Below are 115,343 nucleotides of genomic sequence, written 5' to 3'. Positions count from 1 at the left end.
AGGAATTGAAGGATACGGTCACTCTCCAGATCGTCAGCTTCCCGCAGGAGGGCATGTACTCCTACGAGGGCCCGCATGGCGAATCGGGGGCCGAGCTGGTGGAGGAAGGACTCAAGATGGGTGCCGACTGCGTGGGCGGCATCCCCCATTTCGAACAGTGCCGTGAGTTTGGCGAGCATTCCATGCACACGGTAGTTGAGTTGGCTTCGAAATACGACAAGCTCATCGACGTGCATTGCGATGAGACGGATGATCCGAATTCCCGTTACGTGGAGCTGCTTTCGGCGTTGGCATATAAGGCTGGCATTGGCCCGAAGGTCACCGCCAGCCACACCTGCTCGCTGGGATCGGCGGACAACGCCTACTTCTTCCACCTGACCAAGCTGCTTAAGGCGGCGCATATCAACTTCGCCTGCGCCCCCACCGAGAACCTGTATTTGCAGGGCCGTCAGGATACCTTCCCCAAGCGCCGTGGCATCACGCGAGTCAAGGAGCTCACTGAGGCGGGTGTCAATGTGTCATTGGGCCAGGATTCAATGCAGGACCCGTGGTACCCGCTGGGCAATGGCAATATGATGCTCATTCTTGATTATGTGCTGCATTTGGCACAGATGATGAGCTTTGAAGAAATCGACGATGCGTTGAAGTTCCTGACCGTCAACGGTGCCACTACGTTGGGCCTGCGCGATATGTACGGCTTGGAAACGGGCAAGCCAGCAAACTTCATTGTGCTGGACGCCGATAGCGTGTTCAACGCCGTGTATGAGCGCTGCTCGGTATTTCGTTCGGTGCGCGCCGGCCGCACGCTGTTTACCCGCGAGGAGACCATCGACACCGGACTCGCCCTGCTGCAATAATCCGACACAAACAGTAGCTCCCCTTGACAGGGGAGCTGTCGCCAGAGTCAACTGAGGGGTAGACCACAAACGTGCACATCATGTGTGCGTGGGTCTACCCCTCAGTCAGCTTCGCTGACAGCTCCCCTGTCAAGGGGAGCTTTGCTGGTATGCGCTAGCTACGCTATCGAAACGGACTACTCCTGCGGAGCGTCACCGGAATCGGCGGGAGCGGATTCGGCCGGTTCAGTGGCCGGAGTGGCGTCGGCTGGAGTCTCGGCATCGGTGGCGGCACCGTCTTCGGACGAAGTCTCGGCATCGGTGGCGGCACCGTCTTCGGCGGGCTTATCGGCGGCGGTCGGCTCCTCGAACTCCTCACCCTTGAAGGTGAATTCGCCGAGGATACCCTCGCCTTCCGCATCCACAATCACGCGCTGACCGTCTTCGAGATCGCCCATCAGAATCTTCTCGGAGATGGCGTCCTCGATGTCGCGCTGAATCACGCGGCGCAGCGGACGGGCACCGAGCAGCGGGTCGAAGCCCTTCTGCGCGAGCAGGTCCTTGGCGGCGTCGGTGAGTTCGAGCGACATATGACGGTCGAACAGGCGGTCGTTGAGCTGCTTGACGTCCAGATCCACGATCTGGCGCACCTGCGGCTCGGTGAGCTGCTTGAAGACGATGATGTCGTCCAGACGGTTCAGGAACTCCGGGCGGAACTGCTGCTTCAATTCGGAGCTGACCTGGTCCTTCATGCGCTGGTAGCTGGACTCGTTGTTGGCACCCAGGTTGAAGCCCGTGTTGGCGGCCTTGGCGATGTCTCGCGTACCGAGGTTGGTGGTCAGGATGATGATGGTGTTCTTAAAGTCCACCTTGCGGCCTTGGCCGTCGGTCAGGTGGCCGTCATCGAGCACCTGCAGCAACGTGTTGAAGATGTCCGGATGAGCCTTTTCGATCTCGTCGAACAGCACCACGGAGAACGGCTTGCGGCGCACCTTTTCGGTGAGCTCGCCGCCCTCCTCGTAGCCGACGTATCCCGGAGGCGCACCGAAGAGTCGCGAAGCCGCGTACTTCTCGGAGAACTCGGACATATCCACGCGAATCAGCGCGTCCTCATCGTCGAACAGGAATTCGGCGAGCGTCTTGGCCAGCTCGGTCTTGCCGACGCCGGTGGGGCCGGCGAAGATGAACGAACCGGACGGGCGCTTCGGGTCCTTCAGACCCACGCGAGTACGGCGGATAGAGCGGGACAGGGCGGAAACCGCCTCGTCCTGGCCGATGATGCGCTTGTGTAGCTCGGCTTCCATGTTGAGCAGTTTCTTGGACTCGGCCTGAGTCAGCTTGAACACCGGGATACCGGTGGTGGAGCTGATGACCTCGGCGATCACGTCCTCGTCCACGACCATCTTGACGTCGGACTCGCCTTCGCGCCAGGAGTCTTCCTTCTGCTTGCGATCGGCTTCCAGCTTCTCCTGCTTGTCGCGCAGTTCGGCGGCCTTCTCGAAGTCCTGGCCCTTGATGGCTTCGTCCTTGTCGGCGGCGATCTTGATGATCTTCTCGTCGAGTTCCTTGAGCTCAGGCGGGGCGGTCAGGCGCTTGATGCGCAGGCGCGCACCGGCCTCATCGATCAGGTCGATGGCCTTGTCAGGCAGGTTACGGTCCTGGATGTACCGGCTGGACAGCTCTGCGGCGGACTGCAGCGCGCCATCGGTGATGGTCACGTGGTGGTGGTTCTCGTAACGGGAACGCAGGCCCTTCAGGATCTCGATGGTCTCGGCGATGGTCGGCTCGTGCACCTGAATCGGCTGGAAACGGCGTTCCAGAGCAGCGTCCTTCTCGATGTACTTTCGGTACTCGTCGGTGGTGGTGGCACCAATGGTCTGGAGCTCGCCACGGGCCAGCATCGGCTTCAACATGTCGGAGGCACCCAGCGCGCCGTCAGCCGAGCCGGCGCCCACGATGGTGTGAATCTCGTCGATGAACAGCACGATGTCGCCACGAGTCTTGATTTCCTTCAGCACCTTCTTCAGGCGCTCCTCGAAATCACCACGGTAGCGGGAGCCGGCCACCATGGAACCGAGGTCCAGCGAGTAGACCTGCTTGCCCTTCAGGGTTTCCGGCACGTCGCCGGCTTGGATCTTCTGGGCCAAGCCTTCGACCACGGCGGTCTTGCCCACGCCGGGCTCGCCGATCAGCACCGGGTTGTTCTTGGTGCGGCGGGAGAGCACGACCATGACGCGCTCAATCTCGTTGGTGCGCCCGATGACCGGGTCCAGCTTGCCTTCGGCGGCTTCGGCGGTCAGGTTACGGCCGAACTGGTCGAGGATGGCGGAACCGGACTTGTTCTGCTTGTCCGTCACGCCGCCGGCGTTGGCCAAGTCGCCCTTGCCGTCACCGGTGCCGGTGCCGGAGTTGCCGCGAATCATATCGATGGTCGCGCTACGCAACTCGCCCAGATCGACGTCCATCTTGATGAGCACCTGGGTACCCACGCCTTCGCCTTCGCGAATCAGGCCGAGCAGGATGTGCTCGGTGCCGATGTAGCTGTGGCCCAGCTGCAGGGCTTCACGCAGCGAAAACTCCAACACCTGCTTGGCGTGCGGAGTAAAAGGGATGTGCCCGTTCGGAGCCGCGTTGCCCTTGCCGATCATTTCTTCAACCTGCTTGCGGGTGGCATCCAGCTCCACGCCCTTCGAGGCGAGTGCCTTGGCGGCTACACCCTCACCTTCGCGGATCAGACCGAGCAGCAGGTGTTCGGTGCCGATGTAGTTGTGCTGAAGGGCCCTCGCCTCTTCCTGCGCCAACACGATCACGCGCCGTGCACGGTCGGTAAACCGTTCGAACATGCTTGTCCTTCCTCAATTGACATTCCGTCTTACTCTACCGATTCACGATGACGTTTATTCATGAGATTCCACGAATTGCGCCGTGAGAGGAGAAGAAAACGATATGCTGGTTCTTAGATTCACCCGTAGTCGATTACAAGGAGGCTCGAAATGAGTGAAGCTGCAACCAAGCTCGACATCGTTGTCGGTGTGGATGGTTCCGATGAATCCTTTGCCGCGCTGAAGTGGGCGCTTGAGGAGGCTTCGTTAACCGGTCAGAGCGTCAACGCCGTGTTTGGCTGGACGCATTCCTGGGATATGGGGTCCGAACCGGACAGCGACGAGGCCTGGGTCAAGGTCCGCCACGACATCGCCAACGAGCTGCGTGTGTGGGTCGACAAGGTCGCTGCAGGCATCGACTTCGATCCGGCGAATCTGAAGCTCACCTCGGTGAAGGCCTCCGGCACTTCGGCCCTGCTGCAGATCGGCCATGATTCGCAGCAGATCGTGGTCGGCCGCCGCTCGCTGAGCCGTATGGCCCGCTGGTTCATGGGGTCCCTGTCCGCTTCGCTGGCCGAGGCCGCCGAAGTGCCGGTGACCGTGGTGCGCATCGCCGGCAGCGAGGATGAGACCGTGACCGACGCCATCGCCAATGCCCTGACGCCAGGAGACCAGCCGGTCCACTACGCGCAGCCTCAGCCGGTGGTCGAGGAGGCTCGCCGCCCGGTGGTGGTCGGTGTGGATGGCTCCGAAACGTCCCGCCGTGCGTTCGATTTCGCACTGGAAGAGGCGCAATTGCACAACGCGCCGTTGCACGTCATGTTCTGCTGGCAACTCAAGGATTTGGGCGTTATTCCGGGCTATGAGAACGCCGTGGCACCGGTGAAGGTCGGTCAGCGCCGCGCCGAGGAGATTCTCGCCGGGCTGATGGCCAAGGCCGAGATTCCCGATGGCGTCAAGGTCAGCACAAACGCCTTCCATATTCCCGCGTCCAAGGGGCTGATTGCGGCATCTCGGTACGCCAGCCATCTGGTGGTCGGCTCGCGTGGCCTGTCCGGGCTGGACGCGCACTTCCTGGGATCGGTGTCCCGTCAGATCGTGAACTTCGCCGAATGCACGGTGACTGTGGTGCACTGATTCACCGAAATCGGCATGGAGTGCTAACGCACGTCTCGGTGATGGGCTTGCAGGGAGGAATTCTTTATTCCTGCAACCCCATCACCATCTACTTTTTAGGAAACATCTTCGCTGAGACCTATAAGTTGATCCGAGAGTACATTCTGTTGTTGGGGAGCAGGATTGGCGTTTATTTTATTCCTCGTCCGTCCTGTTCTGGCGCAGCTGCTCAATGAGATCGATGACGGTTTCGAGTTCAGGAGTCACATCGTCTGAAGGACGAACGTTATCCTCTTCGTCGTCCATCTCATCATCCTCATCATCATCGGCAACGGTGTTGTTGAGGATATCCTCTTCGGTGGCCTCGTCGTCAGCATCAGACTTGGACTCGTCGCTGGAATCAGCTGCATCAACATCCACAACGGAATCGGATGCGTTCTGTGCAACGGACTCATCACCGGCAGACTGGGATTGCGAGGTCCCGTCGCCTGCCGCCTCCTCAGCGGGCTCAGTATCGACGGCGTTCCCGTCAACAGTCTTCTGTGCTTCGATATCATCACCGGCAGGCTCGCCTGTCTTGTCGGTTTCGCCTCCGGCCTCGTCCTGGGCAGCCGGCTCCTGCTTGCGCGGACGGTTGTCCACCACGTCGATATGCAGATCGTCGAAAGCAGGCTTGGACTGCACCCACAGCTGGCTTGGCTCGGGAGGTTCGATTTCGGAATGCTCACCGCAGCCGTGGTCCAAGGAAACCACGCGGCCGTCATCCGGACTCCACTTGTTGGCGCACACGCCGAACATACGGTCGAGCTCGCCCGCGAGCGGCACGAAGAAACCACAGGTGGAGCACAGGTTGCCTTCGGCGGTTTTGGTGCTCAATGCTTTGGGGCCTCGCGGACCTTCATACCAGCGCTTGGCAGCCTGCGCGCGGCCCAGCGAGGTCAGCACGTGACGGCGGGTCAGTCGGAAGGTCTCGACGGCATCGTTGACATCCTGCAGCGAGGATTCCTCGACTTCGCCTTCCTCGATGCGCTCGTCATCCGGATCGGTACCGATCGAATCGGTGGGAGCCAGATCCGTGGGCTCAAGGCGATCTTTCCAAGGAATCCACTTGGGCGGCATCAACGCGCCCTCAGTGGGGATCAAGGAGGATTCGTTGACGGTCCAGGAGTCGATCTCCTCGTCGTGATACAGCGTCACCGACCATTGCCATCCTTCGTAGCCACGGATATTCGCGGCGAAGCGGAAGTCAGTGACGTGATCCTCAAGATCATATGAGGTAACGAAATCCCCCACCTGATCGCTCTCGTCGGCCACTTCGAGCAGCACGGCGCGCGCGATGGCGTGAGGGTCCGGTATCACGATGGTTTCGGTGGTATCAGTCATAGATCAGATCAGTCCTGTACATCGAATTGATCCGCCACCGCACGCAGCAACGTGGCCAGCTTTTTGCTGTCGGCAGCAGATGGGTAACGGTGACGGCGCAACGTATTGCCGGCCGCATCAAGCATCTTGATGAGGTCCTCGCAGATGGCGGCCATGTCATCCGCCTTCGGGCGGGTGGCCTTGACCAAGCTGGGAGTGGAGGCGATCAGGCGAACATCCATGGCCTGCGGCCCACGACGGCCGTCCACCACGGAATACTCCACCTTGGCTCCCTTGCGCAACGTGGTGGCGCCAGTGGGTAGGGCCTGAGCCGGCAGGAACACGTCCTTGCCTTCCTCACTGGTGATGAAGCCATAACCCTTGGCTGCGTCAAACCAACGAACTCGACCGGTGGGCATTGCGAACCTTCCTTAATCCTCAATGGAAATAGTAAACCGAAGGTACAGTTTACCTCACAGGGCTTGACCTCACGCTTTGGGCTGAGTCGCCTGAGTCTTACGCTCAGAGCTGAACCAAGAAGTCTTCTGTTTGGCGTCCTTGGTTTTGCCGGTGGGCCGCTTGGGCTCAGGAGCGGCGATCTGCTCAATCGGCAGCACTACGGTGAAGGTCAGTCCTCCCCCATCGGTGCCGGTGGCGCAGATAAAGCCGTGATGTGCTTTGACCACGGATTGCGCGATGGCCATACCCAAACCGGTACCGCCCTTTTCGCGGGCACGGGACGGGTCCGCGGTGTAGAAGCGTTCGAAAATCTTCGAGCGTGATTCAGGCGGCACGCCGGGGCCATGGTCCACGAAACGCAATACGGCGTATCGATAGCCGGTCTGCATCGAGGCACCTACTTCGGCGGCGTCGATGAACCGCCGCATTGACGTGTCGCTGGCGGGCATGCGAGCGAGCTGTCTTGGATCGATGGCGGCCGGCATCACACCGAGCGCGGCCTCGGCAGGCGAATCGGCAGGCGTGTAGCGGTGGATGTTGCCCACGATGTTGGTCACCACCTGGCGCAGTCGAGAGGCGTCGCCGGGCAGCACGACCTCGGGCCAATCGCCTTCGGCAAGGTTGAATTCGGCGGGATGGTTCAAATCGCGCGCCGGTTCGAGGGAAATCTGCATGCGGCGAACGGCACGGTCCGGGTCGAGCGCATGCAAATCGTCGACGGCGTCGGTGACCAGCGACGAGAGTTTCACCGTGCCGGTCACATCGATGCCGCGCCCCTCATCGAGACGGGCCAAAGACAGCAGATCCTCAACAAGAACCGTCATGCGCTGGCTGGACCGTTCGATATGTTCGATGGACTCGTCCGCACGCTCCAAGGCACCAGGCATATCGCGCTGCATCTTATACAGCTCCGCATAGCCATGGATGGCGGCCAACGGGGTGCGCAGCTCATGGCTGGCGTCGGAGACGAACCGTTTCATCTTGTCGGTGGTCTCCTCCTGCTCATGGAAGCTGGATTCTATTCGGGTGAGCATGGAGTTCAGCGAGGCGGCCAGGGAGCCGACCTCGGTGTTTTCCGGGGCGGAAGGAATACGTTGGCTCAGGTCGCCGGCTGCAATTTTCGCGGCGGTCTTCTCGATGCGCTTCAGCGGCGTCATCGTGTGCTGGATGATCAGCGTGGACAGGGAGCCGCCGAGCAGCACCACGGCGATGCCGACCACAATGCAGTATCGGGTGAGTGTGTTGACGGTGTCGATTTGGTCGGCCAGCGACAAGCCGATGTACACCACGGCCCGGTCCTTGCCGTTTTGCTGGAAGGTCACCGGCAGAATACGCCATGGTGCCCTCGCGGTGACGATGGCGGCATGGTTGGTATTGGCAGTGGGGTTGGCCAGTACCTTGGTGATGGTGTCAGAGGAATTGGAGTTTCCGTTGGCCGGATCGTTCTGGCTGTCCGCACTGTCGGACTGCACCGTGATGATCTGCTTGGCCACTGCCTGCGTAGTGAATGCCTGGCCGAGCGTGATGCCATTGGTATCGCCATAGGTAGGCAGAATCGGCACCGATACGATACCGTCCTGCATCTGCGGCATCAGCAGGGTCACGACCAAAGGATTGCCCTCTTTGTCTTTGGTGCCGTCGGTGTATTGAATCTGCAGAAAGTACGAGTTCGGCCCCGATGAGTCATTTTTTGACAGCAGATCGATATTGTTGACCACCAGCTGGCTTTGCGAGCTTAACTGGGTGTCGGTTTTCTGCAGCATATAGTTGTTCACCAACGCGCGGATGGAGAAGGAAATCACCGACACGCCGATGAGCAGCACGGCGATGGTGCAGGCCATCAGCTTGCTGCTCAACGAGATACGGTCAATATGCCGCATCAGTATGTTTTTCTTACGCTCTCGCTGCTCTTGGAAATGGGCGGCGAACGGCGGCATTGCAGGCATGGGATTCGTGTTCGGGGCGGCGTTCGGCGTGCTGCTCGGCGGTACGCCGCCTGACTGCTTATCGGGGATACTCATGAGATTGCGATGCGTTATGGATGGAGGCGATTAGTTCTTCGGTTCGCGAATCATGTATCCGATGCCGCGCTTGGTTTCGATCAGCGGAGTCACCTTGCGCTTGCCGCCTTCGCCGTCGTCGACCTCGATGCCGTCGACTTTCTTGCGCAGGTAGGAGATGTACGATTCGACGATGGCTGCGTCGCCGCCCCAGTCGTATTGCCAGACATGGTCGAGAATCTGTGCCTTGGACAGTACTCGGCCCTCGTTGTCCATCAGGTAGCGCAGCAGCTTGTATTCGGTAGGGCTCAGGTCAACCGGCTGCCCTGCACGGGTCACGTCGTGGGAGTCCTCGTTGATTTCCAAGTCGGCGACGCGAATAATCGGGTCGTCTTCCACCTGTTCGCGGGTACGGCGCAGAATGGCGCGGATGCGAGCCACGACTTCCTCGAGGCTGAACGGCTTGGTGACGTAATCGTCACCGCCGACGGTCAGGCCCATGATCTTGTCTTGGGTGTCGTCACGAGCGGTGAGAAACAGCACGGGGGCGTTAATGCCTTCCTGGCGGATGCGACGGGTGACGGTGAATCCATCGATGTCAGGCAGCATGACGTCCAACACGATGAGATCAGGCTGCACTTTTTCGATAACCTCAATGGCTTCGGAACCGGAAGCGGCGGTGTTTACCTCGAATCCGGCGAAGTGCAGGGAAGCGACCAGCAGTTCTCGGATGGACGGCTCGTCGTCGACAACAACAATCGATGCTTCAATGGGCTTACTCATGTTTCCTAGAGTGTCGCGCTCTTCTGGGCGTTTCCTGAATGTCATCTTGGAGTTCGGCCTTGGAATCCTTCTTGATCTCCTTGCGCCGACGAATCACCACCATGACCACGATGATGATGACCAGCGCCACCAACACCACACCCATGATGATGATGCCTGCGGTCACCGTGGACGATGAGGTGGAGGCTTTTTTGGATTTCACGATTTGATCCATCATTGCCGTTGCCGCGCCAGACCAGCTCGGCGGGTCTTCCAGTAACGGCTGTTGTGCGGCTTCGGATAGCTTACCGACGTTATCGAGAAGCCACTTATCGGAGTTCTTGGACACGACGACCACCAGGTTGCCGTCATTCGAGGCCACGGCAAGCATCACTGTGTTCGGCTTGGGATTCATGGACTCCATCACGGTTGCCGCCCAGTCTCCCGGTTCCTGTTGACTATTGAAACTGGAAAGATACAGCAGATGCACGTGTACACCGGTTTCCTTCTCGGTTTTGGCGATGGCATCCGTGACTTCGGCCGCATGGGAGCCCAGGAGATTTTCCGTATCCGTGATGTTCTCGGTGATGGTCACGCCGCTGTCGGTGCTGCTGCTGGAGCTGTCAGAGCTGTCGCCCGAGTTATCCCCATAGGCATTTGCGGTTATCCACATTGCATTCATCGCTACTGCAACAAGGGCGCAAATGGCGCAAACAAGCCATTTTCGGACCATATTCCCGGAGGCCGAATAGGACGGCTCCGAAGCTAGGACCACAATAGTTGTTTTTCCGTCTTCCCGATTCGCTGTTGACATATCCTCCACCTTAGCGGCCGGTATTGGCAATCGGCCGCCATACATACCATTAACTCTCTAGAAAAGGAGCGACGATGCCCCAATATCAGGTAGATTCCGAGCGAATCCAATCATCCTCGGCCGCAGTGGCCACTTCGATCTCGCAAATCAGGCAGGCCGTGGGCGGCATGTACACCAATCTCAATGCCTTGCAGGACGCATGGCGAGGTTCGGCGGCCACCCAGTTCACCGCGGTAGCCGAACAGTGGCGTGCGGCCCAACAGCAGATGGAGGCCTCACTCGAGTCCATCCAACGCTCGCTGACGCAAGCCTCCACCGTGTACGCTGACGCCGAAATCCAAGCTTCGCGCCTGTTCGCCAGCTAGTTTCTTGGCTCTCCTCCCTGAGGGGAAGCTGGATCGCGAAGCGAAACTGAGGGAGTATCCCTACACCGCAGCTCCCCTCAGTCTCGCTGCGTTCGACAGCTCCCCTCAAAGAGGGGAGCCAGAATACAAGAAAGGGGACTCCCGAAGGAGTCCCCTTTCAGCTCAATCAGCTAGCGATCGTTTGCGGATCAGTAGCCCATGTCGGCACCGGCGGCCGGGGCAGCAGACTTCGGCTCCGGCTTGTTGGCAACGACGGCCTCGGTGGTCAGGAACAGACCAGCGATGGAGGCGGCGTTCTGCAGAGCGGAGCGGGTCACCTTGACCGGGTCGGTCACACCGGCGGCCAGCAGGTCTTCGTAGGTGTCGGTGGCGGCGTTGAAGCCTTCGCCATCAGGCAGGGAGCGGACGGTGTTGATGACCACGTCACCGGACACGCCGGCGTTCTCGGCGATCTGCTTGATCGGGGCCTCGATGGCACGGAACACGATGGCGGCACCGGTAGCCTCTTCGCCGGTCAGGGAGGTGACGGCCTCGGCCTTCTCGGCCTTGGCAGCAGCCTGAACGAGGGCCACGCCACCGCCGGGCAGCAGGCCTTCCTCGATGGCGGCCTTGGCGTTACGCACGGCATCTTCGATGCGGTGCTTGCGCTCCTTGGCCTCAACCTCGGTGGCAGCGCCGACCTTGATGACAGCCACGCCGCCAGCCAGCTTGGCCAGACGCTCCTGCAGCTTCTCACGGTCGTAATCGGAGTCGGTGTTCTCGATCTCAGCGCGGATCTGGGCCACGCGAGCATCGATGTCTTCCTTGGAGCCAGCGCCCTGAACGATGGTGGTCTCGTCCTTGGAGACGATGACCTTCTTGGCGTGGCCGAGCACGGAGGTGTCGACGGACTCGAGCTTCAGGCCCAGTTCGTCGGAGACAACCTGAGCACCGGTCAGGATGGCCATATCCTGCAGCATGGCCTTGCGACGGTCGCCAAAGCCCGGGGCCTTGACGGCGCAGGACTTGAAGGTGCCACGGATGTTGTTCAGGATCAGGGTCGGCAATGCTTCGCCGTCGACGTCCTCAGCGATGATCAGCAGCGGCTTGCCGGTCTTCATGACCAGCTCGGCCACGTGCACGATGTCCTGCTGGGAGGAGACCTTGCCGGAGGTCAGCAGAATGTACGGATCTTCGAGCACTGCGGTCTGGTCGTCAGCGTTGGTGACGAAGTACGGGGCGATGTAGCCCTTGTCGAAACGCATGCCCTCGGTGAAGTCGAGGTCCAGGCCGAAGCGGTTGTTGTCTTCAACGGTCACAACGCCGTCCTGGCCGACCTTGTCCAGAGCCTCAGCGATCTTCTCGCCGACCTCAGGGTCAGCGGCGGAGATGGTGGCGGTAGCAGCGATCTGGTCCTTGGTCTCGACGTCCTTGGCGGCAGCGACGAGTTCCTTGACGATGACCTCGGTGGCCTTCTCGATGCCGCGACGCAGGGCGATCGGGTTAGAGCCGGCGACCACGTTCTTCAGACCCTCGTGAACCAGGGACTGAGCAAGCACGGTTGCAGTGGTGGTGCCGTCACCGGCGACGTCGTCGGTCTTCTTGGCGACTTCCTTGACCAGCTCGGCGCCGATGCGCTCGTACGGGTCTTCAAGGTCGATTTCCTTGGCGATGGACACGCCATCGTTGGTGATGGTCGGAGCGCCGTAGGTCTTGTCGAGCACGACGTTGCGGCCCTTCGGGCCCAGGGTGACCTTGACGGTGTTGGCGAGCTTGTCAAGGCCCTCCAGCATGCCCTGACGGGCTTCCTCATCATAAGAGATGATCTTTGCCATGGTTGCGTATTCCTCCAAATGGCTAGGTATACCGGTTATCACTCGCAAGCGTCGAGTCGTGACGACCAGCCGTCAGCTGCCGATTATCACTCTCGACCTCCGAGTGCTAACCCAGACATTAGCACTCGCGCCCGCCGAGTGCCAACATCATCGGCGGCGATTGCGCTTTGGGCATGAAAAAGCCCCAACCGTCGAAACGGTCAGGGCCTTCAATGCACATCCTTGCGTGCGTGTTGCTCACTCGGAGCGGGCTTCACCCGAAGACAGCTTGACAACATCCTTTGCCTGCGTGCCTTTGCCGGACGAAGCGGGCGTATACTCCACGCGATCGCCTTCGTACAGCATCTTGAACTTATTGGTGCTGCCGTCGTCCTTGATTTCCGCGTAGTGCACGAAAACGTCCTCGCCGCCGTCGTCCGGCTGGATAAACCCGAACCCCTTCTTGGCAAGGAAGAACTTCACGGTACCTTGTGCCATATCTGGTCTTTCCTTTGTTCCCTTAGGCGTCGCGACACAAAACCTATAGGGAACATAGAAAGAACCGCATCGCGCTCCCCCTACCTCGCGACTAGATGACGACTGTACAGTGACGAGGGAACAATCTCAACCGCAGTGGCACATTTTCGGTACGAATTATTCCATAGACGTGAGAACGCTCACAGTTTTCGATGTATTTCTCGCCGATATCAGGGGCGCATCAACAACGCTAGTTGAGCAACACCACCGTAATGGGAACGGCGAGTCCTTGCGCCTGCTCCACAGCCGAAATGCCAAGCGTGGTCGCCACATCCTCGGCGGTGGCCTTATCGGTCTCATTCTGATACCACACCACGGAAGAAGCCGGCAATGTGCCGCTCGGATTGGTCGCCTCGACACTGGTGTAACCGGCGGTCTGCAGCACATCGGCCTGCTGACCCGCATATCCTTGGATTCCTGTGGCGTTGACCACACGCACCTGCGTGGCCTTATTCACAGTCGCGGTGGCTTCGGACTGCTGAGACTGCTGATCGGAGTTTTGATTCTCATTCGAGGATGTCGTGTCACTGTCGGTATCGGACTTTGCCGAATCCGAAGTCGAGTCCTTGGACGAATCGGTCGAAGTGGACGAGGAATCATCCTTGGTGCTGTTCTTGGTCTCAGCCTTGCCGGGCGAATCGGACTTGGACGTGGTCGCCGTCTGGGACGATCCTCCTATTACATTCTTGTATTCCCCGGAAATCCATGCCCAGGCCCCGACACCGCACAGTGCGGCCACCAGAATAACGACGATGAACGGGCAGAGGCGGGCCATTACCGAACGAGCGCCACGGTGAACTCCCACCGGTCCCTTCGGAGGATTGTCGAAGGAATCCGGTTCATAGGATTCGTAGGTCATCGTGTCGCGTGCCATAATCGCCCTTTCTTCCTATCAAAACTACCCATGAGTGTAATCGGCAAACAACTCATCAGTCCACCACACCACGCCCCGTGCACCGGATATGCACGTTTGACTACAGTGGTGAGTCATGATCAAACCATTGAGCGAACTGGTAGAGCCGGGGTGGGCCCATGCCTTGGCCGACGTGGAGCCCACCATCCACCATATGGGCGATTTTCTTCGTGCGGAAAACGCCGCCGGGCGCCCGTGGCTGCCGGCAAGCCACAATATTCTGCGCGCGTTCACCATCCCGTTCGATTCCATCAAGGTGCTGATTGTCGGCCAGGACCCCTACCCGACCCCGGGTCACCCGGTGGGTTTGAGCTTCTGCGTGGCGCCGAATGTTCACCCGCTGCCGAAAAGCCTGGTCAATATTTATAAGGAATTGGTTGACGACCTTGGGGTGCCCATGCCCACCAACGGCGATCTGACACCGTGGACGGAACGTGGGGTGATGTTGCTCAACAGATGTCTGACTGTCGGCGTCGGGCGGCCGAATTCGCATCAGGGCAAAGGTTGGGAGGAAGTCACCGAGGCCGCGATTCGTGCGTTGAACGCGCGCACGGACGCCGACGGCAAGCCCAAGCCGCTGGTGGCGATTCTCTGGGGGCGTAATGCGCAAAGCCTCGAGCCATTGCTGACCAATGCCTTCATTATCAAATCGCCTCATCCGAGTCCGCTGTCCGCTTCCCGCGGATTCTTCGGCTCCAAACCATTCTCCAGAGCCAATCAAGCCCTAGTCACCATGGGTGCCGACCCGGTGGATTGGACGTTGGCGTAAAGCAAACACCAGAGGTGTTTGTAGCCAACGTGCGAGCCGACAGGCGAGCCAGAAAGCCGCGGGGCAACGCCCCGTCCCCAATTGCAGGGCCAATGCCGTCATTGTGAGTAGTTACAGTGGGGGGCATGACTTTGTTCCCCACGCAACCGAACATACCTTCGCCGACCACCGCCGCACGACCGGTCACCGTTCCCGCGCCCGGCGTGTCGGCTCCGCTGGGTGCCGATGACGCCAAACGCGCACGTATCCTGGCCGACGCCATTCGGGCGAGGTTCGCCCAGACACTGGTGGGTCAGGATAATCTACGCGAATCGCTTATCGTGACCTTGGTGGCCGGCGGGCATATTCTTATCGAATCCGTGCCGGGCTTGGCCAAGACCACGGCCGCCCAGACGCTCGCCACCTGCGTATCCGGCTCGTTCAAGCGCGTGCAGTGCACTCCTGATCTCATGCCATCCGATCTGGTGGGCACGCAGGTCTTCGATTTTGCGTCGCAGAAGTTCACCACGCAGATCGGCCCGATTCACGCCAATTTCGTACTGCTGGACGAGATCAACCGTTCGAATGCCAAAACCCAGTCCGCCATGCTTGAGGCCATGGCCGAGGGTGCCACGACCATCGGCGGGCAGCGTATCGCCTTGCCCAAGCCGTTCATGGTGATCGCCACCGAGAATCCGATCGAGGAGGAGGGCACGTTCAACCTGCCCGAAGCCCAGATGGATCGTTTCATGATGAAGGCCGTCATGACCTATCCTTCGCCCGACGAAGAGGCTCGGATGCTGGCCATGCTCACCCGCCGTGGCTCCGACATGATCGGTCCCGACACCATCACCGGCGAACGCATTTCCGTGTCCGACGTTGATTTTCTGCGCAAGGCGGCACGCCGCGTGCATGTTTCCGACGCGATCATGCGTTATGCGGTCGATATCACCGCCACGTCACGAGGTGCCGGCTCCCGCCCCATCAAGGGACTGTCATCCTTGGTGCGTTTGGGTGCCTCGCCGCGCGCCACCATCGCCTTGACCCGTATCGGCCAGGCGAAGGCGTTGCTGTCCGGGCGCGACTATGTGGTGCCCGAGGACCTCAAGGCGTTCGCTCATGAGGTGCTGCGCCACCGTATTATGCTGACGTTCGAGGCACTGGCCGATGGCGTGGTCAGCGATCAGATCGTCGACAAGATCGTCGAAACGGTTCCTGTTCCGTGAGTTCCGATTCCGTTCGCAAGAAAATCGAGGCCCTTGGCACTCAGCTGAGCCTGCCTACCGTAAGGAAGGCTTTGGGCGTGCTGGAGGGCGAACACGCATCCGGGCGTCGTGGCGGCAGCGGCGATGCGATGGATGTGCATGCCTATGAGCCAGGCGACGAATCCCGTCTTATCGATTGGAAGACCAGCGCCCGCCAAGGCCGCCCCATGGTGGTCGAGCGCGAGCGCCTGTCGACGTCACGGGTCTGGTTGCTGATGGACGTGGGCCTGGAGATGACTGGCGTATGCCCCTCCGGAGAACGCGCATGGCAGGTTGCCGCCAATGCGCTGCGTATGTTCGCCGTACTGTCGTTGCGCCGGTCGGACGATATTTCGCTGGTGTTCGGCGATGAGTCCAGCATCACCCGCGTGCCGTTCAACGGTGGGTTCGCGCAGTTCGAACGCACGCTGGACAAGGCGCTTGATCGTGATTGGAATCATCACCGTAATATCGACGCGCTGCTGGAATATGCGCGCCGTATCAAGGATCGCGAGGCATTGATCGTATTGGCCACCGATGAGCATGCGATGGAGGAGCGGCATATCACCACGATCCGTCGTATTACACGCACCCATCCGATGGTGCTGATCGATGTGGCGACGATGAATCCGTTCAAGGCCGTCTCATCCCGCCACGCTCCCACCGACGGCTTGAGTGCACGGCGTGTGCCGGCATTCCTGCGCAACGCCAAGGCAGCGGCCGAGGTCGATACTCATCGCGCGTATATGGCCGCGGCTTTGGAACAGGAGCTCACCCGTGCCGGTTCCCATATCATTCGAGCCGCATCCAGCGAATCCATGTTCGATCGTTTCGTCGCCTTGGTGTCCCGGGCATTGGCCCGCACCACACGCAATAGACTGGGCACTGCACCCGAACTGGTCGGACTGACTTTGGCTGGTGATCTATGATGCACAGCATGTTCCCCATCATCCCGCTCGCCACTGATCCCGGCGATCTCAGGCCCGTGGAATCGTTGGCCTTGACCACTCCCCTGGTGGTGGCCATCGTCGCATGCCTGTTGCTGGCGGTAGGCCTGATTGCGTTGATCATCATGCTGTCTCGCCCCGCACGCAAACCCCGGAACAACGACCGTGCGCGTGGCGCTCATAGCAATGCCAGCTCCAAGGCCGAGTGGCGTGCCCGCATCGACGATGTGGTGGCCTGCCATGAATCCGGAGCACTGCCCCGGCAGGAGGCTTTCGTCGAATTGGCCGTCATCGCCCGTGATTTCGCCGGTGCCGCATCAGGCAGGGAGCTCAGTTCCAGTACGCTGACCGATTTGGCGTACCTGAATCGCACGCCTGCGAATCGCCAAGGATTGGACGCATTGAAGCAGACCATTAGCGCGTTGTATCCACCGGAATTTGCCGATGACGCCCGCAACCGAATCGCCCAGACGACCAGCGTGCAGCAGGCCGCCGAGTGGGTGGCGAATCTGGTGGAAAGGTGGCGTTCATGATGCTGGCATGGCATTGGCCTTGGGCCGCTCTGGCCGGCGTCTTGGCGGCGCTGGCGATTATCGTGCTGATTGTCGTGTTCGCCCGCCGTAACGCCGCCGACGACACCCCTGTATTCTCGATGGACGACGATCTCAATACCGAGCACGCTTCCCGCCTGTTCCGTCAATGGCGCGCTTTGGGCCGTCTCGCCATCAGCGTGCTGGTGCTTGCGCTGGCGCTGGCCATTGTGCTGGTGGCTCGCCCCAGCCAAGTGGATGCCGGTGACGAACGCGCTTCCAGCCGAGATATCGTCCTGTGTCTGGATGTGTCGGGATCCACGCTCCCCTATGATCGCGAGGTCATCGACACTTATCTGGAACTGGTCAAGCATTTCGAGGGGGAACGTATCGGTTTGAGTATCTTCAACTCGACCTCACGCACGGTGTTCCCGCTGACCGACGACTACGAACTGGTCACCAAACAGTTGACCTCCGCCAGCAAGGCGCTGAAAGGCGTCGAGTCGCAGGATGACATCGATAAGATGTCCGATGCCGAATATCAGGACATCGCCAATTGGCTCGAAGGCACGCAGAACCGCAAGGACGCCACCTCCTTGATTGGCGACGGCGTGGTGTCTTGCGCGGCGATGCTCCCCGGTTTCGCTTATGGCGAAGCCAATCATGCGAATGCCGACCGTCAGCGTGCGGCATCCATCGTGCTGGCCACCGACAACGTCGTGTCGGGCAAGCCCACCTATTCGCTGACCGAAGCGTTGGACTTGACCCAGCAGACCAAAATCACCGTGGACGGCCTGTATTCCGGGCCGAAAGCCAGTGAATCGGACCAAACCACAACGGATATGAAGTCCGCGATCGAGTCGCATGGAGGCATCTTCCTCACCCAATCGAATGGCACGTCGATAGATGAGCTGGTACGGGATATTCAGTCGCGTAGGGATACGGATGTGGAGAACAAGGCGAAATCCTCAATGGTGGACGCTCCCGGTCTGTGGACGCTTGCTCTGGCCGTGATACTCATTATCTGGATCGTATGTGCATGGAGGTTGAGGCGATGAACGGATTCACCTTCTCCCCCGCCTTGGGCTGGGTCGCCGGCGGACTGCTGGCGGCCGGGCTCGCCGTACTGGCCATTCTCGAAATCGTATTGTTTGTTCGTCGCCGTGCTTCCAGTGACGAGACCGTGTGGGCTTGCATACGACGTACGCTTATGCTGCTCATCGTCGCGGTGATGGTACTGACTCCCAGCGTGGTATCGTCTACCACCTCACAGGCCATCAATGCCACCGACGTCATCGTGGCGGTGGATACCACCGGGTCGATGGCGGTGGCCGATGCCACATACGGGTCCGAGAAGACCATTACCCGCATCGATGCCGCACGTCAGGCCGTGCATGATGTGACCGCCGCTTATCCGGACGCCAGTTTCGCGGCGTTACGGTTCGGTGCTTCGGGAACGCTTGATGTGCCGCTGACCCCGGATGCGCCGGCCATCGATAATTGGGCCAACACGTTGGCGGTGGAAGCCACATCCGTGTCGGCGGGCTCCAGTCTGGATGCTCCGATCGATCAATTGCTGCTGACCGCGAAGTCGATTCGTGAAGCGCACCCGGATGATGCGATTGTGCTGTACCTCATCACTGACGGCGAACAGACCTCGAATGTGACGCGTCGTACGTTCTCGTCACTGCGCCAGTATCTCAATGATGGGTTTACCGTAGGCGTCGGCTCGACCGAGGGCGGCAAGATTCCCGTCATCGCCGATGGCGTCAGTGCCGGCGATTCCAACACCACGGACCACTGGGTGGTCGACCCGGATACCGGCGAACCCGGCATCTCCAAGATGGATGAGAAGAACCTTAAAGACATTGCCGACGAAATCAGCGGCACATATGTGGCCGTGAACGCTTCACAGACTTTGGCGGATGCGGTTTCGGCCAAGTCGTCGAAGCAGTGGCGCATGACCACCACGGTCAAGGAACGCACACGCACCACGCCGGCGGTATGGCCGTTGGCCATTGCGTTGGCGATATTGCTCGCCATGGAAGTCGGTGCATGGATCGCAACCTCAAGGAGACTGCTGTGAGAAACAGTAACGAAATCCACGAGAACGATGGCTCGGCGAATACTCGGATACGGGCGAAGTGCCCGCTTTGGACACGTATCGTCCTGGCTTGTGGCGCCGTATTGCTGTTGCTGTTTGCCGGCGTGGCGGCAGTAAACCTGTCCGCTTCGATTACGTTCAATCAGGCCACCGCATCATTGAACGCCAATATCAAAGCGGCTCAGGACGAGTCCACGGATATCACCACGCTCAAGGCGCAACAGCAGCAGACCGATGCGCAATTCGCCGAGGCCGGGCGAATGCGCACGCTTCTGTTGCCGCAAGTCAAGGATGCCATCGACACCAATGCTTCGATTTCTTCCGAGCTGACGAAAATCACCCTGAAACAGGCCGAGGCGCAGAACAGCGGTTCCGATTCCGGGCAAGCCCAGTCGGCACAGCAATCCGAGAGTTCCTCAGCCAATGCCAAAAAGGGCGGCGCGTTGACCGACGAGCAGAAGAAGCAGGTCGAGGAGCTGATGAAGGCCAATCAGCAATCCACCGATACCCAGTCGAACACCACCCAATCCGAGCAGAAAGCGACGCAGAACAAGGGTACCGGGGCTACCAAGCCGTGGTGAGCAATCGTTCACGGTTGCTCTTTTCTCACACCCTCACGGGTCATGGCTTTATCGCGGCTGTTTCCCGGTTTCGGCTGTCGGCTTTGGCGTTTGTCCAATTTTCGATAGGCCATGGCTGATCCAAGGTATGTCCAAACAGGCTATTTGTGGATAATCGTTACGACTATGCACAACACTTGGGGATAACTTCGCCCAAAACCGGCAAGCTAGAACCACATTGGTCGTTCCGGCTGGACAAGCATGAGTCTTGTCCTTTTAGCTGGATATATGAATACCTACACCAACAACCCAGCACCCATCGATCCCACCGGCGGCTTTGCCGGCAATACGGTGACGCCGTTCGATTACGGCACTTGCCCTTGCCATGCGGCGGTACAGCGTAGTCGCGACCTCGTGTCCGTCCAGCGTGCGGCCACACTGGCGCAATCGGACCAGACGGCGGTGGCCGTGAACCGCTCCAGCAACATCGTGTGGACCGGTAAAGCCGCCGATCTATTCCGATCGCGGCTCAGTCGCACCGCACAGTATTCGGCCAGTCTCGCGCAAGACATGGAGACCACCCATCGATTGGCTTGGGGGTCGTCATGAGCGAGCACGATTACTGGCAGGTGGAATCGTCCGTTTACGGCGGAGTGGGATATGCGCCAGCCACTCTTGAAGAATATGCCGCCATAGCCAAGGCTCTCGATGACGAGGCGGCAGGATTTGCGGCCATAGCCACGGCTTGGGAATCGGCCGCATTACAGTTGCAGTCACATCGGCATAGTGCGCCGATGTGCGTCACCTTGCAGTCGGGCGATCCGAGCGCCGTTGTTCCCGGCCATGTCACTGCACCATATGCCGCGCTGGGCAATCGGTGTTATGACCATGCAACGGCATGTCAGCGGTTGAGCGATGATCTGCGTGGCGCGGCCGATCTGCTGATTCGCGCACACTCTCTGTATTCTCAGGCGGAGATGACGGCTCGGCGCATGTTTACCGAATTATTGCAGGCCGGCACACAGGCCAAACCGGGATATGCCGCGGCGGGTGTTGCCGCTGTGGCGGCGGGCGGCTTTCTGGCCGGCTGGGCTATTGACGGCAAACCGAACCCGGCATGGATGTCCACGTTCACCTATCCGTTCCAGGAAGGAGTGCTTAGCGGCGCGGGCGGAATCATTGGCGGCGTACCTATCGGCAAGAGCATTGCGCACACCGATGAGGTCAACAAGGCTGCGGGGAAAATCGCCAATTTCTCCGGCCCTGCGAAAGACGTCGTCCAAGGCAATCATCTGGACGTGCGCGAGGTACAGGCGAATGCCGACGTCGTCCGCGCAAGCGGATCGGTGGCCGAATCAATGGAGAATCTGCGCAGACTCGCCGAAGAGCGGCTCGGCAAAATCGAGCTGAACAGCGGACTCGAATATGGGACCATCGCCATTCAACGCTATGAACGGGCTGATGGAACCAACTCCTGGCTGGTCACCATCCCAGGCACCGATGGACAGCCTGACTCACCATTTGGCTGGGCACAGAACGTGGAACTGATGAGCGCCGATCAGGAGCGCCGCAGGAAAGCGGACAGCGCTCGCATGGTTGCCGAGGCGATGCGTCAGGCAGGCATCGGCAAGGATGAGCCCGTGGCGCTGATCGGCCATTCCCAGGGTGGTATCGTTGCCGCCACGCTTGCCTCGGATTGGGCGGAGGAATATACCATCGAGCATGTGGTGACAGCCGGATCGCCGGTGGCCAATCATCCGATTCCGCAACGCACGTGGGTCACCAGCGTGGAAATCGATGATGAACTGGTCGCCGCACTGGATGGTGCCGCCAACCCGGTCACCGATAACTGGCTCACCGTACAAGGGCATGTATCGCCCGCGCCCGCGGCAACACCATCCACAGTTCATTCGGACGACTCATGCACTCCCGGCGCAACGCCCATCACCGGTCTGACCCCATATGACGCCGCACCCGTGGCTGGTTCGACCAACGGCAGGGAGTTGTCGCACTGGATCAAATACCATCAGGCCGCCTATCAGAACGCCACCGACCTCGGCTCCCCCGCCGTGCAACGCCACGAAGCCCATTTCCAGGAAGTTATCAACGGAGAGCTCAAGGAAACCCGCTACTACCAAGGCCGCATGACCCAGTCCGCGACCATTGCCCCTAGCGAGCGAACCACCGAGTTCAGCACGTTCGGTGGTTAAAAGTAAATACCACACTTGACAGAGTTGTCAAGAAAGGAGTTAACAATATAATGACGAGTAGGAGATGGCTCATCAAACTGATGAAGCAAGCGGCAAAACGCAAGAATGTTACGTTTGAAAGTATCAGGCAAGGAGGGAGTCATGAGATATTCCAACTCGATGGACTTATGATTCCCATCCCACGTCATAACGAAATCGACAACAACCTCGCGGACATTATTTGCAAAGAAGCAGAAGCCAAACTCGGGAAAGGCTGGTATCAGCAGTGAAAACATATCAGGTCATCGTTCGTCCTGGCGAAAAATACTGGATTCTTGAGATTCCCGGTATCGGTTTCACGCAGGCAAGAACAACAGCAGAGATTGAAAGTATGGCACGCGACCTTATCACCGTCATGACACAAGATGCTGATTTCGCACTCACCGTAGAGACAAAACTGCCGCAATCCGTGCAGGAGCATCTTGATGAAGCTCGGCGACTGCGCAAGGAAGAAGCGGAATGCAGATCGAACGCAGCGCGGGAAACTCGCGCCGCGGCACAAGAACTACATGGCATGGGTCTCGCCCTACAGCAAATAGGCGATATACTCGGGGTCTCACGGCAACGGGCACATCAACTTGTCAATGCTTAGCATCAATCGGCTACCCCACAATGCAATCACCGCAGAGACGCGGCTAGCGCCACTTTCCCGGGATTGTTGCGCTAGCATGCCCGAAAACCCCTCTATCAGCGCAACATTCCTGGGAAAGTGGCGCGCAAAGAGTGTCAGGCGCGTCGCTCGATGAGTGCGCGGCCGGATGCGAGGCGGTCGAGCACACCGGTTTTGGCGATGGCCAGCATCAGATACCAGGCCATCACGCCGCTGATAAGCACGCCGCCGGTGACCTCGGAAATCATGTGCACAATGCCACGCGGGCTGACGAATGACACACCCACGTAGCGAAACAGCATCAGATATGTGCCGTATTCCAAGGCGACCAACGCACCGGATGCAATGGAAATCGGCAGATTGAACATGCGGTAACGGGTCAAGGCGAACGGAATCTCAGCGAAAACACCTTGCAACAGCGCCGAGATAATCACGAAGCCCAAATCGAACTGGCTACCAATCACCGTTTCGACCAGCGTGCCGATAAGGTTCACGTACAGCGCCGCTCCGGGTTTGCGCAGAATCAGCACCGCCAGCGTACCGGAGAAGTACCAGACGGCGTGCACGATGCTGGCGAAACCGGGCAGAATCGCGCCGGATACCGAAGAGATCGGCATGTACGCGAAGTTGAATCCCCAGAAGATCACGCCGCAGGCCGCACCCAGCGTGGCACCGACCGCGATATCCAACGGCTGCCATTTCAGCGACGATACGGCAATCGGACGCTTCGGAAGAGTATGAATGGTGGTTGCAGGCATGGTGATCTCCTAGCCTTAAAGGCCGCACACAGTAATCGAACCACGGGCGTTCCTTGACCTGTGCGGCTCGGGCGGGAACGCCGCACCACAGTATAGTCGCTCGGTTCACGGCTGGAAGTACCCTTGGAGGTTATGAAGCTTACCGATATTTCCCCCGCAATCGCATTGACCCCGCTCGACGGCCGTTATCACAAGGCCACCGCCCCGCTCGTCGAATACATGAGCGAACCTGCCCTGAACCGCGAACGCATGCGTGTCGAAGTCGAATGGATGATTCTTCTGGCCAACGGCTTTGAGGGCAACGGCAACCAGCCGATCGTTGACGGCGTCAAGCCGTTCACTGCCGAAGAGCAGGCCTTCCTGCGCGCCATTCCCGAGGACTTCGGCGCCGAAGGCATCAAGCAGCACGCCGCTCATGAGGCCATCACCCACCACGATGTGAAGGCCGTGGAGTACTACATCGATGATCAGATCGACAAGGCTCCGGCCGAGCTGACCAACATCAACGACGAGCTGAAGACCCTCGTACACTTCGCCTGCACGTCCGAAGACATCAACAACCTCTCCATCGCCCGTTGCGTCAAGAACGCGATGGAAAACGTGTGGACCCCGGAGTTCAAGCGCATCATCGACCACCTCGCCGGCAAGGCCGAAGAATTCAAGGATATGCCGCTGCTCTCTCTCACCCACGGCCAGCCGGCCACGCCGACCACACTCGGCAAGGAGCTCGCCGTCTACGTCTACCGTCTGAACCGTCAGCTCAAGCACATCGAAAACCAGGAGTACCTGGGCAAGATCAACGGCGCGACCGGCACGTTCGGTGCCCACTTGGCCGCATGCCCGGATGTCGACTGGATCGCTGTCTCCCGCGAGTTCGTCACGAACCGCATGGGCCTGACCTGGAACCCGCTGACCACGCAGATCGAAAGCCATGACTGGCAGGCCGAGCTGTACTCCACCGTCTCCCACGCCAACCGCATCATGCACAACCTGTGCGTGGACGTGTGGATGTACATCTCCCGCGGCGTGTTCGCCCAGGTGCCGGTCAAGGGTGCCACTGGTTCCTCCACCATGCCGCACAAGGTCAACCCGATTCGTTTCGAGAACGCCGAAGCCAACTTCGAGATCAGCTGCTCGCTGCTCGACACCCTCTCCGCCACGCTGGTGGAATCCCGTTGGCAGCGCGATCTGACCGATTCGACCACCCAACGCAACATCGGTTCCGCGCTCGGCTACTCCTTGCTCGCCCTTACCAACCTCATGGGCGGCCTTGAGTCCATCCACCCGAACACCCACGTCATCGAGCGTGAGCTGGATGAGAACTGGGAGGTGCTTGGCGAGCCGATCCAGACCGCCATGCGCGCCTGCGAGCTCAAGGGCCTGCCGGGCATGGACAAGCCGTACGAGAAGGTCAAGGAGCTTATGCGCGGCCACACCATCAACAAGGAACAGGTCGAGCAGTTCATCGACCAGCAGTCCTTCGACCCGGAAACCGCCGCTCGCTTGAAGGCTCTGACCCCCGCCACCTACACCGGTGTGGCCAGCCAGCTCGTCGCTTTCGACCGCTGAGATAGGCGCAATGCGAGTCCCTCGAGTCCCTCGAATCCCTCGCATCCACCACACTACTGCGCTGAGTCACAAACCGAACCGCAAACTGAACCGAACAAGGACAGGCGTCAGGTAACCATTTCATGACTACTGAACAGGATCAGTCCACTACGGAAGATCGCCCGGACAAGGCGACCTCCTCCACTACCGACCGGCCGATCGCCTCTGGTGACGGCCGGTCGGCCAGTTTTGCTGTCAGCGGACCGGACAGTCCGGCAACCGACGACAGCAACGATTCCGGACCATACATCGATGACATCGCTCCGCGCCGCACGCGCGACTTCGGCGACCTGACCCGAGCCGGTCTGTCGCTATTGATGGCCGCCGTGGTCATGGTGTTCGCCGTGTATCTGGGCGGCATGACGCGCGGCGTCGAATCCGACGCGCATACCGCCGCCCAAGCCATCAACTGGCTGGCCGCTTTTCCCTCCACCGTACTGACGCAGCTGGCCACCACGGTCATCGTAGTTATCGTGCTCGCTCAGTTGCTCTTGGCCCGCGAATGGCTGCAAGCTGCGGTGTCCGCGCTGGCCATGTTTGCCGGATACGGCATTGTGTGGGTCATATCGACGGCAATCAGCAGTCTGAACGATTTCACCCTGCCAATGGCACTGGTCTCAGCCGCCACCTCATACGGCTCCGGGCTGTTGCCCGACATCTATGCCGGCATGGCGTCCTTCCTGACCGCCGCCGGGCCACGCCGTACCCGCTCCACGGTCAAATGGAGTTGGAATATCCTGTATGCCATCGCCGCGGTGATGGTGGTGCTTTCGTGGCATTCGGTTACCGGCATGCTGGTTTCGATGGCCGCCGGTCGCACGGTGGGCATGCTTATCCGATTCGTGGTCGGCACGCAGAATAAAGGCGTGTGGGGCAAAGATCTCGTCGCGGTGCTCTCAAGCATCGGATTGGAAACCACCTCACTCATCCGGCATCAGGAGCCCGGAATCAGCCATGGCTCATTGTCTGCCACGTTGGATGACGATTTGACGGAAGGCTCACGCATCTACGATGTGGAGACCGCGAATAACCGTCGTTTTATCGTTTCCGTCATCGACGCGCAAACCCATACCGTCGGCTATCTGAAGCAACTCTGGGATTGGGTGCGTTTTACCAGCGTGTCCATTCGACGCGATCGTTCCGTGCGCGACGCCGTTCAGCATCACTTTGCCATGCTGCTCGGCCTGCACAATATCAAACTGCCCGCGCCCGCCCCCTACGGCATCGCCGATACGGACGAGTCCGCGATTCTGGTGCTGGATGCGCACACCATCGAGTTGCCCGCCAACCTGAACACGCTTACCCAGGCGGACGCCGTAGCGTATATGCGATATCTGTCCGTGGCGAATCGCCGTGGATATACGCACCGACGCATCACGCCTGATACGCTCGCCCGGCTCGAAGATGGCACTGCGGTTATCGCCGGCTGGCTGAATGGCGACAGCGCTTCCGGCCCGGCCAATACCGCACTTGACAAGGTTCAGCTACTCGCGTTGTTCGCCGCACTGATCGGCGTGAAACCGGCAGTCGCGGCCGCCCGCGAAGCTTGGGGAGACACGACGTTGACCACGCTGGCCCCGTTCATTCAGAAAGTCGCGGTCCCCTCCCCCACACGCGCATTGGGCACGTGGGACAAGCAGCTGCTCAAGGAACTGCGAGACCACATCAACACCATAATCGATGAGGAGACCGCCGAAGCCGCCGAGCCGGTGACGCTGGCCCGCTTCTCCTGGCGTTCGATGATCACCATGCTGCTGGTCATTGTGGCTGTGGTCGTGGTCTTCACCCAGCTGAAGCCCGAGGAAATCATCACCGCGCTGACCAACGCCAACCCGTTGATGGCGGTGGTGACGCTCGCGTTCGGTGCCTGCGGCTGGATCGGCTCGTCGATTTCGCTCGGCGCTCTCATGGATCGCAACAGGCGAGATAACACGGGCGTGTTCATGAGTCAGGTTGCCGGCGGCTTTGCCACGGTGTCCATGCCGGCCGGCGTGGGCCCCTCGTTCGTCAACCTGCAGTTCCTGCGCAAATCCGGCTATCGCAACACCCCGGCCACCGCAATCATGAGCGCCGCGCTCGTGGTGTATTACGCCGTGTACTTCTCCATGCTGGTGTTGATTGGCCTGTTCACCGGCCGCAATATGTTCTCCGGCGCGATACCGACGAATACGTTGGTCCTTGTGCTGGGCATGGTGGTTGTGGTGCTGTCCATTGCGATGATGATTCCACCGTTGCGCCACTGGGTGACCCGTCGTCTTATGCCGCTGGCCAAGACGTATATCAACCAGCTGCTGGATGTGCTTTCCCAGCCCCGACAGCTCACAGTCAGCTGCTTGGGCGCGCTGTTCCAGAACGCGACCACTGGGCTCGCTTTCTGGGCGGCCCTGCAAGCGTTCGGCTATTCATCGAATCCGATTGAAACGACGTTCGTCTTCATGCTGGCCTATGCGTTGGGTTCCGCGGTGCCCACCCCCGGTGGTTTGGGCGGTGTGGAAGCCGCGCTGACCTTCGCATTCGTGGCGGTCGGCGTGCCTCAGGGCGTGGCCCTGTCTGCCACGTTGCTGCATCGCGTGGTGTTCTATTGGCTACGAATTCCGCTGGGCGCAGCCGCTATGAAGTGGCTCGACCGTCATAATCTCGTCTGATTTGTCCGTTTTTGTCCATTTTGGACTTCAGAACACGAAATAGATGTGAAAAGCCTTATAAGATGCGGGTTTTCGCAGGAACATGCGCTAGTATCATTGATGAAAACGTGGACGAAGCAAAAGTGCTCGCCCCCTGACCCAAGAAGGATGCTTTATGGCATACAACAAGTCTGATCTCGTCTCGAAGATCGCCCAGAAGTCCAACCTGACCAAGGCTCAGGCCGAGGCTGCTGTTAACGCCTTCCAGGATGTGTTCGTCGAGGCTATGAAGTCCGGCGAAGGCCTGAAGCTCACCGGCCTGTTCTCCGCTGAGCGCGTCAAGCGCGCCGCTCGCACCGGCCGCAACCCGCGCACTGGCGAGCAGATTGACATTCCGGCTTCCTACGGCGTTCGTATCTCCGCCGGCTCCCTGCTGAAGAAGGCCGTCACCGAGTGACCTGCCGCCAGCAGTTAAGAGTCTCGTAGATTAACAGCGAGATAGCAAGAACCCCGACCATTGCGGTCGGGGTTCTTTGTGTTTGCGGTATCGGATGTTTAAAAAGCGGGCGACCTGTAAAAAGGGCATCAGGCCACCCGCTTAGGAGGAGAGGGAACGTATCAGGTCTTTCCCATCATGCTCACGCATGACCCCTCAAGAAAGACCCAGCTTATTAGGCTTTGGCTGCTTTGGCTGCTTTCTTCGCCAAACGTTTTGCAGCATGGCGTTCCTTGCGTGCAGCTACCCTGCGAATGGTCCACGGCAACCAACGCCACCCAGAGAAGAAGGCCAGCAGAGCGAGTATCACACCGCAGCATGCGTTGAACACAATCTGGATAACCTTCATCTGGTTGTAGAATGTGAATCCGGCACCAGGCAGTGCGCCTTGCATACAGTTCGTGTTTGCAACGGTATACAGAAGATGGTGCATGGCCTGTCGCGCGTAATGGTAGGTGGCGGGGTCAGTAAGGTCAAGCTGCTCGCCAGTTGGATCCTCGCTTACGTTCAGCAGTTTGATATCGGCACCTGCCTCCAGCATCTGGTAAGGGCTCATGAATTTGCTGGTGTTGGCATTATCCGTGATGATCAAACCATTGAAGCCCCATTCGTTACGCAGCAGCTGTTGAATCAGGGAATAGCTGCCGCCTGTCCATGTAGCACCAATGCGGTTGAACGAGGTCATCACGGCCTTGGAGATCGGCGTCTTGACGGTCGCGTTCTCATATGTGCCATCGGCGTTCTTCTGAACATACTTCATGTCCATGTCGCCGGCCTTCATGCAGGCTTCGAAGGGCTTCAGGTACAGCTCGCGGATCGCTTGTTCGTTTGACCATGTGGCAATGGAGAAGTTGCCTTCACGATCGCCTCGATGATCTTCCTGATCGTTGAGTGCAAAGTGCTTGATGTAGGCGTACACACCCTTGCTCGCTGCGCCCTTGACCTCCAAAGAGGCCATGGAGCCAGACATAAAGCCATCCTCGGAATAGTATTCGCCGTTACGGCCGGAGAACGGGCTACGGTGGATGTTCATAGCCGGCGCGTACCAGCCATTTGCCCCACCGAGCAACGCCTCGTTGCCCATCATGGTGCCCAATTCCTCGGCCAAATCGGCATTCCAGGTCTGGGTCAACATCATGATGCTGGGGAACGACTTACCGGTGCCACCATAGAACCAGCCATTAGCCGCATCGGCATCCGTCTGGAACGGCTTGTCTACAGAACCGATGTAGTCCACTCCATAACCGGAGAAGTAGATGAGCTGGTTGTAGTCGTCTTCGGTGAGCTGGTCAAGAATCTTGTCCCACTGCTCGTCGTCGTAATCAAGGCCTCGCATATCAGAGACTTTGAGGCCATTCTTCGCACTGAAAACCGGGGTATCGTCGATGGATTCGCGACTTACATCCGTGCCGGAGTCATTGCCTTCCAGCTGGTCGACAAGAGCAGAATCGGCGGTTTTCTTCCACGTGCAGGAGGCGTTGTTGCCATCCTTATCCGTGCAATTGATTTCATTGCCCCACGTGCTGATTTCGTCGGATGCTTCACCGTAATGCTTCGGGAAAGTACCGGTCCAGTCGGCACGAGTCAGGTAGGTGACATCGGGATCGGATGCCGCGTCGAACAAGTTGGAGATGGCTTTGCCGGTTTCGGCATCGGTGGCAAATGTGGTGGTGTCCACGTCCTTATTGTCCGGCGCCCAGCTGGACACCATTGCGGCATTGCCCGTCTCGGTCATGCCATCCGCCACGGTCTTGCCTTTGTCGGCAAGGATGTTATTGACGGCCTCATTGGCATTGGCGGCAGCCGTGAAACGGTACTCGCCAGGATCGAGAATGTAGGTTTTCGCAGTGGTGTAGTCATAGGACTTGAGCTGATCCTGAGTGAAGGTTACGGTAACGGTTTCGCTGTCACCGGGTTCAAGCTCACTGGTTTTGGCATATCCGACAAGATTCACCGAGGCCTTTTCCACCGCGTTCTTCTTGTCATAGTCAGTGTACGGAGCCTGCGAATACAGTTCCACAACGTCCTTGCCGGACACAGCACCGGTATTGGTCACGGTAACAGTGGCAGTGAAGCTATCGTCTGACTCCTGTACCGCAAAATCACTCCACTGGAAATCGGTGTAACTCAGACCATAGCCAAATGGGTACACGACTTCAGATGCATAGTCGTAATCGCCGGCGTTGCCCTGTCCGAGCACCTTGTCCTCGTATCGGGTTTCGTAATACTTGTAGCCCACATAGATGCCTTCGGCGTAGTCGACGTAATAGTATTTCGTCGGATTGCCGTTCTCATCGTAGTACCGGTAGCTACCGAAGTTCTGGGCGGCAGGAGATGCGAGCGCATCCGCCGCGAATGTGTCGACAGTACGGCCCGAAGGGTTGACCGCACCGGAAAACACCTCGCCCAAAGCATTGGTCACGTTCTGTGAATAGACGACAGCCTTGATGTTGGGGTACTGGCTCAACCAGTCCAGTTCCATCGCCGCGCTGGACTTGACCAGCAACACCACGTCATCAAAGTTGTCATTCAGATACTTGATGATCTCGGTTTCGGTGGAGTCAAGCTCGATATAGCTTTTCTCCTTGTCTTCCTGCTTGTCTGCATGGTTGTACATGGAGCGCGGCATATCTCGGCCTTCACCAACAACACGATTGAGTACATACACCGGTACGGTGCCCTTGACGGAGTCAAGCAGACCGGATTCGGCCTCAAGCGCGCTCAGCGGCGCTTCATTAATACGAAAGTCTTCGGCATCGCCGTAGCTTACCGATCCGGAGGCCAGACCGTAATCTTTGCCTGCACCGGATTCGTAGTAATTCCATAGGGTCTCGTTGACTTTGAATCCCGCCTTGGTGAATGCGCTTTTCAACGTCACCGTATCCGAGGAGCCGAAATAGCTCATGCCCAGTGAGGTGCTATCCACGCTATTGGCACTGAAGAAACTGAATTCGGTTCCTTTGCTCATCGGCAGCGTATTGTCGTCGTTCTTCAGCAATACAGTGCCTTCGGACGCGATGCGATTATAAAGGTCATCTTCAGCCGCGCGGATATTGTCTTTCGTGTAGTCGGCGGTGTAATAGTTCGCGTCGACGCCATCTGCAGTAATGCCATTATTGTTGACGCTCTGATGGTTGTATCCCATCAGACTGGAGATGAGCTTATTGGCGCTCAACTGCGGGTTGATAAGCACCATGGCCACAATAATCACTGCGGCCAATACGACGGATACTACGGTTTTTACAATACGTGCGACCAGTGGGCCGGTATTGCTCCTTTGTGTATTCATGGTTCCTTCTTCCTTGACGGATGCCACACCCTCTTCAGCATGTCGGCATACGTTCATTGTTGGAGAGAACGAGGAACCATCCAACGCGTAATGCGTAAACGGTATTTTTCATGCGATGAACTGCATGATTCGCGTTATGGCCGCTGACACCAGCCAGCCGTAAGACGTGCTGCGTTATGCGGGCAAAGGTAGCAACACATCCAAAGAGAACACGCCATCATCGGCATTTGCGGTCAATACGCCGTCATATTGTTCTGCAATCATTCGCATGGAACGTATGCCGAAACCGTGGTATCGGTTGTCGGCTTTGGTGGTTTGCGGCAGCCCATCTTCAAAGGTGATGCCGCCTTGGTAAGGGTTTTCCACATGAATCAGCAGCATGCCTTTGCTGTGACGCACTACCATAGAGATATATTTCTCACGGCCATCTTCGATTTTGCCAACAGCCTCCATGGCATTATCAACGGCATTGCCGAACAGCGAGTAGATGTCAGCAGGTTTCATTCCACTCAGTAATACACCGTCAATCATGCGGTCAAAACGGATGCCTTGCTGCTCGCAAAGCAATGATTTATTGGCCAGTACGACATCCAAAGCTTCATTGCCGGTATGAACAGAAGAATCATAAATACCGACCAGCCCATTGAGATCATCAATTTCCTGCCGGGAAATACGACCATCCAACAGCGTTAATTGTTTCTTCAGATCATGCGTTTTCACATTGATCAGGTCGATGGTTGCTTTGTCAGCGGCAAGCTGTGATTGCTGCTGCCTCAATAGGCTTTGCAGCACGATACCATCGCGTTCGGCATGCGAGCGCCCGACAATTTCACGCAATAATGCGAGCACGAATATGCATGTCACAAATCTGGTCAGCATTATCAGCAAATACGCAGTCACCGTCATCCCGGTAGTGCTGCCTGCGGTTTCAAGCAGACAGGAAAATACGTTGACGCATAGCAACAGTCCGAGAAATGGCAGCAGAATGGAATTATCCAGGCGTTCCGGCATTTGTCCTTCCAACGGTTTGGCGAACAACCAGTATGCCGCTGCCATGAACATCACCGTCAAGATGAAGAAGCACAATGCCCCCGGCCACGTATCGATATCGGAATAATCACCGGGCAACTTCATGGTGATGATTTTCGTGCCGCAGTATACGCAGTGCTGGGCCGCAATCGCCGCGACCGTGTAGAAGACACCCTGTCGCCTTCCGATTACATAGCATTGGCGAATGGCCCAATAACACAACACATACAGCAGGAAAAATCGGAGAATGATGCACCAGACCCACCAATAATAGTTACCCAATGCACTTTGGATATTCGGCCATTGTAGGATATAGGTAACTTCCCCAATCAGAATCACCACTGCCACACTCACACCACAGCGAACCCCAAAATGAGGTCGGCGAGGCAATTTCCACACGAATAACGCAGTGCAAGTCAATAATTCGACCATGAACCCGTTGAGAAAGGGCATCACTGCGATGAGCATGACATCAGAGAGCATGGCCATGTCCTAAATCGCCGGCCAAATCAATCAGGAATTGCTTGCGGAATGCCCGGCCGATAGGCAATCGAGTATCGTCGGCAAGTATCACTTCCGCACCTTGCACTGAAGCAATGTGCCGTTGATTCACCATGTAAGGGTTGCCGCAGCGCAGGAATCCTCTCCCGCGCAATTGTCGTTCCAGCTCTTTGAGCGTGCCAGTCACCGCGATGACGCCGTGTTCCGTGTGATATTCCAAGCTGTGACCGCGCACTTCGATATAGCTGATATCACGCAGCAATACGCGATGAGTGACGCCGCGCTGTGCGATGACGATCGCCTCAGATTCCCGCTCGCGGAGTTTGACCGCACGGCCAAGTTTGCGTTCAAAGTCAGGATACGCAAACGGTTTAACGATGTAGTCGAGTGCGTCGACCTCATATCCTTTGGCCGCGAACTGGGCCATATTGGTCACGAAGATGAGGATGACCTCCGAATCGGCTGCCCGCAACCGGTGCGCCGCCTCCATGCCATCCATATTCGGCATCTCGATGTCCATGAATACGATATCCCACACCGTTTTGTATGGATCAAGAAAGCTTGTCGGCTCATTGAATACGGTGACATCGAACTGCACTCCGGCATGAGTCGCGGCGTATTGGTCCAGACAAGCACGCAGCTTCGCCACCGCTGTCTCGTCATCTTCGACCACCGCCACCGTGAACATGCGTTTCACACTCCTTCACCGTTCATGCCGAACTTGCTTTTAGCTTAGTGGACAATCGTGGCATATCACAGCACACACAGTCAGTGTCTACTGCAAGGCACTCATCAGGTGTGTGAATTCTTCGGTCGACTCGGACTCGAAGGGGTCGAGGAGCACGGCTTCGCGGCGCTCGGGAGCCGTCACGGTCAGATGGGTCCAGTCGGCAGAGAACTGGGCTCCGGCGGCAAGCGCTGCCCTGACGAATTGGCCACGCAGGGCTGCACGAGTGTCGGCAGGCGGATTGTGCACGGCGATTGCCACGTCATTGCTCGTCAAGAGTTCGCGCAGCTGGTTGCGGGAGGTCAGTGAACCATACAGGCGGCCATTGGCAATGTCGTGATAATCGAGCTCAAGCTGTTCCAACTGGGCGAAGGTGACATCCGGTCGACGGTTCCTGAGTGCGTCGAACAGGCGCTTCTTGGCGGCCCAGTCCACGCGGTCGGCGAGCGCATCGTATGCACCACGCTCCAGCGCGTCCAGGACGCGGCTCCACTCCCCCATAATCGTGTCGATCGTGGTGGCCGGCAGCGAACTGGCCAGCGCATCGCCATGGGTTTCGATGAAGGCCTTGACCGCCGCATAATACCGGCGCTGCAGACCCAGTGCGGTTACGGATTCGCCTGATTCGAGCGTCAGTTCGGCATGCGGATTGTCCAGGAACCGGCTGACGGCGCGATTGGCTGCTGCAGGGTCGGCAAACGCGTAATCCTCGAAACCGGAAGGCGTCTCATTGCGGAAGGCATCTTCGATCACGCACAGCACAAGGTGCGTGACGGCGAGCTTCATCCATGTGGACCATTGCGAACGGTTCGAGTCGCCGATGATCACATGCAGCCGGCGGAAGGAGTCGGGGTCGGCGTGCGGTTCGTCGCGCGTGTTGACCATCGGGCGGGAGCGGGTGGTGGCCGAGGAGACGGCCTCGTCCAGGAAGTCCGCGCGCTGGGTGATCTGGAAGCCATCCGGTGTCATGCGGCCGGCACCGGTGTACAGCTGGCGGGTGATAAGGAACGGCAGCAGCTGGTGTTCGATGGTCTCCAACGGCACAAAACGGCGGACCAGGTAGTTTTCGTGGCAGCCGAAGGCGTGGCCGGCGGAGTCGACGTTGTTTTTGAACACATGGATCGTGGCGTGTGCGCCATGGGTCTCACGCAGTTTGCGCTGGGCTTTCAGCGCCAGATTGCGCATCACGTGTTCGCCGGCGAGATCCTGAGCCAGGGCCTCGCGCGGGTCACGCGCCTCGGCGGTGGCGTATTCGGGGTGGGATCCGACGTCCAGGTACAGACGTGAGCCGTTGGCCAGATACGTGTTGGTGGAGCGGGAACGGGAGACGATGGGCTGGAACATGGTCATCGCCACCTGGCCGGCGTCCACGTGGCGTTCGGCACCGGTGACCGCCGCGCCGTATTCGGTTTCGACGCCGAAAATACGGCAGAACCCGTCCATCTCGGCGGATGGTACGGGTTCCGTGGCGTGCAGGGAACGGGTGCCGCTGTCACGCAGTTGGGGCATCACTCGCCGCCTTTTTGCACGAAGCTGTTGACGTATTCCTCGGCGTTGGTTTCCAAGGTGGATTCGATGTCGTCGAGGATGTCGTCCAGTACGTCGGCCTGGTCGGCCGACTCGGTTTGGGCGGCGGCCTGCGTGGTGGCGAGGGCGTCGTCTTCCTGGGTCGCGGCCTGCTGTGCTTGAGGTTGTTCGAATTGTTGTGGCATGTTGTCTTCTTTTTGGGTTGTCAAACTCCCCTCAGTCAGCCTTCGGCCGACGGCTCCCCTCACCCGAGGGGAGCCGGAGGAGTCAAAAAAATATCGCTGGTTGATGGAGTCGGGCCACGGATACTACTGCAGGTAATGCTGTAGTTCGCGAATGATGAGTCCGTTGGAGGCCACTACATCGTTATCGTGACGCCAGTGGATGCGTTCGCCGTCCCAACGGCTCAGCGTACCCTGCACCTCCCAGACCACCACGGTGCCGGCGGCGATGGCGGAGATATCCCACACGTGCAGCATCGGCTCGAAGTAGGCGTCATAGGTGCCGTCGGCCACTTTGCACAGGTCGAGCGAGGCAGGGCCCACACGCTTGATGTCGGCCGGGCGTCCGGCGAGCGAGGATGCCACGTCGAGCGCACGCTTCGATTCGCCGGGCAAGAAGGACATGCCGTAGCCCAGCACGGAACCATCCAGCGAGGAGGCCATCGACGGCACGACTTTGTCGCGCTTTTCGCCGACCGTGGTTTTGTGGATGCGCACGGCGCCCGCTCCCCTGGCGGCCAGGTAGGTCAGGCCGAGGGCCGGGGCGTGCACGATGCCGATGATCGGCTTGGGCTCATTATCCGGGCCGAATTCGAACAGGGCGGCGGTCACTGTCCATTCGCTCATATGGCGTACGTAGTTGATCACACCGTCGATTTTGCCGATGTACCAGTAACGCTGGCCGGGGCGGCTTTCGGCGGGTCGGGTGGTCCAGAAGCCGTCGAAGTGGGCGATGTCGGCGATTCTGACGCTCATAAAGCGCAAAATCTTGCTGTCGACTTCGAGCTTATAGCGGGGACCACGATCCGCGTTCTCGGTGCTCGGCTGGGCGAGGTTACGCGGATTGAGCTGGCCGTGGAGGGCATGCTGACCGGCTTCTTCGAGAAGGCCGGCGACTTTGAGCGCAAGGTTGCGCAGGTCCTGTGGGGTCTCTTCGCGTGTTTCTTCCATAGCTACCAAGTCTAGCGTTCGGCGTTGATGGCCAGCGACTTCAGCAGATCGATGGCGTGTTCGGCCGAATTGAGTTCGGTTTTGCAGCGCGCCTTGGTGAAGGCGAGCGGATCGGAGATATCGAGGGAGAACAGGTGATGGTCGGTAGCGGCCATATGGCCGGCATTGCCGTAGAATTCGACAGATTCGCCCTCGTCTGCGGCGTGCGGGTCGCGAACAGTGAGTCGGGACCAGCTGGCGGCGGCCACCTCGCTACCGAATCGTGCCACGAGTTTCGCCCTGAGCCAAGCGCGGGTGTCTTCCGGCGGTTCGGTGGCGGCGCGTGCGATGTCGGCGGCGCTCACCACCCGTTCGGTACGGGGTTCGAGTTTGGTGAAGATGCTGTCCGCGGGGTCGAGCGCCGCCCATTTCAGGTCGATGACCTTCAGTCGCGGGTCGTTCCAGCCATTGGCCACGCTGGGCGCAGCTGCCGCGGTGATTTTGCGGCGCAGTTTTTCGAGCAGCTGCCATTTGAGCAGCCATTCGATGCGGCTGGCCTCGCCGGTCATGGCCAGACGTTCGTCATCGTCGGCGGTGTGACGGATGGAGGCGCAGTCGATGAGCGCCTGCTGCCACATCGCCATGATGGATGTGGTGGATTTGTCCGGCCAGGCGGGCTCGCCGGCGGTGTCGGTGCCTTCGACCAGTGCGGCGACCTGGTAGACGGCTTGACGTAGTTTGAGCTGGATGAGCCATGCGTTGGTTTCGCCGCCGTTGGCCAGCGGCAGGCTTGCGCCCAGCGTCAGGTCGTGGGAGACGGTGTGCATGGCTTCGACCGGGTCAGCCAGTTCGAGTTCGTCGAGGAAGACGTTCAGATCGAATCCGGCTTCGTCCGCATGTTCGAGCAGCCACAGCAGCATGCTTGTGGTGCCGAGTTTCAGGGCCTGCGGTACCTCCATGCGGTTGGCGTCGCCGACGATGACGTGCAGGCGGCGGTATGCGTCGGTGGAGTGGGATTCGTCGCGCGTGTTGATGATCGGGCGTTCGAAGGTGGTTTGCAGGCCGACTTTGGCGTGGATGTAGTCGGCGCGCTGACTGAGCTGGTAGCCCGGGATCTCGCTGTTCTCGCCGATTCCTACGCGGCCGGAGCCGGCGTAGATCTGGCGGGTGACGAAGTGGAGGGTCATCAGGCGCGTGACTAGGTCAAATGGCACTGAGCGGGCCATCATATAGTTCTCGTGCGTGCCCCAGCAGGAGCCCTTGCCGTCCACATTGTTGCGATGCAGGGCGATGGGGGTGCCGGTTTGTGTGCGGGCGCGTTCGGTGGCGGCCTGCATGATGAGGTCTCCGGCACGGTCATAGCGGACCGCTTCGAACGGGTCGGTGGTTTCCGGTGCCGAGTATTCGGGATGGGCGTGGTCCACGTAAACGCGGCCACCGTTGGGGGCGATCACGTTGGTGATGTTGAGTTGCGGGGAGTCGGTGAGCATGTCCGGGCGGGCGGCGGCACGTTCGAGTCGGGTGCCGCGCGCGTCGTTGACCGGGTCCTCCTGCCGGTAGTCCCAGCGGATGGATTTGCTGTGGCTGTCCGCGGCGCCGTTCACCACGTCGAAGGACAGTTGCACCGGATTGTAGCGGTCCGGGGTGTTCAGGGATACCGCGTATTCGGTTTCGGTGCCCATCACTCGTTTGACGGTCATGTAGTGCTCCTTGAGCTTGAGCTATTCGGCGGTGCGGATGCGGCGGATCGGGTCCATGCCGTTGATGCGCGACCATTGTTCGGGGTCCACGTCGGCCATGGAATCGCGGGTCTCGCGGTATTCGTCTTCCACGGCGGCGGCGAGCAGCGGCACGGTGAGTGCCACGTCCGAGCCGGTTTCGATGGATTCCTTGACCGCTCGGGTCTTGGCCCGGTCCACGATGTTCTTGAGCATCGCGCCGGAGACCACATCGGCCAGGAATAGCGCATGCCACTGGCCGTTCTCCTCCTGCACGTCGCATAGATGGCGGCGTTCGGAGGTTCCGTAGATGTCATGCACCAGCACGGCGGACAAGGCGTGCGCGTCGACGCCATCTTCCAGAGGCAGGTCGTCGGTCAAGTAATGGTCCACGATGGCGATGGCCTGATTGGCTTTGGGCCGGACAACGCGAATCTTCACGTCGAGACGCCCCGGTCGCAGCACAGCCGGATCGATCATGTCCACGCGGTTGGATGCGCCGATCACCATCACATTGTCGAGTGATTCCACGCCGTCGAGTTCGGAGAGGAACTGGGGCACGATCGTGGTCTCCACGTCGGAGGAGACGCCGGAGCCGCGGGTGCGCAGCAGCGAATCCATTTCGTCGATGAAAACGACCACCGGATTGCCGTCCGCGGCGCGTTCGCGGGCGCGCTGGAAGATCAGGCGAATCAGCCGTTCGGATTCGCCGACGTATTTGTTGAGCAGTTCCGGGCCCTTGACGGACAGGAACACGCCTTTAACGCGGGTTTCGGCCGGACTGATCGAGCCGTCGCCGTTCGTATCGTAACCACCCTCGCACAGGGCGTTCGCCACAGCCTTGGCAATCATCGTCTTGCCGTTGCCGGGCGGGCCGTACAGCAGCACGCCCTTCGGCGGCTTCAAATCGTAGCGCTCAAACAGCGCACGATGCTGGAACGGCAGTTGGACGGCGTCCCTGATACGACCAATCTCACTATCCAAGCCGCCGATGTCGGCGAACGTGACGTCCGGGGTCTCCTCCAGCACCAGATCCTTGTCGCCCTCGGCGGGCAGCGCTTCGATGGCGAGGCGGACGGACGGATCGACGATAATGCGGTCGCCCTGATTGATGCCCGCATACGCGAGCGCGCCGGAACGGCGGATGAGCACGGGATTGCCGGAGGCGTCGGTAACGATCAGTCGACCGTCGTCAAGTACCTGCTTGACACTGCGAATCTGGCCCACGGTGTCGGCGTCGCGCTGCTCGACCAGCACGAGCTTCTCGTTGAGCATCACGGTGGCCCCGGCGGTCAGGCGGGCGGCGTTGACGTTGGAGGCCACAGGCACCACCATGCGGCGGGTGCCGGAAATGACTTCGGCCGACGCGTGCTGAATGCCGTCTTCATCGGTGCGGGTGGAATCAACCTTGACCATGGTGGCGAAGGTGAGCGGCGGCTGCGCAAATTGGGCGAGCTGGGATTTCGCCTTGGTCAGTTCCTTGCCGGCGCGGTTCAGCGCTTCGGCGAGCGCATGGTTCTTGGCCATCAGGCGATCGTTCAGCGCGGCGAGATCTTCGGTGTCGCTCATGCGGGTTCTTCGCTTCCCTTCTATCCGGGATTGTCGGCAACTTAGGCAGTCGGCAGACCCTATTCGTTGCCGTCGGCGGATTTCCTGTTACGTATCACAGTACGCACTTTTCGCACCACGAACCATACGATGACCACAATCACGGCCGCAATGACCACGTCCTCGAACACGCCGAGCGCGCCTTGAATCGAGCACCACTGGTCGCCGAGTAGGTAACCGGCGGAAACGAGGATGGTGTTCCACACGGCCGAGCCGAGCAGGGTCCAGCCGGTGAAGTGCAGGAAGTTCATGCGGTTGAATCCGGCGGGAATCGAAATCAGCGAGCGTACCACGGGAATCACGCGGCCGATGAGCACCGACCATGTGCCGTATTGGGTGAACCAGTCGTTGGCTTTGCTCACTTCTTTGCGGCTGACGCCGGGGATTTTGTCTGCCGCGAGATTGATGCGATGCAGGCCCACCCAGCGGGAGATGCCGTACAAGGTCCAGGCACCCAGTACGGAGCCGATGGTGGCCCAGATGATTGCGCCCGGCAAACTCAAGGTGCCGCGTGCGGCGGTGAAGCCGGCGAGCGGAAGGATGACTTCGGACGGGATGGGCGGGAAGATGGATTCAAGGGCGATGGCCAAGGCCACGCCGATACCGCCGATGGTTTCCATCAGCATGATCAGCCAGTCGGTGATGGTGCCGATCAGGCCGGGTTCGGTGGTGGTGCAGATGGGCGTAGGGTCGGTCGCAAGAATAGTGGCGGCTGCCATGGAAAAACTCATAGAGGGCATTGTCCCAAGGTTTTCCAAGAATCAGAAGCATGACGCAAGAAGATGTGCATTTTATTGACAAGTCCGCCGAGAGCGAAGTTGGGAGCCCGACTGGTTCTGCGGTTTCTGTGCCGACGCTGAGCAAGCCCGGCCTGCTGGTTATGGATGTGGACTCCACGCTCATTGACGAAGAGGTTATCGACGAGTTGGGCGTGGTGGCTGGCTGCGGTGAGGAGATTGCCGGAGTGACCGCACGCGCCATGCGCGGTGAACTGGAGTTCTGCGATGCGCTGCGCGCACGAGTGGCCCTGTTGGAGGGCCTGCCGATCTCCGTGTTCGACACGGTGCATGACAAGCTGCATTTCACCAAGGGTGCGCTGGAGCTTATCGACACGCTGCATGAACACGGTTGGAAGATCGGCGTGGTGTCCGGCGGCTTCCATGAAGTGGTCGATATGCTGGCGGCCGAAGGCCATATCGACTATTGGATCGCCAACCGGCTTGAGGTTGCCGATGGGTGCTTGACCGGCAAGGTGCTCGGCGAAATCGTGAGCAAGACTGTGAAGTTGCACGCCTTGCAGACATGGGCGGACCGTTTGGGTATTCCGATGAGCCAGACCGTGGCTGTGGGCGATGGCGCCAACGATATTCCGATGATTCAGGCCGCCGGTCTGGGTCTCGCGTTCTGTGCCAAGCCAAAGACCCAGCTCGCCGCCGACAAAGCCATCAACGACCGCGACCTAACCCACGTACTCGATTACCTGCGCCGGTAAAATTTTACCGACCTCGGCTCCGGCACTTATAGTTGAGCCATGACTACTTCAGGCGCAGAACAGTTGACGCTTGCGGGGCTGGCTCCCCGCATGCGGCGTAAACGTGCGCCTGCGGAGCATACGCCGGCCGAGCAGCATCCCATAGCGCAAGTCGTGCTGGATGTGCAGGCGCTCCACCTCGGTCAGACATTCGATTACTTCATTGATGAAAAAGACAGCGAGGCCGCACAACCGGGTGTGCTGGTGCGCGTGCGGTTTGGCGGTCAGAGGGTCAGCGGTGTGATTTGGGCACGCACCGATACCAGTGATACGCCGCGCTCTTCGATTCGCTATATCGAGCGAGTGCTAAGCCCCGATGTACTGGTTCCCGCTTCGATGCGCGAGGATATCGGTCTGGTTGTCAAAGCCTATGGCGGCACACGGGCCAATATTCTGCGTTTCGCCGTGCCACCGCGCGTGGCCAAGGTGGAAACCGAGCAGCGGTTGGCCGCGTCGTTCCGTCGGCCGGTCGGCGGCTCATTGCTGGATAATACGCAAGGCGGTTTTGCCGGGCGTGGCACCAATCCCGATGGGACCAAACCTGCTGGCTCTACCTTTGCCGTTGCTAGCACCGTTTCGGAGGGAGCTGCGCAGGGGTATCGTCGCCTGACCGCCAATTACGCCGATGTCAATGTGCTTCATAACGCGCTTACCGGTCAACGTTTCCAATCTTTTGTGTTTGATCCGTTGCCCGGTGCACAGGAGTGGCAACGAAACATGGCATGGATGGTGGCCACTGCGTTGAGTGCCGGTAAGGCTGCCGTAGTTGAATTGCCCACCATGCGCGAGGTCGAAGACCTGATGCCTATGCTACGCAATTATGGACTCAAACCATTTGCCCCGGCTCCAACCGGCGGATGGATGGGCGATGTCGCCGTGCTCAATGCGGAGACCATGCCTGCGTCCGACCGGTACCGCACGTATCTGGCTGTGGCGTTGGGCCAGGTGAAGGTGGTGATCGGCACCCGCGCGGTGATGTATGCGCCGGTTGAAGGCCCGGCACTGTTCGCCATTCTGGAGGATGCCGCCTATCAGAACATGGACGGTATGATGCCGTATCCACAGGCTCGCGGCGTGATGCGGTTGCGCGCCAAGTCCCATGGCGGCGTGTTTGTGGCCATGGCCAATGCGCGCACTCCGCAAAGTCAGTGGGAAAACACCGGTCCGGGTACGGTGGAAACTCCGGTGAGCGGCTATTCCACCGCGATTCATCCGCTCGCCTCGCCGCTGAAGGATGCGACGCCTTGGGTGCGTTGGCTCAATCGCGATGAGCTTGCGCGTCTCGCTGACCCGTCCATCGGGGCGCGCGTGCCGCATACGGCCGTCCGCGTGCTATCTAAGGCTTTGGAAAGTGGCCCCGTGCTGCTATCCATTCCGCAAGACAATGTCAGTGAGACCTTGAGCTGTGCGAAATGCCATCGTCAGGTGCGTTGTGCCAAGTGTTCCGGACCGTTGCAACTGCCGGCCGACCGCCGGGACTCCACACCGCGATGCCGCTGGTGTGGGGCTGCCGCCATCAACTGGAAGTGCCCGGGCTGTGGACATGAACGTATGCGCGTGGTGCGTGTGGGGGCTGCCGGCACTGCGGCGGAGCTGGCCGGATTGTTCCGTGGCGTGCCAGTAGTTTTGTCCAGCAAGACGCAGGGTCTGGTGCGCGATGTAGCTTGCCAGCCGATGATTGTCATCGCCACTCCCGGTTTCGAACCGCGCGTGCGTCCGGTCAGTGCCGAGCAGGGATCGGCTGGTCATGAGTATCGTGCCGTGGCCGTGCTCGACGCTTGGACCAGCTTGTATGCGTTAGGCGTGGATGCTCGCTTGGATACATTGACCGCGTGGATGCGTGCGGTGTCATTGTGCGCGCCACGTTCCCGTGGCGGCCAGGCGTTGATTCTCGGCGAAACCGACCCGGCCATCGCCCAATCGCTGATGCTCTGGGATTCGAGGATTCTTGCAGCCAAGGATCTCGAGGAGCGTGTGGAGACCGGTATGCCGCCGGCCGTAGCCGCCGCCTGCGTGTGGGGCCGCCGTGATGCGGTGATGACGCTGATGCAGCGTATCGGCGCCCTGGGCGGCGATTGGACGGTCTGCGGCGAGCTGCCCGGCATGTTGGGCCCGGTGCCGATTGCGCAACCGGACACGGTTGATGCCAGGGAGCTCGAAGCCACGGCCGACCGGGTGAAGGCAGTAATCCGTGTGCCACAGAGTCGGCGGGCCGAACTGGCGGCCCGACTGCACCGGGAAACCGCTCGTCATGTGGCGTCCCGCGAGCCCGGCGAGCTTCGCTTCCGAGTAGATCCCAAAGATCTGATCTAATCGTCTCCAACACGTGAAACGATGATTACAGAACGAACATCGCTATAAGGAGGACACCATGAAGGGTTGGCCCGGAGAGCCGGATATGGATTACGACGTGCTGGTCGCGGACGGCGAGGCCGCCGCGAACGCCTGCAAGCCGATCACCGACGTGATCTTCGATTTCGGCAACGTGCTGATTTACTGGGATCCGGCGGCCGTGCTCATCCCCCGCTACAGCCAGAAGACCATCGACGAATTCCTCGACAACGACATCTCCGGCTTCTACGATGTCAACGACCTGATGGACGGCGGCACCAGCACTGACGAGGCCATCGCCATCATGCGCCGTGACAAGGGCGATAAGTGGGCGGACATCCTCGACTACTACATCAAGAACTTCCGCGACTCTCTGACCGGCATCGTGCCGGGCGCGCGCGTGCTGGTCAATGATCTGAAGGCCGCCGGTATTGGCGTGTGGGGCCTGAGCAACTGGGAATCCAGCCTTTTCCACGTGGCCGAGGAACAGTGCGATATTCTGCAGCAGCTTGATGGCAAGCTCGTCTCCGGTTTCGTCAAGCTGCGCAAGCCGCACAAGGAAATCTACGAGGCCGCGCTCAATCAGTTCGGTATCAAGGCCGATGGCGCGTTGTTCATCGACGATAAAGCCATGAACATCGTCGGTTCGAATGCGGCCGGTATCCGTGGCGTGCGTTTCCAGGATCCGGTCAAGCTGCGTGAACTGCTCATCGCCAATGGCGTGAACATTCCGGCCGTGCAGTGAGCATCGACGTTTCAGGGAGGACCATGCTCAAACTCGTGTTCGCCGGCACCCCCGATGTAGCGGTGCCCTCGCTCAAGGCCTTTGCCGCCGACCCACGTTTTGATGTGGTCGGCGTCATTACCCGCCCCGATGCGCCTACCGGTCGCGGCCGCAAGCTCACGCCCAGCCCGGTCAAGGCGACGGCTCTGGAGCTCGGGTTGCCCGTCATCGATCTCAAACCCCGCTCCCCCGAATTCATGGAAGCGCTGAACGACCTGCACGCGGATATCGCCGCGGTCATCGCCTATGGCAACATCCTGCCTAAGAACGTACTCGACGCAGTGCCCATGGGCTGGTACAACCTGCATTTCTCCAACCTGCCAAAGTGGCGTGGCGCCGCTCCCGCCCAGCGTGCGATTTGGACGGGCGACCCGACCACCGGCGCCGACGTGTTCAAGGTCGGCGAGGGTTTGGACGATGGCCCGATCGTCGCTTCCCTGACCATCGAGCTGACCGGCCGTGAGACCTCCGGCGAACTCCTCGACCGTCTGTCCGAGGAAGGCGCGCCCATGTATGTGGATGCCTTGGCCGCCGTGGGTGAGGGCACTGCCACATTCACCGCGCAACCGGCCGAAGGCCTGGAATACGCGCACAAAATCACGGTGGAAGATGCTCGTATCAGCTGGACGGACGAGGCCGAGGCCATCGACCGTCAGGTTCGCGCCTGCACGCCACATCCTGGGGCATGGACCGAACTGTTTGCGGAAGGGCCAATCGCCGATAATGACGAGCCGGCCGCCAAACCCCTCACCCTGCATATCCTCGCCGCGCAACCGGCCGACCAGTCCAATCCCAACACTCCGGCCGAGCTTCAGCCCGGCGAGCTGAAGGTGGGCAAGAAGAACGTGTGGGTTGGTACCGGCAGCACGCCGCTGGAACTCACCCAAGTCAAGGCGCAGGGCAAGAAGGCCATGCGTGCCGCCGACTGGGCCCGAGGCGCGCGCCTCTCCCCCGCCGCCTGCGTGCGATAACAAGCAATATCGCTCCCGCCCGGAAGCACAGCAAAAAGCCCGGCATCTTCGCGAGGAAGATACCGGGCTTTTCAGCTATGCAATCGGCGATCAGTTGAGACCGGAGAGCTTGTTGATCAGCTCCGGGTCACGCGTCGCACCCTTGTCGGCCGAGCGGGCGAAGGCGGCGTACGCCTTCAGCGCCTGGGAGACGTGACGGTTGCGGTGAGCCACGTAGCCGTCGCCAGCCTCAAGCTCGCGACGACGCTCGTCCAGCTGCTCGTCAGTCAGTTCGACGTTCACGGAACGGGCTTCGATATCGATATCGATGATGTCACCGTTCTTGATGAGCGCCACCGGGCCCTTGTTGGCAGCCTCAGGCGCCATGTGGCCGATGGCCAGACCGGAGGAACCGCCGGAGTAGCGACCGTCGGTGAGCATGGCGACCTGCTTGCCGATGTCCTTGCCCTTGACGAAGGAGGTCGGGTACAGCATTTCCTGCATGCCCGGGCCACCCTTCGGGCCTTCGTAACGAATCACAAGCGCCATGCCGGGCTTCAGGGTGTCGTTCAGAATGACCTCGATGGCCTGCTCCTGGGAGTCGACCACCAGAGCCGGTCCACGGAACTTCCAGATCTCCGGCGGAACACCGGCGGTCTTGACCACGCAGCCGTCGGGGGCCAGGTTGCCACGCAGCACGGCGAGGCCGCCTTCGTGAATCTCCGGGTGGTTGATGTCGTGGATGGCGCCGTTGGCGCGGTCACGGTCGAGCGAGTCGAACAGGGTGGTGTGCGTCCACGGCTCCGGGGAGATGATGTGGCCAGGAGCGGCCTTGTACATCTGCTGGGCTTCCTCGGTGCAGGTCGGGCGCATGATGTCCCAATCGGCCAGCTTGGCTTCCAGCGTCGGGTAGTCGATGGAGTGCACGTTGGTGTGCAGCTTGCCGGCGCGGTCGAGCTCGCCGAGGATGCCGGTGATGCCGCCGGCGCGGTGCACGTCGGAAATCTCCCACTTGCCGGACGGCGAGGCCTTGCAGATGCACGGCACGGTGTGGGAAATACGCTCGATGTCGTCCAAGGTGAAGTCCACGTCGGCGGACTGGGCCATGGCGAGGATGTGCAGCACGGTGTTGGTGGAACCGCCCATGGCCACATCCATGGTCATGGCGTTCTCGAAGGCTTCCTTGGTGGCGATGGAGCGCGGCAGCACGGAATCGTCGGAATCGTCGTAGTACTGGTGGGCGATCTTGACGACCTGCTTGGCGGCACGCTCGAACAGGTCCTTGCGGTAGGAGTGTGAGGCGAGGATGGTGCCGTTGCCGGGCAGGGCCAGGCCGATGGCCTCGGTCAGGCAGTTCATCGAGTTGGCGGTGAACATGCCGGCGCAGGAGCCGCAGGTCGGGCAGACGGTCTTCTCATAGTTGAGCAGTTCCTCATCGGAGACGCTGTCATCGGCGGTGGCGTACATCACGTCGATAAGGTCGGTGCTCTTGACGGTGCCGTCGGCGAGCACCGTGGTGCCGGCCTCCATCGGGCCACCGGAGACGAACACGGTCGGGATGTTGAGGCGCAGGGCGGCCATCAGCATGCCCGGCACGACCTTGTCGCAGTTCGGGATGCAGATCAGGGCGTCGGCACAGTGCGCATTGCACTGGTATTCGACGGTGTCGGCGATGATGTCGCGGGAGGGCAGGGAGTAGAGCATGCCGGTGTGACCCATGGCGATGCCGTCGTCCACGGCCATCGTGTTGAACTCGCGCGGAATGCCGCCGGCTTCCTTGATAGCCTCGGAAACGATGCGGCCGACCTTGTTGAGGTGGACGTGGCCGGGCAGGAACTCATCGAACGAGTTGGCGATGGCGATGATGGGCTTCTTGCCCATGTCGTCTCCGCTGACGCCTGCAGCACGGTAGAGGGCTCGGGCGCCTGCAAAGACACGCCCTGACATAATTTTTGCAGATCGCATTTCAGTCATGGTTCTATTCAAGCCCTTGTGAGGGACACGCCACTTGTCAAGAGTCGAATAATGGAATTTGCAAAAGCGTAACGTTTCTCACACATATTTTTGGAATACATTCCTCCACTGGAAGTCTGGCGGAGGTCCGGCAGAAGTCCCCCCAAACGGCTACACTTGCTTCGGTTGAGATAGATTTTCCAATGTCTGGAGATAAGAACAATGGCTTTTGGTACTGACCCGACACCCGACGGTCTTGCGAACCCGCCGATCGACGACCTGATGAAGCACGCCGATTCCAAGTACGCGCTGGCCATTTTCGCCGCCAAGCGCGCACGCCAGATCAACTCCTACTTCACGCAGCTCAACGAGGGCCTGCTGCAAAACATCGGCCCGCTGGTCGAATACCAGAACAATGAGAAGCCCCTGTCCATCGCCTTCCGCGAAATCGACGAGGGCCTGCTTGAGGAGACCTTGGGCGAGGACGACGCCAACGAGGGCAACTGATCGATTCCGACAATTCGTTTGGATTGTTTGGACAGTTCGTCGCCGAATGATGGTGTGAGAGTTCTCTCACAACTGATTTTGAGCGACACGCTTGCCTGAGCTATCGCAATCGGCTATAACTCAACATCAGGAGCGAACAAGACGTAAGGCTCGCGCCACCGCGCTGGTTGGCACGAGCCTTTATTTATGCCCGCTTCCGCAGTGACAAGTAAAAATTGACACCGTATCATTGTGCCTCGCATCCCGCGGGGCGATAAGTCCTGAAGAAAGGGATGATATGACAGAAGAACATCGGCTTATTTCCGCCGAATCCGTGACCGAAGGCCACCCTGACAAGGTCTGCGATCAAATCTCCGACGCCATTCTTGATGATTTGCTGGCCCAGGATTCGTCCAGCCATGTGGCCGTGGAGACCTCCGCCGCCACCGGCGTGTTCCTGGTCTTCGGCGAAGTCACGTCCAAGGGGTACTGCGACGTGCAGTCCAAGGTCCGCGAAACCTTGCGCAACATCGGCTACACCTCCTCCGAAGTCGGCCTTGACGCCGATTCCTGCGGCGTGGTCGTGGCCATCACCGAGCAGAGCGCCGAAATCAACCAAGGCGTTGCCCGTCTGACTGGCGATCAGGAGACCGCCGCCAGCCGCGAAGAGCGTTACGAAGCACAGGGTGCCGGCGATCAGGGCGTGATGTTTGGCTACGCCACCGACGAGACCCCGACGCTGATGCCGCTTCCGATCTACTTGGCACATCGCCTCGCCTTCCGTCTGACCGAGGTTCGTAAGTCCGGCGAAGTGCCGCACCTGCGCCCGGACGGCAAGACCCAGGTGACCATTGAGTATGACGATAACGATAAGCCCGTTCGTCTGGACACCGTGCTGATCTCCACTCAGCACGATCCTGAGGTTACGCAGGATTGGCTTGCTGTTGAGCTGAAGAAGCACGTGATTGACCCGGTGCTTGATGAGGTGCTGGGTTCCAAGGTGCCGCATGACAACTACCGCCAGCTGGTCAACCCGACTGGTTCGTTCATCCTGGGCGGCCCGGCGGCCGACGCCGGTCTGACCGGCCGCAAGATCATCGTCGACACCTACGGTGGCGCTGCCCACCACGGCGGTGGCGCGTTCTCCGGCAAGGACCCGTCCAAGGTCGATCGTTCCGCCGCGTACGCCACCCGTTGGGTTGCGAAGAACATCGTGGCTGCCGGCCTGGCCCACAAGGTCGAGATCCAAATCGCCTACGCTATTGGTGTTGCCGACCCGGTATCCGTCAACGTGGAGACCTTCGGCACCGAGCAAGGCGTGACGCGCGGCCAGATCGCCGCCGCCGTGCGCAAGGTCTTCGACCTGCGCCCCGCCGCCATCATCGACGAGCTCGACCTGAAGCGCCCGATCTACTTGAAGACCGCCGCTTACGGCCATTTCGGCCGCACAGACGTTGAGTTCCCGTGGGAGAAGACCGACAAGGTCGAGGAGCTCAAGGCCGCGATTGCTGCGGAGTGAGGTGCTCTAATTAGGGCAGATAGACCATAAGAATAGGGTGCTTTCCGCTGTTGATGGAGGAAAGCACCCTATCTGTTTTTTCGCAGTGTCCTACGAATCTGTTCTTATTTCAATCCACGCACCCCAGTGGGGTGCGACACATGCACAACGTAAGCATACCGCGATGTACAAAGAATGGTCTCACTGCTTGGCGTTAAGGCCACTTCTATTAACGAACATGAAACTCTGGCATGTCGACTAAATTTCCATTTCATTGACTCTCCTATTTTGAAAAAACTGCATTAGTGAGGTTTTTTCAAAATAGGAGCGCTCATACAGACTCCTGTCTAGTTCGAGCGGATAGTTGACGTATGTCTCGGGGCACAAAAAAGAGTGGCCCCGCTGCTCAATCAGCAGCAAGACCACCCTCAGCGAGCAGGCGGAATCAGAACCTTAGCTCAGCCGCCCATCAGCATCACGCCTTAACAACCTCTACGCTCAGCTCGGCGCCTTCCTTCACCTCGAAGGAGGTCGCCAGCGTCTCGTGGGCGATCAGGTCGCGGAACTGCTCGACCTTGGCCACGTCGTCAGCAGGCACGGTCAGCACCAGCGAGATACGGTCCGCGATGTCCAGATCGGCAGCCTTACGTGCGTCCTGCACAGAACGAATCACATCGCGGGCGTAGCCCTCGGCCAGCAAATCGGCATCCAGCGCGGTGTCGAGGATCACGAAACCACCGGTCGGCAGCGCGGCGGAGACCGAAGCGGCGGCCTCGGTGGCGTTCTCCTCTTCCACGCGGTTGATGAGCTCGTACTCGCCTTCGACCAGTTCCAAATCGCCGGACGGCGTGGAAACCACCGGAGCGCCGGAAGCGTTTACGCTCCAGTCGCCGGACTTGGAGGCCTTGATGGCGAACTGCACCTGCTTGCCCAGACGCGGGCCGGCAGCGCGAGCGTTCACGCGCAGCTCGTGCATGATCTTCAGACCTTGGGAACCGGCGTCCTCCATCGTGCAGAATTCGATGTCCTTGACGTTGAGCTCAGACTTCAGCAACTCGCCGTAGGCCTTGACGGCGTCCACATCCTCGGCCACCACAGTGAGCTTGGCAAGCGGCTGACGCACGCGGACCTTGGCGGACTTGCGCAGGGACAGAGTGCCGGAAACGACCTCGCGGACCTTCTCCATCGCGGCAACCAAAGCCGAATCGTCAACCAGCACGCGACCAAGTTCGGTATCCGCACCGGTCTTCTCGTCCGCCACATACGGCCAGTCGGCCAGATGCACGGACTCGCCACCGGTCAGGCCGCGCCACACGGACTCGGCTTCCATCGGAGCAAGCGGTGCAAGTACACGCATGAACGCCTCAAGCACGGTGTACAGCGTATTGAACGCGTTGGCATCCTCGTTCCAGAAGCGGTCACGGGTGTTGCGGATGTACCAGTTGGTGAGCACGTCGATGAAGTCGGAGACCGCATCGCAGGCGTCGGAAATCGCGAACTCGTTCAGCGACTTCTCCACACGCTCCACCAGACGGCGGGTGCGAGCCAGCAGATAGCGATCCATCTGCGGCAGACCAGCGACCTCATCAGCACGCAGCTGGCGGGCGTCGAATCCAGCGCCACCGTTGGCCGCGTTGGCGTACAGCGTGAAGAAGTAGTAGGAGCTCCACACCGGCAGCATGACTTGGCGCACGGTGTCGCGAATGCCTTCGGCGGTGACGATCAGGTTGCCGCCGCGCAGAATCGGCGAAGACATGAGGAACCAGCGCATGGCGTCGGAACCGTACCTGTCGAACACGCCGTTCACGTCCGGGTAGTTGCGCAGGTGCTTGGACATCTTCTGGCCGTCGGAGCCGAGCACGATGCCGTGGCAGATCACGTTCTTGAACGCCGGGCGGTCGAACAGGGCGGTCGCCATGACGTGCAGCAGGTAGAACCAGCCACGGGTCTGTCCGATGTATTCGACGATGTAGTCGGCCGGGAAGTGCTGCTCGAACTTCTCCTTGTTCTCGAACGGGTAGTGGAACTGCGCGAACGACATGGAACCGGACTCGAACCAGCAGTCGAGCACATCGGAAATACGGTGCATGTGCGACTTGCCGGTCGGGTCGTCCGGGTTGACGCGGACCAGGTTGTCAATCCACGGACGGTGCATGTTGATGTTGCCGTCCCTGTCGCGCGGGTAGTCGCCGAAGTCGGCCTTGAGTTCTTCGAGAGAACCGTAGACGTCCACACGCGGGTACTTCGGATCGTCACTCACCCACACCGGAATCGGGGAACCCCAGAAACGGTTGCGGGAGATGGACCAGTCGCGCGCGTTGGCGAGCCACTTGCCGAACTGGCCGTCCTTGACGTTGCCCGGGATCCAGTTGATCTGCTGGTTCAATTCCAGTAGACGCGGCTTGATCTTGGTCACGGACACGAACCAGGAGGACACCGGCTTGTAAATCAGCGGGGTGGCGCAGCGCCAGCAGTGCGGGTAGGAGTGCACGTAGCTCTTCTCCTGAAAGAGGATCGCGCGCTGGTCTTCGGGAATCTCGGCGAGTGGGCCGTCGCCGGCACGCAGGTTGCGCAGGATCGGCTTGTTCGCGTCGAACACGTACATGCCCTCGTACTCGGGGCACTGGGAGGTGAAACGGCAGCCGGCGTCGAGCACATCCGTGCTCTTGACTCCGTGCGCGTTCAGCGTGTTCATATCGTCTTCACCGTAGGGAGCCTGGTGAACCAGACCGGTACCTTCGACAGTGTCGACGTAGTCGGCGGTGAAGATCGTGTAGCCGTTCGGGCCGGGCACGTTGCCTTCGGTCTCGGCCTTCTGACCTGCGAAGTACGGGAAGACCGGATAGTAGCGACGACCAGCCAGCTCGGAGCCCTTGAGCTCGCGCACGACCTCGTAGTTCTCGCCGAGTTCCTTCTCGTAGTGCGGCAGCAGCGGCTTGCCGAAGTAGAACTTCTTGCCGGCGAACCTGCCTTCGGTGGGGCGCACCTCGACATAATCAATGTCAGCACCGACCACGATGGCGAAGTTGGTGGGAACGGTCCACGGGGTGGTGGTCCAGAAGACGGCGTAGGCGTCGTCTTCATCGCGCATCTTCACGGCCACGGACACGGTGGAGTCCTGACGATTCTGGTACACGTCAGCGTCCATGCGCAGCTCGTGCGCGCTCAGCGGTGTGCGGTCCTTCGGGCAATATGGCAGCACACGGTAGCCCTGGTAGGCCAGGCCCTTGTCGTAGAGCTGCTTGAAGGCCCACATCACGGACTCCATGTACGGGATGTTCAGGGTCTTGTAGCCGTGCTCGAAGTCCACCCAACGGGCCTGACGATGCACGTAGTTCTGCCATTCGTTGGTGTACTTCAGCACGGAGGCGCGGCAGGCGTCGTTGAACTTGTCGATGCCCATCTTCTCGATCTGGTCGACCGAGTCGATGCCGAGCTCCTTCTGCGCCTCAAGCTCGGCGGGCAGGCCGTGGGTATCCCAGCCGAACACGCGGTTGACCTTGCGGCCCTGCATAGTCTGGTAGCGCGGGATCACGTCCTTGGCGTAGCCGGTCAGCAGGTGGCCGTAGTGCGGCAGACCGTTCGCAAAAGGCGGGCCATCGAAGAACACGAATTCGTTCTGGCTGTGGTCGCCGGAAGGGTTGCGTTCAACGGACTTCTGGAAAGTGTCGTCCTTGTCCCAGTAGTCGAGAACGGTCTCCTCCATGTCGGGGAAGCTGGGGTTCGGCGCGACGTGCGCGGTCTCGCCGCCCTCGTTCGCCTTGGGATATACGTTTTCGCTCACCGTAAATCTCCTGTTAGTACTGTGCACTGGTCCTACAGGAGCGTCATTGATGGCGATTGCCGGGCGCCGACGTGTGCCGGCTGGGTTCACGAATGTCACGCACCGAACCGTGGGGCCGATTGCGTCAATCGCCTCGCAGCCGGAACTGACTGTGTTCCGCCCGGAACAGCCATGTTTGCCGTTCCTGCCTACGAGGACGATGACGGGCGCTGGTATGCGCTCCGCACCGCGGTACCACCTCGCTTATCGCACCAGTTGCGCCGCTCCGAACTGTTGCACTCGGAGCCGCGAGCCTGCGCGACCGCTTGTGTTCGGCTGTCTCGGGCCGATCCCGTCGGTTCTACTGGGCGATTGCCGCCGTTCTTCCGAAGACTCCCCGCTGATAACGGATCACCGCCTCACAACGGTGCATATCGTAACACGCCACGCGGTCAAATCGATGGGAATGTTCATCAGGAATGTTCATTTTTTTCTCATTTTTGTATTCATCGCGTGCACCATTGTCAGCAAACACGCTAGGCTCCTTTACCGGCGATATTGCAATCTGGTTCAGGGGCGGCTCCCGTATGGGCCGGAGAAAGGATTATTGAGGAATGACGTACGATTTCACGTCGATTATGAACAGGCACGGCAAGGATGCGATTGCGGTCGATGGGTTGGGAACCGACCTAGGTTTCGCTCCCGACCCGCCGAAGGACGGATTTGACGTGATTCCGATGTGGGTGGCGGACATGAACTTCCCGACCGTGCCCACCATTCCGCAGGCCATCATCGAACGGGCGAAGCATCCCGCCTACGGGTACTTCTCCCCCACCGACGACTATTACAACTCCATTATCGACTGGCAATCCACGCGCAATGGGGTTACCGGATTGACCAGCGAGGCGATCGGCTATGAGAACGGGGTCTTGGGTGGCGTGATCAGTACGCTGACCGCGTTCGCCGCTCCTGGCGACAGCGTGCTCCTGCACAGCCCGACTTACATCGGGTTCACCATGTGCATCGAGAACAACGGCTATCGCATCGTCCACAGCCCGTTCAAGTTGGACGAGCACGGCGTATGGCGCATGGATTACGAGGATATGGATAAGAAACTCAAGGAGCATCACATCCATGTGGCCGTGTTCTGCAGCCCTCACAATCCTTGCGGGCGCGTGTGGGAGCGTTGGGAAATCGAGAAGGCCATGGAAGTGTACAAGGCCAACGATTGCGTGGTCATTTCCGACGAGATTTGGTCCGATTTGACTCTGGGGAATCACCAGCACATCCCCACCCAGTCGGTCAGCGAGGACGCACGCAATAGAACCGCGGCGTTCTACGCGCCCAGCAAGACCTTCAACCTCGCCGGGCTCGTGGGCAGCTACCACATTATCTATAACCCCATGCTGCGCGACCGGATCGTGGCCAAGGGCTCGAAGTCCCACTATAACGAGATGAACGTGCTTTCCATGCATGCGCTTATCGGTGCCTACAAGCCTGAGGGGCATGAGTGGCTCGACGAACTCAAAGAGGTGCTCACCGGCAATGTCGACTACGCCTATGACTACATCACCAAGCATTTCCAAGGGGTGAGTTTGGCCAAGCCAGAGGGTACCTACATGCTGCTGCTCGACTGCGAGCAGTGGTGTAAGGCCCATGGTTTGACTTTGGCGGAATTGGAGAAGCGCGGCTGGGATGTGGGCGTCGATTGGCAGGACGGCAGCATGTTCCAGGTTCCCTACAGCATCCGTGTCAACCTTGCGTTGCCCTTAAGCCGCATCAAGGAAGCCATGCGCCGCCTTGACCAATACGTATTCAACGCGTAAACGGCATGCATCCGCGATTGCGGTGTCCTGGAAAGACGAATGCCGCCAACGAGGTTGGTGCCCGTTGGCGGCATTCGTCATAGTGAAGCCGAGCCAATCTACCTTCTCACCGTTGCCCTGCTTGTCGGGCAGGTTCTTCAGTAGCATCGGCATATGTGTAGCTAACGAATGATGCTCCGACGTATTTTCATTGGGAACCGTAGGATTTGGGATAGCGACGGAATGCGTTACTCATGCACGACTAATCGTCGAGGCTGTCCACGCCGAGCTTCTCTTCCAGCTCGATGACAATGCGTTCGTGCATCTTTTCGTCGATCTTCACCGTGAACATGAAGACGAGAAGACTCAACACGATGAAGGCAAGCGGGATGTAGAGCGCGAAGGTCTCGAAGGTGCGCACGTTGGCGGCGGTCATGTCGGCGGCGGTGGCGGAGCCGACCATACCGGCGGCAACGGCCACGAAGCCGACGATGCCGTTGGACAGCGCGCCCGCGATCTTGTCGAGCATCGGACGCACGGAGAGGGTTACGGCCTCGTTGCGCTTGCCGGTCTTGAACTGGCCGTATTCGATGGAATCGGTCAGGGAGAGGATCGCGGTCATCTGGATGAACGTGCCAGGCAGGTAGAACAGAATCAACGCCACGATCACCACGGGCAGGCTGGTCGAATCGAGAATGAACAGCACATAGCCGATTACCATAAGTATCATGCCGCCGCAGAACAGGTATCGGCGCGGTATGCGGCGGTTCAGAGCCGGGTAGAGCGGCGCCATGACCAAGCCCGCGATCACGGGGACCACGCCAGTGATCGCGAAGGCATCCGGCAGGTTAAGCACGAACTTGAACAGATAGAACATCACGCCGTTGGTGGCCACATTCGCCACTGCATACAGCAGGTAGCTCAACGCCACCCACAGCAGCTGGTCATTTTTTGCGATAGCGGCGAACGCCTGCAGCGGGTTGCCGCTCTGATCTGCCTTGGAACGCAGGGCGCTTTCGTTTTCTTTGGTGCCGAACGCCACGGTCCATGCGGTCAGGATGCCGAGCAATGCGGTGATGATGCCGAATGCCGTCCAGCCCGACTGACTTTCGGCGCGAGCACCAGTGAACATGAAACTGAAAGTGGTCACGATTGGTACCACGACAATGGTGCTGCCGTTATAGCCAATCGAACCGGTGAACGTACCGAGCGCAGTATATACGCTGCGTTCGTGCGAGTCGGAGGAGATGGCGGGAATCATGCCCCAGTAGGAGATGTCACGCATCGAATAGAACACGTCGAGGACGATGAACACCACGACGAACAGCACGATGAACCAGGTCTGGTTCACGTTGACCAGCCCGAACAGACCGGTGTAGACCATGACGAGCAGCACGGCGGAGACCAAGCCGCCGATGAACTGCCACGGGCGGAACCGGCCGAAGCGGGTGTTGGTGTTGTCCACCAAGTTACCCAGTAACGGGTCCAGGAAGATCTCTGCGATACGGATTATCACGATAAGGCTTGTGATCAGTGCGATGAGTTTGGTGGCCAAGGCTTTCTCGACATTGACGAACAGCACGCTGGTCACGTAAACGACGAAATAGGTGCTCAGCGCGTTATAGAACGCCGACTGGCCTAGATTACCGAAAGCATAGGCGGCACGGCGCCTCAGAGCCTCTGCTTTGGTAGGACGATTTATCTGGCCGGATTCATCTCCGGCCGGATTCGGTGATTGGGATTCGCTCTCCGGCGACTGTGAAACGGACATTGACATCTCCTCCTTGGAGTCATTCTCGGTGAGGTCTTCTCCGACCTCGTTAGAGAGTGTACATCATTACCAAGATTTAATAATTTTTTTCACTAATTATTGTCAATAGAACCAACCTCAAAACCAATGTCACAGCACTCGCAAAAATCGCAGAATTCCAACGAATACACACCTCTATCACCATATGAATTATCGACAGCGCGACACACCGCCACAGAAAATACCTCCAGTAACTTGCGATTTGCACCATCAGGTTTTACCATAATCAGTAAAGAGTTTTACTCTCTGAATCGACAACGTGGTTATCAACTCAAGGAAAGCGGTTATGCAGCATCCCATCCCCACCACCATCGCATCATCTGATTGGCTCACCGATCCGACCGTATTCGCCGTCAACCGCGAACCAGCCCATTCCGACCATCGCTTCTACGATCACGTACCGCAGCCGAACGAAACGATGAGCCTCAAGCAAAACCTTGACGGCTTGTGGAATGTCGCCGTGACGACCGCCCCGGTTTTCGGCTTCCCCATGAACGATTCCGGCAACGCTGGATCTCCGGATTTCACCGCAACCGATTATGACGACACCGGTTTCAGCCGCATCGCCGTTCCCTCAACACTGGAAACCAAAGGTCTGCTGAACCATAAGTACGTCAATGTGCAATACCCCTGGGATGGCCACAGCGACCCCAAGGCTCCCAACATCCCCACCGATGGTCACGTAGCCATCTACCGCCGCACTTTCGAGACAAGCGCCCCCGTCGCCGCCGCTATCGAAAACAAGCGCCGCATCACGCTGACCTTCCACGGCGCCTCCACCGCCATCTACGTCTGGCTCAACGGCTCCTTCGTTGGCTACGCCGAGGACTCCTACACACCCAGCGAATTCGACGTCACCGAGGCACTGATTTCCGGAACCAATACACTGGCCGTGGCCTGCTATGAATACGCCACCGCAAGTTGGCTGGAAGATCAGGACTTCTGGCGCATGCACGGCTTATTCCGCTCCGTTGAACTCACCGCGCAACCCACGGTGCACATCGAAGACCTGCACATCACCGCCGATTTCGAGACGGCCACCCATGCCGGCACCATCGACGCCCATGCCGTGATCCGCAACATCGCCGACGCCAAGCAGCTCAGCGCCGTACTCATGGATGCCAACGGCACGCCGGTCTGGCAGGATTCCTATGCCATGTCCGACATCGTCGACCCCTCCGGCGCACCCTGCTGCGGCACCGCAGACACCGCGATCGACAGCACCGCCGTGCAATTCCGCGCGAATCTGACCAACATTCGCCCATGGAGCGCCGAAAAGCCCTACCTGTACACGCTGACGCTCACCGTGCGCACAGCAGACAACAGCATCATCGAAGTGGTGCCGCAACGTCTCGGCTTCCGCCATTTCGAAATCGTTGACGGCATTATGCGACTCAACGGCAAGCGCATCATCTTCCGCGGCGCCAACCGCCACGAGTTCGACGCGCGTTTGGGCCGTGCCATCACCGAGCAGGAGATGCTCACCGACATCATCACCTGCAAGCGCAACAATATCAACGCTATTCGCACCTCCCACTACCCGAATCAGACGCGATTCTACGAACTGTGCGATGAATACGGCCTGTACCTGATCGACGAGACGAACCTTGAGACCCACGGCAGCTGGACCATTCCCGGTGATGTGGAGACCCCTGAAACCGCCATTCCGGGCAGCAATCCCATCTGGGAAGGCCCTTGCGTGGACCGTATCGCCAGCATGATCGGGCGCGACCGCAATCATCCGAGCGTACTGATCTGGTCTCTGGGTAACGAATCGTACGCAGGCGAGGTGTTCCGCGCGATGTACCGCTTCGCTCACGCGGCCGACTCCACGCGACCCGTGCATTACGAAGGCGTGGTGCACGACCGCCCCTTTGACGACGTGACCGACATCGAGACTCGCATGTATGCCAAGCCCGCGGAAATCGAGGAATATCTGACCAATGATTCGAAGAAGCCCTATATCTCCTGCGAATATATGCACGCCATGGGCAATTCGGTCGGCGGAATGCATCTGTACACCGAGCTGGAGCGTTACCCGCATTATCAGGGCGGCTTTATCTGGGACTTCATCGATCAGGCCCTGTGGCAGCAGCTGGACGACGGCACCGAACACCTGACCCACGGTGGCGACTGGGACGATCGTCCCTGCGACTATGAGTTCGCCGGCGACGGCCTAGTCTTCGCCGACCACTCTCCCTCACCGAAGCTGCAAGAGGTCAAGCGTCTGTACGCTCCCGTGGTACTGACCGCAAGCGACCACGATGTGACCATCGAAAACCGCAATCTGTTCGTCTCCACCATTGATTTCGCGTTCACGGCGAAACTGCTGGCGGACGGCAATGCCATCTGGCAGGCCGACTACCGCTTTGATGTGCCCGCCGGCGAGACCCGCACCTTCCCGATTGACTTCCCGTCAGTGGACGCCGCTGGCGAAATCACCTATGAGGTCGATCAGTCGCTGGCAACGGCAACACCGTGGGCACCAGCCGGCTATGAACTGGCGTTCGGCCAATACACCGTTCAGTCAGTCGCGCCGGCTTCCGCCGGAACCGATTCGACCGCATCCGGCGCGGTTCCCTCCACGGCTGATTCCGATACTTCCGATACCGGTACAGTAACGGTTGGCCGCTGGAACATCGGCGTGGTCAGCGGTGACGGACGTACCGAAGCGTTGCTTTCACGCACGCAGGGCGGCATGGTGTCATTCAAGCGTGACGGTCGCGAAATGGTGTTGCGCCGTCCGGCGATCACCTGCTTCCGCCCGCTGACCGACAACGATCGCGGCAATGGCAGCGGCTTCGACCGCGTGCGCTGGTTCGGTGCCGGCCGTTATGCACGTATGGCGAATCAGCAGTTCTCGCAAACCGAGACTGGTGTCATCGCCGAATACACATATACGTTGGCCGAACCGGGCGAAACCCAAGTTGCCGTGCGCTATGAGGTGGATGCCGCCAGCGGACGTGTACATCTGACCGCCCGATATGCCGGTGCCACCGATGCGCCGACGCTGCCGGCATTCGGATTGGAATGGACACTTCCCAAGCAGTACGAGAACCTGCGCTTCTACGGCCTTGGCCCCGAGGAGACCTATCGCGACCGTCTGCACGGTGGCAAGCTCGGCATTTTCGAGCGCACCGCGGCCGAAGACAATGCACCGTATCTGGTGCCGCAGGAGACCGGCAACCATGAAGACGTGCGTTGGGCCGAAGTGCTTGACGCCCAAGGACACGGCATGCGTATCAGCCAGGCCGGCAGCGAACATTTCGCGGCGAGCCTGTTGCCGTACAGCTCGCTCATGCTGGAAGAGGCGACCCACCAGAACGAGTTGCCGCCGGTCCGTCACACGTTCCTGCGCCTGTTGGCCGCGCAAATGGGCGTGGGCGGCGACGATTCATGGGGCGCGCCCGTCCATGAGCAGTACCAGCTGCCCGCCGATCGCGCCTACACGCTCGACGTGAATCTGGAACTGTTCTAGCAGCGATAAAGAAGCTCCCTCTGACGGGGGAGCTTCTTTATCACACAGAGGGAGCTTCTTTATCGTGCTGGTACGAAACTGTCACGCACCACTAGGGTGGTGGAGATAAAGGTGTGGTGGTGCAGCGTGCGCCGACTGGAGATGGCCTCGGCAAGCATCGTAATCGCAGTATCGGCCAGCTCATTCTGGTCAATATCGTAACTGGTCAATGCCGGCGAAGTGTACTGGGCGATGGCCTGGTTATTGATACTGATCACACTGGTATCGCGAGGCACCAGCACTCCCGCAGCAGTAAACGCCTGCAGTACGCCGACTGCAATCGAGTCCGCAGCCACGATGAACGCATCCGGCATGTCATCTCGATGATCGTTAGCCGCTTTCTCCCCTAGAGTGCGCCCGGTGTCCACAGTGAACGCGCCTTGCGCGTAAATCAGGCCTTCCGCATCCAGCCCCAAACGCTCGGTCCAATTGCGGAATGCGGTTAATCGGCTGTCTTCCGGGTATTCGTGCAAACCCATCGTGAAGCCAGTACCGCCGATATAGCCGATGCGTCGTTTGCCCGAAGGCACCAACACATCCAATGCGTCCAAAATGGTTTGGCTTAAATCCGGTTGTACCGAATCGAACAGGCCGGGCGCAGGATTGATGTCGATGAATACGCCATAGGGCAATACCCGATGGAGTTTCAACAGTTCATCCGAAGAAAGTACGGACGGTCCGATGGAAATGAAACCGTCGAAATCACCGGCGTTGGCAGTCAGATCATCGATATGGGAAAACGACGTGAGTTCCATGTGCTGGGCTCTGGCATTGTCGCCGAGCACGGACCGCAGTTCATCGAAATAGGCGTCCGCCAGTTCTTCCTCGCGGGTGGCGTTGTCGAGTACGGCCACACGGCGTGGCAATGCGATACGGCGTGATCCGGTAGCGTAGCCAAGCTGCTCGCTGACCTCGATGATACGACGTCGCGTCTCCTCTTTGACGGACAATGTCGGGTCCCCATTGAGCAGCCGGGATACCGTGGCCTGCGAGAAGCCTGATTTCTGCGCGATCTCCTTCATCGTGACCATAGTTGAGCCTCCCCCGCCCCAATACGCAATACTACATAGTATTTCAGTAAATAACTTTACTACATAGTGTAACTCACGTCATGCGGGTATGACGCCGTATGGTTGCAGCATCGTCATACCCGCAGCACTGATGTGCACATGCATGTTTCATGGCCCTCCGATAATTATCGGGCAGGCGGGAATCCCCAGACCGTGGAGTCAATGCGCTGGATTTTCCCGGACTTGTCAAAGACAACGGTGATGTCCGGCTCAGTAAAACTGCTGGTCGAATCCCCGAATCGGTATGGATCACTCCAGCCGATAACGGCATGCATCATCACGGTCCGAGTTTTCGCGTCATAGGACTCATCGAGTACTCGATACTGTTATGCGTGGCCGTAGTCCCGCCCAGACCGCCGCCATTGCCTTGATGCATTTGCTGACAATACTTTGTAAAATCCGCGCCGAGAACATTCGACACTGCATAGCGCCTAAATGAACGCGTTAGGTCTGCACCAATTCACGGTCGGCAATACTCCACACTTCTCAGTAATCAATTCGCACCAAACCGCTCACGAATCTGAGCAGCAGTACCATAAGAGGCTTGCGCACCGAACCCAGTCGCGGCGTACGCGGAAACGTATGAGGCCAACTGCGCACTGTCCGCCAACGCATGACCCGAGGCAAGTCCGGCCAGAACCGTGCCCATAAAGGCATCTCCGCACCCGGTAGTGTCGATGGCCTCAACCGCAACTGGCGCAATACGATAGATATCATCACCATCGATGACTACCGAACCATCCCCGCCAAGCGTAATTACCGCCTGATTAAAGCCGAAGTCATGCATCTGCCGCGCCACATCAGACCAGTCCAGTCCATCCCAATCGTCATCGTCCGGCTCGGCAATGCCCAGCAGCTGTGCCATTTCATGTTCATTGACCAACAGAATGTCCGAAGCCTCGATAAGCTCAGCGGGCAGTTCAGCAACGAATGGCGAATCGTTGAGCAATACCTTGAGCCCGGCATCATGACAGAGGCGAGCGCATGCCGTGACCGTTTCCATCGGACTTTCCAAACACAGTCCCAGTACATCGGCTGAGGTCAGATTATCCCGCATCGATTGAATATACTCAACACTGACGTAAGCGTTAGAGCCGGGAGAATAAACAATCGTGTTCTCTCCTGCCGCGTCTACGGTGATGACCGTGGTCCCGCTGGCCCCATCCACGTGCCGAATATAACTGGTGTCCACACCGGTATCGTTCAATGCTTCAAGCAAAAAATCCGCATTAGCGTCGGAACCGAGCACACCAAACAATCGGACTTTGGCTCCAAGACGAGCGGCCGAAACAGCCTGATTCCCCGACTTGCCACCAGGAAGCACCCGCAACGGCCCTCCTAGCACTGTCTCCCCCGGTTTGGGCAGACGCTCGGTGGTGACGGTATAATCGGCATTCATCGAGCCAACGACGGACACGGCCCCATGAATGCAATCAAGAGAAACAAGCGTTTCATCCATAGCAGGCATGATATTCCCTTTCTGAATGATAGATGCTGCTGGTGCGGTAGTCTGTTCGATCAACATGCTCCGCACCAGCAGGCGCAATCAGACATTGCGTTTTGCCGTAAAACTCTTGCGAAATACGAACAGTACAATCATCGACAACACCGAAACCGCACACATAATCCAGAACATGTTGGAGGTCTGCGCTTCCACACCACTGCCAACACCGAACAGACCACCCTTGCCCATGGTGTCACTGGCCATGAGACTGGAGTATACGCCGACTCCGATAGAGGCCGAAGTGTTCATCATCAGATCGAGAATTCCTACGCCACGACCATTCTCCTCGACCGGCAACGCATCTGACGCAGCGTCGTAGATTGGCGTATATACAGCGGTAACACCAGCAATGAACAAGCAGGCAAGAAAAGTCAGCACTCCGAACCCACTCTTAATGAATATGGCAGATCCTGCGAAGCCGACAATCATGAGCACGATAGCGATAACCAGTGTGCGCATGCGTCCGAGTCTGTTGATTACTGGACCAGAAACGCATCCAACAATTGTGGCCACAATGTAGACCAATGTTAGACACAGCGAAACCGTGGTCAACGGCACGTTGTAGATTTGCTCACCAATCACGTTGTAAATCGGCACACAAGCAAAGTTGAAGAAGTACAGCACAAATTGCAGCAACAGAATGGACATATACGCACCATTGGTCACGAAAGAACGACCCAGGAACGGATTCTTGCCTTTCCAAATCCACAGCACAAACAGTACAGCGAATACAATCGAGGCAATAATCATGCCGACTCCGGGGAACGAGAAGTAAATGGCAATGAGCGCAGCAAATACCGCAAACAACAGAACGCCAATGGAATCTATCTTCTCGCCCTTGGCACTGATGTCTGGAGTGTTCTTAATCAGCAGAGGAATAAAGAACACAGATAACGCCGGCACAAGGAACAGGTACTTCCAATCGAAAGAGGTGATGAAGCCTCCCGCAAACACACCGATAGCAGCGGCCAAATAATACACAGCATTGTAAATGCCAATGTAGATGGCCTTTTCCTTGTCATTCAGATATTTGACTGTCATCACCAGGAACACAGAACCAGCAACTTGTGCACCAGCAACCTGAATCATACGTGCGATGAGCACGACCCAGAAGTTGAACGAGCCAAAGAACCCCAAAAAGCTACCGGCAACTAATGCAACTACGCCAAATAGCGTCATACGCTTCGGGGATATGAAGTCGCACAATGTGCCATACAGCATGCACACCACACCAAGAACGATGCCTGGTAGTGTGCTGATCAGTGAGGCACTTGATGACATGCCGAGCGAATCACCAATGTTTTGGAACACCAGATTGAATGCCTGAATCATCAGTGTTCCCAAAGTGAAAACAATCAGCAGTGCAGGCAGTGCTTTTTTGGTCTTTGCTCGGTTGGCTTCAAAATCATCAATGGAAGCAACCGACTGTATTTGTTCCGTCATTACAATTCTCCTTATTTTCCTTAGTGATTCAATCGACGGTGGCGGCAAGCTTCAGCAGTCGTTCCATGAATTGCGAAGTAAATCGTTCAGCATCTACGCCAAGAGCTACTTTGGTGTTCTTCGGCTGGCTCAATAATCTTGTCGGATCGCCGATGGTACGCCCAATGCTCGGGCCTTCAGTCTCGACCATAAGGTCAATCGGGAAAGTCGTAACTAGTGTCGGATCAAGGGCCACAGCAGCAGCCAATGGGTCATGCAGGTTGCATCCGCCCTGGAATGCAGGATCAGTTTCCTCACTGATATCGATGTAGTAATCAGTCATGTCGGCAAGAAATGCACCGGCCTTAGTGCCGACATCGCGTAGAGCCTGCGTATCTTTCTTGGTCATCAATGCCTGCATGGTCACATCAAGACCAATCATCGTGATGTCGGCCGAAGTGGAGAACATGCGATTAGAGGCCTTGGGATCCATGGAAATATTAGCTTCCATGTAGGGGTTGCAGTTGCCCGGCTGCGTCAGCGCCCCTCCCATCATGACGATGGTGAGCTTGTCAACAATATCGGGTGCTTTGACGAATGCGGCGTCAATATTGGTCGAGGGACCAGTTGGCACATAGACAAGCTCTTCTTTGCTGTACTTGCGAGCGGATTCGATAATGAAATCGACTGCCGACTTATCAGACACCTGACGTGTTGCCGTTGCAGGCACCTCAACATTGCCGGTGCCATTGCGACCGTGAAAAATGCCTGAACTGTCAGGCACCTCGAAAGAATCCGCATCACTGGGATGCGGCACACCCTTAAACACCGGGATATCTGGTCGTCCGTACATTTCCAGCAAATCCAAATCATTACGGATACCCGTTTCCAACAACACATTGCCATAGGTACCGGTAATACCAATCAGTTCCGCGTCTTCGGATCCAAGGATGTATGACAATGCCAAGGTGTCGTCAATGCCGGTATCCAAATCGAGAATGATCTTCTTCATGATGTTCCTTTCCATCAGCTTCCTTGCCGAAAAATCGGAGACGTCTTCCATGACCGTCTCCTCACGACCAAGCCGAGGCCTTGTCGCCGTCACAAGATTTAACGTTTTATCAAGTGATGGGAGTAATGATAAAACGTTAAATCATCGTTGTCAAAATATAGTCTTCTGCGTGTCACGCATACGGACAAAGAAGTAGTAGAAGCAGGAAAATACTGAAACAATCAGCCGGCGACGGCTGCGGAGGGGCCCTGCTTCACAGACCCGCGGTTGATGAACATCGTGGGCACGGAATGGGTGACGCCCTCATCCGAAGCACCAGAGCGAATACGGCACAGCAGCAAATCCACGCCCTGCCGCCCCATCAGCTCGGCCTGTTGGGAAACCACCGCGATACGCGGTGTCATCAAGGTGAACGCCGCAATGTCATCGAACGACACCAGCGACATATCCTCACCTATCGAAACCCCACGGTCGTGCAGCACACCAATCATCGTGAGCGCATCCGGCGAGTATGCGCACAGCATCGCGCTTACGCCGGCATCAAGCAACGACTCAACCGCTGCCGTACGCGATTCATAAGTGGAGTCGCAAGCGACTACCACGCCGTTACCCTCGATAAGCATATCCGACGCAACCGCACGGAATGCAGTCTCTCGTTCGTTGACGCTGAACGACCCTAATGAGGGATGCGACACATATCCCACGCAACGGTGTCCCAAACGTACCAATTCCTCTACCGCCTCGCGAATGCCCGTATACGGATTGGAAACCACAAACGGCACCGATTCGACGCCCGGCACACGCCGATCCACGAACACCAATGGCAAATTACGTTTAATCAACGACTGCACCCCGGGTGACTCCACACCTTGCGGCACCACGATCGCACCATCAATACGCTGCCCGAGCAGATTGCCAATAAACGCATCCTGGCGTTCCACTGTTTCTGCTGAAGTACCAATCAGCGTGGAATAGCCCCGGGCATACAACTCATCCTCCATTGACGAGACCAAATCGGCGAAATACGGATTGCGCAAATCAGGAACCAGCAAACCAACAGTCTTAGTATCCGACGAGCGCATGGAGCGAGCACGTTGATCGGGCACATACCCCATTTCCTCAACAGTTTTCAGCACCAACTGTCGCGTATCGATAGAAAAGCGGCCTTTATTGTGAAGTATTTGGGAGACGGCAGCAGCCGACACACCGGCACGTTGAGCGACATCCTTCAACGTCACGAACGCCATAGTCCCCTCCTTGCGGCCGATACATCGTCAAAACAACAATTCAAATGTACCCTTTTCACCGCCAATATTCGCAATCCTGCGCCAACACACGGCTCTCAACATAGAAAACCGCGCCCCCAACTACCGGATAAGAATTACTTCAACCCGATAATCGAGGTGCGGTTTTTGCAGGCGTACCGACTACTCCAGCTCCACCGCGCCGGTGTAGAGCTGATAGTACTCGCCCTTTTGCGCGATCAGCTCGTCATGCGAGCCACGCTCGATGATGTTGCCGTGGTCGAGCACCATGATCACGTCGGAGTTGCGTACGGTGGACAGACGATGGGCGATGACGAAGACCGTACGGCCCTTCATCAGGTTATCCATGCCGGCCTGCACGACTTCCTCGGTACGGGTATCGATGGAAGACGTGGCCTCATCGAGAATCAGCGCGGGCGGATCGGCCACCGCGGCGCGGGCGATGGAAATCAGCTGGCGCTGACCTTGGGACAGGCCGGATCCATCACCCTCAAGCACCGTGTTGTATCCCTCGGGCAGCATACGGATGAAGCTGTCCGCATTGACCAGACGCGCGGCCTCAATGCATTCCTCATCAGTGGCGTTCAGACGGCCATAACGAATGTTGTCCATCACGGTACCGGTGAACAGGTTCACGTCCTGCAGCACGATGCCCAAAGACCTGCGCAAATCAGGCTTCTTGATGCCGGCCACGGAGATGCCATCATACAGAATCTGGCCGTGCTGGATATCGTAGAACCGGTTGATGAGGTTGGTCACGGTGGTCTTGCCGGCACCGGTGGCGCCGACGAGCGCGATCTTCTGGCCGGGCTTGGCGAACCAGGTGATGTCGTGCAGCACCGGCTTGTCCGGGTTGTAGCCGAAGGTCACGTTGGTGAAGCGCACGTCGCCGCGCAGCAGCGTATAACGCCCATCAGGCGAGGTGATCGCCTGCTCCTTGGCCTTCATCGCCACCTCGCAGGCGGAACCGCGCAGCTTTTCGGCGGCCTTCAGAGACCTCGTACCATCGTCGCCGATCTCACGCTTCCATGCCCAGTGGCCGGTCTCATGGTCCACCTCGGTCATGGTGCGTCCGTCCTCGCCCAGTTCCACGTTGACGAGCGTCACAGTACCCTTGTCTTCCTCGATGGGCTCATCCATCAGCTTGAAGATACGGGAGGCGCCGGCGAGCGCCATCATTACCATGGTCAGCTGCTGGGAGACCTGGCCGATCGGGTTGATGAACGAGCGGGACAGGGTCAGCAGGGAGACGAGCGTGCCGAGGGTGAGCGGCTTGACACCGGTCAGACCGATGTCGTTGACGCCGGCCAGCGAGACGGCGGCACCGACGATGGCAAGCAGGATGTGGAGCAGGTAGCCCATGTTGCCGACGACCGGCATGGTCACGTTGCCCCAGGTGTTCGCTTCGGCGGACGCCTCGAAGAGTTCCTCGTTCTTCTCGTCGAAGGTCTTCTGGATGGCGTCTTCATGGTTGAAGACCTTGATGACCTTCTGGCCGTTGACGGATTCCTCCACGAAGGCGTTCACGTCGCCGATCCACTGCTGCTGCTTGACAAAGTAGCGGCCGGAGCGGCTCACGATCTTGCGCACGATGAAGTAGAGCAGAACGGTGAACACGATTACGAACGCAGTGAATGGAATGGACAGCCACAGCATGGACAGCAGCGCCGCGACCGCGGAGATAATCGATGAGAACATCTGCGGGAACGACTGCGAGATGGCCTGGCGCAGCGTATCGGTGTCGTTGGTGTAGTGGCTCATGATGTCGCCGTGCTCGTGGCTGTCGAAGTAGCGGATCGGCAGCTTCTGCTGGTGGGCGAACATATCGTCACGAATCTTCTTGAGCGTGCCCTGCTCGACGGTGACGATCAGCCACTGCCAAGCCCAGGATGCCACGATGCCGGCCACATACAGGCAGCCCATCAAAGTGATGGCGCGTAGCAGCGGCGCCCAGTCGGGGTTCGACTCCCCCACCATCGGCAGGATGTAGGTGTCAATCAGCGATTGGAGAAACAGCGCGGATCCGGCCTGCGCGGCGGCACCGACCAAAATGCACACTACGATGGCGACGACGCGCCACTTGTACTGGAAGATGTAGCTGAAGATGCGCTTGATGGTTCCGGGGTCGGCTTTGCCCATGTCAGGCTTGCGATTCTTGAAACTCTGGTCATTGCTCATCGTGCTTCTCCTTCCTTGGTATCGGCTGCATTGGTATCAGCTGCGCTGGTATCGGCCGTGGGCATGGTCACTGTCACCGCCACGGTTTCGGACGGCTCAACGGTAGATGACTCAGCAGCCTGTTCCGCAGCGGCCAGTTCTTCGGGCTTGGCCTGGTTCTTGGTCTGGGATTCGTAGATGGAACGGTATTCGTCACAGGTGGCGAGCAGCTCGTCGTGCGTGCCGGATGCCATGATGCGACCGGAATCCATCACCAGAATCATGTCGGATTCCTGCACGGAGGCCACACGCTGGGCGATGATGATCTTCGTGGTATCCGGTATCTCGTTGTGGAATGCGGCGCGAATCAGCTTGTCCGTTTTGGTATCGACGGCACTGGTCGAATCGTCGAGAATCAGAATCTTCGGCTTCTTCAGCAGCGCACGGGCGATGCACAGGCGCTGACGCTGGCCACCGGAAACGTTAGTGCCGCCCTGTTCGATGTACGTGTCGTACTTATCGGGGAATTCCTGAACGAATCCGTCAGCCTGCGCGAGCTGCGCGGCGTGACGAATCTCCTCGTCGGTGGCATCCGGGTTGCCCCAGCGCAGGTTCTCGGCGATGGTGCCGGAGAACAGCACGTTCTTCTGCAATACCATGGCCACCTGGTCGCGCAACGCCTCGATGTCGTAGTCGCGCACGTCCACGCCGCCGACCTTGAGCGAGCCAGAGCTTACGTCGTAGAGTCGCGGCACCAGCTGCACCAAAGACGACTTTGCCGAACCAGTGCCGCCGACGATGCCGATGGTCATGCCGGAGCGAATCTTCAGGTTGATATCGTCCAACACGGGCTTTTCGGAACTGTCGGAGTAGCGGAAACTGACGTGGTCGAACTCGATGGAGCCATCAGCCATATCGGTCACCGGCTGTGCCGGGTTCTGCACCGTGCTTTCCTCCTGCAGCACCTGGCAGATACGCTCGGCAGAAGCCTGAGAAATAATCACCATGACGAAAATCATGGACAGCATCATCATGGCCATAAGAATCTGCATGGCATAGGTGACCAGCGAGGTCAGCTCGCCGGTGGACAGGCCCAACGCCGCATTGTTGCCGGAAGCGACGATCTGCTGCGCGCCCATCCATGCGATGAGAATCATCGAGGCGTAGACGCACACCATCATGATCGGCATGTTGAAGCTCATGATGCGCTCGGCCTTGGTGAAGTCCTTGAAGATGCGCTGGGAGATGCGGCCGAACTTGGAGACCTCGAAGGATTCGCGGTTATAGGACTTGACCACGCGGATGCCCTGCAGGTTCTCGTCGACCACGTTGTTCAACGCATCGTAGGTGTGGAACACACGCTCGAACACCGGATGCACGAGCACGACCAGACCGCACAGGCCGATGGCCAGAATCGGGATGCAGGCCAGGAACACCATGGAAATCGACGGGGAGATACGGAACGAGAACAGCCAGGCTACGACCACCATAATCGGGGCACGCACGCCCAGACGAATGATCATCATGTAGGCGTTCTGCAGGTTCGTCACGTCGGTGGTCAGTCGGGTCACGATCGAACCGGTGGAGAACCGGTCGATATTGGTGAAGCTGAAGCCCTGCACCTTCTCGAACTGGTCCTTGCGCAGGTTCTTGGCGAAGCCCGCGCCGGCCACGGCCGCGTACTTTCCGGACAGGAAGCCGGCACCCAGCGAAACCATGGCGCAAATCAGCAGAATCACGCCGAACTTGACGGTGGCCGGCATGCTGCCGCCGGTGATGCCTTCATCAATCAGCGAGGCCATGATTGTTGGAATCAGGATTTCCAGAATACCTTCGACCGCCACGAACACCGGAGCCAGGATGCTGGCTTTCTTGTATTCACGAATCGAATGACCCAGCGTGCGCAGTACATGTTTGGGCTTGTCCGGCTCGACGGCTTTGCGCACCTGCGCGATTGCCTCTGCGGTATCGCTCATTCGTTCTCCTCCTTCGTGTTAGCAACCTCCGCTCCGTCTTGATCGGGAGCCATCACCACAGGTGACTGAGGGAGTGTTTGATGTTCAAATTCATGTTGTGCGCGGTCGATATTCGCGCGCATGCGACTGACGTAGTCACGTAGGGCTGCTTTCTCGCTTTCGGAGAAACCCTCCACCAGCAGCCGTTCGACCCGCTCGCCGTTCGCTTTGAGATCGGCGACGATGGCGCCCGCCTTATCGGTCAGGACGATACGCTTGCAACGGGCATCATGCGCCACCGATTCGCGGGCAATCAGCCCTTTCTTTTCCATAAGCGCCAGCACGCGCGAAGCGGTGGAGCGGGTGATACAGAACTTCTGTTCGATGGTGTGCTGATAGATTTCACTATTCCGGTTACGAGCCAGGAACATGATGATATGCGCGTTGCCGCCAGTGGTCTCCTTAGCGGAAAGCGGCATGCTCTCACCGAGATAGCGGTCGACAGCTTTGGTCACCGCACGCATCTCAATGCTGAGAATATGCTGATCCATTGTCCTCCGTACCATGCGAGGCCGTGCGCGTATGCGCCTTCACCCCACATTGTTGTATACGCAACAATTCATGATAAAGAGACCTATATACAACAGTTGCATATACAACAATGGCGTGTTGCCTAGACAACGAATCCCACATATGCCCTATACACAGACTGGCTCCCTTCTCTGAATCTCAGAAAAGGGAGCTGGCAGTTTGCGTAGTATTACTTGGTCAGCTTGGCGTACTCGTCAACCATGAACTGGGCGATCTTCTTGCCGCCTTCGCCCAGCAGGGTGGGCAGCGAGTTGACGGGCATGGAGTTGAGGAACATGCGCATCATGGCGTTGTCGGGCAGCTTCGGCAGCTCGCCGGCCTCGCCGGCGGCGGCCACGGCGGCCACGATCCCGGCGCCGGCCGGATCGGCCTCCCATTCGCCGTAGGTGGACCATTCGGTCAGCGGCTGGGTCTTGCCGTCGCCATCGAGGGCCACGGCAACGGTGTCGGCGATGTCGCGGGAGCTCACGCCCACTTCGATGGCATATTCGCCGGCCTCCACGTGCCAGTCGTTGTACTTTTCGGACCAGTAGGCGAACGCGCGCTCGTCGAGGTCGATGGTCACGGTCTTGGATTCGCCGGCCTTGAGGAACACCTTGGTGAAGCCCTTGAGCTCGTGCTTCGGGCGGGCCACGTCGGCCTTGCCCGGAGCCACATACACCTGCACGGTTTCGGCGGCGTCCACATCGGAGGTGTTGGTCACGGTGGCGGTCACGGTGGCGGTGTTCGCGCCGGTCTTGGCGGCGGTGACGTCGGCGATCTCGAACGTGGCGTAGCTCAGGCCATAGCCGAACGGGTAGTCCACAACCTTGCCGTAGGTGTCGTAGTAGCGGTAGCCGACGAACACGCCCTCGCCGTAGTCGACGTGGCCTTCCTCGCCCGGCCAGTTCAGCATGCTCGGGTCGTCGTTGATGTCCAGCGGAATCGACTGGGCGAGCTTGCCGGACGGGCTGACCTTGCCGAAGATCACATCGGCGAGCGCCGGGCCACCGGACTGGCCGAGCAGCCAGGATTCGAGGATGCCCTTGGCGTTCTTGGCCCACGGGGCCACGGAGACCACGGAGCCGTTGGACAGCACGACCACGACGTTCTGGTTCGCGGCGGCGACCTGTTCGAGCAGGGCGATCTGCTTGGCGGGCATGTCGAGGGTGTCGCGGTCGAAGCCCTCGGATTCCGCGGCTTCCGGCAGGCCCAGGAACATGAGGACCACGTCGGCGTTCTTGGCGGTTTCCACGGCTTCGGATTCGAGGGCCGGGTCGGCCGGTTCCAGATCGAGCGTGAAGCCGGGGGCGAAGTCGGCCTTGATGCCGCGCTCGGCGAGCGTGTCGAGGAAGCTGGTCATCTTGGTGGGGGTGATGTGGGAGGAGCCGCCGCCCTGGTAGCGCGGGGTGCGGGCGAATTCACCGATGACGGCGATCTTCCGGGCCGCGGCAGGGTCGGCGTTCAGCGGCAGGATCGCATCGTCGTTCTTGAGCAGGACGATGGATTCGATGGCGGCCTGGTGGGCCACTTCGTCGTGCGCGTCCACGTCGAAACGGTAGCCGTCGATGCTCATCGCGGCGCGGGCCTTGTTGATGAGGTCGATCATGCCTTGGGCCATGCGGTCGAGCTGGGCGGGGGCGATGCGGCCGTCGCGGGCGGCGTAGACGATCTGGTCGTCGGTGTAGCTCGGCGGCATTTCGAGGTTGAGGCCGGCGTTCAGGGAGGCCACGCGGTCGTGGTCGGCGCCCCAGTCGGACATGACGATGCCCTCGAAGCCCCACTCGTCACGCAGCACGTCGGTCAGCAGCCAGTGGTTCTGGGCGGAGTGCACGCCGTTGATACGGTTGTAGGAGCACATGATGGTCCACGGCTGGGCGGTCTTGACGATGTGTTCGAAGGCCGGCAGGTAGATCTCGCGCAGGGCGCGCTGGCTGATGCGGGCGTCGACGCGCAGACGGTCGGTCTCCTGGTTGTTGGCGGCGAAGTGCTTGAGCGAGGTGCCCACGCCCTTGGACTGCACACCGGCGACGATGCCGACCGCCTCATGGCCGGCCAGGTACGGGTCTTCGGACCAATATTCGAAGCAGCGGCCGCCGAGCGGGTTGCGCTTGATGTTGACGCCGGGGCCCAGGATCACGGCCACCTTCTCCTGGATGCACTCCTCGGCCATCGCCTCGCCGACCTTGTGGATGAGTTCCGGGTTCCAGGAGCTGGACAGGCCGGCCGCCGGCGGGAAGCAGGTGGCGGGCACGGAGTTGTCGAGATCGGTCTCGCCGGTGCTGGAGGCCAGGGACTTGCGCAAGCCGTGGGGGCCGTCGGTGATCATGTAGCCGGGGATGCCCTTGGCTTCCACGCCTTGCAGGTGCCAGGCGTCGCCGCCGGAGGTGAGGGACGCCTTCTCTTCCAGGGTCAGATCCTTGACGGACGGGTAGGTGGACTCGCTCATGTTGCCTCTTTCCTTGAGTTTCTTGAGTTGTGCGGTTGTCCGATATGCGTTGGTCCTGATTCGGCCGGGCTGTCTGGCTGTTGTTCGAGGTTCCTCCACGAATCTCGACTGCCGTTTTCTCTCGACCAACCGGTTGGTAGGCAGATTATCAAAATCTACGGCACAACACGCCGAAATCATTTGGAATCACTACTAACCGACCGTAAGGTTGCCTGTATGAACGACCCCTCCCCCACCGACACCAATCGCCGTACCGCGATTCTCGCCGCCGCCGTCGAATCGTTTGGCAAACTCGGCTATTACGGCACGTCTCTGCAACGCATCGCCACCGAAGTGGGGCTCACCAAGGCCGGCGTGCTGCATTACGTGGGCAGCAAGGAGGGACTGCTCAAGCTGGCGCTGACCGAGGAATACGACCGGGTCACCGAATCGATCAATGCCGCGATGGTCGCCCAGGAGCGCCCGCTTATCGCGGATATGTGGCGTCAGGTGGTGGCTGTGAACAACAAGAGGCCCGCGTTGGTGCATATGTTCTCCACGCTCAGCGCCGAGGCGCTCGACCCGGCCCACCCCGCGCACGATTATTTCGCCGACCGCGAGCGCCGCACGGTCACCATGACGCTCAACATCAACTGGTCCGTGCCGGAAGGCGTCAATGTCGGACATGTGCTGCAGGCCGGATTCTCGATGATGGACGGCCTCCAGCTGCGCTGGCTGCGCGCCCCCGGCCAGGACCTCAACACCATGTGGGCCGACTGCGAGGATGTTCTGATGCCTTTGCCCCTTTGGGAGGGATATCGCTAATTGGTGCGGTTGCACGCCATCCAGCCGGCGTGCCAGACGTGGTCGAGGTCCCATGGGTCGAGCCGCGATGTGTCGGATTGCGGGTCGACGGTAGGTAGGAAAGCGCGATTGCCGCGCAGCTGGTAGCTCCAGTAGATCTGTCCGGCGGACGCGTTCCACGCTTTGCGCTGCATGGCGGCGACCTCGCGGTAGACGGCGTCCCTCGACGAGGGGTTGCGGTTCGCCAGATTATTGGTCACACACCACTCCCCTACGATCACCAACGTATAGCGCGCGACCCGGCGGATGCGGCGTTCGTTCCAGCGCACGAAGAACCGATACCAGCCCATCAGCCACCGATCCGGGATCAGACGGAACAGCGGGAATTGCTCGGCCATGACCAGATAGCCATGCGCGGCAATGTTCCGGAAATCGGCCTCGGTAATATACGTGTCGCGATGCCGCGTCAGCAAGGTCTCAAGCTCAGCAGACTCCGTAGCCCGGTGCAGCCAGATCTCGTCCGCCTCGCCGCTGGCGGCAAAAATCCCCGGCTTCATCCACCGCTCCAGCACCAGCCAATTGCCGAGATTCACCCCATTAATTCGTTCGCCAATACCCAGCGCGCCCGATGCCATACCTGTCACGCTAATCGTTCAATGCTTCGCCGTAGCGAGCAACCAACCCCTGATTTGCACGCTCAAACTCGGGGATGTAATCAGCGATGATGGCGTCCACAAGACGCCGAGCTCGTTCTTCATCATAGATATGAGCAGAATCATTGCGATCGCGCAGCATGCGCAGCCACAACGATTCGTCCATGAAATCATAGTATTGAAAAGCGGTTTTGAGCACATCTCGCGGAGAGCCGGAAGCGGAAACAGGGTCTCCCTCATAAGCCAGCAGCGCCTTGAACAGTTTCCAACCAAGCTCGAACTGCAACTCGAACTTGTCAATGATGCCGCTCTGGATGAAATCATTGCCGAGATCCTGTTCGGGAGCCTTGCGCAGCGAATTCAATGCGGAAACGTAATTCTCATACTTTTTCATACAGCACCTTTCCGCTACGCTCAATCTCCGCCCTCAGCGATGAAGAAATCGGCTCATCCAGATTGATGACATCAACTTTAAGCAGTGACCACAGATTGTCCTGAAGGTTCTGCTCCAAGCGATTGAAATCGGGGCAACCGGCCACGGCAAGATCGATATCGCTTTTAGGCCGGTTCACGCCCTGTGCGCGAGAACCGAACAGCACGACCTTGCGAGCGCCGGCATCAGCGGCGAACGCGCGAATCTGGTCGTACACGTGCTCGATAGGAACCATGACACCTCCCGCCGCATCCAACAGTCCCGGACCAATCCCGGGCCACCCGCGCTTCCATCATACGGCCGCGGCCCACTCACCGCACGGAGCCCGAACCACCCGAACGCGGCGACGTAGCTGCGGGAGGCGGGCTGGCGCTGTAGGGTGTGCGGGAAGTTCCTGACGCCTATTTTTCAGGAGGTGAATCCTCATGTTCACCACGTTTTCTCTGGCCATCATTCTCGACTGCACCGTACGCATCGTGCTCGGCACGGCATTGGGCGCGCTGATAGGGCTCGAACGCCAGTTACGCGCCCGAAGTGCTCGGCGTGCGCTGGGATGTGGAGCACATCACCACGCCCGACTGAAATGTCCGACTGACGCTGACCAGCAACATCGCAACAGTACAACAAGCCAACAAGTGGGATGAGGCATCGAGCCTCATCCCACTTTGTCATTACCCGGCGATTGTCAGACTCACTTACGCCACGGTGAACGTGGTGCGCTTGAGGTCCTCGCGACGACTCGAATGGCCGATGAGCAGTTCGAATTCACCGGGCTCGACGATGCGGTTGGCGTCCGGGTCCACGATCGTGCAGTTCGCCACCGGGATCTCGAAGGTGACGGTCTTGGTCTCGCCGGGTTCCAGTGCGACGCGCTGGAACGCCTTCAATTCGCGGTCGGTCCAGCTGTAGGAGGTCACGATGTCGCCGATGTAGGCCTGCACGATCTCCACGCCGGCGCGCTCGCCGGTGTTGGTGAGGGTGATTTCGGCGCGTACGGTGTCGGTTTCGGCGAATGTGCCGTCGGCGTTGCTTGCGCCGCCCGTAATGGTCGGTTCGCCGTATGCGAACGTCGTGTAGCTCAGGCCTTCGCCGAACGCGAACGCCGGATCCTGGGTGAGGTCAGCGTACCGGTCGCCATGCTGGCCGCGGATCTGGTTGTAGTAGACCGGCAGCTGGCCCGCGTGGCGCGGGAAGGTGATCGGCAGTCGGCCCGACGGGTTGGTCAGGCCCAGGATGATTTCGGCGATGGCCCGACCGCCCTGCATTCCAGGATTTGCTGCCCACAGGATGGAACCGGTGCCAGTTTCGGGGTCGTTGACGCGCTTGGCGAATACACTGGACTCGCCCACGATGGAGGCGGGCAACACCTGCGGCTTGGAGCTGATGAGCACGGTAACCATCGGCTTGCCGGTTTCTTCAGACACAGCGGCGAGCGCGTCGAGCAGGGCGTTCTGGCCACCGAGCAGTTCGAGCGTGGCGGTGGAGCAGGTTTCGCCGACCAGCTGGACCACGTCGCCGACCACGGCCACGATCAGATCGGACTGGCGAGCGTTGGCCACGGCTTCGTCGATCATTGCTTGATCGACGGCGGCGGAAACGCCGATTTTCGGGCGAGGCTGGCCGTCCGGGTAGAACTCGCCGGCAGGGTCAGGCACGAGGTCGATGACGTTCGCACCGCGCGAGTAGACCACTTCGCAATCGTCGGCGGTGAGCTGGGTCAGGCCGTCGAGCACGGTGGTAATCATGTCTCGAGGCTGTCCGTCTGGCATCCAAGAAACCTGACCGGAGTTGCCGGTCCAGTCGCCGAGCTGGTTCTGGGCGTCGTCGGCAAGCGGGCCTACCACAGCGATGCGCTTGGCCTTGTTTGCGGCGAACGGCAGGGCGCCGTCGTTGCGCAGCAGGGCGACGGATTCGCGGGCGAGTTCCAGGTTGGTCTGCTGGTGTTCGGCGGAGCCGATGACCGCCTTGATGCGTTCGGCATCCGGCAGGCGCGGGTCTTCGAACAGGCCGAGGCGGAATTTCAGGGCCAGGATGCGGGCTACCGCATCGTCAATCAGGGATTCGTCGAGCAGACCGGTTTTTACGGCTTCGATGGCTCCCTCGTAGAACTGCGGGGTGGTCATGACCAGGTCGTTGCCGGCCTTGACCGCGTCCGCTGCGGCGTGCACGTAATCGGGCTTGACGTGCTGCTCCCATACCGAGCGGCCGACGTTGTCCCAGTCGGTGATCAGCGTGCCATTGTATTGCCATGCGCCGCGCAGCTTGTCGGTCAGCAGCCATTTGTTGAACGTGACCGGCACGCCTTCGATGGACTCGTAGCCGAGCATGAACGTGCCGCAGCCTTCCTTGGCCACGCGTTCGAACGGCGGCAGGAACCAGGATTCGAGCTTGCGGTGGGAGAGGTCGGCTTCGGATGCGTCGCGGCCGCCCTGGGTTTCGGAGTAACCGGCGAAATGCTTGGCGCAGGCCAAGATCGCGTTCTTCGGCAATGCCTCGCCGGCCTTGGCACCGCCTTGGTAACCCTTGACCATGGCGGAGGCGAGTTCGCCGATCAGCATCGGGTCCTCGCCAAAGGTCTCGTCCACGCGGCCCCAGCGGGTGTCGCGGGCGATGCACAGCACCGGAGAGAACGTCCAGTGCACGCCGGTGCAGGAAACCTCTTCGGCGGTAGCGCGGCCAGCGGCCTCGACCTTGGCGGCGTCCCAGCTGACGGCCATGCCGAGCTGGGAGGGAAAGATCGTGGCACCGGGCCAGAAGGAATAGCCGTGGATGCAGTCGTCGCCGATGACCAACGGGATGCCCAGACGCGTCTTCTCATTGACGGTCTTGGCGGCACGAGATAAATCCTCGGGGCTGGTATGAAGAATGGATCCGACATGCTTATTCACGATGAGATCCTCAAGATCGCCGCCGCGGGCGTCAAGCTGCATCATCTGGCCGACCTTCTCCTCAAGAGTCATACGAGAGAGCAAGTCGGCGATTCGCTCACCAGCGGGCAAATCAGGATTCTTGTACGGTAAGGTTTCAGCAGTTGCGACAGGCGTAGTGTTGTCGGTCATACGAAATCGCTTTCCTCAGTGAAATCGAACGGCTTTTTAATTACCAATTGGTAGTTTATCTATTGACAGCATGCAACACGCTTATGCCGCGCGCATCACATACGCCAAAACGACCGTATGCATGCGACCCCTTCGTTCGCCCGCATACTTACTGCCGCTATCCAGCACAAGCCTCGGTTCAAGGCGCACAGCGAATCAGCGATACCCGTCCCATATCGGCGAAGGAAATATCGCCGGCTCCAGATCGGCCCATTCATCGCATAAGTCAATGGCCGGCCCCCGTAACCACCTCAGTTGCACACCATCCATGATCTCCAGAGCATGGCGCAACGTGGGCCGGACCTCCTCAAACGAGGTGAATTCGGAAGGCAGGTTCCAGTTGTATGTCGAATAGTATTGCCATATCGAATCCCGACGATTGGCAAACTCGTCATGTAACGGATGCGCAGGATTGAACGATTCGACCTGCAATATCGAGAACAGCTGAACAAGCATGGAGCGCGTGGAATTGCAATGTACCAAGAACCTCAGATACGCGGGCAATCTGAAATCATCGGGCACTGAACCAGGCAGGCCGGAGGCCATGAAGTCTTCCACACTGCCAAACGTATTGTAATTCTCGTGATACACCGCGGCAAGCAGGTTATCTTTGCTAGGAAAATATCGCAAAACTCCCTGCTTGGTAACACCGACCGCATCGGCCACATCCTGCACAGAAGTACCGTTGTAGCCACACTCGGAAATCAGTCGCACGGCGGCATCGAGAATTTCCTGCCGGCGTTCCCCCGGCGACTTGCGAACACGCTTATGCTGCAATGAATTCTCAGATGTCATATCCGCCAGTCTATCCGCATTCTCCCCACTCCCATGCGCAACCACATCCAATATCCTTGGCCGGATATGCAAAACGGTGCCAAAACATAACATTCTGTCATGCCTTCGACACCGATATCGCGCAATAGATTTTTCTGTATATGCTTCTTCGCTTACTCCTGGAACACGTCGGGGTGCTTCGGGTCGCCGGGGATGTCGGACAGAAGGCCCTCCAGCCCTAGGAATTCCTTCCAGAAGTCCAGTGGCTGCCCGTACGGCGTGGCTTCGCGGCCGTGGGCCTGAATGTTGGCCTTGGCCTCGAACACCTCTTCTTCGCTGATGCCCTCGAAGTAGCTTTCCAAGCGGTCGCGGTGCTCGGGCACGTAGAACAAGGAGGAGACGATTTCGGTCAGGCGCTCGGCGCGCTCGATGGGCAGGGAGTCCCAGTGGCGCAGTTCGATGAAGTTCTTCAGGCGCACGTCGTTGAAGTGCGTGGAAATGATGTGGTTGATCTCATACGGGTTGAGCTCGCGGTCCGGGTACACCTCCCCCGCGTTCTCGCGGAAGGCCGGGCGATGCAGTTCCTTAGCGCTCGCCCCGGAGGCCACAGCCTCAGGCGTATGCGTCAAATCAGCGAACATGAGCGGCGTGGAAAGCACGTCAATGGCGTAATCCTCCCACCCATAGCGCGGGTCGAACAGGCCCGGCAGCACATTCGTGCGCTGGAAGTCGAGATAATCCCACATGCGCTGGCGCAGCAACGGCCATGGGTTCGTCTCACCTTCGAAATACGGGGTGTTGCGGAAGGAGTACGCCAGAATCGGACCGATGACGGTTCCCAGACGCAACTTTTCGATGGAGTCGCGCTCGTCCACGTAGTCGATACTGACCTGGGTGGAGGCGGAGCAGCGCATCATGCAGGGGCCGAACTGGCCGACGCGACCGAGATAGTCGGTCATCGCATCGTAACGATCCTTGGGGTTAACGGGAACGTCCGCAAAACTGGATTTGGGCTGGTAACCGTAGTTGACCAGTCGGAAGTCGAGATCGTCAAGAATCGGGTCGAGCTCGCGACGGAACTTGGAATACAACGTATTCAGGTCGGACGGCTTCTTCAGAATGCCGATTGAAGTCTCCACCTGGCCGCCGGGCTCGAGAGAAACGGCGACGCCGGGACGGCCGAGACCCACCAGATGGCCGTTCTCCCAGTATTCCTTGTCCTCGTCATAGTAGGGGGCGAGGCGTTTGAGCAGCTCTTCCATGCCGTTCGGCTCGTAGTAGGTCACGGCGGTGTCGTCGCTGTTGTGCACGGGCAGGTGCTCGATCTCCACGCCGAAACCACCGGTGCCACGCTGGGAGCGGCCGTTCTCAAAGAACTTGAGCAGACTCTCGACGTGCTTGGGGTTCGGCTTGGCGAGCAGATGCGCGTAACTGATTCTGGGAGTAACCATGCTTTGTATCGTATTCGAGCCGGCCGGCGCGCGTGCCCGAAAGCCCGCAATACGCTATACGAAAAACCGATAGCAGGCTCCGGCCCGGTTTCTCGCTCTAGAGACTCCCCTCAGTCGCTGCGCGACAGCTCCCCTCATAGAGGGGAGCTTAAGTGTATGCGCGTTCAATCCGCGGAGGTGAAGCCCTGCGGCTCGCCGGCCTCGGCGAACTTGGCGTTGTGAGCCTTCTTAGCGGCGGCGATCATCAGCTTGATACGGTTGAGCTGGTTCGCTTCCGAAGCGCCCGGATCGTAATCAATGGAGACAATGTTGGCTTCCGGATGCAGGCGGCGAATCTTGCCGAACATGCCGCGGCCAGTCACATGGTTGGGCAGGCAGGCGAACGGCTGCGCACAGATCACGTTCGGGCAACCCTGTTCGATAAGCTCCAGAATCTCAGCCGTCAGCAGCCAGCCTTCACCGGCCTGCACGCCGATAGAAGTGACCTCGGCGGCCTTCTTGACCAGTTCGGGCATCGGCTCGTCCTGCTTGAACTTGCCGTGCGAGGTGGCCAGTGCGGCCTTGATAGGCGCGTCGTACAGGTCAAGACCCTTGCGCATCAAGGCGTAGAGCGTCTTGTTGCCACCCATGCCGAGGTTCTTCTCGTTCCAGTCGGTGATGTAGGGGCGGGTGGTCATGAATTCCATGATGCCGGGCACTACGGCCTCGCAATCCTGGGATTCGATGACGTCGACCACATGGTTGTTCGCGTCCGGCTGGTACTTGACGAGGATCTCGCCGACCACGCCGACACGCACCTTGCGCGGGATGTCACGCAGCGGCAGGTTGTCGAAGGACTTCACGATCTCCTTGGCCAGCACGTTATACGGCAGATAACCCTTCTTGATGCTCGGCGTCTTGGCGGCGGTCTTGGAATAGCCGTGATGCTCGATGGTCTCACGCACGATGGTGTCCCACAGCTCGTACAGCTTGTTGGCCGAACCTTCCTCCACCTCATATGGGCGTACGCGGTAGAGGCACTTCATAAGCAAGTCGCCCAGAATCAGCGCCTTGATGGCACGGTGCAGCAGGGGCAGGGTGGCCTTGAAGCCGGGGTTGTCTTCGAGGCCCTGGGTAGAAATGGCGATGACCGGAATCTGCGGGCAGCCGGCATCGACCAAAGCCTTGCGGATCAGGCCGAAGTAGTTGGTCGCACGGCACATGCCGCCGGTCTGGGTGATGGCGAGCGCTACATGGTCGGGATCGTATTTGCCTTCCAGAATCGCGTCGATGAGCTGGCCGACGACCATGATGGCCGGGTAGCAGGCGTCATTGTTCACGTATTTGAGGCCGGTTTCCACATCGCCACGGCTCGCATGCTTCAGGATGTCGAACTTGTACCCACCGGAACGAATCACCGCTTCGACCAAGGACATATGAATCGGGCTCATCTGAGGGCCAACAATCGTATAGTTCTTCTTCATGTCCTTGACGAACTTCTCGCGATGCGCGTATCGGGACATGGTGGCGTTGTTGTGACCGGACTTCTTGGCGTTCTTGGTGTCCGTCACACCAGTAGTGCCATCTGAAACGCCGTTTTTGCTGTCCACTGCGGCTTGCAGGTCGCGTTCGGCGGCGCGCTTGGAGGCGGCACGCATGGCCTTGGTGAGCTTCGGGTTGGCGGCCATGGTGCTGTCAAGCAGAATCTGGCGGCCTGGAGTCGGCGCGGTGGAGCCGGTCTTGCGGAAGCCGGTGGACTTGGGGCCTTGCACGGCCTTCGCCACGCTGGCCTGGGATGCCTTGGCTGCGGCGGCTTCGCGAGCCCTATTGGCTTCGCGTTCCTCGACGGCGGCCTTGAGCGAGCGCAGTCGAATCTTGGCAGCGCCCAGGTTGGAGACCTCGTCAATCTTCAGCAGCGTGTACACGTCCGCCTTGTCTGCCAGGATCTCGGCCACCTGATCGGTGGTGATGGCGTCGAGACCGCAGCCGAAGGAGTTGAGCTGCACGAGTTCGAGGCCCGGGTAGGAGGCCACGAAGTGCGCGGCCGCGTACAGACGGGAGTGGTAGGCCCACTGGTTGGTGACGCGCAACGGCATCTTGGTGACTGTGCGGTCGCCCACGTGGCGGAATCCGGCGACGTTCTTGGAACGCGGGTCGGCTTCGCCTTCCGAGAGGAATTCGGTGAGGTTGAGCTTCTCCCCCGGCTGCAGTTCGCAGATGGAATCCTCGGAGAGTACCACCATGCCCAGCGAGCAGATGGTTTCGGGAATGCCGTGGTTGATTTCGGGGTCGATGTGGTAGGGACGGCCGGCGAGCACGATGCCTCGGCAGTTGTGCTCCTTCATGTAGGCGAGCGCGGTCAGGCCTTCCTGCTGCACGTCGTGCTTGAAGACCTTGTCTTCGGCGTACGCGGCCTTGACTGCGGTTTCGGCCTCTTCGCGGGTCACGTTGGCCCAGGCGAACTCTTCGAGAATGCGGTCGACCATGAGCTCGTGGTTGGCGAGATTGAAGTACGGGTGCATGTAGCGCACGCCGTCCTCGCGCAGTTCGGGCATGTTGGCGCCGACGACGAGCGGATAGTTGGCCACAACCGGGCAGTTGTAATGATTGTCCGTGTTGGGCACGAGGTTCTCCTCGTAGCTCACGCACGGGTAGAAGATGGTCTTGATGCCCTTGTCGATCAGCCACTTGATATGGCCGTGGACCAGCTTGGCCGGGTAGCAGATGTTTTCGGAAGCGATGGATTCGATGCCAGTCTCGAACAGTTCATGGGAGCTACGGCCGGAAATCATCACCTTGAAGCCCAGCGAGGTGAGCAGCGTGAACCAGAACGGGTAGTTCTCGTACATATTGAGGGCGCGCGGAATGCCGATCTCGCCACGAGTGGCCTTCTTGTCGGTCAAACGGCGGTAGGCGAAGCAACGCTTGTACTTGTAATCGTACAGGTTCGGACGGTCGGAACGCTTCTTCTTGGCGTCGCCACCGCGTTCGCAACGGTTACCGGTCACGAAGCGCGAACCATCAGAGAACGTGGTGATGGTGAGCTTGCAGTGGTTCTGGCACAGCTTGCACACGTCACGCTCGGTGGTCATGCTCATGTTGTCGAGCGCTTCGCCGGTCAGGATGGAGCTGGCGGTGTGGGCCACGCCGTCCACGACAACGACATGGACCTCAGGCTTGGCCGGCTCGGCCTTCTTGAAGGCTGAGGCCTTGGGCTCGGACTTGGGTGCGGGCTCGGCCTCGGACTGTTCCTCAGACCCATCGGCCTTAACCACCACATCCAAGTGGTCGGCTTCGTCCTGATAGTGCATGCGGGCGGTCAGAGCGGCACCGAACGCGCCCATCAGGCCGGCGATGTTCGGGCGGGTGACCTGACGCTCGGTGAGCAGTTCGAAGGCGCGCAGCACGGCGTCGTTGAGGAACGTGCCGCCCTGGACTACCACGGTGTCGCCAAGTTCGCCGGAATCGCGCAGCTTGATGACCTTGTACAAGGCGTTACGCACCACGGAGTAGCACAGCCCTGCGGCGATGTCCTCGATGGACGCGCCTTCCTTCTGCGCCTGCTTGACCGAGGAGTTCATGAACACAGTGCAACGCGAGCCAAGGTCCACCGGATGGGTGGATGCCAAAGCCTTTTGCGTGAATTCCTGAATCGTCAGCCCCATAGACATGGCGAAGGTCTGCAGGAACGAACCACAGCCGGACGAGCAGGCCTCGTTGACGGCGATTGAATCGATAACGCCATCGGTGATGGCCAAGTACTTCATATCCTGGCCGCCGATGTCGATGACGGCGGTGACGCCGGGGCTGACCATTTCGGCGCCGCGATAGTGGGCCATGGTCTCCACCACGCCCTCATCCAGATGCAAACCGGTGGTAATCAAACCTTCGCCGTAACCGGTGGCGCAGGAGCGCGCAATCCACGCACCTTCAGGAAGCTCTGCCTGAATCTTCTTGACGATGTTGATGGCGGCGGTCAGCGGGCTGCCTTCGTTGTTGGCATAGCTGGACCAGACGATTTCACGATCATCGTTAACCAGTGTGGCCTTAATAGTGGTGGAACCAGCGTCAATGCCCAAGAAGTGCGGTCCGTGCGCACCTTCAAGGGTACCGATGTGGATGTGTTCCTTGTGGTGGCGCTTGTTGAAGTCCTCGCGATCGGCCTCGGTGGGAAACAGCGGCGGCATGGTAGGCGTGTTGGAAGGCAGGTTCTTCAGCTCGTCCAGACGCTTCAGGATATCGCCGCACGTGTGGGCTTCGAAATAATGGCCCTGATCGTCGGAGTCCATGTCGGCCTGCAATGCAGAACCGTATGCCACATACAAGTGGGCGTCGGTCGGCACAATGAATTCGTCGACCTTGCCCTCAAGCGCGCGCTGGAATGCGGCGCGCAGCTCGGACATGAAGAACAACGGACCGCCGAGGAAGATGACGGTGCCGTGAATCGGGCGTCCGGAAGCCAGGCCGGCAATGGTCTGCGTGGCCACTGCGGTGAAGATGGAGGCGGCCAAATCGGGCTTGGCCGCACCATCGTTGATGAGCGGCTGCAAATCGGTTTTGGCGAACACGCCACAACGCGAGGCGATTGGATACAGGTTCTCGTAGCTCTTGGCCATCTCGTTGAGGCCAGCGGCGTCGGTGTCGAGCAGTGTGGACATCTGGTCGATGAACGCACCGGTACCACCTGCGCACGAACCGTTCATGCGTTGTTCGGGCGTGGGCTTCAGGTAGGTGATTTTGGCGTCCTCGCCGCCGAGCTCGATGATGACGTCGGCCTGCGGGTATTCCTTGTCGATTGCCTCGGTTTCGGCGATGACTTCCTGAATGAAGGGCACATGCAGGTTGTCAGCGAGCGCCAGACCACCGGAACCGGTGATGGATAGGCGAATCGGTTCGTCGCCGCGTCCGAGGTCCACAAGCTTCTTGTGGATGTCGACCAACAGGCCGGCCACGGTGGCACGCACGTTGGCGTGGTGGCGTCGGTAATCGGAGAAGAGGGTGTCTTTCAGGGAATCGGACTGATCAAGCACCACGGCCTTGACGGTGGTGGAGCCGATATCCAATCCCACGCGCAGCGGCTTCAGTTGTGAGGCGGGCGTTACGCTCGCGTCAGCGACGATGTCAACCATGTATTCCTCTTAATTCCGATTTCCGGGTATGTGCGCCTTGAGGCATCATGAACCGTTTCGGGACGGCTGGCAGATACCTGCGGACGGCTTCGCCCGGCTACTTCTTCTGGAATATTAGTCCGACCACCTGCCCAACATGGCACGAGGCGAGGTGATTTCGCTCACGGGAAGGCCTTTTCCCAACAGTTCCAACGATATTGCTGAGTGCGGCATTCCAGAACTGCTACTACGAGGCCTGTTGGCCTTCGCCGGCTTCGCGGTCTTTCAAATAGATTTCGGGGACATCTCGTTCTTGATCGTGGAGCTTGGCCCAGATGACCGGTTCGCCGGCTTCCAGAGACTTGGGCACATCGAGGATGCGCTGGTTTCTGGAGCCGCGGAATTGCAGCAGCGAGTCCTTCTGGTCTCTGAGGTAGCGGCCGTCGACGAGAATGTCGATGAGATGTAGCAATTCAAGCTTGTCTGGGGTTTCTCCGGGGCGCATGAGTTCTTCCCATGTGTAGCCGGTCCACGACCAGATATCTTTGGTATGACCGAATTCCTGGCGGATACGTTGTGCGAGCGGCACCAGCACGGGAGTGTTGAGGAATGGCTCGCCGCCAAGGAACGTAATGCCTTGCACCCATGGGGCTTTCAGATCTTCAATGATTTTGTCTTCAAGTTTTTGCGTGTATTCGTGGCCGGCTTGGAAATCCCAGATGGAGGCGTTGAAGCAGTCGACGCAGTGGAAGGGGCACCCGGAGACGTAAAGGGAGTTGCGCACGCCTTCTCCGTCGGTGACAATGAAGGTTTTGTAGTCGGCAATCATCCGCTTGGACATGCGCCGGCCATCCCATTGACCGGCTTTCGGATCGTTGGCAAGACCGTTGGAGGGTACGGAGGGGCCACGCCCGGTCTCGCCGGCCGCAAAGTCATGGCGCTTGGGTTCGGGCTTGGTCGTATGCAGCTCCGGCATGATTCCCTCCTTGTGGAAAGCATTAGCTCCCGCTGACGGGAGCTGTCCGTCATCAGACGGACTGAGGGTGGTCAACACCATAAAGGATGACCACCCTCAATCTCGCTTACGCTCGACAGCTCCCGCCAGCGGGAGCAAGTATAGACCCTACTTGGCCTCTTCGAACCACTCGCGAGTGGTGCCGTCATCCAGCGTCACACGACCGGTTTCGCCGCTCATGTGCTTGACTCGGTGGGCAATCTCCTCGTGACGGCCGTGCACCATCGGGCGCTGGACCGGGCTGCCGAGATAGCCGCAGGTGCGCTTGGTGACGTTGCACTTGTCCGGGTTGGAGTTACCGCACTCCGGGCACTTGAAGCCTTCCTCGGTCGGCTCGAAGTCGCCCTGGAAGCCGCACACGAAGCAGTGGTCGATCGGGGTGTTGGTGCCCAGGTAGCCGATGCCGATGTTGTAGGCGTAATCCCACACGGCTTCGAGCGCCTTCGGGTTGTCCTGCAGGCACGGGTACTCGCAGTAGTTGATGAAGCCGCCGGAAGCGTAGTACGGGAAGTCCTTCTCGTAGCTGAGCTTCTCCATCGGAGTGGGCTGCAACCACACCGGGTAGTGGAAGGAGTTGGTGTAGAAGTCGTGGTCAGTCACGCCTTCGATACGACCGAACTTTTCACGGTCCATGCGGTTGAAGCGGTCGGTCAGGGATTCAGCCGGAGTGGAGTACACGGAATAGTGGTAACCCTCCGCTTTGCTCCACTGCTTGCACAGCTCGTTCATGCGCTTGACGATGGACAGCGCGAACTCCTTGCCTTCCGGATCCCAGCCGTGGTCGCGAATCCAGTTCTTGCCGTAGAAGACCGCGGTGGTCTCGGCAAGGCCGATGTAGCCGAGCGACACGGTGGCACGCTCGTTCTTGAACAGCTGGTCCACGTTGTCGTTGGCACCAAGACGACCAAACGCACCGAAGCGGAACAGGGTCGGGGCGTTGACCGGGGTGGCTTCCTTGCAGCGCATGATGCGGAACTGGAGGGCCTGATGGGCGACTTCCATACGCTCGTCGAACAGCTTCCAGAAGCGAGCCTTGTCACCGTGGGATTCGATGGCGATACGCGGCACGTTGACGGTGACCACGCCGAGGTTCATACGGCCGTCTTCTTCATCCTTGCCGGTCTCCGAGTTGATCCAACCCTGCAGGAAGGAGCGGCAACCCATCGGAGCCTTGAAGGAGCCTGTGATCTTGACGATGTTCTCGTAGAACACCACATCCGGGTACATGCGCTTGGTGGCGGACTCGAGGGCGAGCTGCTTCAGATCGTAGTTCGGGTCACCCGGGTCGGCGTTCACGCCGTGCTTCACAGTAAAGACAAGCTTCGGGAAGATGGCGGTGTGGTGTTCCTTGCCGAGGCCTCGAATACGGTTCAGCAGGATTGCGCGCTGCACTTCACGAGAGAACCAGTCGGTGCCGAGACCAAAGCCGACAGTCACGAACGGGGTCTGGCCGTTGGACACACGGTTGGAGTTGATCTGGTATTCCATGGTCTGCATGGCATCATAGATGGCCTTGCGGGTACGAATCTTGGCGAGGATTTCACGCTCCTGCTCAAGTTCGTCAACGTCGGTGTGGAACGGGGTGTCCATCGGCAGCGGTTCGCGGGAACCGAAATGCAGCTTGGCGGGCTCGTTCTTCTTGGCGCTCTCGACCTGACGACGGGCGAATTCAACCGGCATGCCGTCGGGGATGGTCTCACGAGCTTCCTCAAGGAACTTCTCGTAATCCTTCTTGGCATACTGGGCAAGATGCTCGTCGGCACGGTTGGCGGTCTGGCCACCATACTGGCTGGAGGCCACGTCCTTCATGATCTGGGTAATCTGGGTGGCCGCAATGGCGATGGACTTCGGGGAAGCCATCGGAGCGTTGCCAAGAGTGAAGCCATTGGCCAACATGTCCCAGAAGTTCGGCAAGGAGCAGTTGGACTGGGCAGTGAACGGCGAGTAGTCGGCATCGTGGAAGTGAATGTCGCCCTTCATGTGGGCGTTGGACACCGCCGGCGGCAGCATGTTGAACGCGGCGGCCTTGGACACGGCACCGGCCAGCAGATCACGCTGGGTGGAGTAGACGTTGGAATCCTTGTTCGCGTTCTCGTGAATCAGGGTCGGGTCGTGGTTGATGAAGCGAGCAACGGCCTCGTTGACATCAGTGGCCTTGGCACGCTGAATGTCTTTGTCGAGACGGTAATTGGTGTAGGCGCGAGCCACATCGTACAGGTGGGCGTCAATGAGGGCGTGCTCCACGAGATTCTGGATGTCCTCGATCTTGGCGGGGCCGGCGTAACGCTCCTTGATTTCGCCTTCGACTTGGTTGGCGAAACCACGGATCATGGCATCTTCTTCGGGGCCGACTTCCTTGTTCAGGTCGCCGAAAGCAGACTTGACCGCAGAGATGATGTTGATGGGGTCGAAGTCGACCACACGACCATCACGCTTCTCAACGAGCACGGTGGAGGCCTTGGCGGCCACCTTGGTCTCGTTATAGGTAACGGTTTCTTCCAGCACCTGTGCGCCCATCGGGCACCCCTTTCCTGTAAGGCGAACACTCTCCTGAGTTCCGCATTTTGGCCGCACTCGACGTGGGCCACACGAAATTATATTGATGTCGTTTTCTTGAACCTCTAGAAGAATACGGCATCCCCACCCCTATATCTAGTGCTCAACAGTGGTGTGTCGAACTATTTATAGGGGTTTTCGGCTATTTTCCGCCAAAACTACAAGTATGTGATTAGCGTAACTGTTTTCCGCTCGCGTGTCGCACAGCGAGCTCACCGACGACTCTCAATCGTCAGCGCAACGCATATCTCTCACTCCTCTTCATAGCACCCGTTTCTTCCCCATAATGACTCCTTTCTTCTGATGCACCAGACCATCTCCATCATCGGCTGATACATCGCTTCGTACGGTTCTTGCATTCATCATCACACCGTTTTCAGGCGACGGTAAATTTTTACCGTCATCAACCAACGCACTTATAGTGGAGTGCATGACTACTGCAATGGGCTACTCATCTACCGGCCGTCCACCGACCGCCGCTTCACTGACCTCGGCTGGCTTTGAGCCGGGTCAAGGCACTTTCGCGCCTGATCAGGGCACCATCAATCTGCCGAATGAGCCTCGCCCTATCGATCAGCTGCCTGCACGCGCCGCTGAAACCACCGCGCAAAATCCGTGGCCGGTAAGTGTGCTGAGCCAGAAGTTCTACGGTGCCGTGGAACGATGGCCGTCCGCGTGGGTCACGGGCCAGATCACGCAGATCAATACCCGTCGCGCCGGCTCGGCCTACATCACGCTGCGCGACGACTTCGAGGATATCGCCATGGAAGTCAATGGCTTCGGCAGGTTCGCGGCCGCGGCCAGCCAGTTCGTTCAGGGCGACCGCGTGGTGATTCATGGCAAACCGAACCTGTGGATGAAGCGCACTTCGCTGTCGTTGCGCGGGGACACGATTCTCAAGGTCGGAACCGGTGGCAGCCTCAAGGCCATGATCGACGAATTGCGCAAGCAGCTTAAGGGCGAGGGCCTGTTCGACGCCGATCACAAACTGCCTCTCCCGGAGTTTCCGAAGACTATTGGCCTGATTTGCGCACCTCAGGCACGTGCGGAAGGCGATGTGATCACCAATGTGAACCTTCGTTGGCCTTCCGTAACCTTCAAGGTGGTCCACGTGCATGTTCAGGGCGAGCAATGCCCGGCCGAAGTGGTTCAGGCCATTGCGCAACTCGATGCCGACCCGAGCGTGGATGTGATCATCGTGGCCCGTGGCGGCGGCTCGTTTGAAGATCTCATCGGTTTCTCGGATGAGCGTGTGGTTCGTGCGGCGTATGCCTGCACCACACCATTAATCTCCTCCATCGGGCATGAGGATGACTGGACATTGCTGGATCTGGTCGCCGATCTGCGCGCCTCCACCCCCACCGATGCGGCCAAGCGCGTGGTGCCGGATGTGCGTGAGCAGTCGCAGCTCATCGAAGGTGCCATCGACCGTATGCGACTGCGGGTCCGTTCGCGCGTGGAGAACGAGATTCGACTTATCGAGGGATATGCGAACCGCCCGAGCCTGACACAGCCGCACACCATGCTTGAGCCTCATCAGCGCTTAATTGACGACTCGTTGCAACGGCTCGATATCGGGCTGCGACGCATCGTGGACGATGCCCAGCTCACCGTCGAGCGAGCTCACGCCTCACTGACCGCACTCAGCCCGCAATCCACGTTGAACCGAGGCTATGCGGTGGTGCAGTCCGCCGATGGCCACGTACTAGACGATGCTTCGCAGGTAAGCCCTGGGGATGACATCACCGTCACCCTGAAGAAGGGTGTCATTACCGCAACCACCACATCCGCAACCGCGTGACACGCCATACGCAGCCACGCATATATACCGTATATATAAGGAGAACATCATGACCGAAAACGCCACATCCACCGACAAGAACACCCCCGCCTCGTCCCTGGCGGACAAGGAACGCGAGCTCATCGCCCAGATGCCATATGAGGAGGCGCGCGACAAGCTGATTCAGGCTGTCCAGGCACTGGAAACCGGCGGCCTCAATCTTGACCAGTCGATGCGTCAATGGGAAATCGGCGAGGCCTTGGCTAAGCGCGCCCAGGGTCTGCTCAACGACGTCCGTGCCAAGCTCGACCAAGCACAAGCCGAGCAAGCCGCTAACGAAGCCACCGCAGGCACGCAGTCCAACCTCGACTGAGTTGCCTCCCGGCGCGGCACCCCGCGGCTCGCACCTGAGTCCGGACTGGACTGAGTTCTGCTTCCCGGCATACGATAGTGGTGATTAGGCCACATTGGCAGCAGTTTATAGAAGGGAAATCCCATGTCAACGTTGATTCTTGTATTCCATCCGCATCTTAAGGACGGCTCGCGCGTGAACGCCCGCCTGCTCGCCGAACTCGCCGCACAGGGCGAGGACAACATCATCGTGCGCGACGAATACGCCGAATACCCGAACTTCTCCGTCAACGCCGACACGGAGCACGAGCTGCTGGAGGCTGCCGACCGCGTAATCCTTCAGTTCCCGTTCTATTGGTACTCCTCCCCCGCGCTACTCAAGGAATGGGAAGACGAGGTCATCACCGCCGGCTGGGCCTACGCCGGAGCCCATGCGTTGAAGGGCAAGGAGCTCAAACTGGTGGTCACCACTGGTTCCGACGCCGCCAAGTACCGCAAGGATGGCGAGTACAGCCACACCATGGAGGAGCTGCTAAGCCCGTTTGAGGTCGTGGCGTACAAAGTTGGCATGAACTATGCTGAGCCGTTCCTGGTGCAGGGCACCGCCGCCATCGGCGATGCGGAGCTGAATCAGGCCGCCGCCGATTATGTTTCGGCGATTTTGGACTGAATAAGCTGAGGCCGGGTGCAAGTCGCACCCGACCCTGTTGTTTTTTCGCGGGCAAGCCGCGGGGTCTCTCCCTCAGTCAGCTTCGCTGACAGCTCCCTCGTCAGAGAGAGCTTGTTTTTTGGATCAGAGGGAGTTGACGGTTACTTCTTCAGCGGGACGTAGATCACGTTGTCAATGAGCTCGCGATAGTGCTCAACGATTTGCGCGCGACGGGTCTTCAGACTCGGGGTCAGCATGCCGTTGGCCTCGGTGAATTCGTCGGGCAGAATCTCGAACTTACGAATCGACTCGGCGCGGGAAACGCCCTCGTTGGCGGCGTTCACCGTACGCTCCACCTCAGCGTGAACGATGGCGTTCTTGGCCAGCGAGGCCAGATCGGGTTCCGGCTTGGCACCCTGGGATTCCAGCCAATTGTTGGCATCCGCCAGATCCAGCGTGACCAGAGCGGCCACGAACGGCTTCTTATCGCCAATAACCAAGCACTGGTTGACCACAGGCGAGGTCATTACGGAAGCCTCCAGCAGACCCGGCGAAACATTCTTTCCGCCGGCGGTGATGATGAGGTCTTTCTTACGGCCGGTGATGGAGATGAAGCCGTCTTCGGAGATATCGCCCAAATCGCCGGTGTGCAGCCAGCCATCAGTGATCTGCTGGGTGGTGACTTCGGGGTTGTTGTGGTAGCCCTTGCACACCAGCGGTCCCTTGACCACCAGCTCGCCATCCTCAGCGATGCCCGCAGTGATACCGCACATCGGCATGCCGATGGTGCCGATGCGGTTGTCTTCCGGCAAGCTCACACACACCGGGCCGCAGGTTTCGGTCATGCCATAGCCCTCAAGCACCGGCATGCCGATGCCGTTGAAGAAGTGGGAAAGCTCGGAGTCCATCGGAGCGCCGCCGGTGATGGCGAAGTCGGCGTTCGGACCGAAAATCGTGCGAATCTTCTTGTACACCACCTGCTCATAGAAGGCGTGGGCGATACGTCCGGCAATCGGCAGCTGTTCGCCCTTCTGCTCGGCCTTGGACCATTCGCGTGCGTTTTCGGCGGCTCGCATGAACATCTTGCCAGCGAATCCGGTGCCGGCGCGCTGGGAGGCGGCGTTGTAGACCTTCTCGTACACACGCGGCACGGCGAGCAGCAGCGTGGGACCGAAGGTCTCGAAGTCCTTGACCATCGTCTTCATATTGGAGCTCAGGGCCAGCGAAATCGTGCCGCCGAAGCTGAAAAATTCCATGAATCGGGCGAACACGTGGCTCAACGGCAGGAACAGCAGCAGGCGGCGGTTGGGCCATGCGCCGGCGCGCGGCATGTACTGCAGCGCGGAAAGCACCAGGAAGGCGAAGTTGCGGTGGGTCAGTTCCACGCCCTTCGGGGTGCCAGTGGAGCCGGACGTGTAGACGATGGTGGCGCGGTCGTCGCCGTGGGAGGCTTCCTTGTACTCCCAGAATTCGGCGTCGGTGACGCTTTCGCCGTAGGTCTTGATGGCGTTCAAACCGCCGGCTTCAATCACGAACACGTTGCGCAGGGTGGGTACCTCGCTGCGCACGGATTCGATCTTGTCGCGCTGTCCGTCATCTTCGGCGATGGCGAGCGTGACTTTGGAATCGTTGAAAATCCAGCTGACCTGGCTGGCGGAGTTGGTCTCATACACCGGCACGGTGAGTGCGCCGATGGACATAATCGCCATATCCAGCGCGGTCCATTCCCAGCGGGTGCGTGAGACGATGGCGACTGAATCGCCCTTATTGACACCAAGTCCGATCAGGCCCTTGGCCAAGTCGATGACCATGTCACGGAATACTTGGGCACTGTACGGGTGCCAAGTGCCATCATCGCCCTTGTATTCGATCATGGCACCTTCGGGATCGCGCTTGGCGCGGTTATCGAGCAGATCGAACAGGTTGATGTCGCTGTCAATCGGCTCCTTGACGGGATTGGTGAACTGCTTGACGATACGGGTATCGTTTATGGCCTTATCAGCGATGTTTTCAGTCATGCTCCCCATGTAACTCCACGGATGCTACAAAACACGCGCGAAACAACGGATTGTCCAGGCCAAATGGCCCCGGCAATCCGTTATTTCGGGCAAACCAGGTAAATCTGTCGCACCGTACATTCAGCAGATTACTCGGCGGAGTTATTGGCCTTTTTCAGCTCGTCGCGAATCTCCTGCAACGTGGCGAGAGTCTGCTCTTCAACACTAGGCCCCTTTTCCTCGGCGTCAGCCTCATCCTGGATAGCAGTGAGATCACGAAGCTTATTAATCGGCAAAATCACGCAGAAATACACCGCCACGCCAACAAGCAGGAAGTTAATCAGCGCGTTAAGAATCGCACCAAATGAAACAGTCGAGTTGTTGAACGTGATGGTCAGTAGTCCGGAAAGATCCGGTACGCCGCCGATCATGCCAATTAATGGGCTGATGAGATTGTCTACGATGGAATTGACCACAGCGGTAACGGCAGAGCCCATCACCACACCTACCGCCATATCAATCATTGATCCGCGCGACAGGAATTTCTTAAAGCCATTCAACGGGCCTTTATCGGTCAAAGCAACAACTTTGCGAGCGGTTCCTCCCGTGGCCTTGGCAAAGTCGGCGGCAATATTCATGGGATTGTGGCTACTCATAATGGCACTCCTTACGAAATTCAGACACTCCACTTGTGTCCGACTGGTTTTTCCACGACTCCATTATGCCGCTTGTTGGAATATCCCTATACCACTGCGGCGTTCTCGTACATGACTATGTACGAGAACGCCGCCACCTCTGTTTGCTGAGAACCTGTTAGAGCTGTTTAGAACTGAATGTAATCGACTTCCGTATGTTCGCCGGTTTCCAAGTATTTCGCCACATCATCAGGACCGGCGAAAACCAGTTCGACCGCTTGCGCAATCATCAGATTGACACGATCCATTGGTGTAAGGTTCTCGAAATAGCCGTACACCGGGATTCCCAGCGCATGCGCATATCCGATTTCGAACATCGTACCGGGATCCTCGTCCATAAGATTGGCGACCACGGCCTTAGCAGCATTAATGCCACAGATATCGTCCGCAAAGCATCCTTCAGGGCCGACTTCTTCGATCTGGCTGACAAACCGCGGCTTGAACAATACCTTGCCATGATCTTCCAGTATCTTTTCCAAACGTTCCATACTTGCCGTTTGCTCAGGATCGAAGAACGGACCGGCCACATAGAAGTCATACTGCTTGTCTTCACTCATGGTCTCTAGTCATAGCGCAGCAACGTCGAACGCCAGCCGTTATTTTCACTGTATGGACAAGGGGTCGTATTGTGAACATTGCTACGGGATAACCGTCAACGACTACGTACGTTGCCCCCTAATTGGCGCACTCCGCCACTTTCACTCCCGCCCGCACTGCCAGCCCGTCAGCCGCGATTGACGATTTGCATGGCGCGGCCATCGTCCATCAGGTGGAAGCCATGCTTCTGGTAGAACGGTGCGTTTTTGCTTTCCTCAGGCATGACTTCCAGCAAGAAGTAGTCGCGATACTTAGCCTTGACCAGTTCAACGAGATGGCTGCCGATATGCTGCCCGTGATATGCCGGATCTACCAGCACCCAATGCATATAGGCCACCATTTCGGTATCGTCGAGCACGCGAACCAAGCCGACCAAATGGCCGCCATCCCATGCGCTGATCACCGTATCCGAATGCTGCAATGCCTTGAACAACCGTTCCGGCCACTGCGCCGATTCCCAACCTACCGACTTGAACAGCGCCTCAACCTGCTCAACAGTAAACCGCTTCTCTTCCGTGTATTCGATACTCATGGGCCTCTATGATAACCGTGAAGTCTCGCATGGCTTCGCGCAGTTTCGTATGACGGGATGATGGTGCACTTATACGTTGCGCCTCATCACCGATAAATAGAGATTGAGGTACCGTCACACTTCCAAAGACAAGTGCCCGAGATCGGATTCGAACCGACGACACCCGCTTTAGGAGAGCGGTGCTCTATCCACTGAGCTACTCGGGCAACGACGTTTTATTGTACACGGCCGCACGCCCAGTCGCATCATGTTCGCGTGGCAGCCTGCGTAAGCCGCATGGCAGTCTATGTAAGCCACCTGGCAGAACCCGGCACCAAGGCATGGCCGGTTTTCGTGCCGGTTTGGTGCGAGCTGCTCTTGCGCATGGCGAAAAGACACCGAAAGACAAGCCGCACACGGTACAGTGGCAAATCGCATGAAAAGCAAGGTAACAACAGGCGAGCCAAAAGAAAGGGCAGTATGGCAAAGGCACGGAGCACAACCACAGGCGCAAGCGTACGAGCCCGCGCCACTTCCAAGCCACGCTCTGCCAAAGCCCCGGCGCGCCCAGTATCCAAGTCTGCAGTAAAGCCACGTAAACGGCACCATCTGCTTGGTTTTCTTGCCGCGATATTCGCCCTTCTTGCCCTTGCCGGTACTGCCGCCCGCGCGCTACCTGCCGATTTGCAGGAACTGCCGTTTGTGCCGATTGTGGTATCGGCAACGCCCTGGTTCATGTTGCTTGGTTTGGTCGCCTTGCTGTTGGCCATCGTGTCACGACGTATCCTTGCCGCATTGATTGCCGCTGCCGCAATCGCATGCAATGGCTATTGGCAATATCCGTTCTTCTACTCGACCGATCCGCTTCCCCAAGCCGCGCAGAACGCCGTGGCCGTAGCCTCCCCCAACACCAGCGACACCTATGCGCGCGTCATGACCTTCAACGTATATAAGGGGCAGGCCGATCCGCAAGCCATCGTCGAGCTGGTCCGCGATCAGCGCGTCGAAGTGCTTGCTTTGCAGGAGACCACCGAGGATTTCGTCAAAAAACTCAACGAGGCTGGTATTGAGCATTATCTGCCGTATGCGCAGGTCTCATCGTCTGACGGCGTATTCGGTAACGGCCTCTGGTCGGCCACGCCACTTGCCGATCCGGCCGACGATGACGTGAATTCCAGCGCCTCATTCATGCCCGGCGGCACGGTGGATATGGGTGGCCAGCAGATTCGATTCATATCCGTGCACACCACTGCACCTGTGCCGGGCTATTGGCAGCAGTGGAAACGCTCGCTGGATGAGCTGGGGCTGATGCGCGGGCATCCGGATACGCGATACATTTTTATGGGCGATTTCAACGCCACTTACGATCACACACCATTCCGTGATTTTCTTGGCGACCGGTTCGTGGATGCCGCACGTGAATCTGGGCATGGGTTTACGTTCTCATGGCCCACGAACCGTGCGGCTGTGCCAATGTTCGCCGGTATTGACCACGTGGTGCTTGATCAGGGCATGAAGGCCGGACAATGCAAGGTGGTCAAAGTCGAGGGCTCTGATCATGCGGCGTTGCTGGTGACTGTGGCGGTTGGGTGATTCCCCTCAATAGGACTAGAAACCGAGGCGGGTGCGGCCGAATTGGTCGAGCCAGCGCAAAATCGCGCCTTCACGCAGGGCCCACGGACAGATCTCGACTTCCTGAATATTCAAAGCCTTCATGATCTCATCGGCCACAACGCCGCCACCCACAATCTGCATCGTGCGTTCAGGCGTGATGCCGGGCAAAGCCACGCGCTGCTCAGGCGCGATCGCCGCCAAACGAGGAATCCAGTCTTCCAACTGCTCACGAGTCATAATCCATGAATCTTCGCGGCCCGGCGCACGCATCACCGCACCGCACAGGCGAGCCAGCGAGCGGAAGGTCTTGGAGGTGCCAACTGCATGATTCGGGTGCTTGGATTGCGGGAAAACCTTGACCATCGGCTCCAGAATCTTGCGCACGTTCTTACGCACGTCTTCCAACTCGTCGGGCGTGGCCATGCCGGAAGGCAGAAATTCAGTGGTGACGCGGCCCGCGCCAGCCGGGGCGGAAAGCGCTACGGTCGGCTCTTCGTCGGAGCCCATCGCCACTTCGAGCGAACCGCCGCCGATGTCCAGCACCAGCAGTCGGCCGGCATCCCAACCGTACCAACGGCGGGCGGCCAGGAAGGTCAGGCGAGCCTCATCCGTGCCAGACAGCACAGTGACGCCCTGACCGATCAGTTCCTCGATCTTGTGAATCACTTTGTTGCCGTTCGGCGCCTCACGCAGGGCGGAGGTGGCCATAACCAGCAGCTGGGTGATTTCGTATTCCTCGGCCAGCCGCATGCACTGGGACACGGCTTCCAGAATCGCCTCGATGCCGGACTTCTTGATTGAGCCGTCGTCCTTTAAATACTTCATCAGGCGCACTGTGGATTTGGTGCTGGCCTCGGGGTCAGGGCGAGCGCCGGGGGCGGCGTCGACGATAAGCATGTGGATAGTGTTCGAACCGATATCAAGCACACCAAGTCGCGTGGTGAGCGAACGCAGATTGACCATGATTCCTATTCCTGACCTTACCTAACCCGTGATGGCCGAACAACGGGCCGACCATCGCAATCAGCCAGCCGTGCGCCACCATGGCGAGTCGTTCGGCCGGCAACCAACACCGTGAGGCCAGCCGAACATCACACAAACTCGACTACTGTACAACAATCACACCAGCTGCCGCGCCGTTCACAGCGATTCGACGAACGTTCCGAGACGTTCCAGCCCCTCGGTCAGGGCCTCACGTGAGGCGGCATAGCTCAGGCGCACATGCGTATCCGCCGTGGCCGCACCGAAGTCGCGGCCAGGAGTCAGAGCCACATGGGCTTCATTCAGCGCGCGTTCGCAGAACGTCCAGGCATCCAGACCAGTGCGGGAGATGTTGAAGTAGGCGTAGAACGCGCCATTCGGCTCCACCTCAACCGGCAAACCGATGCGCTTGAGCCCGTCAATCACAATGCGGCGACGGGCCAGCAATTCCTGACGACGAGCTTCGCATTCCGCCAAGCTTTCCGGCGTGAAGCAGGCGAGCGCCGCATGTTGCGTGGGCGTGTGGGCGCACAGGTAGTAGTTGGTGGCCAGATCGTCAACCGCTTCCAGCACGGTGGGGTCGTCCGGCAGAATCGCCCAGCCGAGGCGCCAGCCGGTCATGCCGAAGAACTTGGAGAAGCTGTTGCATACGATGGCATCGGGGTCGCAGGCCAGCACGGATTTGACTTCGGTACCGTCCGGCTCCCGGTCAGCCAAGTCGAGGTAGGTTTCGTCCACGATGCGCCATGCGCCGCGGCTGGCGGCCAACTTGCACACCTCGTCCAATACGTTGAAGTCGGTGGTGGTGCCGGTGGGGTTGGACGGCGACGTGATCATTACGGCCTTGGTCTTGCTCGTCCAGTACTGGCTGCACAGGTCGTCGGTCAGGTGGAAGCGGGTGGCGGCCGAGGTCGGCACATCGATGACCCGGCCTTCAAACGACCGCACAAGTTCGCGGTTGCACGGGTAGGAGGGGTCGGCCACAATCACATCGTCACCGGGGTCCACGGTCAGCGCGGTGGCCAACAGCAGGGCGGCCGAACCGCCGGCGGTCACGCAGATACGCTTGGGGTCGATGTCAAGGTCATGACGCTCGCGGTAGAAGTCGGCGATGGCCTGACGCAGTTCAGGTAGGCCCATGGCGGCGGTGTACGGCAGGGCCCGGCCGTCGTACTGTTCGCGCATGGCGTCGCGTACGGCGGGCGGCGCGCCGAAATCGGGCTCGCCAAGGCTTAATTTGATGACGCTGATACCTTGGGCGATCATCTTGTCTGCTTGTTCGCCGAATACCATGGCACGGAAGGGATTGGCCTCACGCGCTCGGCGGGACATGACTGGAGACGCGGCCGGAGATTGGGGCTGCTGCGCTGCTTCGTTTTCCATATTTCGGTTCTATCCGCCTCACGGGACAAGGTTTCTTCTTCTATAATCACTGTAGGTCGATTGAGTGCACCAACCCGTATTCAAGGAGGAATAATGAGTCGATTCAATGGCAAGCGCGCCGAGTTCGAGGCCAGCGGCGAAAAAATCAACGTCGCGATTCTGGGTGCGGGCCGCATAGCTCGCACCATGGCCGACACCCTGACCCAGATGGCTGAAGATTCACTGTATTCCTCATGGATTCACCCGTATGCGGTAGCGGCCCGTGATATTACGCGCGCGCAGGCTTTTGCCGACCAATGGCATTTTGACAAGGCTTATGGATCGTATGAGGAGTTGGTGGCGGACCCGGATGTGGATCTGGTGTATATCGCCACCCCGCACAGTCTGCACGCCGAACAGGCGATCCTGTGTATGAAAGCCGGCAAGAACGTGTTGGTGGAGAAGTCGTTCACCGCGAACGCCGGGCAGGCACGTGAGGCGCTGGCCGTGGCCGAGGAAACCGGCATGCTGTGCACGGAGGCCATCTGGACGCGCTACATGCCCAGCCGCAAGCTCATCAACGAAGCTATCGAGTCCGGCGAGATCGGCGAGGTGAAAGCGGCGAGCGCCAACCTGTGCTATCCGGTGTCCGGCAAGGCACGTATGACCGATCCGGCCTGTGCCGGTGGCGCGCTGCTCGATGTGGGCGTGTATCCGCTGAACTTCCTGGATATGGCGGTCGGCGCCGGCCATGGCCGTACACTTGATCATTTCGATACGTCGATGGTGCCCGCCGAAACCGGTGTGGATGCGCAGAATTCCACCACGTTGTATTACAACGACGGCACGATGGCCGTGTCCACCAGTTCAATGCTGGTTTCCTCCGACCGCGGCGGCTATGTGTGGGGCACCGAGGGTTATCTGGTGGTCACCAATATCAACAATCCCGAGTCCATCGACATCTATGACAACGCCCACAAGCCCGTGCGCAGCATTGCGGTGCCGCCGCAGTTGACCGGTTATGAGTATGAGGTGGCCGATGCGGCCAACGCGCTGCTGGACGGCAAGATCGAATGCGAGGCGATGCCGCACGCCGACACCATCCGCATCATGGAGCTGATGGATGCGATTCGTGACCGCTGGGGCCTGAAGTTCCCGTTTGAATCCTGATTCCAGCTCCCCTCCAGAGGGGAGCTGGAATTATTCCGCTGAATCTGCATCTCCTTCAACAATCTGCTCATACAGCCGTGCGAGGCGTTCGTCGCGCACGGCTTTCGTTAATTCGCACTCCCATACGGTAATTACACGCCAGCCAGCGGCCTCCAGTTCGGCTCGCTGCGCGATGTCTCGATTGTGATTGCGTAGTAGTTTCGCCTGCCAGAATTCCACGTTCGATTTCGGCATCGAATGTTTGGAACAGCCTTCATGCATGTGCCAGAAACAGCCGTTGACAAACACGATGGTGTGGTATTTCGGCAGTACTACATCCGGGTGGCCGGGGTAACGCTTGTCGTTCTTGCGGAATCGCAACCCCTTGCGAAACAGGTAGCTGCGTACCAGTACCTCAATTTTGGTGTCTTTGCCACGAATGTGCGACATCGTGTACGAGCGGGTACCCTGCTCATACTTCTCCACTGGCTGTTTCTTGCGATTCACGCACTCCAGACTACCGTGACGTTGCGGCGAGGATGAGACCCTGAACGAACGATCACCCATCTTGCCCGTCCGTGTCTCTTATCGCGGGCAATGATCATCCGTCGGTCGAGACTGCCCGATTAGACTGAGTTCAATGGATGACATGACGATTCGTAGGGCCACGGCGGCCGATATTCCCCAAATCGACGAACTGCTGCGGCAGGTGCTCGAAGTGCATCATGCCGGCCGACCGGATCTGTTCAAAGGCGGTGTCAAGAAATACACGGACGAGGAATTGAAGGCGATTCTGGCCAACGATCAGACCCCTGTGTTCGTGGCGGTTGCGCCATCTGCCAATGACGGCACTGACGCCGAACATAACGCCGACTCCCCCGCCGCCGACCAAGTGCAATGGCATAGCGTCAAGCGACGTCTGTTTTGCGAGATTTACGAGAAATGAATGCGATACCAGCGTTCATGGCTATGCTCCTTAATCCAATATCAATATCAATGGATGAACCTGCACTGCACCGTATGCCACCATCATAATATATCGAATATCGATATAAGAATATCGAAAAACACTTTCACCATTCACCCACACACATCCGCAAACCCATGAATACACATGTTCTTAATCGGGATGGGGAGTGCACAAAGAAGCTCTGTCATCCCAGCAGATTGAGGAGATCGTCCTTGGTGAGGGTGGCGATGGAGGCGGGAGCTTCGGTGAGGGCGCTGGCGCCGGTGCCGGCTTCGTCGGCAAGCAAGGAAGCATCGGTGAACTGGCGGGCGAGCTCGCTCTTGGTATGCTGAAGCTCCAAGATGCGTTCTTCGATGGTGTCCTTGGCCACCACCTGATACACGTTGACGTCTTCGGTCTGGCCGATACGATGTGCTCGGTCGGTGGCCTGATCCTGCGCGGCGGCGTTCCACCATGGATCGGCGTGGATGACCACGCTGGCACCGGTCAGGTTCAGTCCGGTGTTGCCGGCCTTCAGGGAAATCAGGAAGGCAGGCGTATCGTCCGCATTGAACTGGTCGACGAGTTCGAGACGCTTCTTCTTGGGCGTGGAGCCGGTGATGGTGTAGTAGCGCAGGCCTTGCGCGTCGAAACGTTCGGCGATCAGATCAAGGAAGCTGGTGAACTGGGAGAAGATCAGCGCCTTCTTGTCTTCGTTCACACAGGTTTCCACCAGTTCGGTGATGGCGGCAAGCTTGGCCGATTGATCCTTGGCATCGGCGTACAGCAGCCTCGGGTCGCAGCAGATCTGGCGCAACTTGGTCAACTCGGCGAGGATGCGAATCTTCGACGTGTTGAAATCGGCTTCTTCGCTGTGTTCGAGCTGCATTCTGAGCCGCTGCTCGTGAGCCGCATACAGTTTGCGCTGTTCGCCGGCAAGCCGCACGGTCAGCGTGGTCTCTAGCTTGTCCGGCAAATCGGTCAACACCTGGGACTTCAGCCTGCGCTTGATGAACACGCCCACCAACGACTGCAATTGGCGAGATACCCGAGCGGCCTCAGGATTGACTTGTGCGGCGGCCCGACCTTCAGCCGTGCTGCCATCCGCGGCCCGGGCATTGGAGATGGGCAACTCATAACGCTCATGGAATCGCTTGTATGAGCCGAGCAGCCCTGGCATCAGGAAGTCGAAAATGCTCCACAGTTCGGAGAGTCGGTTTTCGATCGGCGTGCCGGTCAAGGCGAAACGATGGTCGGCGGCCACGGCCTTGACCGCTTTGGCTATTTTCGTGGTGTGATTCTTGATGTACTGGGCTTCGTCCAATGCCATGACATTGAAACGTTGCTCATTGGCGGTGTAATCATCGACATCTCGGCGCAACAGGTCGTATGAGGTGATGAGCACGGTGGGTTCATCCGCCCGGAACGCACGGCCGATGGCGGTACGGCGCTCGGCTTTGGTACCGGCCACCACCACGGCATTGAAGCTCGGGGCAAACTTGGTGAATTCGGCACCCCAGTTGTACACCAAGGACGCCGGGCACACGATCAGCGATGGGCCAAGGCTGCCGTTGCCCATCTCGCCGGTATTCCGCTGATATCGAGACAGGAGCAACGCGATAAGCTGCACAGATTTACCCAAGCCCATCTCATCGGCCAGAATGCCGCCAAAACCCTTGTCGCACAACGTGTTCAGCCATTGGAAGCCTTCGACCTGATAAGGGCGCAGAATATGCTTGAGACTATCCGGCACTTCATACGACTTAGGGTCGATGATCTTGAGATCGTCGATGTATTCGGTGAACGAAGCGTCCTTGACCACATCGGAGCCGTCATCCGGCAGCTCACCATCCAGTAGGAATGCTCGACCACCCGGCAACTCGATCAGTCCGGAGTTGAGCTGCTGCTCGCTCAGATCGAGGTCGCTGGCCAATCGGTCCAACGTGCTGAGATTCGCGCCGCTGAGTTTGACAAGCGTGCCGTCCTTCAACTGATGGAATCGTTGACGCCGACGGTACGAAGATAGCAAGGCACCCACTTCGTCCGGCGGCACTTCATCAGCGAGGGGTGATATCTCCACCAAGTTGCCTTTGATGGACAATCCGACTTTGACGCTTGGTGGCTTGGGCGCGATCAGCCGGTCAAAAGCCGGTGTGGTGAAGACCTCCCCTACTTCCTTTAGTGCCGGCAATCCCTCGTCAAAGAGACGAACGATCTGCGTGGTGTCATCGCGATCGATAGTGGCCGCATCAGACACGAATTTTTTGGTGGCCTTTCGCGCGGCCGGCGTTCGGAACCCATTCACCGTCTGATGAGTGGCGGCCGCAACGCGCTTGCGCTGGTCAGGCATGGTAAAGAATTCACGCACTACATCAATCGCAAGATGCTCTGCGTCGAAATCTCGTCCGATCACGCCCCGCGACAGAGGAATGGAACGCTCATCCCTAGCATGCACCGTCGGGCCATCGGGTAGCAACGGGACAATGGCATCGCCGTAGCGTGCCTTGACCTCGCATTGCACACCATGCTCATCACGATCCAGATAAAACTGGAGGCTGCATTCCGTAGGGCTTAATTCAGCCAACTCGCGAGGAATCTCACTGGCTTCCAACAATCCGGCGCCAACGAGCTGAGGCAATAGCGTGCGTGCGAACAGGGCGATGTCATCGCCGGCGATGACCTGCCCCTCGCCATCGGGCTCAAACAAATCTCCCAGTAATCCCCGCAACGGAATCAATCGTTTCGGGCAACGGACGAATCGGCATCCTGCTGCGCTTTTACGTTGAGAACCCGCCATCATGGCGGATACCGCACCGGCCGGATTAGTGGAGGCGAGCAACAGCCATACATTCTTGCCGCCGTCAATCACGGTTTCCACCGCCGGCACTCCGGTAAGCAGGTACCCGGCATCCGAACCATACGTATTGAAATCACGCCGCGCAATACGCATGAGAAAATCTGTCTCGCCACCATCAACTGGCACCGATGCAGGCTGCCCGGAGAACCATGTGTTCAGCACGAGCTGTACGCCTCTGCCCTCACGTACGGACAGCAACCGGACCACTTCCGATGCTGAAAGCGTCAGGTGACGGTCGATGGCGATATGCCCGTAATACCGGTCCTGCTGCTCGGCCGCACGACGCACGGCCATCGCGTCGTCAAGGAAGCCCAGCAGTGGGCGCGAATCATCGTCGAACATATCCGGCGTATGGGTAAAGGCAAGCTTCTGCCCATAATCCGTATAGTCGCCGTTCGCCATGGTAAGCACAAATTGCGGAATCGATTTCAGTACATAGCTGGACCCATTGGAAGTCGATCCGATCTTGAACTCCACGCTCCACACGCCGTCGATGAAACTCAATATCGGGACAAGCTGCACCTGCCCCAAGCCCACAGTCTCACTATCGCCCTGATACCCGCCTCCTCGGGTGCCGGCACGAGAGCCGTATCCGCTTTTTGTACGCCGAGCATTTGCACCGTTTTCCCCTTGCGTGGCATCAAACCGACGCATAACCGCATTGCGGCGACGCGCTTTGGCTTGAGCATCTTGCCGATCGACGTGCTCCATATAGTCAATCAGCGTTCGAGACGGTCGTACGGCCCCGGCACGGTACCCTTCAAAACGCTGCGGATCATCGCAGAATATGAAGGCGAGCGCAATCATGTGCTTGCACATGCCATAGCCACGGCCGTAAGCCGGGCATGAGCACTTGCCACCGACGGCTTCTCCCGTATCGAGGTCGAATTGCACGCTGGTACGATACTTACTCGATGGGCTGGTGGTGCCACGTAGAATACCGTCAAGCTCGGCATATCCGGTTCGATGATTTTCGCTGTATACCGGATTGATAACCATGGTGGCCGCTTTGCGCGCAATGCTACGGGCACGAGCGAGCACGGCATTCGACGATGACGATTCCACATCGTTGCGTAACGCAAGGATAGGGACGGCATGGGCTTCGGCACGCTTCGCAGACCCGGCGAAATGGCCTTCGTCCTCATCGTCGAACCATACGGAACGTCCTTGCCTGAAACGATAGGGCATCACCGCATCGGCGGCGGACAAACTGTCCGTTCCGCCAAACGTTACGTCTCTGCTGCCGGCCGCGCCTGAGCTACCAAGTATTCCACCCGTCTCACCAGAAATGCCGCCTACTCCGCCACTTTTACCGGTATAGATGCCCCTGCCCCCATTAGTGTCATCAGTGTCATCTATGTCATACCGACCGTCGTCGTAATCGGCATCTTCGTCGTCCCCCCTTTTCCAAGGATTGCGACGACGCAACGCATGGCCCCAGGAAACGCCGGAATCATCATCCTCATAAGGCGGGAGGCCATCGTCATCCGCATCATCGGGAACATGGCCAAACACACCATGCCCTTTGCTCATGGGCGAGCCTCCTTTCCAGCGAATGTATTTCAACCCAACGTTTCCATCCTAGACGAAGCGCGCGGTAGCCTTAACGTATGGATGCAGACAAGCCGGCGCAACGCAAATCCTATGCAGGGAACACCACCCTCGAAATCTTCGAGGTGCTGTGGCGTCACAGCTACTTTGGACATGGCCTGACCGTGCGGCAAATACTCGATGAACTTGCCCGTAAACACCAGCTGGAAGATCCAAGCGAGCTGCCGACCGAGAAAACCATACGAAACCAGCTCAAAAAGCTTACCGCCACGGAATTTCTCGGCAGACATATCGGGCATCTCGCCGAAAGCGACCTTGCCGGCATCGAATGCAAGAATCCACGACCCGGCTGGTATCTTGACGCATTCCTATCCACCGCCGAAATGCGACTGCTGCTCGACAGCCTCACTTTGTCTCGCATCAGCCTCGACACCATGGACGACCTCATCGGTAAAATCCGCGAGCTCGCAGGCGCCGCCGGGCAGGCAGTAGGCTACCTGGACCATGTGGCCACCTACACGCATATCAACGGCGAGTTCCTATCCACTATCGACCAGCTGAATCAAGCCATCGAAGAAGGACATGGCGTAACCTTCCAATACCGTGATTACGGCCCGGATGGCACCTTGATACCACATAAAAGCCGTACGGACGCAGGCCGAATTACCTACACCGCCGACCCGTACCAGATGGTGTACAAGAACGGACGCTATTACCTCATCTGCCACCTGCATGGCGAAGACAACCTCCGCATTTTCGTGGTCAACCGAATCGCCAACGTCAGCGCCAAAGGCAGGAACGGCACAGTGCCGCTGGAAAAACCAGCACCAGCTGATTTTGACGCAGTGAACTTCATGCGCCACCGTCCATACCCCGTAGCCGATGCCCCGATTCGCATCCGCATGGCCGTACGAGACGAATCCATGCTCAACAACGTGTTCGAATGGTTCGACGACCCTCAAATCAAACATTCGCCGGACGGCACACAGTTCGAAGTCATCGTCGATGCTCCCGAACGCGCTGTGTTCTGGTGGGCATTGCAGTATTCCTGGGATGGCCGCGTAGTGATTCTTGAGCCCGATTCGCTCAAGCGCAAACTCTATGACGCCGGGCGTCGCATGGCCACAGCCTATGCTCCCGAATGATGCAACATCACATCGCACACCTCCTTGTCGAGTTGTTCACCAGTGAATTTCACCGGAGAACCTATCATCCCATCGCCAATCACACTCGGTAATTTTTTACCGGGAAATACGATTTCAAGCCATTTCGCGAGCATCGACCCTCACCTAGGCGCACATAAGGCTAAGGTGGGAATCATTAATCGCATCGCACGTCCACAAGCGTGCACCAGCGCGTACAACAATAAGGAGCAACTATGAGCGAAGAGCGTACCGCATGGGGATGGGGTCTGGCCAGCGTAGACGCCGCCGGCACCACCCTGGACGTCTGGTACCCCGAACTGAATCTCGGTGAGGCACCGGCCGAGGCCGATCGTCCAAACCACAATTTCGGCACTCTGGCTCACGATGAGGCCGACGCCCGTGGCATTCGCCGCGTGCCGGTATTCGTCGTCAGCCAGTTGGACGAGCCGATCAGTAATGCCGCGGACGCTTACCTGAAGCTCCATCTGATGAGCATGCGCATGGCCAAGCCGAACACGCTGAACCTTGACGGCATCTTCGCCCAACTCGCCAATGTGGTGTGGACCAACTACGGTCCTTTCGCCGTTGAGGACTTCACACTACGCAAGGCCGATGTCGAACGCGCCTCCACCGAAGCCGCTCTCGCTTTCGCTGCTCAGGCCGGACTGCCTGCCGCAGCTCCTGCCACCACTGTCAACGTGTTCGGTGTGGATAAGTTCCCGCGCATGATCGATTACGTAGTGCCCACCGGCGTGCGTATCGGCGACGCCGACCGCGTGCGCCTCGGCGCTTACCTGTCTTCCGGCACCACCGTGATGCACGCCGGATTCGTGAACTTCAATGCCGGCACGCTCGGCGTCTCCATGGTCGAAGGCCGCGTTTCGCAAGGCGTGGTCGTGGGTGACGGTTCCGACATCGGCGGCGGTGCCTCCATCATGGGCACCCTCTCCGGCGGTGGCAAGCTGCGCAACTCCATCGGCGAGCACTCGCTGCTCGGCGCCAACGCCGGTATCGGCATCTCCCTCGGCGATAACTGCACCGTCGAAGCCGGTCTGTACATCACCGCCGGCACCAAGATCACCATCTGGGACAAGGCCAAGGCCGCCGCTGGCGAACCGCTGGAAGTGGTCAAGGGTGCTGAGCTCTCCGGCAAAGACAACATTCTGTTTATCCGCAACTCGGTGAACGGCCGCATCGAAGCCCGCTACCGCAAGGTGGGAATAGAGCTCAACGCCAAGCTGCATAAAAACTGAAATTGAAATAATGGAGCGTTATCTTCGTTGCCCCCGGTCGACGTACTTTCGTACGCCTTCCCTCGGTGCGCCTCGATACCGCACACATTATTTCAATTTCAGAACTAGCTCTGCTAGTTCTTATGCAGCCGTCGCAGCATAGCTGGTTTGCGCTGTACATATAGAAAGCGCCTCACTGGAATCTCCAGCGAAGCGCTTTCTCAAACCAACAATCACCGCTCGTCCATCGGCACGAAATCGCGCTCGACCAGACCGGTGTAGACCTGGCGTGGGCGGCCGATCTTGGTATTCGGGTCGGCCAACATCTCACGGTACTGCGCAATCCAACCGGGAATGCGGCCCAGCGCGAACAGCGTGGTGAACATGGCGGGATCGAAGCCGATCGCCCGATAAATCAAGCCCGTGTAGAAGTCGACGTTCGGATACAGGTTGCGCGATACGAAATATTCGTCATTCAGCGCAATATCCTCAAGCTCGGTGGCCACGGCGAACAGCGCGCGCTCGTCAGACGGCAGCTTCTGCGTATCCTCGCGCTCCATGATCTTTTCCAGATACTTCCTGGCAATCGCCGCGCGCGGATCATACGACTTATACACACGGTGGCCAAGGCCGGAAATCTTCTGGCCATTCTCCTTGGCATCACGCACGAACTCGGCCACAGACTTGCCGGAATCACGAATCGCCTTCAATTGGCGCAGTACGGCCTCATTCGCACCACCATGCAACGGACCGGACAGCGCATTGATGCCAGCGGCCACCGCCGAATACAGGTTAGCGTGGGCGGAACCGGCGATACGCACCACCGAGGTCGAGCAGTTCTGCTCATGGTCGGCATGAATAATCAACAAACGACCCAAAGCATGCACATACAGCGGGTCGGATTCAAACGGCTCGTACGGCACAGCGAAGCACATGCGCAGGAAGTCGTCCACATAGCCGCGCGCGTAATCGGGGTACAGCATCGGCTCATCGCGACGACGGCGGAAGATGTACGACACAATCGTGCGGGCCTTGGCCATGATGATCTTGGCGGCCTCATCGAGCTGGTCGGTGTCGGAGATATCGGTGGTGTCCGGGTAGAACGTGGCCAGCGCATTGATGGCGGAGGCAAGCACGCTCATCGGGTGAGCGGAGCGCGGGAACGAACCCATGAAGGTACGGAAGTCTTCGCCAACCATCGTCTTGTGGTTGATGTCCGCGCAGAACTGCTCATACTCGGCCCTGCTCGGCAGCTCGCCGTGGCGCAGCAGCCACGCCACCTCCAGAAAATCGGAGTTCTCGCACAACTGCTCGATGGGGTAGCCACGGTAGCGCAGGATCGAATGCTTGCCGTCGATGTAGGTGATTTTCGATTCGCACTGTGCGGTGGTGAGGAATCCGGGGTCGAGCGTTACCCAGCCGTCATTGCGCAGCTTGGAAACGACGATGCCATCCGGCCCTGCACTAGCCTTCACCACGGGCAGGTTGAACTTGTTCGAATCGACATCAAGTTGTGCCGTTGCCATTCGCGCACCTTCCTCTTCATGAACCACTTACCCCAAACATTAACGTTCACGCGTTCGCAAACACTAGTGTTCGGTACTCTATGTCTTCTGTGTTACCGCCGGCAGACACCGGTCGATACACGAAAGCCGAAGTGCGCTCATGCTATCAAAGCAAACGCACTTCGGCTTGTTACGTCTCGAATTCACGGGAAAACCGCGAACATATAGACGGTTGATGAGATGCCGATCGCCCATCACAGGCCAATCAGACACCCGCCATACGCCACACGCCAATCAGAGGTTGGTGCGATCGGTGAAGACGATCGGGCCGTTCTCGGTGACGGCGATGGTGTGCTCGGAGTGGGCGCCGCGCGAGCCGTCGGAGGCACGCAGGGTCCAGCCGTCCTTCGGATCCTGGAAGATCTCGTCGGTGGTCTTGAGGAACCATGGTTCGATGGCGATGACCAGGCCTTCGCGCAGCTTGTAGCCGTGGTGGGCGCGGCCGTCGTTCGGCACGTGCGGGTCGCCGTGCATGATGTGGCCCACGCCGTGACCGCCGAACTCGAGGTTGATCGGGTAGCCGTATTCGCGCGCGATGTCGCCGATGGTGTTGGAGATGTCGCCGAGACGGTTGCCGGGCTTGGCCACGTCGATGGCGGCGGCGAGCGCTTCCTCAGTGCACTTGATGATGCGCAGGTCTTCGGGATCCGGATCATTGCCGACCACGAAGCTGACGGCGGAATCGGCCACCCAGCCGTCCACGGAGATGGCGAGATCGAGGGAGACGAGGTCGCCGTCCTTCAGGCTGTAGTCGTACGGCACACCGTGCAGCACGGCGTCGTTGACGGAGGTGCAGATGTAGTGGGCGAACGGGCCGGTGCCGAAGTCAGGAGCGTAGTCAACATAGCAGGATTCGGCGCCCTTGCGGTCCACGATCTTCTTGTGGACGAACTCGTCGATTTCGAGCAGATTGGTGCCCACCTTGGTGGTCTCCTGCAGTTCCTTCAGAATGCCGCCGACGAAACGGCCGGCAGGCTTCATCTCCTCGATTTCACGAGGGGTCTTCAATTCGATCATGAGGTTCTTTCTACCTATTGGATTCCTACTGAAAGTCGTTCTCAATGCTAGCCCGCACCGGCGTCAACCGCCAGAGGACTATGCGCTATTCCTTGCGCGCATGCCGTCCCCGTCCCCTCTTCACTCGGCCGATACGAACATCCACTAGAAGAGACGTTTCTTTGAAGTTCTCTGGCTGCTTCTTTTTCCCTCCCAACACGCCAAAGCTCGTAGACGATTCAGCGAATCGATTATCGGCATCCTCATTCTGAGTGTCCTTCAACTTCAACACTCCTGCAATTTCAGCCATAGCAGTCATATCGTCATCGCAAGCAACATAAGACTGGGGCTTTCGTCCATTTCTGGCATTTCTAGTATATCTAATGAGTATCGTCATATCTAAGAACCTTTCACGGCACATTCACTGTCCAGCCTCGCAAGAGCTTTGCGAAGATTCCCCATAGCTGACGCAACCTGTTTAGAGATGGCAGCCCGTGATACACCGATGCTTCGAGCCATATCCGCTTGTGATTGACCTTGCAAAAATATGCCGACAATGACATCCCGCTGTTTTACGGGCAATCTTGATAGCGCATTATTCACACACTGGAGAATTCGCTTCCGCTCAGCTTCGCTCTCGCGCTCGATGATAATGCTTTCAGGGTCCGTAGCTGCTGAAATACAATCACAATCCACGGCAACAAGTTCATCATAAGAGATCAAGGCACCTGACGCACGATCAGACCGATGGTAAGCATGAGCATTCCGTTCTTCGATATTCCAGACATCCTGCAATATAGTTTGCGGATGTCTGAATGCTAGTTCTTCAGGGCTGCATCGCGCATCGACGGCCCGTAAGATTCGATCTCGTTCGAGCATTGATTGCATTTCCTCTTCCGTAAGGTCATAAACATCCGACTCGGACGTATTGCCCGCTCTATTGGCTTCATGTTTGAAAACGAGTTTCACAACGACTCCCTCCCGTCTATACCGGGAAATGGGAGACCCGCACCAGAAAGACCCAAAGCATACAGACCGCTTAACAGCGTGCGGGGCCATCAACTCATTCTTATTTGTAAAACAACAGAATTCCGTTGATGGCCCCGCACCACAATTCTGCAGGCAGGTCTCTTTGCTTTGAATATGAACGTCCACAGCCAGCTTCGCTGCAGCGAATGATCGATACACCTAATGAATGGCCAGTTCAATAAAAGGCATAGTCGTTACACTTATCAGTTCAGTCCATCGCCCTCCTTTCGTGAAAAGTCTGCGCACACAATAGGGTTCAATAACCTAACTGTCATATACTGGATTTTGTTGTCCAGCGAATATCGGACCTAAGTTCCAAACCTGTTCTTATCGTAGGAAAACCACCCTTAGACGCTGAAGGCAAGGCAAGGCGAAGCGAGGCGAGGCGAGATGAAGACGAACTTGACTCTGGCTCAGCCAGGTAACGTGTACGCGCTAGGGGATTTTTGCGCCATTGTCCACTTGTATGTGATTGGAGTGTCCCACAGCAAAATCGGGTTTATGAAGGACTTCTTCGATCAAGTACTAGTGCCTGATCACTCTTTTGAGGAAATGGCAAAGCGCAGACCTCGATCGGGAAACAAAATAGGCAAACACATGATGCAAGCCGGACCATGGACAGGTATCAACGAAACAGACCTGGTCAAGTTTTTTAACGGGAGCAGGAAGCTGCCGAGTTGGAAAGCAAAGGACTTCTACCGATGTCTGGACATTCTTATGGATGAGCTCAAGCACGAAATACAACCTGAAGTGAAGACGACGCAGGAACGTCTCGATAATCTTGCCGCAGCAGCACGAATCAGCGCGGAACAGACCGAGCTACTTGCTATGCGAAACCATTATCTCGCAGCACTTGATGAAAAAGATCAGGATCATCCTGATTTCGAAAAATACAAACCACGAAACTGGTTCCATGAAGATTTCTATTATTCGATGCGATCTAAGCTACAAGACATCCTTTACCTAATCCATATGCCCAATGCCGGCAAAGCAGATTTCGATCGACAAACTTTCGATATCACAATAGACGGTTATTCAAAAGCAGCTGAACAAGGCAAAGGTTACTGTGCACTCCTCAACACCGTGTTATTGCTTGCTTTTCACGACTATCTGAACAGACGATCATCACATGCCCTCCAATGGCTGCTCATTGACACCCCTTTGCTGGGATTTGACGAAGGAGTCCATGCCATCAGCACATCCATGCGCGCTGGACTGTTCGACGCATTAAAAGGACAAGCCAAAGACCAGCAAATCATCATCTTAGAGAACACAGATCATATCGATGAGCTGGATTTTGACAGTAACGTCAACCTCATTCGCTTTACCAAAAATCGCCATCAAGGTCGTTACGGCTATTTGAATGATGTTTACGATATCACAGAAACCACTCCATTACGATAGGATAGAAATGCCAAAAATAACATATGCAGAAATTCAAATTTTTTGCAAAAAAATATCATCAAACTATCTTGCTTCCGCATTCGCCTTGGTAGTGCCCGAACTCTTGCGCACTTTGGTCTTCGCCCGTCCCTGTGGCGGTGATCAGTTCGCTGCTGGTACGGTCTCACCGAGCCTTGACATGTCGAGGTAGCGGCGCGTCGACCACTCGTCGGATGTCACGTAGCGGACCCTCGCGCAGACGAGCATCAACGCGCTGCGTCCGTCGGGGAACGAGCCGACCACGCGGGTCCTGCGCCTGATCTCGCGGTTGAGCCGTTCGATCATGTTGTTGGTGCGGATCCGACGCCTATGCTCGCGCGGGTAGTCGTCGAGCAGGTAGGTCGTGGTCTCGCCGATGCCCTCGCGCAGGCATTTGGCGGCCTCCTTGAGTTTCCTGGATTCCATGTCCCGGGCGACGGATTCGGCCTTCTCCAACGCCTTGTCGCGTGATTCCATGGAGAACACGGCCTTCAGTGCGTCGGCCGCCCAGTCGCGGTTCCCGGGGTTGACCCTGGCGAGTATGTTGCGCTCGAAATGCACCATGCACCGCTGGTAGCGGGCATCGGGCAGCAGCTCGCCCGCGGCGGCGACCAGCCCCGCGCACCGATCTCCCGTCACCAGTCTCACGCCCTTGAGGCCTCGTGCGAGCATGCCTTTGATGAATTCGCGCCAGCTTTCCGCGTCCTCCTTCATGCCCTCGGCCACCGAAAGCACCTCGCGCCGCCCGTCCATGCCGACGCCGATGGCCACCAGGATGCTCACGTTCTCCACGGACCCGCCCCAGCACCTTTTGTGCCACACGCCGTCCATGAACAGGTACGGGTAATCCTGTTCGAGGGGCCTGCCCCGCCATGCGTCGATATCCGCATAGACGCGCTTGAGCTTGTCGCTCAGGGTCTGCGAGGGCATGCGGTCGCCCCACAGGAGCCGGCTGACATCATCGACCTGGCGGGTGGAGACGCCGGCCAGGTACATGTCGATCAAGGCCTCCTCGACGCTCTCCTCACGCCGACGGTATCGTTCGATCACGGCCGACTCGAACACCGCGCCCTTGAGTTTCGGCACTTTCAGGCTCATTTTGCCGGCCTTGACGGTCAGGTCGCGCTCGTAGTGGCCGGCCCGGTACGCCTTGCGGTCCCCGCTGCGCTCGTAGCGCGCGGCGCCGGTGATCTCGTCGGCCTCGGCGTCGAGCATCGCGTTCAGGGTCTCCTCGACGCTTTTGCGGACCATCCGGTCCAGGGTGGTTTCCAACATGGCCTGGTCGACCTGTAGAATCTGCTGTGACATGGCTTCGTGCCCTCGTTTCCAATCGCGGTTTTCTAATGTCTGGCGACTGAAAATCGTACACAGGACACGGGCCATGCCCCTATCTCAAGCCCAAACCAAAGTGCGCAAAATCTC

At 58.9% G+C, this 115,343-nt stretch carries 87 protein-coding genes, 1 tRNA gene, 2 pseudogenes and 1 riboswitch (1 of these 91 running past the window's edge); of the genes and pseudogenes, 35 read left to right on the top strand and 55 right to left on the bottom strand.

Going from position 1 to position 115,343, the window contains the following annotated elements:
* Positions 1 to 857, top strand: a pseudogene (locus ACEUKI_RS00450) (amidohydrolase family protein) (it extends 466 nt beyond the left edge of the window).
* A gap of 176 nt (positions 858 to 1,033) precedes the next feature.
* Here ACEUKI_RS00450 and ACEUKI_RS00445 read toward each other — a convergent pair.
* On the bottom strand, positions 1,034 to 3,679 hold the full coding sequence (locus ACEUKI_RS00445) for an AAA family ATPase (RefSeq protein ID WP_374156336.1): 2,646 nt from the start codon (positions 3,677 to 3,679) through the stop codon (positions 1,034 to 1,036).
* Between the two features lie 150 nt (positions 3,680 to 3,829).
* Here ACEUKI_RS00445 and ACEUKI_RS00440 point away from each other — a divergent pair, with 150 nt between their 5' ends.
* Complete coding sequence (locus ACEUKI_RS00440; protein ID WP_080786058.1) at positions 3,830 to 4,795, top strand: universal stress protein; 966 nt, start codon at positions 3,830 to 3,832, stop codon at positions 4,793 to 4,795.
* Between the two features lie 174 nt (positions 4,796 to 4,969).
* On the opposite strand, the gene ACEUKI_RS00435 is transcribed toward ACEUKI_RS00440, so the two are convergent.
* The 5 genes from ACEUKI_RS00435 to ACEUKI_RS00415 all read right to left on the bottom strand — a co-directional run bounded on the left by ACEUKI_RS00435 (position 4,970) and on the right by ACEUKI_RS00415 (position 10,030).
* Entirely contained in the window at positions 4,970 to 6,157 is a 1,188-nt protein-coding gene (locus ACEUKI_RS00435) for a DUF3027 domain-containing protein (protein ID WP_080786057.1), read from the bottom strand.
* An 8-nt stretch (positions 6,158 to 6,165) separates the two neighbouring features.
* Entirely contained in the window at positions 6,166 to 6,555 is a 390-nt protein-coding gene (locus tag ACEUKI_RS00430) for a cold-shock protein (protein ID WP_029679648.1), read from the bottom strand.
* A gap of 69 nt (positions 6,556 to 6,624) precedes the next feature.
* Positions 6,625 to 8,616, bottom strand: coding sequence for an ATP-binding protein (locus ACEUKI_RS00425; RefSeq protein WP_374156335.1), 1,992 nt, complete (start codon positions 8,614 to 8,616; stop codon positions 6,625 to 6,627).
* A gap of 30 nt (positions 8,617 to 8,646) precedes the next feature.
* Positions 8,647 to 9,378, bottom strand: coding sequence for a response regulator transcription factor (locus ACEUKI_RS00420; protein ID WP_007053191.1), 732 nt, complete (start codon positions 9,376 to 9,378; stop codon positions 8,647 to 8,649).
* Positions 9,371 to 10,030, bottom strand: coding sequence for a TPM domain-containing protein (locus ACEUKI_RS00415; protein ID WP_374156351.1), 660 nt, complete (start codon positions 10,028 to 10,030; stop codon positions 9,371 to 9,373). The genes ACEUKI_RS00420 and ACEUKI_RS00415 overlap by 8 nt, the downstream gene beginning before the upstream one ends.
* A gap of 215 nt (positions 10,031 to 10,245) precedes the next feature.
* Here ACEUKI_RS00415 and ACEUKI_RS00410 point away from each other — a divergent pair, with 215 nt between their 5' ends.
* Complete coding sequence (locus ACEUKI_RS00410; RefSeq protein WP_007053189.1) at positions 10,246 to 10,536, top strand: WXG100 family type VII secretion target; 291 nt, start codon at positions 10,246 to 10,248, stop codon at positions 10,534 to 10,536.
* Between the two features lie 188 nt (positions 10,537 to 10,724).
* Here the strand turns inward: ACEUKI_RS00410 and groL are convergent, their stop codons facing one another.
* From groL to ACEUKI_RS00395, 3 genes are all read right to left on the bottom strand, one after another.
* Positions 10,725 to 12,350, bottom strand: a complete 1,626-nt coding sequence (gene groL, locus ACEUKI_RS00405; RefSeq protein ID WP_077385810.1) for a chaperonin GroEL — start codon at positions 12,348 to 12,350, stop codon at positions 10,725 to 10,727.
* Between the two features lie 237 nt (positions 12,351 to 12,587).
* Positions 12,588 to 12,827 carry a cold-shock protein gene (locus tag ACEUKI_RS00400; RefSeq protein WP_007053186.1) on the bottom strand — a complete coding sequence of 80 codons (240 nt, stop codon included), beginning with the start codon at positions 12,825 to 12,827 and terminating at the stop codon, positions 12,588 to 12,590.
* A gap of 229 nt (positions 12,828 to 13,056) precedes the next feature.
* Positions 13,057 to 13,740 (bottom strand): LytR C-terminal domain-containing protein, encoded by a 684-nt coding sequence (locus ACEUKI_RS00395; protein ID WP_080786054.1) that lies wholly within the window; start codon positions 13,738 to 13,740, stop codon positions 13,057 to 13,059.
* 115 nt (positions 13,741 to 13,855) lie between these two features.
* On the opposite strand from ACEUKI_RS00395, the gene ACEUKI_RS00390 reads away from it, so the two are divergent.
* From ACEUKI_RS00390 to ACEUKI_RS00340, 11 genes are all read left to right on the top strand, one after another.
* A complete protein-coding gene (locus ACEUKI_RS00390) occupies positions 13,856 to 14,548 on the top strand; it encodes a uracil-DNA glycosylase (protein WP_080786053.1) in 693 nt (230 codons plus the stop codon).
* Between the two features lie 125 nt (positions 14,549 to 14,673).
* Positions 14,674 to 15,753: a MoxR family ATPase gene (locus ACEUKI_RS00385; RefSeq protein ID WP_007053968.1), complete on the top strand. Its 1,080-nt coding sequence runs from the start codon at positions 14,674 to 14,676 to the stop codon at positions 15,751 to 15,753.
* Positions 15,750 to 16,700 carry a DUF58 domain-containing protein gene (locus ACEUKI_RS00380; RefSeq protein ID WP_179133627.1) on the top strand — a complete coding sequence of 317 codons (951 nt, stop codon included), beginning with the start codon at positions 15,750 to 15,752 and terminating at the stop codon, positions 16,698 to 16,700. The genes ACEUKI_RS00385 and ACEUKI_RS00380 overlap by 4 nt, the downstream gene beginning before the upstream one ends.
* Positions 16,701 to 16,708: 8 nt before the next feature.
* Positions 16,709 to 17,251 (top strand): hypothetical protein, encoded by a 543-nt coding sequence (locus ACEUKI_RS00375; protein ID WP_115770260.1) that lies wholly within the window; start codon positions 16,709 to 16,711, stop codon positions 17,249 to 17,251.
* A complete protein-coding gene (locus ACEUKI_RS00370) occupies positions 17,248 to 18,306 on the top strand; it encodes a VWA domain-containing protein (RefSeq protein ID WP_144169655.1) in 1,059 nt (352 codons plus the stop codon). Before ACEUKI_RS00375 ends, ACEUKI_RS00370 begins: the two co-directional genes overlap by 4 nt.
* Positions 18,303 to 19,334, top strand: a complete 1,032-nt coding sequence (locus ACEUKI_RS00365; protein WP_374156334.1) for a VWA domain-containing protein — start codon at positions 18,303 to 18,305, stop codon at positions 19,332 to 19,334. The genes ACEUKI_RS00370 and ACEUKI_RS00365 overlap by 4 nt, the downstream gene beginning before the upstream one ends.
* Positions 19,335 to 19,435: 101 nt before the next feature.
* The gene (locus tag ACEUKI_RS00360; RefSeq protein ID WP_306440543.1) at positions 19,436 to 19,933 is read left to right on the top strand and encodes a DUF6466 family protein; all 498 of its coding nucleotides are present in this window, start codon (positions 19,436 to 19,438) and stop codon (positions 19,931 to 19,933) included.
* A gap of 267 nt (positions 19,934 to 20,200) precedes the next feature.
* On the top strand, positions 20,201 to 20,521 hold the full coding sequence (locus ACEUKI_RS00355) for a hypothetical protein (RefSeq protein WP_179133624.1): 321 nt from the start codon (positions 20,201 to 20,203) through the stop codon (positions 20,519 to 20,521).
* Positions 20,518 to 22,122 carry an alpha/beta fold hydrolase gene (locus ACEUKI_RS00350; protein ID WP_179133623.1) on the top strand — a complete coding sequence of 535 codons (1,605 nt, stop codon included), beginning with the start codon at positions 20,518 to 20,520 and terminating at the stop codon, positions 22,120 to 22,122. The genes ACEUKI_RS00355 and ACEUKI_RS00350 overlap by 4 nt, the downstream gene beginning before the upstream one ends.
* Before the next feature lie 80 nt (positions 22,123 to 22,202).
* A complete protein-coding gene (locus ACEUKI_RS00345; RefSeq protein WP_162183437.1) occupies positions 22,203 to 22,391 on the top strand; it encodes a type II toxin-antitoxin system HicA family toxin in 189 nt (62 codons plus the stop codon).
* A complete protein-coding gene (locus ACEUKI_RS00340; RefSeq protein ID WP_007053174.1) occupies positions 22,388 to 22,753 on the top strand; it encodes a hypothetical protein in 366 nt (121 codons plus the stop codon). Before ACEUKI_RS00345 ends, ACEUKI_RS00340 begins: the two co-directional genes overlap by 4 nt.
* 134 nt (positions 22,754 to 22,887) lie before the next feature.
* On the opposite strand, the gene ACEUKI_RS00335 is transcribed toward ACEUKI_RS00340, so the two are convergent.
* Positions 22,888 to 23,529 (bottom strand): ECF transporter S component, encoded by a 642-nt coding sequence (locus ACEUKI_RS00335; RefSeq protein ID WP_374156333.1) that lies wholly within the window; start codon positions 23,527 to 23,529, stop codon positions 22,888 to 22,890.
* A 132-nt stretch (positions 23,530 to 23,661) separates the two neighbouring features.
* Between ACEUKI_RS00335 and purB the strand changes: the two genes are divergently transcribed.
* From purB to ACEUKI_RS00320, 3 genes are all read left to right on the top strand, one after another.
* Positions 23,662 to 25,098: an adenylosuccinate lyase gene (purB, locus tag ACEUKI_RS00330; protein WP_065436988.1), complete on the top strand. Its 1,437-nt coding sequence runs from the start codon at positions 23,662 to 23,664 to the stop codon at positions 25,096 to 25,098.
* Positions 25,099 to 25,220: 122 nt separating this feature from the next.
* Positions 25,221 to 27,782, top strand: a complete 2,562-nt coding sequence (locus ACEUKI_RS00325; protein ID WP_115770243.1) for a lysylphosphatidylglycerol synthase transmembrane domain-containing protein — start codon at positions 25,221 to 25,223, stop codon at positions 27,780 to 27,782.
* 154 nt (positions 27,783 to 27,936) lie between these two features.
* On the top strand, positions 27,937 to 28,218 hold the full coding sequence (locus ACEUKI_RS00320) for an HU family DNA-binding protein (protein WP_007053170.1): 282 nt from the start codon (positions 27,937 to 27,939) through the stop codon (positions 28,216 to 28,218).
* Between the two features lie 214 nt (positions 28,219 to 28,432).
* Here ACEUKI_RS00320 and ACEUKI_RS00315 read toward each other — a convergent pair whose 3' ends face one another.
* From ACEUKI_RS00315 to ACEUKI_RS00275, 9 genes are all read right to left on the bottom strand, one after another.
* Positions 28,433 to 31,546, bottom strand: coding sequence for a glycoside hydrolase family 3 N-terminal domain-containing protein (locus tag ACEUKI_RS00315; protein ID WP_374156332.1), 3,114 nt, complete (start codon positions 31,544 to 31,546; stop codon positions 28,433 to 28,435).
* Between the two features lie 174 nt (positions 31,547 to 31,720).
* Complete coding sequence (locus tag ACEUKI_RS00310; protein WP_115769915.1) at positions 31,721 to 33,058, bottom strand: ATP-binding protein; 1,338 nt, start codon at positions 33,056 to 33,058, stop codon at positions 31,721 to 31,723.
* Positions 33,048 to 33,764, bottom strand: a complete 717-nt coding sequence (locus ACEUKI_RS00305) for a LytTR family DNA-binding domain-containing protein (RefSeq protein WP_115769913.1) — start codon at positions 33,762 to 33,764, stop codon at positions 33,048 to 33,050. Before ACEUKI_RS00305 ends, ACEUKI_RS00310 begins: the two co-directional genes overlap by 11 nt.
* An 87-nt stretch (positions 33,765 to 33,851) precedes the next feature.
* A complete protein-coding gene (gene pafA, locus ACEUKI_RS00300; protein WP_080786040.1) occupies positions 33,852 to 35,312 on the bottom strand; it encodes a Pup--protein ligase in 1,461 nt (486 codons plus the stop codon).
* Positions 35,312 to 35,515 (bottom strand): ubiquitin-like protein Pup, encoded by a 204-nt coding sequence (locus tag ACEUKI_RS00295; RefSeq protein ID WP_010080938.1) that lies wholly within the window; start codon positions 35,513 to 35,515, stop codon positions 35,312 to 35,314. The genes pafA and ACEUKI_RS00295 overlap by 1 nt, the downstream gene beginning before the upstream one ends.
* A gap of 123 nt (positions 35,516 to 35,638) precedes the next feature.
* Entirely contained in the window at positions 35,639 to 36,502 is an 864-nt protein-coding gene (locus ACEUKI_RS00290) for an inositol monophosphatase family protein (RefSeq protein WP_374156331.1), read from the bottom strand.
* A gap of 11 nt (positions 36,503 to 36,513) precedes the next feature.
* Positions 36,514 to 38,181, bottom strand: a complete 1,668-nt coding sequence (gene dop / locus ACEUKI_RS00285; RefSeq protein ID WP_080786038.1) for a depupylase/deamidase Dop — start codon at positions 38,179 to 38,181, stop codon at positions 36,514 to 36,516.
* Between the two features lie 21 nt (positions 38,182 to 38,202).
* A complete protein-coding gene (gene arc / locus ACEUKI_RS00280) occupies positions 38,203 to 39,768 on the bottom strand; it encodes a proteasome ATPase (protein ID WP_115769910.1) in 1,566 nt (521 codons plus the stop codon).
* 59 nt (positions 39,769 to 39,827) lie between these two features.
* Complete coding sequence (locus ACEUKI_RS00275) at positions 39,828 to 40,526, bottom strand: DedA family protein (protein WP_041080755.1); 699 nt, start codon at positions 40,524 to 40,526, stop codon at positions 39,828 to 39,830.
* A gap of 50 nt (positions 40,527 to 40,576) precedes the next feature.
* Here ACEUKI_RS00275 and serB point away from each other — a divergent pair, with 50 nt between their 5' ends.
* From serB to fmt, 4 genes are read left to right on the top strand one after another with little or no spacing between them, the layout of a single operon-like run.
* Positions 40,577 to 41,299, top strand: coding sequence for a phosphoserine phosphatase SerB (gene serB, locus ACEUKI_RS00270; RefSeq protein ID WP_179133620.1), 723 nt, complete (start codon positions 40,577 to 40,579; stop codon positions 41,297 to 41,299).
* Between the two features lie 39 nt (positions 41,300 to 41,338).
* Positions 41,339 to 43,651, top strand: a complete 2,313-nt coding sequence (locus ACEUKI_RS00265) for a primosomal protein N' (protein ID WP_080786034.1) — start codon at positions 41,339 to 41,341, stop codon at positions 43,649 to 43,651.
* Positions 43,652 to 43,709: 58 nt separating this feature from the next.
* Positions 43,710 to 44,414, top strand: a complete 705-nt coding sequence (locus ACEUKI_RS00260; protein WP_080786033.1) for an HAD family phosphatase — start codon at positions 43,710 to 43,712, stop codon at positions 44,412 to 44,414.
* Between the two features lie 23 nt (positions 44,415 to 44,437).
* On the top strand, positions 44,438 to 45,424 hold the full coding sequence (fmt, locus tag ACEUKI_RS00255) for a methionyl-tRNA formyltransferase (RefSeq protein WP_080786032.1): 987 nt from the start codon (positions 44,438 to 44,440) through the stop codon (positions 45,422 to 45,424).
* 90 nt (positions 45,425 to 45,514) lie between these two features.
* Here fmt and ilvD read toward each other — a convergent pair whose 3' ends face one another.
* Positions 45,515 to 47,377 (bottom strand): dihydroxy-acid dehydratase, encoded by a 1,863-nt coding sequence (gene ilvD, locus ACEUKI_RS00250; protein WP_115769908.1) that lies wholly within the window; start codon positions 47,375 to 47,377, stop codon positions 45,515 to 45,517.
* A 201-nt stretch (positions 47,378 to 47,578) separates the two neighbouring features.
* On the opposite strand from ilvD, the gene rpoZ reads away from it, so the two are divergent.
* On the top strand, positions 47,579 to 47,863 hold the full coding sequence (gene rpoZ / locus ACEUKI_RS00245) for a DNA-directed RNA polymerase subunit omega (RefSeq protein ID WP_007053158.1): 285 nt from the start codon (positions 47,579 to 47,581) through the stop codon (positions 47,861 to 47,863).
* A 222-nt stretch (positions 47,864 to 48,085) separates the two neighbouring features.
* A riboswitch (SAM riboswitch) is annotated at positions 48,086 to 48,145 on the top strand.
* Complete coding sequence (gene metK, locus ACEUKI_RS00240; RefSeq protein ID WP_077422213.1) at positions 48,141 to 49,361, top strand: methionine adenosyltransferase; 1,221 nt, start codon at positions 48,141 to 48,143, stop codon at positions 49,359 to 49,361. Its footprint overlaps the riboswitch before it by 5 nt.
* A gap of 454 nt (positions 49,362 to 49,815) precedes the next feature.
* On the opposite strand, the gene ileS is transcribed toward metK, so the two are convergent.
* Together ileS and ACEUKI_RS00230 are read right to left on the bottom strand one after the other, a co-directional pair.
* Positions 49,816 to 53,124, bottom strand: coding sequence for a mupirocin-resistant isoleucine--tRNA ligase (ileS, locus tag ACEUKI_RS00235; RefSeq protein ID WP_115769907.1), 3,309 nt, complete (start codon positions 53,122 to 53,124; stop codon positions 49,816 to 49,818).
* Between the two features lie 340 nt (positions 53,125 to 53,464).
* A complete protein-coding gene (locus ACEUKI_RS00230) occupies positions 53,465 to 53,638 on the bottom strand; it encodes a hypothetical protein (RefSeq protein WP_156603998.1) in 174 nt (57 codons plus the stop codon).
* A gap of 79 nt (positions 53,639 to 53,717) precedes the next feature.
* Between ACEUKI_RS00230 and ACEUKI_RS00225 the strand changes: the two genes are divergently transcribed.
* The gene (locus ACEUKI_RS00225; protein WP_115769905.1) at positions 53,718 to 54,929 is read left to right on the top strand and encodes a MalY/PatB family protein; all 1,212 of its coding nucleotides are present in this window, start codon (positions 53,718 to 53,720) and stop codon (positions 54,927 to 54,929) included.
* A gap of 241 nt (positions 54,930 to 55,170) precedes the next feature.
* On the opposite strand, the gene ACEUKI_RS00220 is transcribed toward ACEUKI_RS00225, so the two are convergent.
* Positions 55,171 to 56,679, bottom strand: a complete 1,509-nt coding sequence (locus ACEUKI_RS00220) for a glycoside-pentoside-hexuronide (GPH):cation symporter (RefSeq protein ID WP_374156330.1) — start codon at positions 56,677 to 56,679, stop codon at positions 55,171 to 55,173.
* A gap of 325 nt (positions 56,680 to 57,004) precedes the next feature.
* Between ACEUKI_RS00220 and ACEUKI_RS00215 the strand changes: the two genes are divergently transcribed.
* Positions 57,005 to 60,196, top strand: a complete 3,192-nt coding sequence (locus tag ACEUKI_RS00215; RefSeq protein WP_374156329.1) for a glycoside hydrolase family 2 TIM barrel-domain containing protein — start codon at positions 57,005 to 57,007, stop codon at positions 60,194 to 60,196.
* A 59-nt stretch (positions 60,197 to 60,255) separates the two neighbouring features.
* Here ACEUKI_RS00215 and ACEUKI_RS00210 read toward each other — a convergent pair whose 3' ends face one another.
* The 9 genes from ACEUKI_RS00210 to ACEUKI_RS00170 form a co-directional block, all read right to left on the bottom strand.
* Positions 60,256 to 61,266 carry a LacI family DNA-binding transcriptional regulator gene (locus ACEUKI_RS00210; RefSeq protein WP_374156328.1) on the bottom strand — a complete coding sequence of 337 codons (1,011 nt, stop codon included), beginning with the start codon at positions 61,264 to 61,266 and terminating at the stop codon, positions 60,256 to 60,258.
* A 532-nt stretch (positions 61,267 to 61,798) separates the two neighbouring features.
* Positions 61,799 to 62,764, bottom strand: a complete 966-nt coding sequence (locus ACEUKI_RS00205; protein WP_374156350.1) for a ribokinase — start codon at positions 62,762 to 62,764, stop codon at positions 61,799 to 61,801.
* A gap of 87 nt (positions 62,765 to 62,851) precedes the next feature.
* A complete protein-coding gene (locus tag ACEUKI_RS00200) occupies positions 62,852 to 64,252 on the bottom strand; it encodes an MFS transporter (RefSeq protein WP_058061058.1) in 1,401 nt (466 codons plus the stop codon).
* Between the two features lie 28 nt (positions 64,253 to 64,280).
* Positions 64,281 to 65,294, bottom strand: a complete 1,014-nt coding sequence (locus ACEUKI_RS00195) for a nucleoside hydrolase (protein WP_236838298.1) — start codon at positions 65,292 to 65,294, stop codon at positions 64,281 to 64,283.
* Between the two features lie 170 nt (positions 65,295 to 65,464).
* Positions 65,465 to 66,490 (bottom strand): LacI family DNA-binding transcriptional regulator, encoded by a 1,026-nt coding sequence (locus ACEUKI_RS00190; protein WP_115769902.1) that lies wholly within the window; start codon positions 66,488 to 66,490, stop codon positions 65,465 to 65,467.
* A gap of 180 nt (positions 66,491 to 66,670) precedes the next feature.
* Entirely contained in the window at positions 66,671 to 68,686 is a 2,016-nt protein-coding gene (locus ACEUKI_RS00185) for an ABC transporter ATP-binding protein (RefSeq protein ID WP_374156327.1), read from the bottom strand.
* Complete coding sequence (locus ACEUKI_RS00180) at positions 68,683 to 70,641, bottom strand: ABC transporter ATP-binding protein (RefSeq protein WP_080786018.1); 1,959 nt, start codon at positions 70,639 to 70,641, stop codon at positions 68,683 to 68,685. Before ACEUKI_RS00180 ends, ACEUKI_RS00185 begins: the two co-directional genes overlap by 4 nt.
* Positions 70,638 to 71,171, bottom strand: coding sequence for a MarR family winged helix-turn-helix transcriptional regulator (locus ACEUKI_RS00175; RefSeq protein WP_374156326.1), 534 nt, complete (start codon positions 71,169 to 71,171; stop codon positions 70,638 to 70,640). The genes ACEUKI_RS00180 and ACEUKI_RS00175 overlap by 4 nt, the downstream gene beginning before the upstream one ends.
* 209 nt (positions 71,172 to 71,380) lie before the next feature.
* Positions 71,381 to 73,639, bottom strand: a complete 2,259-nt coding sequence (locus ACEUKI_RS00170) for an exo-alpha-(1->6)-L-arabinopyranosidase (RefSeq protein WP_080786016.1) — start codon at positions 73,637 to 73,639, stop codon at positions 71,381 to 71,383.
* A 216-nt stretch (positions 73,640 to 73,855) separates the two neighbouring features.
* On the opposite strand from ACEUKI_RS00170, the gene ACEUKI_RS00165 reads away from it, so the two are divergent.
* A complete protein-coding gene (locus tag ACEUKI_RS00165) occupies positions 73,856 to 74,443 on the top strand; it encodes a TetR/AcrR family transcriptional regulator (RefSeq protein WP_080786015.1) in 588 nt (195 codons plus the stop codon).
* Here ACEUKI_RS00165 and ACEUKI_RS00160 read toward each other — a convergent pair.
* The 9 genes from ACEUKI_RS00160 to nrdD form a co-directional block, all read right to left on the bottom strand.
* Positions 74,440 to 75,057, bottom strand: coding sequence for a hypothetical protein (locus tag ACEUKI_RS00160; protein WP_374156325.1), 618 nt, complete (start codon positions 75,055 to 75,057; stop codon positions 74,440 to 74,442). The two genes, ACEUKI_RS00165 and ACEUKI_RS00160, sit on opposite strands and share 4 nt — an antisense overlap.
* A 10-nt stretch (positions 75,058 to 75,067) precedes the next feature.
* Complete coding sequence (locus ACEUKI_RS00155; RefSeq protein WP_080786013.1) at positions 75,068 to 75,469, bottom strand: nucleotidyltransferase substrate binding protein; 402 nt, start codon at positions 75,467 to 75,469, stop codon at positions 75,068 to 75,070.
* On the bottom strand, positions 75,456 to 75,743 hold the full coding sequence (locus ACEUKI_RS00150) for a nucleotidyltransferase family protein (RefSeq protein ID WP_374156324.1): 288 nt from the start codon (positions 75,741 to 75,743) through the stop codon (positions 75,456 to 75,458). Before ACEUKI_RS00150 ends, ACEUKI_RS00155 begins: the two co-directional genes overlap by 14 nt.
* 460 nt (positions 75,744 to 76,203) lie before the next feature.
* A complete protein-coding gene (locus ACEUKI_RS00145) occupies positions 76,204 to 78,567 on the bottom strand; it encodes a glycoside hydrolase family 3 N-terminal domain-containing protein (RefSeq protein WP_115769900.1) in 2,364 nt (787 codons plus the stop codon).
* Between the two features lie 195 nt (positions 78,568 to 78,762).
* Positions 78,763 to 79,494, bottom strand: coding sequence for a TetR/AcrR family transcriptional regulator (locus ACEUKI_RS00140; RefSeq protein WP_115769899.1), 732 nt, complete (start codon positions 79,492 to 79,494; stop codon positions 78,763 to 78,765).
* 59 nt (positions 79,495 to 79,553) lie between these two features.
* Complete coding sequence (locus tag ACEUKI_RS00135; RefSeq protein WP_115769898.1) at positions 79,554 to 80,831, bottom strand: glutamate-cysteine ligase family protein; 1,278 nt, start codon at positions 80,829 to 80,831, stop codon at positions 79,554 to 79,556.
* Between the two features lie 164 nt (positions 80,832 to 80,995).
* On the bottom strand, positions 80,996 to 85,939 hold the full coding sequence (locus tag ACEUKI_RS00130) for an acyl-CoA dehydratase activase-related protein (RefSeq protein ID WP_374156323.1): 4,944 nt from the start codon (positions 85,937 to 85,939) through the stop codon (positions 80,996 to 80,998).
* A gap of 226 nt (positions 85,940 to 86,165) precedes the next feature.
* Positions 86,166 to 86,894 (bottom strand): anaerobic ribonucleoside-triphosphate reductase activating protein, encoded by a 729-nt coding sequence (gene nrdG, locus ACEUKI_RS00125; protein WP_181896128.1) that lies wholly within the window; start codon positions 86,892 to 86,894, stop codon positions 86,166 to 86,168.
* 147 nt (positions 86,895 to 87,041) lie between these two features.
* Positions 87,042 to 89,450, bottom strand: coding sequence for an anaerobic ribonucleoside-triphosphate reductase (gene nrdD / locus ACEUKI_RS00120; RefSeq protein WP_115769895.1), 2,409 nt, complete (start codon positions 89,448 to 89,450; stop codon positions 87,042 to 87,044).
* 469 nt (positions 89,451 to 89,919) lie between these two features.
* Here nrdD and xseA point away from each other — a divergent pair, with 469 nt between their 5' ends.
* The 3 genes from xseA to ACEUKI_RS00105 all read left to right on the top strand — a co-directional run bounded on the left by xseA (position 89,920) and on the right by ACEUKI_RS00105 (position 92,290).
* A complete protein-coding gene (xseA, locus tag ACEUKI_RS00115; RefSeq protein ID WP_115769894.1) occupies positions 89,920 to 91,290 on the top strand; it encodes an exodeoxyribonuclease VII large subunit in 1,371 nt (456 codons plus the stop codon).
* Between the two features lie 49 nt (positions 91,291 to 91,339).
* The gene (locus ACEUKI_RS00110; RefSeq protein ID WP_032744730.1) at positions 91,340 to 91,642 is read left to right on the top strand and encodes an exodeoxyribonuclease VII small subunit; all 303 of its coding nucleotides are present in this window, start codon (positions 91,340 to 91,342) and stop codon (positions 91,640 to 91,642) included.
* 123 nt (positions 91,643 to 91,765) lie between these two features.
* Positions 91,766 to 92,290, top strand: coding sequence for an NAD(P)H-dependent oxidoreductase (locus ACEUKI_RS00105; protein ID WP_374156322.1), 525 nt, complete (start codon positions 91,766 to 91,768; stop codon positions 92,288 to 92,290).
* Positions 92,291 to 92,430: 140 nt separating this feature from the next.
* Here the strand turns inward: ACEUKI_RS00105 and ACEUKI_RS00100 are convergent, their stop codons facing one another.
* The 5 genes from ACEUKI_RS00100 to ACEUKI_RS00080 all read right to left on the bottom strand — a co-directional run bounded on the left by ACEUKI_RS00100 (position 92,431) and on the right by ACEUKI_RS00080 (position 96,296).
* Positions 92,431 to 94,287 (bottom strand): long-chain fatty acid--CoA ligase, encoded by a 1,857-nt coding sequence (locus ACEUKI_RS00100; protein WP_186289940.1) that lies wholly within the window; start codon positions 94,285 to 94,287, stop codon positions 92,431 to 92,433.
* Between the two features lie 128 nt (positions 94,288 to 94,415).
* Positions 94,416 to 94,922, bottom strand: coding sequence for a large conductance mechanosensitive channel protein MscL (mscL, locus tag ACEUKI_RS00095; protein ID WP_144169802.1), 507 nt, complete (start codon positions 94,920 to 94,922; stop codon positions 94,416 to 94,418).
* Between the two features lie 167 nt (positions 94,923 to 95,089).
* The gene (locus ACEUKI_RS00090) at positions 95,090 to 95,518 is read right to left on the bottom strand and encodes a nucleoside 2-deoxyribosyltransferase (protein ID WP_080785998.1); all 429 of its coding nucleotides are present in this window, start codon (positions 95,516 to 95,518) and stop codon (positions 95,090 to 95,092) included.
* Positions 95,519 to 95,685: 167 nt separating this feature from the next.
* On the bottom strand, positions 95,686 to 96,090 hold the full coding sequence (locus ACEUKI_RS00085) for a GNAT family N-acetyltransferase (RefSeq protein ID WP_065454877.1): 405 nt from the start codon (positions 96,088 to 96,090) through the stop codon (positions 95,686 to 95,688).
* Positions 96,091 to 96,223: 133 nt separating this feature from the next.
* A tRNA-Arg gene (locus ACEUKI_RS00080) sits at positions 96,224 to 96,296 on the bottom strand.
* A 253-nt stretch (positions 96,297 to 96,549) separates the two neighbouring features.
* Between ACEUKI_RS00080 and ACEUKI_RS00075 the strand changes: the two genes are divergently transcribed.
* Positions 96,550 to 97,662, top strand: coding sequence for an endonuclease/exonuclease/phosphatase family protein (locus ACEUKI_RS00075; RefSeq protein WP_144169803.1), 1,113 nt, complete (start codon positions 96,550 to 96,552; stop codon positions 97,660 to 97,662).
* 15 nt (positions 97,663 to 97,677) lie between these two features.
* Here ACEUKI_RS00075 and ACEUKI_RS00070 read toward each other — a convergent pair whose 3' ends face one another.
* Entirely contained in the window at positions 97,678 to 98,646 is a 969-nt protein-coding gene (locus ACEUKI_RS00070) for a Ppx/GppA phosphatase family protein (protein ID WP_374156321.1), read from the bottom strand.
* A gap of 177 nt (positions 98,647 to 98,823) precedes the next feature.
* A complete protein-coding gene (locus tag ACEUKI_RS00065) occupies positions 98,824 to 100,047 on the bottom strand; it encodes a pyridoxal phosphate-dependent aminotransferase (protein WP_374156320.1) in 1,224 nt (407 codons plus the stop codon).
* 93 nt (positions 100,048 to 100,140) lie between these two features.
* Here ACEUKI_RS00065 and ACEUKI_RS00060 point away from each other — a divergent pair, with 93 nt between their 5' ends.
* Positions 100,141 to 101,196 (top strand): Gfo/Idh/MocA family protein, encoded by a 1,056-nt coding sequence (locus tag ACEUKI_RS00060; RefSeq protein ID WP_144169805.1) that lies wholly within the window; start codon positions 100,141 to 100,143, stop codon positions 101,194 to 101,196.
* 30 nt (positions 101,197 to 101,226) lie between these two features.
* On the opposite strand, the gene ACEUKI_RS00055 is transcribed toward ACEUKI_RS00060, so the two are convergent.
* The gene (locus ACEUKI_RS00055; RefSeq protein ID WP_186289941.1) at positions 101,227 to 101,682 is read right to left on the bottom strand and encodes a very short patch repair endonuclease; all 456 of its coding nucleotides are present in this window, start codon (positions 101,680 to 101,682) and stop codon (positions 101,227 to 101,229) included.
* A 133-nt stretch (positions 101,683 to 101,815) separates the two neighbouring features.
* Between ACEUKI_RS00055 and ACEUKI_RS00050 the strand changes: the two are divergent.
* Positions 101,816 to 102,070, top strand: a pseudogene (locus ACEUKI_RS00050) (GNAT family N-acetyltransferase); the annotation flags it as partial.
* Between the two features lie 259 nt (positions 102,071 to 102,329).
* Here ACEUKI_RS00050 and ACEUKI_RS00045 read toward each other — a convergent pair.
* Positions 102,330 to 106,514: an SNF2-related protein gene (locus ACEUKI_RS00045; protein ID WP_374156319.1), complete on the bottom strand. Its 4,185-nt coding sequence runs from the start codon at positions 106,512 to 106,514 to the stop codon at positions 102,330 to 102,332.
* A gap of 77 nt (positions 106,515 to 106,591) precedes the next feature.
* On the opposite strand from ACEUKI_RS00045, the gene ACEUKI_RS00040 reads away from it, so the two are divergent.
* Complete coding sequence (locus tag ACEUKI_RS00040; RefSeq protein WP_080785991.1) at positions 106,592 to 107,677, top strand: WYL domain-containing protein; 1,086 nt, start codon at positions 106,592 to 106,594, stop codon at positions 107,675 to 107,677.
* A 233-nt stretch (positions 107,678 to 107,910) separates the two neighbouring features.
* A complete protein-coding gene (gene dapD / locus ACEUKI_RS00035) occupies positions 107,911 to 108,930 on the top strand; it encodes a 2,3,4,5-tetrahydropyridine-2,6-dicarboxylate N-succinyltransferase (RefSeq protein WP_080785990.1) in 1,020 nt (339 codons plus the stop codon).
* Between the two features lie 212 nt (positions 108,931 to 109,142).
* Here dapD and ACEUKI_RS00030 read toward each other — a convergent pair whose 3' ends face one another.
* The 4 genes from ACEUKI_RS00030 to ACEUKI_RS00015 form a co-directional block, all read right to left on the bottom strand.
* Positions 109,143 to 110,435, bottom strand: coding sequence for a citrate synthase (locus ACEUKI_RS00030; protein ID WP_080785989.1), 1,293 nt, complete (start codon positions 110,433 to 110,435; stop codon positions 109,143 to 109,145).
* A gap of 273 nt (positions 110,436 to 110,708) precedes the next feature.
* A complete protein-coding gene (map, locus tag ACEUKI_RS00025) occupies positions 110,709 to 111,491 on the bottom strand; it encodes a type I methionyl aminopeptidase (protein WP_374156318.1) in 783 nt (260 codons plus the stop codon).
* A gap of 85 nt (positions 111,492 to 111,576) precedes the next feature.
* Positions 111,577 to 111,780, bottom strand: coding sequence for a hypothetical protein (locus ACEUKI_RS00020; protein WP_143248083.1), 204 nt, complete (start codon positions 111,778 to 111,780; stop codon positions 111,577 to 111,579).
* A gap of 89 nt (positions 111,781 to 111,869) precedes the next feature.
* Entirely contained in the window at positions 111,870 to 112,439 is a 570-nt protein-coding gene (locus tag ACEUKI_RS00015; protein ID WP_186289943.1) for a sigma-70 family RNA polymerase sigma factor, read from the bottom strand.
* A 450-nt stretch (positions 112,440 to 112,889) separates the two neighbouring features.
* Between ACEUKI_RS00015 and ACEUKI_RS00010 the strand changes: the two genes are divergently transcribed.
* The gene (locus ACEUKI_RS00010; protein WP_144169813.1) at positions 112,890 to 113,903 is read left to right on the top strand and encodes a hypothetical protein; all 1,014 of its coding nucleotides are present in this window, start codon (positions 112,890 to 112,892) and stop codon (positions 113,901 to 113,903) included.
* Between the two features lie 141 nt (positions 113,904 to 114,044).
* Here ACEUKI_RS00010 and ACEUKI_RS00005 read toward each other — a convergent pair whose 3' ends face one another.
* Entirely contained in the window at positions 114,045 to 115,229 is a 1,185-nt protein-coding gene (locus ACEUKI_RS00005; protein WP_131218582.1) for an IS256 family transposase, read from the bottom strand.
* Between the last annotated feature and the right edge of the window lie 114 nt (positions 115,230 to 115,343).

It is taken from the genome of Bifidobacterium sp. 2450, from assembly GCF_041900695.1.
Taxonomy (GTDB): Bacteria; Actinomycetota; Actinomycetes; order Actinomycetales; family Bifidobacteriaceae; genus Bifidobacterium; species Bifidobacterium longum.
The sequence above is the reverse complement of the archived record's forward strand: the minus strand, read 5'-3'. Positions and strand labels throughout refer to the sequence as shown.

Excerpts from the sequence above, each read along its gene's own strand:
- ACEUKI_RS00445 (WP_374156336.1), bottom strand. The coding sequence starts at position 3,679 with ATGTTCGAACGGTTTACCGACCGTGCACGGCGCGTGATCGTGTTGGCG.
- ACEUKI_RS00440 (WP_080786058.1), top strand. The coding sequence starts at position 3,830 with ATGAGTGAAGCTGCAACCAAGCTCGACATCGTTGTCGGTGTGGATGGT.
- ACEUKI_RS00435 (WP_080786057.1), bottom strand. The coding sequence starts at position 6,157 with ATGACTGATACCACCGAAACCATCGTGATACCGGACCCTCACGCCATC.
- ACEUKI_RS00430 (WP_029679648.1), bottom strand. The coding sequence starts at position 6,555 with ATGCCCACCGGTCGAGTTCGTTGGTTTGACGCAGCCAAGGGTTATGGC.
- ACEUKI_RS00425 (WP_374156335.1), bottom strand. The coding sequence starts at position 8,616 with ATGAGTATCCCCGATAAGCAGTCAGGCGGCGTACCGCCGAGCAGCACG.
- ACEUKI_RS00420 (WP_007053191.1), bottom strand. The coding sequence starts at position 9,378 with ATGAGTAAGCCCATTGAAGCATCGATTGTTGTTGTCGACGACGAGCCG.
- ACEUKI_RS00415 (WP_374156351.1), bottom strand. The coding sequence starts at position 10,030 with ATGTGGATAACCGCAAATGCCTATGGGGATAACTCGGGCGACAGCTCT.
- ACEUKI_RS00410 (WP_007053189.1), top strand. The coding sequence starts at position 10,246 with ATGCCCCAATATCAGGTAGATTCCGAGCGAATCCAATCATCCTCGGCC.
- groL (WP_077385810.1), bottom strand. The coding sequence starts at position 12,350 with ATGGCAAAGATCATCTCTTATGATGAGGAAGCCCGTCAGGGCATGCTG.
- ACEUKI_RS00400 (WP_007053186.1), bottom strand. The coding sequence starts at position 12,827 with ATGGCACAAGGTACCGTGAAGTTCTTCCTTGCCAAGAAGGGGTTCGGG.
- ACEUKI_RS00395 (WP_080786054.1), bottom strand. The coding sequence starts at position 13,740 with ATGGCACGCGACACGATGACCTACGAATCCTATGAACCGGATTCCTTC.
- ACEUKI_RS00390 (WP_080786053.1), top strand. The coding sequence starts at position 13,856 with ATGATCAAACCATTGAGCGAACTGGTAGAGCCGGGGTGGGCCCATGCC.
- ACEUKI_RS00385 (WP_007053968.1), top strand. The coding sequence starts at position 14,674 with ATGACTTTGTTCCCCACGCAACCGAACATACCTTCGCCGACCACCGCC.
- ACEUKI_RS00375 (WP_115770260.1), top strand. The coding sequence starts at position 16,709 with ATGTTCCCCATCATCCCGCTCGCCACTGATCCCGGCGATCTCAGGCCC.
- ACEUKI_RS00370 (WP_144169655.1), top strand. The coding sequence starts at position 17,248 with ATGATGCTGGCATGGCATTGGCCTTGGGCCGCTCTGGCCGGCGTCTTG.
- ACEUKI_RS00365 (WP_374156334.1), top strand. The coding sequence starts at position 18,303 with ATGAACGGATTCACCTTCTCCCCCGCCTTGGGCTGGGTCGCCGGCGGA.
- ACEUKI_RS00355 (WP_179133624.1), top strand. The coding sequence starts at position 20,201 with ATGAATACCTACACCAACAACCCAGCACCCATCGATCCCACCGGCGGC.
- ACEUKI_RS00350 (WP_179133623.1), top strand. The coding sequence starts at position 20,518 with ATGAGCGAGCACGATTACTGGCAGGTGGAATCGTCCGTTTACGGCGGA.
- ACEUKI_RS00345 (WP_162183437.1), top strand. The coding sequence starts at position 22,203 with ATGAAGCAAGCGGCAAAACGCAAGAATGTTACGTTTGAAAGTATCAGG.
- ACEUKI_RS00335 (WP_374156333.1), bottom strand. The coding sequence starts at position 23,529 with ATGCCTGCAACCACCATTCATACTCTTCCGAAGCGTCCGATTGCCGTA.
- purB (WP_065436988.1), top strand. The coding sequence starts at position 23,662 with ATGAAGCTTACCGATATTTCCCCCGCAATCGCATTGACCCCGCTCGAC.
- ACEUKI_RS00325 (WP_115770243.1), top strand. The coding sequence starts at position 25,221 with ATGACTACTGAACAGGATCAGTCCACTACGGAAGATCGCCCGGACAAG.
- ACEUKI_RS00320 (WP_007053170.1), top strand. The coding sequence starts at position 27,937 with ATGGCATACAACAAGTCTGATCTCGTCTCGAAGATCGCCCAGAAGTCC.
- ACEUKI_RS00315 (WP_374156332.1), bottom strand. The coding sequence starts at position 31,546 with ATGAATACACAAAGGAGCAATACCGGCCCACTGGTCGCACGTATTGTA.
- ACEUKI_RS00310 (WP_115769915.1), bottom strand. The coding sequence starts at position 33,058 with ATGCTCTCTGATGTCATGCTCATCGCAGTGATGCCCTTTCTCAACGGG.
- ACEUKI_RS00305 (WP_115769913.1), bottom strand. The coding sequence starts at position 33,764 with ATGTTCACGGTGGCGGTGGTCGAAGATGACGAGACAGCGGTGGCGAAG.
- pafA (WP_080786040.1), bottom strand. The coding sequence starts at position 35,312 with ATGCCCCAACTGCGTGACAGCGGCACCCGTTCCCTGCACGCCACGGAA.
- ACEUKI_RS00295 (WP_010080938.1), bottom strand. The coding sequence starts at position 35,515 with ATGCCACAACAATTCGAACAACCTCAAGCACAGCAGGCCGCGACCCAG.
- ACEUKI_RS00290 (WP_374156331.1), bottom strand. The coding sequence starts at position 36,502 with ATGGAAGAAACACGCGAAGAGACCCCACAGGACCTGCGCAACCTTGCG.
- dop (WP_080786038.1), bottom strand. The coding sequence starts at position 38,181 with ATGACCGTCAAACGAGTGATGGGCACCGAAACCGAATACGCGGTATCC.
- arc (WP_115769910.1), bottom strand. The coding sequence starts at position 39,768 with ATGAGCGACACCGAAGATCTCGCCGCGCTGAACGATCGCCTGATGGCC.
- ACEUKI_RS00275 (WP_041080755.1), bottom strand. The coding sequence starts at position 40,526 with ATGGCAGCCGCCACTATTCTTGCGACCGACCCTACGCCCATCTGCACC.
- serB (WP_179133620.1), top strand. The coding sequence starts at position 40,577 with ATGACGCAAGAAGATGTGCATTTTATTGACAAGTCCGCCGAGAGCGAA.
- ACEUKI_RS00265 (WP_080786034.1), top strand. The coding sequence starts at position 41,339 with ATGACTACTTCAGGCGCAGAACAGTTGACGCTTGCGGGGCTGGCTCCC.
- ACEUKI_RS00260 (WP_080786033.1), top strand. The coding sequence starts at position 43,710 with ATGAAGGGTTGGCCCGGAGAGCCGGATATGGATTACGACGTGCTGGTC.
- fmt (WP_080786032.1), top strand. The coding sequence starts at position 44,438 with ATGCTCAAACTCGTGTTCGCCGGCACCCCCGATGTAGCGGTGCCCTCG.
- ilvD (WP_115769908.1), bottom strand. The coding sequence starts at position 47,377 with ATGACTGAAATGCGATCTGCAAAAATTATGTCAGGGCGTGTCTTTGCA.
- rpoZ (WP_007053158.1), top strand. The coding sequence starts at position 47,579 with ATGGCTTTTGGTACTGACCCGACACCCGACGGTCTTGCGAACCCGCCG.
- metK (WP_077422213.1), top strand. The coding sequence starts at position 48,141 with ATGACAGAAGAACATCGGCTTATTTCCGCCGAATCCGTGACCGAAGGC.
- ACEUKI_RS00225 (WP_115769905.1), top strand. The coding sequence starts at position 53,718 with ATGACGTACGATTTCACGTCGATTATGAACAGGCACGGCAAGGATGCG.
- ACEUKI_RS00220 (WP_374156330.1), bottom strand. The coding sequence starts at position 56,679 with ATGTCCGTTTCACAGTCGCCGGAGAGCGAATCCCAATCACCGAATCCG.
- ACEUKI_RS00215 (WP_374156329.1), top strand. The coding sequence starts at position 57,005 with ATGCAGCATCCCATCCCCACCACCATCGCATCATCTGATTGGCTCACC.
- ACEUKI_RS00210 (WP_374156328.1), bottom strand. The coding sequence starts at position 61,266 with ATGGTCACGATGAAGGAGATCGCGCAGAAATCAGGCTTCTCGCAGGCC.
- ACEUKI_RS00205 (WP_374156350.1), bottom strand. The coding sequence starts at position 62,764 with ATGGATGAAACGCTTGTTTCTCTTGATTGCATTCATGGGGCCGTGTCC.
- ACEUKI_RS00200 (WP_058061058.1), bottom strand. The coding sequence starts at position 64,252 with ATGACGGAACAAATACAGTCGGTTGCTTCCATTGATGATTTTGAAGCC.
- ACEUKI_RS00195 (WP_236838298.1), bottom strand. The coding sequence starts at position 65,294 with ATGGAAGACGTCTCCGATTTTTCGGCAAGGAAGCTGATGGAAAGGAAC.
- ACEUKI_RS00190 (WP_115769902.1), bottom strand. The coding sequence starts at position 66,490 with ATGGCGTTCGTGACGTTGAAGGATGTCGCTCAACGTGCCGGTGTGTCG.
- ACEUKI_RS00185 (WP_374156327.1), bottom strand. The coding sequence starts at position 68,686 with ATGAGCAATGACCAGAGTTTCAAGAATCGCAAGCCTGACATGGGCAAA.
- ACEUKI_RS00180 (WP_080786018.1), bottom strand. The coding sequence starts at position 70,641 with ATGAGCGATACCGCAGAGGCAATCGCGCAGGTGCGCAAAGCCGTCGAG.
- ACEUKI_RS00175 (WP_374156326.1), bottom strand. The coding sequence starts at position 71,171 with ATGGATCAGCATATTCTCAGCATTGAGATGCGTGCGGTGACCAAAGCT.
- ACEUKI_RS00170 (WP_080786016.1), bottom strand. The coding sequence starts at position 73,639 with ATGAGCGAGTCCACCTACCCGTCCGTCAAGGATCTGACCCTGGAAGAG.
- ACEUKI_RS00165 (WP_080786015.1), top strand. The coding sequence starts at position 73,856 with ATGAACGACCCCTCCCCCACCGACACCAATCGCCGTACCGCGATTCTC.
- ACEUKI_RS00160 (WP_374156325.1), bottom strand. The coding sequence starts at position 75,057 with ATGGCATCGGGCGCGCTGGGTATTGGCGAACGAATTAATGGGGTGAAT.
- ACEUKI_RS00155 (WP_080786013.1), bottom strand. The coding sequence starts at position 75,469 with ATGAAAAAGTATGAGAATTACGTTTCCGCATTGAATTCGCTGCGCAAG.
- ACEUKI_RS00150 (WP_374156324.1), bottom strand. The coding sequence starts at position 75,743 with ATGGTTCCTATCGAGCACGTGTACGACCAGATTCGCGCGTTCGCCGCT.
- ACEUKI_RS00145 (WP_115769900.1), bottom strand. The coding sequence starts at position 78,567 with ATGACCGACAACACTACGCCTGTCGCAACTGCTGAAACCTTACCGTAC.
- ACEUKI_RS00140 (WP_115769899.1), bottom strand. The coding sequence starts at position 79,494 with ATGTTATGTTTTGGCACCGTTTTGCATATCCGGCCAAGGATATTGGAT.
- ACEUKI_RS00135 (WP_115769898.1), bottom strand. The coding sequence starts at position 80,831 with ATGGTTACTCCCAGAATCAGTTACGCGCATCTGCTCGCCAAGCCGAAC.
- ACEUKI_RS00130 (WP_374156323.1), bottom strand. The coding sequence starts at position 85,939 with ATGGTTGACATCGTCGCTGACGCGAGCGTAACGCCCGCCTCACAACTG.
- nrdG (WP_181896128.1), bottom strand. The coding sequence starts at position 86,894 with ATGCCGGAGCTGCATACGACCAAGCCCGAACCCAAGCGCCATGACTTT.
- nrdD (WP_115769895.1), bottom strand. The coding sequence starts at position 89,450 with ATGGGCGCACAGGTGCTGGAAGAAACCGTTACCTATAACGAGACCAAG.
- xseA (WP_115769894.1), top strand. The coding sequence starts at position 89,920 with ATGACTACTGCAATGGGCTACTCATCTACCGGCCGTCCACCGACCGCC.
- ACEUKI_RS00110 (WP_032744730.1), top strand. The coding sequence starts at position 91,340 with ATGACCGAAAACGCCACATCCACCGACAAGAACACCCCCGCCTCGTCC.
- ACEUKI_RS00105 (WP_374156322.1), top strand. The coding sequence starts at position 91,766 with ATGTCAACGTTGATTCTTGTATTCCATCCGCATCTTAAGGACGGCTCG.
- ACEUKI_RS00100 (WP_186289940.1), bottom strand. The coding sequence starts at position 94,287 with ATGACTGAAAACATCGCTGATAAGGCCATAAACGATACCCGTATCGTC.
- mscL (WP_144169802.1), bottom strand. The coding sequence starts at position 94,922 with ATGAGTAGCCACAATCCCATGAATATTGCCGCCGACTTTGCCAAGGCC.
- ACEUKI_RS00090 (WP_080785998.1), bottom strand. The coding sequence starts at position 95,518 with ATGAGTGAAGACAAGCAGTATGACTTCTATGTGGCCGGTCCGTTCTTC.
- ACEUKI_RS00085 (WP_065454877.1), bottom strand. The coding sequence starts at position 96,090 with ATGAGTATCGAATACACGGAAGAGAAGCGGTTTACTGTTGAGCAGGTT.
- ACEUKI_RS00075 (WP_144169803.1), top strand. The coding sequence starts at position 96,550 with ATGGCAAAGGCACGGAGCACAACCACAGGCGCAAGCGTACGAGCCCGC.
- ACEUKI_RS00070 (WP_374156321.1), bottom strand. The coding sequence starts at position 98,646 with ATGGTCAATCTGCGTTCGCTCACCACGCGACTTGGTGTGCTTGATATC.
- ACEUKI_RS00065 (WP_374156320.1), bottom strand. The coding sequence starts at position 100,047 with ATGGAAAACGAAGCAGCGCAGCAGCCCCAATCTCCGGCCGCGTCTCCA.
- ACEUKI_RS00060 (WP_144169805.1), top strand. The coding sequence starts at position 100,141 with ATGAGTCGATTCAATGGCAAGCGCGCCGAGTTCGAGGCCAGCGGCGAA.
- ACEUKI_RS00045 (WP_374156319.1), bottom strand. The coding sequence starts at position 106,514 with ATGAGCAAAGGGCATGGTGTGTTTGGCCATGTTCCCGATGATGCGGAT.
- ACEUKI_RS00040 (WP_080785991.1), top strand. The coding sequence starts at position 106,592 with ATGGATGCAGACAAGCCGGCGCAACGCAAATCCTATGCAGGGAACACC.
- dapD (WP_080785990.1), top strand. The coding sequence starts at position 107,911 with ATGAGCGAAGAGCGTACCGCATGGGGATGGGGTCTGGCCAGCGTAGAC.
- ACEUKI_RS00030 (WP_080785989.1), bottom strand. The coding sequence starts at position 110,435 with ATGGCAACGGCACAACTTGATGTCGATTCGAACAAGTTCAACCTGCCC.
- map (WP_374156318.1), bottom strand. The coding sequence starts at position 111,491 with ATGATCGAATTGAAGACCCCTCGTGAAATCGAGGAGATGAAGCCTGCC.
- ACEUKI_RS00020 (WP_143248083.1), bottom strand. The coding sequence starts at position 111,780 with ATGGCTGAAATTGCAGGAGTGTTGAAGTTGAAGGACACTCAGAATGAG.
- ACEUKI_RS00010 (WP_144169813.1), top strand. The coding sequence starts at position 112,890 with ATGAAGACGAACTTGACTCTGGCTCAGCCAGGTAACGTGTACGCGCTA.
- ACEUKI_RS00005 (WP_131218582.1), bottom strand. The coding sequence starts at position 115,229 with ATGTCACAGCAGATTCTACAGGTCGACCAGGCCATGTTGGAAACCACC.